This window comes from Arthrobacter sp. efr-133-TYG-118 (assembly GCF_030209755.1).
Lineage (GTDB): Bacteria > Actinomycetota > Actinomycetes > Actinomycetales > Micrococcaceae > Arthrobacter.
Map to the genome: position 1 here is coordinate 113,252 of NZ_JARVRH010000007.1, position 103,281 is coordinate 216,532.

109 protein-coding genes and 1 pseudogene (1 of these 110 running past the window's edge) are annotated in these 103,281 nt (G+C 64.5%); 50 read left to right on the forward strand and 60 right to left on the reverse strand.

Annotated elements, in window-relative coordinates:
- The 3 genes in view from QRN59_RS06575 to QRN59_RS06585 are tightly spaced (at most 35 nt apart) and all read left to right on the forward strand, a layout consistent with a single transcriptional unit that may run on beyond the window.
- A protein-coding gene (locus QRN59_RS06575) for a universal stress protein (RefSeq protein ID WP_284981700.1) crosses the window boundary here: on the forward strand, window positions 1–763 show its 3' portion. It extends 101 nt beyond the left edge of the window; the window shows 763 of its 864 coding nt (coding positions 102–864); the start codon falls outside the window, past its left edge; it ends in the stop codon at window positions 761–763.
- A 35-nt stretch (window positions 764–798) separates the two neighbouring features.
- The gene (locus tag QRN59_RS06580; protein WP_284981701.1) at window positions 799–1,017 is read left to right on the forward strand and encodes a SulP family inorganic anion transporter; all 219 of its coding nucleotides are present in this window, start codon (window positions 799–801) and stop codon (window positions 1,015–1,017) included.
- Window positions 996–1,622, forward strand: a complete 627-nt coding sequence (locus QRN59_RS06585; protein WP_284981702.1) for an STAS domain-containing protein — start codon at window positions 996–998, stop codon at window positions 1,620–1,622. The genes QRN59_RS06580 and QRN59_RS06585 overlap by 22 nt, the downstream gene beginning before the upstream one ends.
- Here QRN59_RS06585 and QRN59_RS06590 read toward each other — a convergent pair.
- The 5 genes from QRN59_RS06590 to QRN59_RS06610 all read right to left on the reverse strand — a co-directional run bounded on the left by QRN59_RS06590 (window position 1,614) and on the right by QRN59_RS06610 (window position 7,211).
- Window positions 1,614–2,057, reverse strand: coding sequence for a pyridoxamine 5'-phosphate oxidase family protein (locus QRN59_RS06590; RefSeq protein ID WP_284981703.1), 444 nt, complete (start codon window positions 2,055–2,057; stop codon window positions 1,614–1,616). The two genes, QRN59_RS06585 and QRN59_RS06590, sit on opposite strands and share 9 nt — an antisense overlap.
- A 46-nt stretch (window positions 2,058–2,103) precedes the next feature.
- Entirely contained in the window at window positions 2,104–2,547 is a 444-nt protein-coding gene (locus tag QRN59_RS06595; RefSeq protein WP_502871033.1) for a universal stress protein, read from the reverse strand.
- Window positions 2,548–2,727: 180 nt separating this feature from the next.
- The gene (locus tag QRN59_RS06600) at window positions 2,728–3,177 is read right to left on the reverse strand and encodes a pyridoxamine 5'-phosphate oxidase family protein (protein ID WP_284981705.1); all 450 of its coding nucleotides are present in this window, start codon (window positions 3,175–3,177) and stop codon (window positions 2,728–2,730) included.
- 139 nt (window positions 3,178–3,316) lie between these two features.
- Window positions 3,317–6,016, reverse strand: a complete 2,700-nt coding sequence (gene mgtA, locus QRN59_RS06605) for a magnesium-translocating P-type ATPase (protein ID WP_284981706.1) — start codon at window positions 6,014–6,016, stop codon at window positions 3,317–3,319.
- Window positions 6,017–6,185: 169 nt separating this feature from the next.
- Window positions 6,186–7,211: an NADPH:quinone reductase gene (locus QRN59_RS06610; RefSeq protein ID WP_284981707.1), complete on the reverse strand. Its 1,026-nt coding sequence runs from the start codon at window positions 7,209–7,211 to the stop codon at window positions 6,186–6,188.
- 309 nt (window positions 7,212–7,520) lie between these two features.
- Here QRN59_RS06610 and QRN59_RS06615 point away from each other — a divergent pair, with 309 nt between their 5' ends.
- Window positions 7,521–10,226: a winged helix-turn-helix domain-containing protein gene (locus QRN59_RS06615; protein ID WP_284981708.1), complete on the forward strand. Its 2,706-nt coding sequence runs from the start codon at window positions 7,521–7,523 to the stop codon at window positions 10,224–10,226.
- Between the two features lie 157 nt (window positions 10,227–10,383).
- A complete protein-coding gene (locus QRN59_RS06620; RefSeq protein ID WP_284981709.1) occupies window positions 10,384–11,403 on the forward strand; it encodes a DUF4386 domain-containing protein in 1,020 nt (339 codons plus the stop codon).
- 178 nt (window positions 11,404–11,581) lie between these two features.
- On the opposite strand, the gene QRN59_RS06625 is transcribed toward QRN59_RS06620, so the two are convergent.
- The 3 genes from QRN59_RS06625 to QRN59_RS06635 all read right to left on the reverse strand — a co-directional run bounded on the left by QRN59_RS06625 (window position 11,582) and on the right by QRN59_RS06635 (window position 13,071).
- Window positions 11,582–11,956 carry a hypothetical protein gene (locus QRN59_RS06625; RefSeq protein WP_284981710.1) on the reverse strand — a complete coding sequence of 125 codons (375 nt, stop codon included), beginning with the start codon at window positions 11,954–11,956 and terminating at the stop codon, window positions 11,582–11,584.
- A gap of 33 nt (window positions 11,957–11,989) precedes the next feature.
- Window positions 11,990–12,445 carry a J domain-containing protein gene (locus QRN59_RS06630; protein ID WP_284981711.1) on the reverse strand — a complete coding sequence of 152 codons (456 nt, stop codon included), beginning with the start codon at window positions 12,443–12,445 and terminating at the stop codon, window positions 11,990–11,992.
- A 200-nt stretch (window positions 12,446–12,645) separates the two neighbouring features.
- Window positions 12,646–13,071: an Hsp20/alpha crystallin family protein gene (locus QRN59_RS06635; protein ID WP_028266917.1), complete on the reverse strand. Its 426-nt coding sequence runs from the start codon at window positions 13,069–13,071 to the stop codon at window positions 12,646–12,648.
- A 133-nt stretch (window positions 13,072–13,204) separates the two neighbouring features.
- Here QRN59_RS06635 and QRN59_RS06640 point away from each other — a divergent pair, with 133 nt between their 5' ends.
- A complete protein-coding gene (locus QRN59_RS06640; protein WP_284981712.1) occupies window positions 13,205–13,528 on the forward strand; it encodes a MerR family transcriptional regulator in 324 nt (107 codons plus the stop codon).
- 110 nt (window positions 13,529–13,638) lie between these two features.
- Here the strand turns inward: QRN59_RS06640 and QRN59_RS06645 are convergent, their stop codons facing one another.
- On the reverse strand, window positions 13,639–14,223 hold the full coding sequence (locus tag QRN59_RS06645; RefSeq protein WP_234753589.1) for a helix-turn-helix domain-containing protein: 585 nt from the start codon (window positions 14,221–14,223) through the stop codon (window positions 13,639–13,641).
- Between the two features lie 121 nt (window positions 14,224–14,344).
- Between QRN59_RS06645 and QRN59_RS06650 the strand changes: the two genes are divergently transcribed.
- Entirely contained in the window at window positions 14,345–15,385 is a 1,041-nt protein-coding gene (locus tag QRN59_RS06650) for an NAD(P)/FAD-dependent oxidoreductase (RefSeq protein WP_284981713.1), read from the forward strand.
- Here the strand turns inward: QRN59_RS06650 and QRN59_RS06655 are convergent.
- From QRN59_RS06655 to QRN59_RS06665, 3 genes are all read right to left on the reverse strand, one after another.
- Window positions 15,343–16,362 carry an aldo/keto reductase gene (locus QRN59_RS06655; RefSeq protein WP_284981714.1) on the reverse strand — a complete coding sequence of 340 codons (1,020 nt, stop codon included), beginning with the start codon at window positions 16,360–16,362 and terminating at the stop codon, window positions 15,343–15,345. The two genes, QRN59_RS06650 and QRN59_RS06655, sit on opposite strands and share 43 nt — an antisense overlap.
- A 35-nt stretch (window positions 16,363–16,397) precedes the next feature.
- Window positions 16,398–17,282, reverse strand: a complete 885-nt coding sequence (locus tag QRN59_RS06660; protein WP_284981715.1) for an aldo/keto reductase — start codon at window positions 17,280–17,282, stop codon at window positions 16,398–16,400.
- 81 nt (window positions 17,283–17,363) lie between these two features.
- Window positions 17,364–18,824: an MFS transporter gene (locus tag QRN59_RS06665; RefSeq protein WP_284981716.1), complete on the reverse strand. Its 1,461-nt coding sequence runs from the start codon at window positions 18,822–18,824 to the stop codon at window positions 17,364–17,366.
- Between the two features lie 93 nt (window positions 18,825–18,917).
- On the opposite strand from QRN59_RS06665, the gene QRN59_RS06670 reads away from it, so the two are divergent.
- The 3 genes from QRN59_RS06670 to QRN59_RS06680 all read left to right on the forward strand — a co-directional run bounded on the left by QRN59_RS06670 (window position 18,918) and on the right by QRN59_RS06680 (window position 21,605).
- Entirely contained in the window at window positions 18,918–19,799 is an 882-nt protein-coding gene (locus QRN59_RS06670; protein ID WP_284981717.1) for a helix-turn-helix transcriptional regulator, read from the forward strand.
- Between the two features lie 147 nt (window positions 19,800–19,946).
- Window positions 19,947–20,573, forward strand: a complete 627-nt coding sequence (locus QRN59_RS06675) for a hypothetical protein (protein ID WP_284981718.1) — start codon at window positions 19,947–19,949, stop codon at window positions 20,571–20,573.
- Between the two features lie 93 nt (window positions 20,574–20,666).
- On the forward strand, window positions 20,667–21,605 hold the full coding sequence (locus tag QRN59_RS06680; protein ID WP_284981719.1) for a 5'-3' exonuclease: 939 nt from the start codon (window positions 20,667–20,669) through the stop codon (window positions 21,603–21,605).
- 41 nt (window positions 21,606–21,646) lie between these two features.
- On the opposite strand, the gene QRN59_RS06685 is transcribed toward QRN59_RS06680, so the two are convergent.
- Window positions 21,647–22,738 carry a hypothetical protein gene (locus QRN59_RS06685; protein WP_284981720.1) on the reverse strand — a complete coding sequence of 364 codons (1,092 nt, stop codon included), beginning with the start codon at window positions 22,736–22,738 and terminating at the stop codon, window positions 21,647–21,649.
- Between the two features lie 501 nt (window positions 22,739–23,239).
- Between QRN59_RS06685 and QRN59_RS06690 the strand changes: the two genes are divergently transcribed.
- On the forward strand, window positions 23,240–23,761 hold the full coding sequence (locus QRN59_RS06690) for a hypothetical protein (RefSeq protein WP_284981721.1): 522 nt from the start codon (window positions 23,240–23,242) through the stop codon (window positions 23,759–23,761).
- Window position 23,762: 1 nt separating this feature from the next.
- Here QRN59_RS06690 and QRN59_RS06695 read toward each other — a convergent pair whose 3' ends face one another.
- Complete coding sequence (locus tag QRN59_RS06695; protein WP_284981810.1) at window positions 23,763–24,923, reverse strand: IS110 family RNA-guided transposase; 1,161 nt, start codon at window positions 24,921–24,923, stop codon at window positions 23,763–23,765.
- Here QRN59_RS06695 and QRN59_RS06700 point away from each other — a divergent pair.
- Both QRN59_RS06700 and QRN59_RS06705 read left to right on the forward strand, forming a co-directional pair.
- Complete coding sequence (locus QRN59_RS06700) at window positions 24,825–25,100, forward strand: hypothetical protein (RefSeq protein WP_284981815.1); 276 nt, start codon at window positions 24,825–24,827, stop codon at window positions 25,098–25,100. The two genes, QRN59_RS06695 and QRN59_RS06700, sit on opposite strands and share 99 nt — an antisense overlap.
- Before the next feature lie 458 nt (window positions 25,101–25,558).
- The gene (locus tag QRN59_RS06705) at window positions 25,559–26,407 is read left to right on the forward strand and encodes an esterase/lipase family protein (RefSeq protein ID WP_284981722.1); all 849 of its coding nucleotides are present in this window, start codon (window positions 25,559–25,561) and stop codon (window positions 26,405–26,407) included.
- Window positions 26,408–26,528: 121 nt separating this feature from the next.
- Here the strand turns inward: QRN59_RS06705 and QRN59_RS06710 are convergent, their stop codons facing one another.
- Window positions 26,529–27,437: a prephenate dehydratase gene (locus QRN59_RS06710; protein ID WP_284981723.1), complete on the reverse strand. Its 909-nt coding sequence runs from the start codon at window positions 27,435–27,437 to the stop codon at window positions 26,529–26,531.
- Window positions 27,438–27,607: 170 nt separating this feature from the next.
- Here QRN59_RS06710 and QRN59_RS06715 point away from each other — a divergent pair, with 170 nt between their 5' ends.
- From QRN59_RS06715 to QRN59_RS06730, 4 genes are all read left to right on the forward strand, one after another.
- The gene (locus QRN59_RS06715; protein ID WP_284981724.1) at window positions 27,608–28,102 is read left to right on the forward strand and encodes a hypothetical protein; all 495 of its coding nucleotides are present in this window, start codon (window positions 27,608–27,610) and stop codon (window positions 28,100–28,102) included.
- A gap of 205 nt (window positions 28,103–28,307) precedes the next feature.
- Window positions 28,308–29,228 carry a DUF5996 family protein gene (locus tag QRN59_RS06720; RefSeq protein ID WP_284981725.1) on the forward strand — a complete coding sequence of 307 codons (921 nt, stop codon included), beginning with the start codon at window positions 28,308–28,310 and terminating at the stop codon, window positions 29,226–29,228.
- Window positions 29,229–29,351: 123 nt separating this feature from the next.
- Window positions 29,352–29,699: a UBP-type zinc finger domain-containing protein gene (locus QRN59_RS06725; RefSeq protein ID WP_284981726.1), complete on the forward strand. Its 348-nt coding sequence runs from the start codon at window positions 29,352–29,354 to the stop codon at window positions 29,697–29,699.
- Window positions 29,700–30,028: 329 nt separating this feature from the next.
- Window positions 30,029–30,301 carry a hypothetical protein gene (locus QRN59_RS06730; protein ID WP_284981727.1) on the forward strand — a complete coding sequence of 91 codons (273 nt, stop codon included), beginning with the start codon at window positions 30,029–30,031 and terminating at the stop codon, window positions 30,299–30,301.
- Between the two features lie 65 nt (window positions 30,302–30,366).
- On the opposite strand, the gene QRN59_RS06735 is transcribed toward QRN59_RS06730, so the two are convergent.
- A complete protein-coding gene (locus QRN59_RS06735; RefSeq protein ID WP_284981728.1) occupies window positions 30,367–31,485 on the reverse strand; it encodes an alanine racemase in 1,119 nt (372 codons plus the stop codon).
- 226 nt (window positions 31,486–31,711) lie between these two features.
- On the opposite strand from QRN59_RS06735, the gene QRN59_RS06740 reads away from it, so the two are divergent.
- Both QRN59_RS06740 and QRN59_RS06745 read left to right on the forward strand, forming a co-directional pair.
- On the forward strand, window positions 31,712–32,017 hold the full coding sequence (locus tag QRN59_RS06740) for a hypothetical protein (protein ID WP_284981729.1): 306 nt from the start codon (window positions 31,712–31,714) through the stop codon (window positions 32,015–32,017).
- A gap of 24 nt (window positions 32,018–32,041) precedes the next feature.
- Complete coding sequence (locus QRN59_RS06745) at window positions 32,042–32,503, forward strand: GyrI-like domain-containing protein (RefSeq protein WP_284981730.1); 462 nt, start codon at window positions 32,042–32,044, stop codon at window positions 32,501–32,503.
- A gap of 10 nt (window positions 32,504–32,513) precedes the next feature.
- Here QRN59_RS06745 and QRN59_RS06750 read toward each other — a convergent pair whose 3' ends face one another.
- Window positions 32,514–33,431: an alpha/beta fold hydrolase gene (locus QRN59_RS06750; protein ID WP_284981731.1), complete on the reverse strand. Its 918-nt coding sequence runs from the start codon at window positions 33,429–33,431 to the stop codon at window positions 32,514–32,516.
- Window positions 33,432–33,538: 107 nt separating this feature from the next.
- On the reverse strand, window positions 33,539–34,234 hold the full coding sequence (locus QRN59_RS06755; RefSeq protein ID WP_284981732.1) for a maleylpyruvate isomerase family mycothiol-dependent enzyme: 696 nt from the start codon (window positions 34,232–34,234) through the stop codon (window positions 33,539–33,541).
- Between the two features lie 96 nt (window positions 34,235–34,330).
- Between QRN59_RS06755 and QRN59_RS06760 the strand changes: the two genes are divergently transcribed.
- Together QRN59_RS06760 and QRN59_RS06765 are read left to right on the forward strand one after the other, a co-directional pair.
- Window positions 34,331–34,813 carry a MarR family winged helix-turn-helix transcriptional regulator gene (locus tag QRN59_RS06760; protein WP_284981733.1) on the forward strand — a complete coding sequence of 161 codons (483 nt, stop codon included), beginning with the start codon at window positions 34,331–34,333 and terminating at the stop codon, window positions 34,811–34,813.
- Window positions 34,814–34,907: 94 nt separating this feature from the next.
- Window positions 34,908–35,204 (forward strand): hypothetical protein, encoded by a 297-nt coding sequence (locus tag QRN59_RS06765; protein ID WP_284981734.1) that lies wholly within the window; start codon window positions 34,908–34,910, stop codon window positions 35,202–35,204.
- 114 nt (window positions 35,205–35,318) lie between these two features.
- Here QRN59_RS06765 and QRN59_RS06770 read toward each other — a convergent pair whose 3' ends face one another.
- Window positions 35,319–36,713, reverse strand: a complete 1,395-nt coding sequence (locus QRN59_RS06770; protein ID WP_284981735.1) for a glycosyltransferase family 87 protein — start codon at window positions 36,711–36,713, stop codon at window positions 35,319–35,321.
- A gap of 121 nt (window positions 36,714–36,834) precedes the next feature.
- Here QRN59_RS06770 and QRN59_RS06775 point away from each other — a divergent pair, with 121 nt between their 5' ends.
- Window positions 36,835–38,043, forward strand: a complete 1,209-nt coding sequence (locus QRN59_RS06775) for a molybdopterin-dependent oxidoreductase (RefSeq protein ID WP_284981736.1) — start codon at window positions 36,835–36,837, stop codon at window positions 38,041–38,043.
- A complete protein-coding gene (locus tag QRN59_RS06780; RefSeq protein ID WP_284981737.1) occupies window positions 38,043–38,555 on the forward strand; it encodes a hypothetical protein in 513 nt (170 codons plus the stop codon). Before QRN59_RS06775 ends, QRN59_RS06780 begins: the two co-directional genes overlap by 1 nt.
- Here QRN59_RS06780 and QRN59_RS06785 read toward each other — a convergent pair.
- The 12 genes from QRN59_RS06785 to QRN59_RS06840 form a co-directional block, all read right to left on the reverse strand.
- On the reverse strand, window positions 38,516–39,265 hold the full coding sequence (locus QRN59_RS06785) for a methyltransferase domain-containing protein (RefSeq protein ID WP_284981738.1): 750 nt from the start codon (window positions 39,263–39,265) through the stop codon (window positions 38,516–38,518). The two genes, QRN59_RS06780 and QRN59_RS06785, sit on opposite strands and share 40 nt — an antisense overlap.
- A complete protein-coding gene (locus QRN59_RS06790) occupies window positions 39,262–39,966 on the reverse strand; it encodes a TIGR04282 family arsenosugar biosynthesis glycosyltransferase (RefSeq protein ID WP_284981739.1) in 705 nt (234 codons plus the stop codon). The genes QRN59_RS06785 and QRN59_RS06790 overlap by 4 nt, the downstream gene beginning before the upstream one ends.
- Window positions 39,963–40,787: a glycosyltransferase family 2 protein gene (locus tag QRN59_RS06795; protein WP_350225223.1), complete on the reverse strand. Its 825-nt coding sequence runs from the start codon at window positions 40,785–40,787 to the stop codon at window positions 39,963–39,965. The genes QRN59_RS06790 and QRN59_RS06795 overlap by 4 nt, the downstream gene beginning before the upstream one ends.
- Window positions 40,788–40,865: 78 nt before the next feature.
- Window positions 40,866–41,930 carry an NAD-dependent epimerase/dehydratase family protein gene (locus QRN59_RS06800; RefSeq protein WP_284981740.1) on the reverse strand — a complete coding sequence of 355 codons (1,065 nt, stop codon included), beginning with the start codon at window positions 41,928–41,930 and terminating at the stop codon, window positions 40,866–40,868.
- The gene (locus tag QRN59_RS06805) at window positions 41,927–42,895 is read right to left on the reverse strand and encodes an MTAP family purine nucleoside phosphorylase (RefSeq protein WP_284981741.1); all 969 of its coding nucleotides are present in this window, start codon (window positions 42,893–42,895) and stop codon (window positions 41,927–41,929) included. The genes QRN59_RS06800 and QRN59_RS06805 overlap by 4 nt, the downstream gene beginning before the upstream one ends.
- 88 nt (window positions 42,896–42,983) lie before the next feature.
- Window positions 42,984–43,331 (reverse strand): DUF6510 family protein, encoded by a 348-nt coding sequence (locus QRN59_RS06810; RefSeq protein ID WP_284981742.1) that lies wholly within the window; start codon window positions 43,329–43,331, stop codon window positions 42,984–42,986.
- Window positions 43,328–44,065, reverse strand: a complete 738-nt coding sequence (locus QRN59_RS06815; RefSeq protein WP_284981743.1) for a ferredoxin reductase — start codon at window positions 44,063–44,065, stop codon at window positions 43,328–43,330. The genes QRN59_RS06810 and QRN59_RS06815 overlap by 4 nt, the downstream gene beginning before the upstream one ends.
- Before the next feature lie 10 nt (window positions 44,066–44,075).
- Window positions 44,076–44,672 (reverse strand): sulfite oxidase-like oxidoreductase, encoded by a 597-nt coding sequence (locus QRN59_RS06820; protein ID WP_502871034.1) that lies wholly within the window; start codon window positions 44,670–44,672, stop codon window positions 44,076–44,078.
- A 166-nt stretch (window positions 44,673–44,838) separates the two neighbouring features.
- A complete protein-coding gene (locus QRN59_RS06825) occupies window positions 44,839–45,927 on the reverse strand; it encodes a DNA polymerase IV (RefSeq protein ID WP_284981744.1) in 1,089 nt (362 codons plus the stop codon).
- Window positions 45,924–46,550: a dihydrofolate reductase family protein gene (locus tag QRN59_RS06830; protein ID WP_284981745.1), complete on the reverse strand. Its 627-nt coding sequence runs from the start codon at window positions 46,548–46,550 to the stop codon at window positions 45,924–45,926. The genes QRN59_RS06825 and QRN59_RS06830 overlap by 4 nt, the downstream gene beginning before the upstream one ends.
- A gap of 186 nt (window positions 46,551–46,736) precedes the next feature.
- Entirely contained in the window at window positions 46,737–47,144 is a 408-nt protein-coding gene (locus tag QRN59_RS06835; protein ID WP_284981746.1) for a hypothetical protein, read from the reverse strand.
- Window positions 47,145–47,253: 109 nt separating this feature from the next.
- Window positions 47,254–48,234, reverse strand: a complete 981-nt coding sequence (locus QRN59_RS06840; protein ID WP_284981747.1) for a CapA family protein — start codon at window positions 48,232–48,234, stop codon at window positions 47,254–47,256.
- A 254-nt stretch (window positions 48,235–48,488) separates the two neighbouring features.
- Between QRN59_RS06840 and QRN59_RS06845 the strand changes: the two genes are divergently transcribed.
- On the forward strand, window positions 48,489–49,481 hold the full coding sequence (locus tag QRN59_RS06845; protein WP_350225224.1) for a phosphoribosyltransferase family protein: 993 nt from the start codon (window positions 48,489–48,491) through the stop codon (window positions 49,479–49,481).
- Here QRN59_RS06845 and QRN59_RS06850 read toward each other — a convergent pair.
- Window positions 49,455–49,838 carry an SDR family NAD(P)-dependent oxidoreductase gene (locus QRN59_RS06850; RefSeq protein ID WP_284981748.1) on the reverse strand — a complete coding sequence of 128 codons (384 nt, stop codon included), beginning with the start codon at window positions 49,836–49,838 and terminating at the stop codon, window positions 49,455–49,457. The two genes, QRN59_RS06845 and QRN59_RS06850, sit on opposite strands and share 27 nt — an antisense overlap.
- A 220-nt stretch (window positions 49,839–50,058) precedes the next feature.
- On the opposite strand from QRN59_RS06850, the gene QRN59_RS06855 reads away from it, so the two are divergent.
- The 5 genes from QRN59_RS06855 (at window position 50,059) to QRN59_RS06875 (ending at window position 53,673) form a co-directional block, all read left to right on the forward strand.
- Window positions 50,059–50,694 carry a dihydrofolate reductase family protein gene (locus tag QRN59_RS06855; RefSeq protein WP_284981749.1) on the forward strand — a complete coding sequence of 212 codons (636 nt, stop codon included), beginning with the start codon at window positions 50,059–50,061 and terminating at the stop codon, window positions 50,692–50,694.
- Between the two features lie 22 nt (window positions 50,695–50,716).
- Window positions 50,717–51,517: an SDR family oxidoreductase gene (locus tag QRN59_RS06860; RefSeq protein ID WP_284981750.1), complete on the forward strand. Its 801-nt coding sequence runs from the start codon at window positions 50,717–50,719 to the stop codon at window positions 51,515–51,517.
- Window positions 51,518–52,431: 914 nt separating this feature from the next.
- Window positions 52,432–52,758, forward strand: a complete 327-nt coding sequence (gene trxA, locus QRN59_RS06865; RefSeq protein WP_284981752.1) for a thioredoxin — start codon at window positions 52,432–52,434, stop codon at window positions 52,756–52,758.
- Between the two features lie 66 nt (window positions 52,759–52,824).
- Entirely contained in the window at window positions 52,825–53,214 is a 390-nt protein-coding gene (locus QRN59_RS06870; protein WP_284981813.1) for a heavy metal-responsive transcriptional regulator, read from the forward strand.
- A 69-nt stretch (window positions 53,215–53,283) separates the two neighbouring features.
- On the forward strand, window positions 53,284–53,673 hold the full coding sequence (locus QRN59_RS06875; RefSeq protein WP_284981753.1) for a carboxypeptidase-like regulatory domain-containing protein: 390 nt from the start codon (window positions 53,284–53,286) through the stop codon (window positions 53,671–53,673).
- A 5-nt stretch (window positions 53,674–53,678) separates the two neighbouring features.
- Here the strand turns inward: QRN59_RS06875 and arfB are convergent, their stop codons facing one another.
- From arfB to QRN59_RS06890, 3 genes are all read right to left on the reverse strand, one after another.
- Window positions 53,679–54,101, reverse strand: a complete 423-nt coding sequence (arfB, locus tag QRN59_RS06880) for an alternative ribosome rescue aminoacyl-tRNA hydrolase ArfB (RefSeq protein ID WP_284981754.1) — start codon at window positions 54,099–54,101, stop codon at window positions 53,679–53,681.
- A 51-nt stretch (window positions 54,102–54,152) separates the two neighbouring features.
- Window positions 54,153–54,737 carry an HhH-GPD-type base excision DNA repair protein gene (locus QRN59_RS06885; protein WP_284981755.1) on the reverse strand — a complete coding sequence of 195 codons (585 nt, stop codon included), beginning with the start codon at window positions 54,735–54,737 and terminating at the stop codon, window positions 54,153–54,155.
- A gap of 84 nt (window positions 54,738–54,821) precedes the next feature.
- Window positions 54,822–55,037, reverse strand: coding sequence for a hypothetical protein (locus QRN59_RS06890; protein ID WP_284981756.1), 216 nt, complete (start codon window positions 55,035–55,037; stop codon window positions 54,822–54,824).
- A 381-nt stretch (window positions 55,038–55,418) separates the two neighbouring features.
- Here QRN59_RS06890 and QRN59_RS06895 point away from each other — a divergent pair, with 381 nt between their 5' ends.
- Genes QRN59_RS06895 through QRN59_RS06905 form a run of 3 tightly spaced genes read left to right on the forward strand, consistent with a single transcriptional unit; the run spans window position 55,419 to window position 58,016 of the window.
- A complete protein-coding gene (locus QRN59_RS06895; RefSeq protein ID WP_284981757.1) occupies window positions 55,419–56,291 on the forward strand; it encodes an NAD-dependent epimerase/dehydratase family protein in 873 nt (290 codons plus the stop codon).
- Between the two features lie 8 nt (window positions 56,292–56,299).
- Window positions 56,300–57,331 (forward strand): aldo/keto reductase, encoded by a 1,032-nt coding sequence (locus QRN59_RS06900; RefSeq protein ID WP_284981814.1) that lies wholly within the window; start codon window positions 56,300–56,302, stop codon window positions 57,329–57,331.
- Between the two features lie 43 nt (window positions 57,332–57,374).
- Window positions 57,375–58,016 carry a hypothetical protein gene (locus QRN59_RS06905; protein ID WP_284981758.1) on the forward strand — a complete coding sequence of 214 codons (642 nt, stop codon included), beginning with the start codon at window positions 57,375–57,377 and terminating at the stop codon, window positions 58,014–58,016.
- A 65-nt stretch (window positions 58,017–58,081) separates the two neighbouring features.
- Here QRN59_RS06905 and QRN59_RS06910 read toward each other — a convergent pair whose 3' ends face one another.
- Complete coding sequence (locus tag QRN59_RS06910; RefSeq protein WP_284981759.1) at window positions 58,082–58,963, reverse strand: transglycosylase domain-containing protein; 882 nt, start codon at window positions 58,961–58,963, stop codon at window positions 58,082–58,084.
- A gap of 344 nt (window positions 58,964–59,307) precedes the next feature.
- Here QRN59_RS06910 and QRN59_RS06915 point away from each other — a divergent pair, with 344 nt between their 5' ends.
- Both QRN59_RS06915 and QRN59_RS06920 read left to right on the forward strand, forming a co-directional pair.
- Window positions 59,308–60,207: a diacylglycerol/lipid kinase family protein gene (locus QRN59_RS06915; protein ID WP_284981760.1), complete on the forward strand. Its 900-nt coding sequence runs from the start codon at window positions 59,308–59,310 to the stop codon at window positions 60,205–60,207.
- Window positions 60,208–60,302: 95 nt separating this feature from the next.
- A complete protein-coding gene (locus QRN59_RS06920) occupies window positions 60,303–60,569 on the forward strand; it encodes a GlsB/YeaQ/YmgE family stress response membrane protein (protein WP_284981761.1) in 267 nt (88 codons plus the stop codon).
- A gap of 115 nt (window positions 60,570–60,684) precedes the next feature.
- Here QRN59_RS06920 and QRN59_RS06925 read toward each other — a convergent pair whose 3' ends face one another.
- From QRN59_RS06925 to QRN59_RS06935, 3 genes are all read right to left on the reverse strand, one after another.
- Entirely contained in the window at window positions 60,685–61,830 is a 1,146-nt protein-coding gene (locus tag QRN59_RS06925; protein ID WP_284981762.1) for a YbfB/YjiJ family MFS transporter, read from the reverse strand.
- Window positions 61,831–61,898: 68 nt separating this feature from the next.
- Window positions 61,899–62,198 (reverse strand): muconolactone Delta-isomerase family protein, encoded by a 300-nt coding sequence (locus QRN59_RS06930; RefSeq protein WP_284981763.1) that lies wholly within the window; start codon window positions 62,196–62,198, stop codon window positions 61,899–61,901.
- 22 nt (window positions 62,199–62,220) lie between these two features.
- Window positions 62,221–62,661, reverse strand: coding sequence for a VOC family protein (locus QRN59_RS06935; RefSeq protein ID WP_284981764.1), 441 nt, complete (start codon window positions 62,659–62,661; stop codon window positions 62,221–62,223).
- Between the two features lie 147 nt (window positions 62,662–62,808).
- Here QRN59_RS06935 and QRN59_RS06940 point away from each other — a divergent pair, with 147 nt between their 5' ends.
- Window positions 62,809–63,735: a LysR family transcriptional regulator gene (locus tag QRN59_RS06940; RefSeq protein WP_284981765.1), complete on the forward strand. Its 927-nt coding sequence runs from the start codon at window positions 62,809–62,811 to the stop codon at window positions 63,733–63,735.
- A gap of 13 nt (window positions 63,736–63,748) precedes the next feature.
- On the opposite strand, the gene QRN59_RS06945 is transcribed toward QRN59_RS06940, so the two are convergent.
- From QRN59_RS06945 to QRN59_RS06960, 4 genes are read right to left on the reverse strand one after another with little or no spacing between them, the layout of a single operon-like run.
- On the reverse strand, window positions 63,749–64,639 hold the full coding sequence (locus tag QRN59_RS06945) for a pyridoxal-phosphate dependent enzyme (protein ID WP_284981766.1): 891 nt from the start codon (window positions 64,637–64,639) through the stop codon (window positions 63,749–63,751).
- A 60-nt stretch (window positions 64,640–64,699) separates the two neighbouring features.
- Window positions 64,700–65,800, reverse strand: a complete 1,101-nt coding sequence (locus QRN59_RS06950) for an ABC transporter permease (protein WP_284981767.1) — start codon at window positions 65,798–65,800, stop codon at window positions 64,700–64,702.
- Window positions 65,800–66,909, reverse strand: coding sequence for an ABC transporter permease (locus QRN59_RS06955; RefSeq protein ID WP_284981768.1), 1,110 nt, complete (start codon window positions 66,907–66,909; stop codon window positions 65,800–65,802). The genes QRN59_RS06950 and QRN59_RS06955 overlap by 1 nt, the downstream gene beginning before the upstream one ends.
- On the reverse strand, window positions 66,906–67,844 hold the full coding sequence (locus QRN59_RS06960) for an ABC transporter ATP-binding protein (RefSeq protein ID WP_284981769.1): 939 nt from the start codon (window positions 67,842–67,844) through the stop codon (window positions 66,906–66,908). Before QRN59_RS06960 ends, QRN59_RS06955 begins: the two co-directional genes overlap by 4 nt.
- Before the next feature lie 333 nt (window positions 67,845–68,177).
- On the opposite strand from QRN59_RS06960, the gene adhP reads away from it, so the two are divergent.
- Together adhP and acs are read left to right on the forward strand one after the other, a co-directional pair.
- Entirely contained in the window at window positions 68,178–69,200 is a 1,023-nt protein-coding gene (adhP, locus tag QRN59_RS06965; protein ID WP_284981770.1) for an alcohol dehydrogenase AdhP, read from the forward strand.
- A gap of 29 nt (window positions 69,201–69,229) precedes the next feature.
- Entirely contained in the window at window positions 69,230–71,263 is a 2,034-nt protein-coding gene (gene acs, locus QRN59_RS06970) for an acetate--CoA ligase (protein ID WP_284981772.1), read from the forward strand.
- A 105-nt stretch (window positions 71,264–71,368) separates the two neighbouring features.
- Here acs and QRN59_RS06975 read toward each other — a convergent pair whose 3' ends face one another.
- The 8 genes from QRN59_RS06975 to QRN59_RS07010 form a co-directional block, all read right to left on the reverse strand.
- A complete protein-coding gene (locus QRN59_RS06975; protein ID WP_284981773.1) occupies window positions 71,369–71,956 on the reverse strand; it encodes an adenylate kinase in 588 nt (195 codons plus the stop codon).
- A gap of 66 nt (window positions 71,957–72,022) precedes the next feature.
- A complete protein-coding gene (gene exaC / locus QRN59_RS06980; RefSeq protein WP_284981774.1) occupies window positions 72,023–73,546 on the reverse strand; it encodes an acetaldehyde dehydrogenase ExaC in 1,524 nt (507 codons plus the stop codon).
- A 52-nt stretch (window positions 73,547–73,598) separates the two neighbouring features.
- Entirely contained in the window at window positions 73,599–74,867 is a 1,269-nt protein-coding gene (locus QRN59_RS06985) for a vWA domain-containing protein (RefSeq protein WP_284981775.1), read from the reverse strand.
- Window positions 74,860–75,780, reverse strand: coding sequence for an AAA family ATPase (locus QRN59_RS06990; RefSeq protein WP_284981776.1), 921 nt, complete (start codon window positions 75,778–75,780; stop codon window positions 74,860–74,862). Before QRN59_RS06990 ends, QRN59_RS06985 begins: the two co-directional genes overlap by 8 nt.
- Window positions 75,781–75,801: 21 nt before the next feature.
- Complete coding sequence (locus QRN59_RS06995) at window positions 75,802–76,743, reverse strand: XdhC family protein (RefSeq protein WP_284981777.1); 942 nt, start codon at window positions 76,741–76,743, stop codon at window positions 75,802–75,804.
- Window position 76,744: 1 nt separating this feature from the next.
- Window positions 76,745–79,138 carry an aerobic carbon-monoxide dehydrogenase large subunit gene (locus tag QRN59_RS07000; RefSeq protein ID WP_284981778.1) on the reverse strand — a complete coding sequence of 798 codons (2,394 nt, stop codon included), beginning with the start codon at window positions 79,136–79,138 and terminating at the stop codon, window positions 76,745–76,747.
- Entirely contained in the window at window positions 79,135–79,671 is a 537-nt protein-coding gene (locus QRN59_RS07005) for a (2Fe-2S)-binding protein (RefSeq protein ID WP_284981779.1), read from the reverse strand. The genes QRN59_RS07000 and QRN59_RS07005 overlap by 4 nt, the downstream gene beginning before the upstream one ends.
- A gap of 5 nt (window positions 79,672–79,676) precedes the next feature.
- Entirely contained in the window at window positions 79,677–80,555 is an 879-nt protein-coding gene (locus QRN59_RS07010; RefSeq protein ID WP_284981780.1) for an FAD binding domain-containing protein, read from the reverse strand.
- Window positions 80,556–81,017: 462 nt separating this feature from the next.
- On the opposite strand from QRN59_RS07010, the gene QRN59_RS07015 reads away from it, so the two are divergent.
- Window positions 81,018–81,623 carry a DUF1326 domain-containing protein gene (locus QRN59_RS07015; RefSeq protein ID WP_284981781.1) on the forward strand — a complete coding sequence of 202 codons (606 nt, stop codon included), beginning with the start codon at window positions 81,018–81,020 and terminating at the stop codon, window positions 81,621–81,623.
- A 24-nt stretch (window positions 81,624–81,647) separates the two neighbouring features.
- On the opposite strand, the gene QRN59_RS07020 is transcribed toward QRN59_RS07015, so the two are convergent.
- The 6 genes from QRN59_RS07020 to QRN59_RS07045 form a co-directional block, all read right to left on the reverse strand.
- Entirely contained in the window at window positions 81,648–83,381 is a 1,734-nt protein-coding gene (locus tag QRN59_RS07020; RefSeq protein ID WP_284981782.1) for a CocE/NonD family hydrolase, read from the reverse strand.
- A 6-nt stretch (window positions 83,382–83,387) separates the two neighbouring features.
- Window positions 83,388–84,341, reverse strand: a complete 954-nt coding sequence (locus QRN59_RS07025) for an MBL fold metallo-hydrolase (RefSeq protein ID WP_284981783.1) — start codon at window positions 84,339–84,341, stop codon at window positions 83,388–83,390.
- On the reverse strand, window positions 84,338–85,270 hold the full coding sequence (locus QRN59_RS07030; protein WP_284981784.1) for an alpha/beta hydrolase: 933 nt from the start codon (window positions 85,268–85,270) through the stop codon (window positions 84,338–84,340). The genes QRN59_RS07025 and QRN59_RS07030 overlap by 4 nt, the downstream gene beginning before the upstream one ends.
- A 5-nt stretch (window positions 85,271–85,275) precedes the next feature.
- On the reverse strand, window positions 85,276–86,412 hold the full coding sequence (locus tag QRN59_RS07035) for an FAD-dependent monooxygenase (RefSeq protein WP_284981785.1): 1,137 nt from the start codon (window positions 86,410–86,412) through the stop codon (window positions 85,276–85,278).
- Between the two features lie 81 nt (window positions 86,413–86,493).
- Entirely contained in the window at window positions 86,494–87,447 is a 954-nt protein-coding gene (locus QRN59_RS07040) for a phosphotriesterase family protein (protein WP_284981786.1), read from the reverse strand.
- Between the two features lie 49 nt (window positions 87,448–87,496).
- Window positions 87,497–88,507, reverse strand: coding sequence for a phosphotriesterase family protein (locus QRN59_RS07045; RefSeq protein ID WP_284981787.1), 1,011 nt, complete (start codon window positions 88,505–88,507; stop codon window positions 87,497–87,499).
- 219 nt (window positions 88,508–88,726) lie between these two features.
- Here QRN59_RS07045 and QRN59_RS07050 point away from each other — a divergent pair, with 219 nt between their 5' ends.
- The 9 genes from QRN59_RS07050 (at window position 88,727) to QRN59_RS07090 (ending at window position 97,199) form a co-directional block, all read left to right on the forward strand.
- Window positions 88,727–90,463 (forward strand): MFS transporter, encoded by a 1,737-nt coding sequence (locus QRN59_RS07050; RefSeq protein ID WP_284981788.1) that lies wholly within the window; start codon window positions 88,727–88,729, stop codon window positions 90,461–90,463.
- Between the two features lie 32 nt (window positions 90,464–90,495).
- On the forward strand, window positions 90,496–91,668 hold the full coding sequence (locus QRN59_RS07055; protein ID WP_284981789.1) for a cytochrome P450: 1,173 nt from the start codon (window positions 90,496–90,498) through the stop codon (window positions 91,666–91,668).
- On the forward strand, window positions 91,665–91,859 hold the full coding sequence (locus QRN59_RS07060; RefSeq protein ID WP_284981790.1) for a ferredoxin: 195 nt from the start codon (window positions 91,665–91,667) through the stop codon (window positions 91,857–91,859). Before QRN59_RS07055 ends, QRN59_RS07060 begins: the two co-directional genes overlap by 4 nt.
- Window positions 91,856–93,037, forward strand: a complete 1,182-nt coding sequence (locus tag QRN59_RS07065; protein ID WP_284981791.1) for an NAD(P)/FAD-dependent oxidoreductase — start codon at window positions 91,856–91,858, stop codon at window positions 93,035–93,037. The genes QRN59_RS07060 and QRN59_RS07065 overlap by 4 nt, the downstream gene beginning before the upstream one ends.
- A gap of 399 nt (window positions 93,038–93,436) precedes the next feature.
- Complete coding sequence (locus QRN59_RS07070) at window positions 93,437–94,051, forward strand: TetR/AcrR family transcriptional regulator (protein ID WP_284981792.1); 615 nt, start codon at window positions 93,437–93,439, stop codon at window positions 94,049–94,051.
- A 17-nt stretch (window positions 94,052–94,068) separates the two neighbouring features.
- Window positions 94,069–94,272, forward strand: a complete 204-nt coding sequence (locus QRN59_RS07075; protein ID WP_284981793.1) for a hypothetical protein — start codon at window positions 94,069–94,071, stop codon at window positions 94,270–94,272.
- Window positions 94,273–94,372: 100 nt separating this feature from the next.
- Complete coding sequence (locus QRN59_RS07080) at window positions 94,373–95,542, forward strand: carboxylate-amine ligase (RefSeq protein ID WP_284981794.1); 1,170 nt, start codon at window positions 94,373–94,375, stop codon at window positions 95,540–95,542.
- A 26-nt stretch (window positions 95,543–95,568) separates the two neighbouring features.
- A complete protein-coding gene (locus tag QRN59_RS07085) occupies window positions 95,569–96,021 on the forward strand; it encodes a DUF1003 domain-containing protein (protein ID WP_284981795.1) in 453 nt (150 codons plus the stop codon).
- Between the two features lie 62 nt (window positions 96,022–96,083).
- A complete protein-coding gene (locus tag QRN59_RS07090) occupies window positions 96,084–97,199 on the forward strand; it encodes an AI-2E family transporter (RefSeq protein ID WP_284981796.1) in 1,116 nt (371 codons plus the stop codon).
- Between the two features lie 26 nt (window positions 97,200–97,225).
- Here QRN59_RS07090 and QRN59_RS07095 read toward each other — a convergent pair whose 3' ends face one another.
- Window positions 97,226–98,539, reverse strand: a complete 1,314-nt coding sequence (locus tag QRN59_RS07095) for an alkaline phosphatase family protein (protein ID WP_284981797.1) — start codon at window positions 98,537–98,539, stop codon at window positions 97,226–97,228.
- Window positions 98,540–98,630: 91 nt separating this feature from the next.
- Window positions 98,631–99,215 (reverse strand): histidine phosphatase family protein, encoded by a 585-nt coding sequence (locus QRN59_RS07100; RefSeq protein ID WP_284981799.1) that lies wholly within the window; start codon window positions 99,213–99,215, stop codon window positions 98,631–98,633.
- Between the two features lie 160 nt (window positions 99,216–99,375).
- Between QRN59_RS07100 and QRN59_RS07105 the strand changes: the two genes are divergently transcribed.
- Entirely contained in the window at window positions 99,376–101,034 is a 1,659-nt protein-coding gene (locus QRN59_RS07105) for a phosphodiester glycosidase family protein (protein WP_284981800.1), read from the forward strand.
- 32 nt (window positions 101,035–101,066) lie between these two features.
- On the opposite strand, the gene QRN59_RS07110 is transcribed toward QRN59_RS07105, so the two are convergent.
- Entirely contained in the window at window positions 101,067–102,038 is a 972-nt protein-coding gene (locus QRN59_RS07110; protein ID WP_284981801.1) for a magnesium transporter CorA family protein, read from the reverse strand.
- A gap of 145 nt (window positions 102,039–102,183) precedes the next feature.
- On the opposite strand from QRN59_RS07110, the gene QRN59_RS07115 reads away from it, so the two are divergent.
- The gene (locus QRN59_RS07115) at window positions 102,184–102,360 is read left to right on the forward strand and encodes a CsbD family protein (protein ID WP_284981802.1); all 177 of its coding nucleotides are present in this window, start codon (window positions 102,184–102,186) and stop codon (window positions 102,358–102,360) included.
- 173 nt (window positions 102,361–102,533) lie between these two features.
- Window positions 102,534–103,281 (forward strand): annotated as a pseudogene (locus QRN59_RS07120) (NAD-glutamate dehydrogenase domain-containing protein); the annotation flags it as partial.

Consider the following 103,281-nt stretch of genomic DNA (forward strand, 5'->3'; position numbering starts at 1 on the left):
GCTCGTGCACGCCGTGGATGACAGATGGATGTCCGAATCCTTTGTCTACAACGAGATGGCCAGCAAGGCAGCAACAAAACTTCTGGGCACGGCCAAAGCCCGCGCAGCCGGGGTGGAACCGACCGTTGATGTTCGAACGGCATTGATCTCGGGCACCGCAGGGTATGCCCTTCGCAAAAGGTCTAAGAAGGCCTCCCTGGTGGTCATCGGATCCGGGACCCATGTCAGGACCGGAGGCCGGCTCACCGACCGGGCCCTGCAGATCGCTTCCGTGGCGCTATGTCCCGTGGCCGTCGTCGGCGAAGACCAGCTGAACAACCGCCGGGGAGTCATCGTCGGAGTCGACGGTTCGGAGGAATCAACACAAGCCGTAGCCTTCGCTGCAGCCGAGGCAGACCGCGAAGGACAGGAACTGACCGTGCTGCACGCCTACCCGATGCCCGGATCCTGGTTGCAAAAGGGGTTGCCTGAGGGCAGCTTCGTCGAACAATTCATGGAAGAAGAACGGTTGGTCCTTGCCGAAACAATTGCGGGCCTGGCGGAAAAGTATCCCGACCTCGTCGTCCACAAAGTCCTGGCCACCGATCCACCAGCCCAAGCCCTCACCGAAGCAGCATCGAAGGCGAAGTTGCTGGTCCTCGGCAGCCGCGGCAGAGGCGGAATCAAGCGGCTCCTGCTGGGTTCAACCGCCCACGCTGTCCTTGCCCAGTTGCCCTGCCGGACGATCATCACACGGGTGCGCCGGGTCAAGAACACAAAATAGAGGGAGGGGTTCCTTCCGGGGAGGATCGGCGTGAGATGACCGATGGCGCCGGCGAACGCCGATTCATCGCCGGACACCGTTCCACTGACCTGAGGTCCCTGCTCGCGGACCTGGGTGCCGGCGCCTCGCTGTGTGTGCTGTTGGTCCCCGCCGGGATGGCGTACTCACTTGCCGCCGGGCTGCCGGCGGTTGCCGGCTTGTACGCTTCCATCACCGCGCTTCTCCTCTATGCGTGCTTGCCTTTCGTGTCGTGACATCCGGGTCTTCGCCCCGTTGGCGCATGCTCGCAGTGCTCGGTGCCGTTGCCGGGTCTATCCTGGCAGGGTTCCTGTTTCGCCTCGAGGGAACTGTCTCCATGGTCGGTGCCCTCCCTTCCGGTTGGCCGGCCCCCGCACTCGACCGGCTGGGCGCAGAAGACATCGCCGCCCTGGCAGGACCCGCCGAGTTGGTGCTGGTGGAAGGCGTCCCGGGATTTCACGACGTAACCCGCCACCCCGACGGCACGAGGATTCCAGGCCTGACGATTGTGCGTTTCGACGCCCCGCTCTTCTTCGCCAACGGCCAAGTATTCGTTGACCATGTCCGTCTACTTGTGGACCGGTCTCCGGTCCCGGTCCGGTGTGTCATTGTTGCGGCGGAAGCCATTACGGGAATCGACAGTACAGCCGTCGAACAACTCGTCCAGCTCGATGAATACCTTCACGCACAGGGAACGGTGCTGGTATTTGCTGAAATCAAAGGGCCCATCAAAGACAAACTCGCGAGATTCGGGCCAGAAACCCGACTCGGGCAAGCCCGGCACTATCCGACATTGGAGAGCGCGGTCGACGCCTGGCGCCAAGACCCGGACTCAGGCTAGGTGGACGTGGCGACCTGTCACCACGGCTGCGTGGATCCGGATGAAGTCGTTCCTTGCCCCGCCGGCCCAAGGTTCTTCCATGACCTGTCCCCAAAGATAGGTCAACAGTTCCGGTTCCTCCACATGCGAGGAGGGGCCACTGACAAGGACCGACCACCCTTCGCTTCGATCGGGCCGCGCCTCATCAATCTCGAACGATGAGCTGAGGCGAGGTACTGCGTCGCCGATGGTCCCGGCAGCGGAGGTGCGGAAGTAGATCGCTTTGTCGTGGACGAAGTAGTTGACGGGGAGGATCATCACTCTGTTCTTGTAGTTGAAGCCGAAGCGGCCTGTGTCCTGCGAGCACAACAGCTCCCAGCACCGCTCCTCGCTAAGCTCCTCCGTGACGTGTCGGGCACTGTCAATGCGGCTGGGTTCCATGTTGGAAAGGGACATTTGTTTCTCCTCGGGACGGATTCCGCGTGTCACGTTTGAATGTCGTTCAACTATTTTCCGGAGCGTGGACCACAAGGACCGGGCAGTGGGCGTGGGCTACGCAGGCTGAACTCACCGACCCGAGCAGCAGTCCGCCAAATCCTCCGTGGCCACGCCTGCCGAGGACGATCATGTCCGCTTCCCGGCTAGCCTCAATAAGGGATTCCCGCGCGTGACCACGGACAACGCGCGAGACGACGTTGTCCGGCAATTCCGGACCGAACGCTTTATCCAAAGACTCCTTGAGTACCTGTCCGGCAGCTTCCTCGAAGTTATCGATACCCATGGCCACGTAGCCGCCATAGACCTGAGGGAACTCCCAGTAAGCAACAGCCATGACTTGCGCTCCCAATGGCACTGCAAGGCTCTGGGCCTGCCGCAATGCCTCGATGGAGGCTTCCGATCCATCGACACCAACAACGATCCTTGCTCTGGATGCTTCCACGCCCATGACTTTCCTCCCCGCGATAAGGGTGACTCCGTACCCTGCTAGCGTCACCCGTGGCTGTCATGGGTTGTAGGGCCGAAAGTCACAGCCGTGCCTTTGGCCCGCTCCGCCCCCGACCTCTGTCGGGCAGAGGAAGCCTGCGAACAAAGGAGCCGTAACGGAATTCCGATCGATCCCCGGCTGTCAGGAATCCCGTGGGGGCCACCATCGGGATGGTGGGCTGATCACGAACCTGCGGCCGCTCATTTCCGCCGGCGTTACCCGGATCAGGTGGTCTTTGGCCCCGGGCTCCCACGGGGAGAGTTCCATTGCGGCAAATGCCTGCAGTTCTTCGTCGACCGAGACAATTTCTGCATGTCCCTTGACGATTACGCTCCATGCAATTGTGCCGTAGGTGTTGAAACCATCGGCTTCTAGCGCGATCGTTTGGCCGGCCAGGACTGCATCCAGTTTGGTACCGGGTCCTGTCCGAAAGATTACTGTCCCCTCGTCAGGCATGTAGTTGATAGGGAAGATCTCCGGGCTGTCGCCGCTGACGACCGCAACCCTACCGACGGAGGAAGAACGAAGGTACTTCCAGCACTCATGAACACTAAGCTCTTCGGTGTCCGGCCTCGACTCTGAATTCTCCATGAAGCTGAGCCTACCGAGCTGGCGCAATCGGTAGTAGAGGAGCAACGGGTGACATCAAGAAGAGGGTGGTTGCCGAAGACCGGCGAGGGCATGGCGCCCGTTCGAGCAGCGTGACGCCTTCCGGGGGTTCGAACGAGAGCTAGGCCGTCACCTTGCGTCGCCGGCGAGCTGGACGGGCAAGGCGCCCGGGCACAACCGCGGCAACCGGCGCGCTGAAGCGGGCGGCGCGGCGGGAGATGTGGTGGGTTTCCGGGCGACGGCGGACGGGCGTCGGCACGCCTGGCAACTGCTGAGCGGCCCGGGCGAAGAACCACTGCTTCGCGAATTCCACCAAGACCATGTAGAACACGATCATTCCCAGTAGTGACAGGAAGAACGGCACCGGCAAAGGATCGAAGCCCAACAGGCCCGCAAGCGGTGACAACGGCAGAAAGATCCCCGCGGCCACCACGCCCAAGGATGCACTCAACAGGCCAAGCGATGGACGGCTTCGCAGGAACGGCACTCGCCTGGTCCTGATGGCGAAAATAATGAGTGTCTGCGTGGCGATGGATTCGATGAACCAGCCCGCCCGGAACTCTCCCGGGACGGCGTTGAAGACGAACAGCATGAGGGCGAAGGTCGCAAAGTCGAAGATTGAGCTAATCGGCCCGAAGAGGAACATGAATCGCCGGATGAACGCGATGTTCCAGTGCGAGGGTGCCAGCAGCTGTTCCTTGTCCACGCGGTCGCCCGGGATGGCCAACTGGCCGCTGTCGTAGAGCAGGTTGTTGAGCAGGATCTGCCCGGGCAGCATGGGCAGGAAGCTCAGCACCACCGACGCCGTGGCCGCGCTGAACATATTGCCGAAGTTGCTGGATGTTCCCATCAGCACGTACTTGATGGTGTTCGCGAAGATCCGCCGGCCCTCCATCACGCCTTCGGCCAGGACGCCCAAATCCTTATCCATCAGCACCACATCGGCTGCGTCTTTGGCGACGTCGGTGGCGCTGTCCACGGAGATCCCGATGTCGGCCTTGTGAAGGGCCAGGGCGTCATTGACGCCGTCGCCCATGAATCCCACCGCCCCGCCGCTCCGGCGCAGCAGCGTGATGATGCGGGCTTTCTGCTCGGGCGAGACGCGGGCGAAGATGGTCGCTTCCCGGGCGATGGCGGCCAGCTCGGCATCGGACAGGGCGTCCACGTCCGCGCCGGTAAGGGTTCCGCCGGAAACCACACCGAGCTCGGAGCACACCTTTTCGGCGACTTTGGCGTTGTCCCCGGTAGCGATCTTCACGGAGATGCCCAGCGTGGCCAGTTGGTCCAGGGACGCTTTCGCGTTTGCCTTGGGCCTGTCGAGGAAAACGAGGAAGCCTGCAAGGACGAGGTTCTTTTCATCATCGGGACTGATGCGACTCAGCCCGGACGCCGGGCGGGTGGCCACCGCCACGACCCGCGATCCGGCGTCGAACTGTTCGTCCAGCATGGCCTGCACGCTGGCCGGGGTCGGCCCGCACAGGGCGAGCACATCTTCGGGGGCGCCCTTGGTGACCATGCGTGCCGGGCCGCCGGCATCCCGCAACAGCACGCTGGTGCGGCGGCGCTGGTGGTCGAAGTCGATCAGGTCGAGGCGCTCGAAGCGGGCGGGATCAAAGACTGCCGCACCCGCACTTTCCCACAATGCGGCATCGAGCGGGTTCTGCCCGGCCGTGGATTGTTTGGCCTCGGCGTAGTCGGTTTCGGTGGCCAGCAGACCCAAGGTGAGGAGTTCGACGTCGGACACGTCCGGGGAGGCGGGCAGCGCGCCGGTGAAACTGATCCGGCCCTCAGTGAGGGTGCCGGTCTTGTCGGTGACCAGGATGTCCATGTCGCCCAAGTCCTCAATGCAGACGAGCCTCTTGACCAGGACTTTCCGCCGGGCCAGCTGGCGCGTGCCCGTGGCGAGGCTGGTGCTCACGACGGCGGGCAGCAGCTGCGGCGTGATGCCGACGGCGATTGCCAGGGAGAACAGCAGCGACTCGATGAGCGGGCGGTGCAGCAGCAGGTTGGCGATGAAGATCAGCGTGGTGAGCCCGATGGCCACCTGCAGAAGAAGGAACGAGAACCTCTTCAGCCCGAGCTGGAATTCGGTTTGGGGCTGCCGTTCTCCCAGGCCCAGCGCGATACGGCCGAATTCGGCGCGGCCGCCGGTGGCCACCACCACGCCGGTGCAGCCTCCGGACTGGATGACGGTTCCCATGAAAACGCAGGATGCGAGGTCGCCCAGCGCCGACCCGGGCGCCACCGGGGCCGGCTCCTTGCCGGCGGGCAGGGACTCTCCCGTCAGGATGCTTTCGTCGCAGAGGAGGTTCTTGGTGCTCAGGAGGCGGATGTCGGCGGGGATGATGGCGCCAAGACTCAAATGTACGACGTCGCCCGGCACCAGGGCGGTCACGTCCACGTCCTGCGTGGTCCCGTCGCGCAGCACGACGGCGCGGTGGGTCACCCGGGAATGCAAGGCTTCCGAGGCACGTTCGGCACGGAATTCGTTGGTGAAGCCCAAGCCCACACTGACGAGCAGGATCACACCGATCACGATCGAATTCGTGGCATCGCCCAGAAAGAGGGACAGGCCGGCCGTGATGATCAGCAAGATAAGGATGGGGCTGGCGAACTGCCGGCCCAACACCGCCCATCCATTGGCCCGGTGCGTCCGCACGGCGTTCGGGCCGAGTTCGGCCAGACGCGCCGCGGCTTCTTGGTTGGTCAGGCCTGCCGGCCTGGAGCCCAGGTGATCCAGCACTTCGTCCGGCTGGAGGCACGCGGCATCGGTGATCGGCAGCTGCGTGGAGTGCCGCTCCCGGACGTTGAGATCTGACATGCGGTATCCGTTCGAATGCAAGCCTGAGGGAGTCGCCCCTGGGATAAGGGTACGGCTCGGGGCTGGTTGTTTGTGGACGTACTTGACGTACCTGATGTACGTGCAACCGGGACAACAAGGCGAGTGATACTTATGGCCCGTTCGATCGGACTCGAATTCGACCGCGAGCTCAGGGCGCGGACACGTCGATCAGGATCTTTCCGACGGTGCCTTGCTCCACGGCGTCGTGCGCTGCCGCGGTTTCATCGAGTTGAAAGCGGATCAGGGGGAGCCCGTGTTCATTGCCGACGCGCAATGCCCCTGCTTTGAGTGCTTCGGTGACGGCGTCGACGGCCGCCGTCTTTTGCTGATCCGTAACGGTGTACGTGAGGACGAACTGGTATTGAACGTTCTTTGCCATGCTCTCGCGAATGGGAATGGCCAAGGATTCACCGGGTGCAGCAGCATAAATGGAAATGGTTCCGCCGGGCTTCAGCACCGCGAGGTCAGTGCCGATGTTCGCCGGAGCGTTGACATCGACGATCGTATCAACGCCGGTGGGGGCCACTCGTGATACTGCCTGCGGAACATTGTCGGTGCGGTAGTTGATCACGTAGTGTGCGCCGGCCTGGCGGGCAAGTTCACCCTTCCTTTCCCCGCTCACGGTTGTGATGACGGTTGCTCCCGCCCAGCGGGCGAGCTGAATGGCAGCGTGCCCGACCGCCCCCGCGCCTCCGGTGACAAGCACCACCTGCCCTTCCAAAGATCCGGGAGAGAGCCTGGCCGGCCCGTCTTGCTTGGAGGTCAGCGCACGATGCGCCGTCAACGCCGGAATCCCCAGGGATGCGCCCGTGTCGAAGGATTCCGTGTCCGGAAGTGCAACGGCCTGCGCGGCCGGCACCACCACATACTCCTGGGCTGTGCCCTCGGTGCTGCCCCAGGCAACGTCCCACAGCCAAACTCGATCCCCGATGGACAGTCCCGTCACGCCGGGTCCGAGCTCGTCGATAACGCCGGCGCCATCTTGGTTGGGCACCTTTGGTGCCTCCAGCTTGCTTCCGGTCCCGCTGCCGGCCCGGGACTTCCAGTCGGTGGGATTGACTCCGGACACCACCACCCGGACTCTGACCTGGCCGGGTCCCGGTGATGTTAGCGGCCTGTCCTGCAGTACCAGCACCGACGACGGACCTGTGCTTTCGTACACGATGGCTTTCACTGTTACTCCTATTCTTTGGAATTTATAGGGGAAGAGAGTGCGTCGCGAGAACCAGAGGCTCTCCTTCCGCCATTATGGCCGTGACGTTCTTCATGATGACAAGTACATCCACGGGGGCCGGAAATGATGGCATTCGGTGATCAGGATTCAATCGTCCTCTGATCCCGCGGAAACTCCGCGTCTTCTTGCCCCAGGTGGCTTTTTAGCCTTGGCAGCGGAGGGCAACCATGATCGACAGCAACATTCACGGCACTAGACTGGGATCACCCGGGCCGACGCGAGGTGACCGGCTGTCGAGGGAGGTCCGTGATGGCGGGTCCATTGCTCGAGACCAAACTGCACATTCCCGGACTACGTCGCGCGCTCGTGACGCGCCGCAGGCTCAGCGACCGTCTGAGCCAGGCCGACGAGCAAACGCTGATCCTCGTCTCAGCCCCCGCCGGCTTCGGGAAAACGACGGTGCTGATCGAGTGGCTGGCAGAAGCACCCGCAAATGGCCGCTCGCTCGCCTGGCTCTCGCTCGACCAGCGGGACAACGATCCCACGCTGTTCTGGACCTACGTTGTAGCTGCGCTGGACAAGGCATCGAACGGTCTTGGCGCCAAAGCACTCGCAATACTCCGATCCCCGCAATCGAGCACTGAAGACTTCCTGACCACCCTGATCAACGAGTTGCAGGCAGTCCCGGACAGATTTGTCTTGGTGCTCGACGATTATCACGTCATTGAGAGTCAGGATGTGCAGGAGGGGCTGGCCTTTCTCGTCGAGAACCTGCCTGCGCAGCTACAGCTGGTCATCGCGAGCCGTGCCGATCCGGCTTTGCCACTCCCGCGACTCAGAGCACGTGGCAGGCTCCTCGAGATCCGTGCCGCCGATCTCCGCTTCACCCCGGAGGAAGCTGCCGCCTACTTCAACGGCGTGATGGGACTGAGTCTCAACGCGCGGGATATCGCCGCCCTCGAAGGTCGGGCCGAGGGCTGGATCGCCGCGCTCCAATTGGCGGCGCTCTCGATGCAGGGAAGGGAGGACGTCGCTGGCTTCATCGCAGGCTTCGCAGGTGATGACCGCTACATCGTCGATTACCTCGCGGAAGAGGTACTTCAGCGCCAGTCCGACGACGTCCGGAACTTCCTGCTGCAAACCTCGATCCTGAGCCGGCTCAACGGCCCACTCTGCGACGCCGTGACCGGCCAAAACACCGGAAAAGCAATGCTCGAGTCGATCGATCGAGGGAACCTGTTTGTGGTTCCACTAGATGACCGCCGCTGGTGGTACCGCTATCACCACCTCTTCGCCGACGTGCTACGGGCGCGACTCATGGACGAGCAGCCGGGCTGCATTGGCGAACTGCACGAGCGCGCAAGCCTCTGGCACGAACAAAGCGGCGACATCCCCGAAGCTATCCGCCACACAATGGCCGGCAAGGACTTCGAGCGGGCCGCGGACCTGATCGAGATCGCGATCCCCGCCATGCGCAAGGACCGCCAGGAAGCCACGCTGAGCCGCTGGCTCAAAGCACTCCCCGGCGAGCTGATACACGCGCGGCCCGGGCTGGGCGTTGCCTACGCCGGGGCGCTCCTCGCAAGCGGCGAGCTCACCGGCGTCGACGCCCGGCTCGAGGAGGCAGAGCAGTGGGCGGGTACGACGGCGGAAGGCGGCGACGGCGGGAACCTCACCAGTTCGATTGCGATCTACCGTGCAGCGCAGGCTCTCGCAGTCGGGGACACCGCCGGGGCGATGACGCACGCGACTACCGCGCTCGGCCTTGTCGGGAAGGACGATCATCTTGAACGCGGAGCGGCATCCGGGCTGTTGGCGCTCGGCTACTGGACGAACGGCGAACTGGGCGTAGCGTACGGCCTGTGGTCCGATTCATATTCCAACCTTGAACGGGCAGGGCACTACTCGGACATGCTCGGTTGCTCTATCGCCTTAGCCGACATCCGGATTACCCAGGGCCGGCTCCGCGACGCAATGGCCATCTACGAGCGGGGTCTCGAGGTCGCGGGCAGGCACTCGGCGCACATACTCCGCGGAACGGCCGACATGCACGTAGGAATGAGCATGCTTCTTCTTGAGCGTGGCGAACGTGAGGCCGCAAGGAAGCACCTGCTGACCAGCCAGAAGCTCGGCGAGGATGCCGCGCTGCCCCAACACCCGTATCGCTCGCGGGTCGCGATGGCCCGGGTCCTCCAATCGGAAGGGGACGTGGGCGGCGCGCTTGAGCAACTCGACGAGGCGGAGCGCCTCTACGTCGGCGACTTCTTTCCCGAGGTGCATCCGGTCGCGGCCGTGCGGGCGAGGATGTGGATCTCGCACGGAAGGACGTCCGACGCTCTCCGCTGGGCGCGTGAGCGAGGCATTTCCGACGAAGATGAGCTCTCCTACCTGAAGGAGTTCGAGCACATCACCTTGGCCAAGGCACTCCTCTCCCAGCACAGGGAACCGTCGGATGACTCTGCCGGACGGGCGATCGCGCTGCTTGGCCGTCTTCTTCGGGCCGCGGAAGAGGGTGGCAGGACGGGGACCGTCGTCGAACTTCTGGTTCTTATGGCGCTTGCCCTCCAAAAAGTAGCGGACGACGGCGCGGCGCTGGCAGCGCTGCAACGTGCGGTAGCTCTCGCCGAACCAGAGGGCTACGTCTCAGTGTTCGTCGATGAGGGGCAGGCTTTGGCCAACTTGCTGGAGGCGCTCGCGAAGCGGGGAAGCGCGCCGGACTACGTAGACCGGCTCCTGGAGTCGTTCGGGACCGAAACGCACTGGACCGAGGCCCAAGGTACCCCGGCACAGCAACGCTTACTCGAGCCCCTGAGCGAACGCGAGCTGCAAGTGCTTCGGCTTCTTTCCTCGGAGCTGGACGGCCCGGACATCGCGCGCGAATTGGTGGTCTCCCTCAACACCCTCCGGACACACACCAAGAACATCTACGCCAAGCTCGGCGCGAACAATCGCCGCTCGGCCGTCCGCCGGGCCGAAGAGCTCGATCTCTTGTCGCGAAGGCGCGACGATCGCTAATCCAGGCCAGCGGTTCGCCCGGCACTTCTTCCGAAAAGATCACCACATCAATCACCAGATGTGGTGATCCCTGCTCACCACATCTCCTTCTACCTTCAAAGCTAAAGGAAGTCATCCGCGAAGGCGGCTGAAATCCACTAAGGCAGAAGGAGGGGCGATGAACGCGAGATCGGTAGGCCGGGACGACACGCCGGTCGAATACGAAGTCCGCGTCAAAGGCCATCTTGATTCCCGCTGGGCCGCTTGGTTCGAAGGACTGAGCCTCACCAACGAACACGACGGAACCACCGTCATCCGCACCCGGAACGTCGACCAAGCCGCGCTCCACGGTCTGCTGCAAAAGCTCCAGGACTTGGCACTGCCGCTCTTGGCAATCACCCAAATCGGAACCACGGACAGCCAGCCGGCGTCGAACACTCGCATCTTCACCCCCAAGAAGGACCACACCATGAAAACCACAACCCAAACCCCGACAACTGGGCATGTCCGGATGGACCCGCTGCGGAAGACCGCGATGGTCGCAGGGATCCTGTACCTCGTCACCTTCGTCAGCTCGATCCCGGCGTTGTTCCTGATTTCCCCCGTCCTGAACGATCCGCACTACATCACGGGCCCCGGTGCCGACTCGACCGTCATCCTCGGCTGCCTCCTCGATCTCGTCAACGCAGTTTCCGCCGTGGGCACCGCCGTCGCACTGTTTCCTGTCATCAAACGGCAGAACGAGGGCATTGCGCTCGGCTTCGTCACCGCCCGGATGTTTGAAGCCGCGGTCATCGTGATCGGCGTCGTCAGTCTCCTCGGTGTGGTCACTTTGCGCCAGAACGGCGGAGCGGACCCGGCCTTGGTTCCCGTGGGCCAGGCGCTCGTGGCGGTGCGTGGCTGGACGTTCATTCTCGGGCCGAGCCTGGTTCCAGGGGTTAGCGGGCTGCTGCTCGGGTACCTGATGTACCGTTCGGGACTCGTGCCGCGTGTCATTCCCCTGCTTGGACTCATCGGCGGCCCGCTGCTGCTTTCGTCGACGATCTCAACGATGTTCGGTATCAACCAAGGGATCTCGCTGTGGTCGGGACTCGCAACCTTGCCGATCTTCGTTTGGGAGTTGTCGCTGGGCGTCTGGATGGCGGTCAAGGGCTTCAGGCCGTCGCCCATCACCACCGGGCAAGTACGCACCATCTGAGGAACCACCCACAAACCCCCGGCGTATGTCCCGCGGCCAGCCCGGCCGCGGGACATATCGCGGTGCGGAAAGCCTGGTCGGGGAGGGGGACTTTGCGGTTCAGGGAGCACCAGCTGACGTAGAGCCCGTAGAAGACGGGTGATTGACCTTGCGGTCCGGGTGTTGTCTAGCACGGTATTCAGGGCTGGGTTCCGTAGATGAACTCTTTGGCGTGAGCGACGGCTTTTCGGAATGCGTCGTTGCGTAGGGTGGCTTGCTCCGCATTCCTGATGTCGGTTTCGAGGTAGTTCGTGTAGCCGGGCCTCAGGACCCAGATGTCGCCGGCCGGGGGCAGGTAGAAGACCCCGAACGAGCGGTGCTGGGGGTCCTCGGTCCAGATGGGCACGACCGCCACGGCGGCGCCGGTATCCGCGTTGATCCATTGGGCCCGGGGCATGGGTTGTTCGTGGGTTTCGGGGTCAAGGAAGGGCGCTGTTCCTTTGCCCCATCGTTTTTCGAAGCGTTCGTAGAACGCCGGCATCAATTGGTTGTCGTACTGGCGCCAGGCACTCATGGAGGCTCCTTGCGATTGCGTGGTTTTCGGCTCTCAACGCCGGATCCAGCAGATCAGCGTGTAGCCGGTTGGAGGATATGAACCTTGCCGGTCCGGCATTCCAGGGGGCCGTCCGTCGGGCGCCTCCCAGATGACCGGTCCGATCAGCATCGAGGCGGCGGGAAGCAGCTGCGCCGGTGTCGTCGAGGGGGAGTCGTCCGGCCGCTGGGGCTTGGGACGTGCGGCCGGACGCGGGTGCTCCCGGTCGTAGGCCGCCCGCTTTTCCGGGTTGCCGAGGATGGCGTAGGCGGCCATGATGTCGCGGAGCTCCTGGAGCTCTTCCTGCAGCTCCGGCGCCGCCGTGCCGGGGTCGGCGTGGTGTTCGCGGGCAGGCCGGGTGTCCGGGTGCCGGCCGCGGATGAGCGTGCGGTAGGCCTGGGCCACCTCACGCGCGGTGGCGGTCGTGGCGATATGCAGGATGTCGTAAGGATCGGGGCCGTTGCTCTTCATCGTGGCCGTGCCGTGTTCTCGTGGGTGGGGGACGGGGATGGTCCCCGGTCCGCTCGACCGGGGACCATCGTTGCGGGAGTCATCCTCGGGGCCCCGTCATCCTTGCGCTGGCTGCGCTGTGGCGTGGTCTGTGAACTCGACCGCCCTCTCTGCATGACGGACCGCTGGGGTGCTCCCGGTCCGGGAGGCTGCGCCGATGTTCAGGCGCTGATTTCCTGGCGCTGTTTTCCGGCGGTTTCAATTTCGATGCGGCGCGGCTTTGCTTTTTCCGCCACCGGAATCCGCAGGGTCAGGACTCCTGCGTCGTAGCTCGCCTTGACCCCGTTCGTGTCCAGCGCATCCCCGAGGATGAGCTGGCGGCTGAAGACGCCGCGCGGGCGTTCGGAGGCAATCATTTCCGTGCCCTCGCCGACGGGGTCCGGGCGCTCGGCCTTGACGGTCAGCACGTTGCGTTCGACGTCGATGTCCACCGAGTCGACGGTGACTCCGGGGAGGTCGAAGGCGACCACGAAGTCCTCGCCTTCCCGCCAGGCATCCATCGGCATGGCCGCCGGCCTCGCCGTGGTGCCGAGCACTTGTTCGGCCAGCCGGTCGAATTCACGGAACGGATCGGTTCGCATCAGCATGGTGTGTCACTCCTTGCAGATCGCAGCTTTTTTGTTGTCAACCCAGCCGATCTATGGTGGCTGGTATATATTTCTTATAGCACTGCGACTAGGTAAGGGCAAGCCTGATTTTGGCTGGATTTGGAGGGACTCGATGGGCCAGGCCGAGGACCGAGGGAGGGGTGTATACGCGATTTCCGTTGCGGCCGAGCTGGTGGGGACGGGACAGCAGAACCTCCGCTTGTATGAACGCAAGGGCTTGCTGGAACCGGGCAGGACCCTTGGCGGCACCCGGCAGTACAGCGAGGACGATCTGGTGATATTGCGCCGGATCGGAGAGCTTCTGGACTTGGGATTGAACCTCGCGGGCATCCGGATGGTCCTGCTCCTCGAGGCCGACAACCGGCGTCTCGAAGGCGCACTCAGGTCCGCGAACGCCCCGCGGGACACCGCGCGGCACCCGGTCAGGAGAGGATGACTCTTCCCCTGGAAAGCGTGCATCCGGCGGGGGTGGCTCCGAGCAAGGCGGACTTTGACTCACTCCCCATGTCGGAAAGAGAGACTGCCTGGCGGACCGCGCCTCTGTCGCTATGCGGGCTTGGGCCGGGCGCGTACGTGCATCCGTTCGCCCTGCTGTCCAAACAAACTGATGAATTCGACGGGTTTCCCGTCGGCGCTGGCGAACCAGTGCGGTGTGCGGGTGTCGAATTCCGCGGCTTCGCCGGCACGGAGTTCAAAGTCATTGTCGCCCAGCACCAGTCGCAGCCGTCCGTTGAGGATGTAGAGCCATTCGTAGCCTTCGTGAACTCGCGGATCGGGCTCGGCACCGCGGGCATCACCGGCGAGCACCATCTTGAAGGCCTGCAAACCACCCGGCCGGCGCGTGAGGGGAACAGCCGTCATGCCGCCATGGGTGATCGGACGCAGGTGAATTCTCGGATCCCCGGTGGGCGGGGCACCCACCAGATCATCAAGAGGAACACCGTACAACCTCGCTAGGGGCAGCAGAATTTCGAGGTTTGGCCTGCGTTGGCCGGATTCCAGGCGGGACAGGGTACTCACCGACACTCCGGATGCAGAGGACACCTCTCCGAGGGTGAGATCCCGCTCCGTCCGGAGTGCCCGAAGCCGGGGCCCCACAGCCCCGAGAACATCATCAAGCTCATTTGCCATACCCTCAGTTTGCCATAACAGCAAACTGGTTTGCCAGCTTCGCCGCATGGGATGAAAGCTGGTGGTACCACCCAAGGACACTGACGGCGGACTTTCAGGACACAAAGAAGGGCAAATCATTATGGACACCACACGGTATGACGTTGTGATTATCGGGGGCGGCGCTGCGGGGCTCAGCGCGGCCACGACGCTGAGCCGCGCACTGCGCTCGGTGCTGGTCATCGATTCCGGAGTACCACGAAACGCACCCGCGACTGGGGTGCACGGTTATCTTTCGAGGGACGGTATGAGTCCGCGGGAACTCCTCTCCATCGGACGTAGCGAAGTCCTCTCCTATGGAGCAAAGATCATTGACGGCGAAGCCGTTTCGGCACGGCAGACCACCGATGGATTCGAGGTGATGCTCGGAGATGCCCGCCGGTTCTCCGCCAGGCGCCTGCTGATGACCACTGGTTTGACTGACGGGCTGCCTCCCATCGACGGACTGCAGGAGCAATGGGGAAAGGGTGTTGTGCATTGCCCCTACTGCCATGGATGGGAAATCCGCGGGAAACGGATTGGCGTGCTGGGCACCGGTCCGATGTCTGTCCATCAGGCACTGTTGTTCAGACAGTGGTCCCCGAATATCATCCTTTTCCGCAATGACACCGTGGAACCCACCGAGGAAGAGTGGGACAGGCTCAATGCCCGGTCCGTAACAGTCGTCGACGGCGCAGTGGCCTCAGTGGACGCTGTCAACGGGGTCCTCACGGGTCTCACGCTCCGCCAGGGCTCTTCGTTCGACATACAGGCCGTGGCTGTCAGTACACGGATGGAGGCCAGGTCCGCCCTCTTGGAATCACTCGGGCTAAGTACCCAGGTGCACCCCATGGGGGTGGGGCGGTTTATCGAGACCGATGCTGCGGGTGCGACTGCCGTCCAGGGCGTGTATGCAGCGGGCAATGTCTCAAATTTGATGGCCCAAGTAATTACCGCGGCGGCCGAGGGCGTGATGACCGGCGCACGGATCAACGCCGATTTGATAGAAGAAGAAACCCGGTGGGCCGTTGAGGGGCGGTTCGGCCCCTTCTCGGCGGCCTCTGAAGCAGCCGTTTCTACGATCGTGCGGGGTCATGCACATCACCGTCGTCGTGCCAGTGGTGTCAGTTCGTGGGCTCCGTAGCTGTTGTCGTCGGGGTTGACGGTCACGCCGGGTGCGACGAGTTGGTCGATGCGGTCCAGCACATCGGTGCCCAGTGTGATGTCCGCGGCGGGCAGGTAGGACTCGAGCTGTTCCATGGTGCGTGGGCCGACGATGGCGGAGGTGACGCCGGGGTGGTTGATCACGAACGCGATGGCCAGCTCGATGAGCGTCATACCGGTTTGTTCAGCGAGCCGGGCGAGTTCTTCGACGATGTCGAGTTTTCGCTGGTTGGCTTGGCTTGTCATGTCGAAGCGGGCGCTCGGGCGCGCGGATGAGGTGGGGGTGGACGCGGAGTTTTTGCGCCAGCGTCCTGAAAGCCAGCCGCCGCTGAGCGGACTGTAGGTGAGGGTGCCCATGCCGTGGCGTTGGACCGTTGGAAGTATGTCTTCTTCGATGCCGCGGACCAGGATCGAATACGGCGGTTGCTCGGTGACGAACCGCTCCAGGTTCCGTTCCCGGGATGCCCACTGGGCTTCGACGATCTGGGATCCGGAGTAGGAGGAGGAGCCGATGTAGCGGACTTTGCCTTGGCGGATGAGGTCGGTGAGGGCGCCGAGGGTTTCTTCGACGTCGGTGTCGGGGCTGGGGCGGTGGACTTGGTAGAGGTCGATGTAGTCGGTGTTCAGGCGGCGAAGGGAGTTTTCGACCTCGCGGATGATCCAGCGGCGGGATCCGCCGCGCTGGTTGGGATCGTCTTCGTTCATGGGCATGAAGAACTTCGTGGCAAGGAAGACGTCATCACGCCGCCCGTCCAGTGCCTGCCCGACGATTTCCTCGGATGCCCCGCCTGAGTAGACGTCGGCGGTGTCGATGAAGTTGATGCCGGCGTCGAGGGCTCGGTGGATGATGCGGACGGAGTCGGCGGTGGCGTTGTTGCCCCAAGGGCCGAACATCATCGCGCCAAGGCACAAGGGGCTGACTTGCACGCCCGTGCAGCCAAGGGAACGGTACTCCATGCTGGTTCCTTCTCTTTGTCTCAGGTCTTGGGGTCTCAGGCTTCGGGGATGACCATGGCAAAGCGCTCCGGCCGGGCTTGGTCCGGGTCCGGCCCGTTGCGATTGCCGCTGTCGAGCGCGTCGATCGCGGCGAGTTCGGCGGGACTGAGTTCGAAGTCGAAGACGTCGAAGTTCTCGGCGATGCGTGCCGGGTTGGTCGATTTCGGGATGGCTGAACGGCCTTGCTGAAGGTGCCACCGGAGCATGACCTGGGCAGGACTCTTGCCGTAGGCCCGTGCGATGGTGGCGATTGCCGGGTCGTGCATGACGTTCCGGCGGTCCTCGCCGCCCCAGCCGGGGTAGAAGGTGATCCCTCCGATCGGTGACCAGGCCTGGGTGAGGATCCCGTGCCCGGCGTCGGCAGCCTGGACGTCCGGCTGGGTGAAGTAGGGGTGCAGTTCGATCTGGTTCACGGCCGGGACGACGTCGGTCGAGGCCAGCAGCTCCTCCAGGTGGTGCGGCATGAAGTTGCTGACGCCGATCGACCGTACCCGCCCGTCGGCGAGCAGGGTTTCCAGCGCCTTGTATGCGGCGACGGTTTTCTCGAACCGGTCGGGGGCGGGCTGGTGCAGGATGAGCAGGTCAAGATAGTCGACGCCGAGCTTGCCTGTCGCCTTGTCCCAGGCGTGCAGCGTGTGGTCATAGCCGTAGTCGCTGACCCAGACCTTGGTCTCGATGAAGACCTCGGAGCGGTTCAGGCCGGACCGGCGGATGCCGTCGCCGACTTCCCGCTCGTTGCCGTACGCGGCGGCGGTGTCGATGTGCCGGTAGCCGGTGGCAAGCGCGGCCTCGACGGCCGCCGTCGTTTGCTCCGGGGCGCTTTGAAAGACGCCGAGCCCGATGGCGGGCATTGTGACGCCGTTGTTGAGAGTGAGTTCCATGTCCATGCCTTTCACGTTATTCAGATGTGCGGAGTTGTGGGAGTGCATGTCAGTACCCCTTTGAAGCGGTGGCCGGGAGCTTCAGCGGGCGGCTTCGAGCTGCGGCTCGGGGGCGGTCCCCGAGGGTGTCCTGGTGTGGCTGGCTGCCAGGTCGGCGGGCAGGATGAGGGCCGCTGTGACGGCCAGTGCCAGGAGCAGGAGGATGCTGCCTGTCGTGAGTGCGGTGCTGACCTGGGCGGCCAGGTGCGCGACGGCGGACCCCGCCGCCGGGACGGTGGCTGCGGCGGCGACCGCGATGCCGAGCCCGAGGCAGGTGCCGACCTGGTGGAAGGTGTTCACGAGCCCCGATGCCGCACCGGCGTCGGACGCGGGGGCTCCTGTGATGCCGAAGGAGGTCAGGGGCGCAAACGCGAGGCCCTGCCCGGCTCCGATGAGGATCATCGGCAGGGCCACCCCGGTGAGATAGCTGGAGTCGATGCCGGCGCGGCTGAGCCAGAACATCCCGGCGAGGGTGAGCAGTATCCCGGCGAGGAGCGGGATGGAGCCCGGCATCTTGCCAACGAGCCGGGGGATGCTCATCGCGACGGCGAAGTTCACTGCCGTCATGGGCAGGAACCCGAGACCGGCCTGCAACGGGTCGAAGCCGAGTACTTCCTGCATGAACTGGGTGGTGAAGAAGAAGAACGCGATCATCGAGCCCAGATACAGGAAGCGGGCGACGTAGGCGCCGGTGCGGCGGCGGCTCCGGAACAGGCGCAGCGGCATGATCGGCTGGGCCGCCGTGCGTTCGATCAGCACGAACACGACCAGGAGGACGACGCCGGCGCTGACGGCGGTGAGCGTGCCCGGCGAGTTCCAGCCGGCGTCGGCGGTGTTGATGATGCCGAACACGAGCGCGCCGACACCGAGGGTCGCGCTGAGCGCGCCGAATGCGTCGAAGCGGCCGCGGGCCCGGCCGGTCTCGGGGATGAACCGGGGAGCGAGGGCGATCATCGCGGCGCCGATGGGTACGTTGACGAAGAACCCTGCCCGCCAGGAGATCCAGTGGGCCAGGGCGCCGCCGATGACCAGGCCCAGGCTGGCGCCGATCCCTGCGGTGGCGCCGTACAGGGCCACGGCGCGGGTGCGCTCACGTCCTTCCGGGAAGCTCGCGGTGAGCAGGGACAGGGAGGCGGGTGCGACGACCGCAGCCCCGATACCCTGGACCGCGCGGCCGGTGATCGCCCACCAACCGTGCGGTGCGAGTCCGATCAGCAGCGAGGCGATTGAGAACACCACCAGCCCGAACACGAAAACCCGCCGACGGCCGAGCAGGTCTCCTGCCCGGGCTCCGAGGAGCAGCAGGCCGCCGAAGACCAGCGTGTACGCATCCTGGACCCAGGAGAGCTCACCGGTACTCAGCCGCAGATCTGCCTGCAGGCTGGGCAGGGCAGTGAAGATGACCGAGTTGTCCAGGAGGATCATGAAGTAGCTGAGGAGGATGATCGCCAGGATCGCTCCCGGGTGGGAGGCTGTTGCGGGTGCAGGTTTCATGCTTTCCATGCAACCGTGATTCCTTACGGGCCGGGAGTCACGGCCGTTCCGGGTAACGCCAGTGCCTCCCTCATGCCGTCGACCGCGCGTAGCGTGGATGCCATGACACACAGCGACGACGTGCGGAAGTTCCTGACCTCCCGCCGCGCAAGGATCACCCCCGATGAGGCCGGGCTGCCGGTCTACGGCGGCAACCGGCGGGTTACCGGGCTGCGCCGCGAGGAAGTGGCGATGCTCGCAGGGATGAGCATCGACTACTACATACGCCTCGAGCGCGGAAACCTCTCCGGCGCCTCGGACAGTGTCCTCGAAGCCCTCGGCCGTGCCTTGAAGCTCGACGACGCCGAAACGGCCCACCTTTTTGACTTGGCCCGCGCCGCCACCGCTTCGCCCCGGGTGCGACGCCGGCACAGCCCGCAGACAGTGCGGCCGAGCGTGCAACGCGTCATCGAGGCGATCACGGCCGCACCGGCCTGGGTCCGCAACGACCGCGGGGATGTCCTCGCCGCCAACGACCTGGGCCGTGCCCTCTATCTGGACATGATGGCAGAGGTGCCCGGCCCGCCGAACAGCGCGCGCTTTACCTTCCTTAACCCGAAAGCACGGGAGTTCTTCGCCGACTGGGAACGCGCAGCCGATGACATCGTCGCCGTGCTGCGCTCCACCGCCGGAAGGAACCCGTACGACAAGGACCTCACGGACTTGATCGGTGAACTCTCCACCCGCAGCGAGGAATTCCGTACCCGGTGGGCCCGCCACGACGTGAAGTACCACCGCGCCGGCCGCAAACGCCTCCACCACCCGATCGTCGGGGACCTGGACCTGAGCTTCGAAGCGCTCGAGCTCCCTGCAGACCCTGGACTGCGCATCAACGTCTACACGGCGGACCCCGGGACCCCCTCCGAGGATGCCCTGAAAGTCCTCGCCAGCTGGGCCGCCACCCAGCGCGACACCACACAAGTGGTGGTCAAAGAGAAAAGATGACGACCCGTCCGGCCTCGTTATCGACCTAAGCAGCTGTGAATGATACCGTCGTCGCTGGCTAGACATTTGGGATTTCAGCACGCAATCGCACGGGGATCCATATCCCCACCACCACGTGAATTCCGTAATTCGTCTCAGGGGGGACAAATGAAGAAGTCTATTGCAGCGCTTGCACTTGCAGGAACAATCGCACTGGCCGGCACCGCTCCGGCTGTGGCAGCCACCACCTACCCGGCGCCGGGCAATGAGTACGGAACCGTTTCCGACGGCACCATAGCTCGCGGCGAATCCATCACTTTCTCCGGCAGCGGCTATATCGCCGGCGAAACCGTCAACATCACGTTCCAGCGGACCGGCGGCAAGAAGGCTTCGGACGGCGAGCGGCCCGCTCCGTCGAACTTCAGCGTCATCGCTGACGGTACCGGCGCTTTCTCCACCACCATTACCTTCACGGACGGTGGCAACTACATGATCGGCGCTGTCGGCGCGACGTCCGGCAACAAGCGCTGGGCAGCGGTGGTTGTGAATTCCGGCAACGGCGGAGGCAACAACGACGGCGGTGGCAACCATGGCGGCGGCAACGGCAAGGGCAATTCCGGTCTCGCTGCTGTTTCCAGCGTTACCGCCGCTGGCACCGGAAGCGGCGAGGCCAACACCGTTGCCGAGTCCAACCTGGTCCTGTGGTCGCTGGTCGGCGCAGGCGCTTTGGCCGCCAGCGCAGCATCCACAGCGGTGATTCGCCGCCGCGCCAAGAAAGCCGCAGCCAAGGCTTAGGCTCCAGGCAACACGTCGTCGCAGGGGGCGGGTGCTTCTCCGGACACCGGAAAGCACTTGCCCTTTGCGGGTTCGTGGAGGTAAGGATCGGTTATGCCCCAGCGCCTGATGCTCTTAGATACGGCCTCGCTGTACTTTCGCGCCTTCTTCGGCGTGCCCGATTCGATCCGCCGGTCCGACGGCACTCCAGTGAATGCCCTTCGCGGCCTGCTGGACATGATCGCCCGGCTCACCTCCGACTATGGGGTGACGCATCTGGTGGCGTGCTGGGATGACGACTGGCGTCCGCAGTGGCGGGTGGACCTCATCCCGACGTACAAGTCGCATCGGGTTGCCGAGGCGGTAGAGGGTGCTCCCGACGTCGAAGTGGTGCCGGACGCGCTGCAGGCGCAGGTTCCCATGATCCGGCAGGTCCTCCGCCTCGCGGGCATCGCCGTCGTCGGGGCTGCCTCGCATGAAGCCGACGACGTCATCGGCACCTACGCCAGCCACGCGGAGCTTCCTGTCGACGTCGTGACGGGCGACCGCGATCTGTTCCAGGTGGTCGACGACGCCCGCCATGTCCGGGTCATCTACACGGCGAAAGGCATGAAGAACCTCGAGGTCGTAACCGATGCGGTCGTCGTCGGCAAGTATCGTGTGTTGCCGGAACAGTACGCCGACTACGCGACGCTTCGCGGCGACTCCTCTGACGGGCTTCCGGGCGTCGCAGGGATCGGCGAAAAGACCGCGGCGTCGTTGCTCGCGACCTACGGCACCCTCGACGCGTTGCTCGCGGCCGCGATCGATCCAGGCAGCGGGCTGTCCGCACCCGTGAGGTCGAAACTCGCCGCCTCCGCCGACTACCTGGCGGTTGCTCCCGTTGTTGTGAAAGTCGTGCGCGACCTCGCACTGCCCACTCTCGACGAAGCGGGAGCGCTGTTGCGTCCCGTCGTCGGGGACTCGCGCCTTGAACTCGAGCGTCTCGCTACCGACTGGAACCTCGGCGGCTCGGTGAAACGATTGCTCGACGCTCTCGAACTCCGTCAGTGAGGGGACATAGGCCCTGCGACATGATCGGCGCTGTTGACAAGTCAGCGGGCCGGTGAAACCGCGCTGGTGCCTGCCGTGGCTCGCAGCTGGAGCGTGAGCGCGGCGAGGGCGAGCATTTCGAGTCCGGTCCATGCGAGCGTCCCGCCCCAAATTTCAGGGGAGAAGCTAAGTGCCCCGTCGTGGAGCGCCACACCGGCGAAGTACGGGGCCCAGAACACGACGGGGGAGAGGCCTATCGCGGTCATGAGCCTTGCGTGACGGTCCGGGGTGGGTCGCGCCACCGCCCACACCACTCCGACGAGGACGGCACCGACGAGGGCCACCGGCACGAGCCAGGCGTCCCGCAACGCGACCATGATTTGCAGGGATACAGAGGGGAGCAGTGCCATGGCCGCGGGCACAGCGCCGTGCAGGCGCCAGCGCAACGACAGCAAGAGGACGGGAACGAAGAGCACGGCGGTTGAGACGAAGAACGATGCCAAAGAGACCATGATGCTCGACGACGTCGGGATCGTCACGGCGGGCTGCGCCCCGCCGGCGCCGCTGTATGTCTGGATGAGCCCATGGCGCGCGAAGACCGCGAACTCTTGCAGGATGAACGCCGCAACCATACCGGAGAGCATGGCGCTCACGATGGCGGGCATCAGCCGCGGCCATGACCGCTGGGGTGAGTGCCATGCTGAGGAGAAGGGCGCGCTCAGGATGAGGAAGCCGCCGGTTGCGAGCCCGAGATGGGACGGGCTGAATAGCGCCTTGAGGCCCTGTTCAATGCCGAATACCGAATGCCAGGCGAAGTCGGCCGCCCCGGAGACGAGGAAGAGGAGGACCCCGGCTGCCGCGGCCCCGTAGCCCGCGGGGATCGCTTCCGTCCACCGCGCGCCGGGGGCGTGCCGGCGCCAGGTCAGGGCGGCGATCCAGACGGCGCAGGCAGCGAAGCCCGAGTAGAGGATCGCGTGCCACGGAGTGAAGAACGTCTCGAGGTCACGGAGGTTGTTGTGAGCCCAGCCGTCAACATAGGTTCCGGTGAGGAGCCAAACGCCGGCCGCGAGGGTGACGATGTCTTCAACGGCAGTGGTGGGGCGGTGAACTGATACCGGCGGAATCGCAAAGGCATGAGCTGCTGTGGCGTCCATAGCTCCACAGTAGGTCCCGCCGCCTTCCGCGGCGAGAGGCAATCTCCGTGGCCGGCGACCCCTGGCCGCGGCCTGGGGCGGTCTTTCTTCACAGGTGACCCGCGGTTTCTGCTGCTCAAGGACTCGGCTATCACCGGTGGCATGGGTATTTCGTTTTTGGCTTTTGCCGCCCTGTGACATCCCCTGACTTTGGACGCAGCAAAGACGTGGAGCCCGGAACGCGCCGGGGAACTCGACCGGGATTTCCACAGCAACCCGGCGGCACACCGCTGGCATCTGAAGGTTTCCGCCGTTTGGGGTGTGGGACTGATTGCTGAAGCCATAACGCGGGCCGTCCTGGTCTATCTGCTTCCTATTGATGGGATGGTGGGGGACGCTCCTATAGGAGTCAAATCGCTATCCGACAAGGAGTTGGCGGAGTTCTATCGACCATTTGTCGAGCCCCCATTGGGAAGCGATGCCGGGGTATGAATCACAGCTCACGACATTTACTCTGATGAAATGACGCGCTCCGCAGCGGACAATCGAAACAGCGATCTGAAGTTGCTGCGCGCGGTGTTCTGGTCTCAGGTCTTCCTTTGGATGATCAGTCTTACGGCCGTGTTTCTCACTTTCTATGGTGCGAACAGGACGACAAGCATGTGGGGGCTCGTTCCAAGTGTCGCCATGTTTGCCGTGTTCACGATAATGCTGCCGATCACGTACAAACGGTGGCAGCAAGCCCGTTCAAGTCCGGTGGACAACTCTGCGGGTCACGCCAGCCTCGAGGTCCAAAGGAGATCCCGCCGGCTCGGGTACTACATGCTGTTTCTCATGCCAATCTTGGTGGCCTTCAACTTGCTGCCGTTCACCATAGAGCCGTGGATCTGGATCAAAGTTGTCATCCTCTGGACTGGAGTCATCATTCTCGGCGTATCGGTTACGCGATTTTCTCTATGGCAAAGGGACGAATACTGGCGTGAACGAGGCAAAGACCCCAGGCACCCAGAGCGCCCGGCCTCACCGGACACTCCATCCAAATAGTTCATGCTTTGGGCTGTTGCTCGCTCAGCCATTGCCGGTAGGTTCGCGCTAACTCGTCGTTTCGGATGAGGCCTCGTTCCAGACGGGATATCGCGGAGGGCCATTGGCCAAGCTGGGCCGCGGCATTGCCGAGGGTGATGCCGATCTGGTTGCGTTTTTGGCGCAAGTCCGCGTTGTTTGGAGCTGGCTTGGGATTGGTGATCTGCCGGTATATTTCCCGTGCCACGTACCGCTTGAGGCACCGCATGATCTCTCGTTTGCTCTTACCGTTGGCGGTGCGTTTGCTCACGTAAGCTCTGGTCCGCGGGCACGTTGACATGCGCACCAGGACAACCTGGTGCAAGGCACGATTAGCGTCACGGTCACCGCCTCGGCTCAGGCGGTGGCGAGTGGTTTTTCCTGATGACGCGGGGACAGGCGCGACCCCAACTAGGGCGGCGAACTGTGCTTCGTTCCCGACCCGCTCCGGGTTGTCCCCGACAGTCACCAGCATCTGGCTGGCTACTTCTGTTCCGACACCTGGAAGGTCGCAGAGTAACGGCGCATAGGTGTCGAGGATTTCCCGCAAGGCGGTGTCGGCATCCGCGATCTCTGATGCGAGTGCTTGGCAGCGGAGTGCTAGAGATTTCATTGTCAGCAGGCACACATATTCGGGGTCGGCGATGTGCCCCGACGGTCTGGCGCGGGCTAGGGTCGTGATCAAACCCGGAGTTCGCAGACCTCGGTATTTCGCCCTGAGGCTGTCCGGAGCTGAGACTAGAAGACCTTTGATCTGATTGACCGCTGCTGTATGTGCCTTTACCGCCGAGGAACGTCCGGCACGGAGGACCCGCAGGCACTCTACGGGGCCATCCTTCGCCTTTGGCACCGAAGTTCCCCTGCCGGCTATCACGGCTTGAGCGGCCTGGTAGGCGTCAAGCGGATCGGACTTACCCCTCAACCGGCGCTCTGCCCGGTTAGGACGATTTACCTCGAGCACGTTGATCCCTGCGCTGCGTAGGGTTCTGGAGAGTTCGGCCCCATATGAGCCTGTTCCCTCGACACCTACCGCCATCACTACGCCATGGCTGGTGATGAATTCGACAATTTTTCGGTATCCGGAGCCTACTGCCAGGAATTCGCGATCCGCGATGGGCTTGCCATGTTCATTGATGACGGCCACGTGATGGGTGTCGGCGTGGGTATCGATGCCGGCGACGACGACATTCGTGTCGGTTCTCAAGGTAGAAACTGCCCCTCATTCAAACGATGGCTGACTGGGGGAATGCAGGTCAGATGGGCAGACAAAACGGTAACGGGACTGCGTGATTCAGGCTCCTATGAAGTCATGTCCGCCTGACTCAACACTCCCGGACGGGACTTGAACCGGCGGACGAATCCAGGCAAAGACAGTGCATAGAAGCACGTCGGTTTCCGCTTGAGTCACACCGGCTCAAGACAGTTCCAGTATTACCGTTTCCGCTGCCCTGGCAGTGATCGTTTTCGCCGCCCTCATCGCTTGGAGTGCCTGGGACCGGAAACGATGGCAAACATCGTGGTCTTCCTGACGTTATCGCCGTTATTGGACCCTGAGGGGAAGGGTGAACGGGCGGGGCATATCCGGGAACAAGTGGTGTTCCGTCTGGTGGTTATGGCCACCCATGAGCAAGGTGTGGCGTTTGAGACGTCCGAGCCCGACCAACGAGTGCACGTTTTCTCATCATTTGAGCACGCCCTTGCAACCCGCCAGTAAGTTACCGCAAAGTAGCTAGGGATGCCGTGGACATAGGGGTTCGCGGCCAGGAGAAAGGCAAGGCAATGCGCCGATTCCGACTCACCGCCGTGCTCGCCGCTGCAGCACTCACCATTGGACTCTTCGCCGCACCCGCGGCTCAGGCCGACTCGATCTCACCGGACCCGCCCGGAGCCAATGATTGGACGTGCAAGCCGTCGAGCGTACATCCGTACCCGGTGGTCCTCGTCCCGGGAACGTTCGAGACGATGTACAAGAACTGGGCGCTGCTTTCACCCGTGCTCAAGGACCAGGGGTACTGTGTCTTTGCGCTCAACTACGGGGTAGTCAATGGCGTCCCCGCCAGCGGGGCAGTCCGGGACTCCGCCGCTGAGCTTGCGACGTTCGTGAAATCGGTTCTCGGCGCGACGGGCGCACAGAAGGTCGATCTCGTCGGACACAGCCAAGGCGGAATGATGCCGCGGTACTACATCGGCTTCCTCGGCGGCGCCAAGTACGTGCACCAGCTCGTCGGCATTGCGCCGTCGAACCACGGCACTCAAGGCCTCATCGCGCCGTCGCCGGCGGGGATGGTTCTCGACACGACCGCAACCAGCACGCTGTGCCAGGCCTGCGCGGACCAGCATGCCGGGTCGGCGTTCATGGCCGAGCTCAACTCGATCGGCGACACCTCACCAGGCCCGTTCTACACGGTCATCTCGACCCGTTACGACGAGGTCGTTACCCCTTATTCGAGCCAGGCTCTCGTCGGGCCGGTGAAGCAAGTGTCCAACCTTGTGCTCCAGGACTACTGCCCCCTCGATACGTTCGAGCACGATCAATCTCCCAACGATCCAAACGTGTGGTCCCTTGTCTCCAACGCGCTTCTCCAGAACGGCCCCGCAGATCCGACGTATCGCCCGGAGTGCGTGTAGCGGCCCGTGCCGGCAGACTTCTCCGCAGCGGACGGTCAGCTGTTGCGCTGGCTGAACCGGCGCAAACCCGTCCTGACGCGGGAGCAGCTCGCGCGCCTTGTCGCCGTTGCGGTCTGTTCCGCTAAAGCGACAATGTGGTCTTTGGGGCGCCAGCAGGCATTGTGGCTGGATTGACGGAATCGGTGAAGCCCAGGCTTCGGTAAGGAGCAGCGGCATATACACCGAGAACCCTGACCTCATCGGTGAAGAACTTCAGCTCTTCAAGCGCATGGCTCACGGGCGTGTCGGATGGGTGCCCTTCAACGTCCGCCATGAATGTGGTCGCAGCAAACTCGTTACCTACCATGTAGCTTTCCAAGCGCGTCATGTTCACACCGTTCGTTGCAAAACCACCCAGAGCTTTGTACAGGGCTGAAGGCACGTTCCTAACCCGGAATACGAAGCTGGTAATCACAGGCCCGGGCAACTCGTCGCGGGTTTGTTGTTGCCGCTCCCTGGACAGGGCGACAAACCGGGTCGTGTTGGTGGCGTCGTCCTCGACGTCTTCTGCCAAGACATCCAGCCCGTACATCTCGGCGGCGAGCGGAGGCGCCAGCGAGACCTTGGAAGCGTCATTCCAGTCGCGGACCTCCCGTGCGGAACCAGCCGTGTCGCCGGCGACAACTGGTTTCAGCCCAAGTGAGCGGATCAGCTTCCTGCACTGGCCGAGGGCATGAACGTGGCTGTGCACTTCTTGGGCCTGTTCGAGGGTGCTTCCGGGTATGCCCAGCAAGTGGAATCGGATCCTGAGAAAATGTTCGCCCACAATCTGCAATCCGGATTCAGGCAGGAGGACATGGATATCCGCAACCCGCCCGGCGATGGAGTTTTCAATCGGAATCATGGCGAGGTCCGCATCGCCGGATTTCACTAGTTCGAATGCATCTTCGAAGCTGGGGCACTGTACTGGCTCCATGGCTGGGAACATCTGTAGGCAGGCGATATTGGAGTTGGCGCCGGGCTCTCCTTGGTATGCAACTTTACGAACCATGGAGCAAATGGTGTCACATTTTGGGGGCCGCGGCGGCCACGGGGGCGCGGCGCTCTTCGAGGTGCTGTAGCCACGAGCGATGTGGATCCCCGGAACGTCTTCCTTCGGGTGCGAAACGGCGGCACCATGAAGGAGGGCAGAACCCGTCCAACGATGGAAGGGAGAGCAGCGTGGATAAGCACAGATCCCGTCGGCGTCCGAGATTCCCGGGGTGGGAAGTTGGACCGGCGGCAGTCGCACTGGGCCTGGTCGCCCATTTGGTCTCTGGTGGCGTGTCTCCCGGGGTTCCGGTGCTGATTGCGTTGACGGCTCTGCTGAGTATGTGCGCTTCGCTGCTCGCCCGGATAAACCTACCGAACTGGCTATTGCTCGTTCTCTGCGGCGTGGCCCAGCAGGTTCTGCATCTGGCCTTCGACCGGCTCTCCGGGACCTTCTCGGTTGTCGCGCTTGCCCAGCATCAGCATGCAGCGACGGGTTGGCAGCCCGGGCAACTCACCGCGACGCCATTTGTTGCGTCCGGGCACTCACCGGATTTGATGCTGGACGCGCACGTCGCCGCAGCCTTGCTGACAGCGCTGCTCGTCGCCCGGACGGACATATCGCTTACGCGGGCGTTGGCCCTGCTCCGGCACGCTGGCCAGAGCGATAGGGCACATCAAGACTAGCTCGTGCCGTTTGCGGTAGGGCTTCGACATCGGAACCCGATCGAACCACACCCAAGAACACGAGCAGCGGACCGAGGCGGTTCTTGCGGTAAAGGTGGCAGAATTGTCGCCACGGAGACTATGGATGAGGCGCCATTGCCGGCGGCACGCGACGGACTGGTCCGCGACGGCGGAACGACCCGTGATGGACCAGTTTGGAGGCCAGATGGCTCACCCAGGATGGCCCCAGCTTCGGGTCGATGATTGGACCCCGACCCGGGAGACCGTGCACATGTGGACCCAGATCATCGGAAAAATCCGCATGGCGCACGCCCCGATGCTGAACCACTGGTGGCAGGTGACGCTATACGTCACGCCGCGAGGACTGACGACATCAATGATCCCGTACGGCCGCGGTTCCTACGACATCGAATTCGATTTCCTTGAACACCGGCTGCACATACGCTCCAGCAACGGAACTTCAGCATTCGTCGTCCTCGAAGCCAAGTCGGTGGCCGAATTCCACTCCGAGGTATTCGAAGCCTTGGGCCGGCTCGGTATCGAGGCGTCCATCCGCGGCATCCCGAACGAGGTGGTCCCGGCCATACCCTTCGCCGAGGACCATCAGCATGCCTCCTACGACCCTGAGGCTACCCAGTTGTTCTGGCGGCAATTGGTCCAGTCGGACCGGGTCCTGAATGAATTCAGGTCCCGGTTCAGGGGCAAGGCCAGTCCCGTCCACTTCTTCTGGGGAGGCATGGACCTGGCGTATGCCCGATTCTCCGGACGGGACGCGCCCACGCACCCCGGAGGAGTCCCGAACTGCGCCGACTGGGTGATGGTGGAGGGTTATTCCCACGAGCTAAGCAGTTGCGGGTTTTGGCCCGGGGGAGGGGACGAAGGAGCCTTCTATGCGTACTCCTATCCCGAGCCCGCCAGCTACGCCGAATATGTGAACTACGCCGACGGTGCCACATACAACAATGACGGCAGGCTGTACCTCCTTCCGTATGAGAGCGTCCGCACGGCATCGGACCCTGACAAGATGCTGTTGCGGTTCCTGCAATCCACCTACGAAGCGGCCGCGGAGACGGGACACTGGGACCGGGCAGCTTTGGAGGCGGATCCCGCCCGTTGGCAGCGCTGACGAGGAGGCCAACAGCGAGGCCGCGAGGCAGTCGGCGCTCTGCCACTTTTCCTTCGGCGCGGAATGGCCGGGGCGTAAAGTAGTGGGTGGTCTCAAGGCACTCCAATTCGAGGGAAAGCCACAATGAATGCAAAACAAGGAATCGACGTTTCGATTCCACCGAGCGGACCTGGTTGCGTCGAATGCGAGGCCAACGGAGGCTGGTGGCTGCATTTGCGCCGGTGCGCCGAGTGCGGACACATCGGCTGCTGCGACAACTCGCCGGGGCAACACGCCACAGCCCATGCGCAAACCAGCGGCCATCCGGTCATCCGAAGCTTCGAACCGGGCGAGGACTGGTTCTTCAACTATCCCAACTCCGCGTTTTTCGCCGGACCGGAACTTGAACCGCCGGCGCATCACCCTCTCGATCAAAGCGTTCCGGGCCCAGCCTCACGCGTTCCGGCCGGCTGGCAGCAGCTGCTGCACTGACGGAGTCCACGGCCGAAACGCACCCACACCAGGGCGCCTAGCGGGCCATCAGGCCCAAGAAACCAACCTGTCGCATTGTGATTCTGCGTTGCGTCGGCTCGGCGCAGCCTGATTTCTTGCACCGACTGGCTCTTCGCGAACTCTTCGATGCCCTACACACATGCGCCGACCGTCGTGATGCCGGGGGGTAGAAGAACCTCTTAACGCACGATGCCAATTTGCGGTCAACGTATGCGGCGAAGGAACGGAGCTTCTCGGAAGGGGCAAGAAGAGCACAGATAATAGTGTTAAGCGAACCCTCGGCAGGCCCGACCCGGAAGGCGATGAAAATGATTGCGGAGATCATTTCCCAAGTGGTGGCAGAGCTGATCCAGGGATTGTTCGATGGGTGGACCACGCATCGCCAGCATGTCTTAAGGGCTCTGGATCTTTCAAGGGAGCCTGTCCTGTCGCCGAAGCAGAGAGAATACGGGCGGAAGTGGCTGACCTATGGATTGGAACATCTTGCGGACCTCGGGCTTGAATCGCGAGCCAAGGATATTCAGAAAGCACTGAAGCGTGTCGAATCCTTCCCTTGGGAAACCAAGGAGTATGGCCGGTAGTTACTGCCGTGCGCCCCTGCCGATACGGGGTCTCGCACCCTTCCGGATGTCTGCCGCTTGCCCGGTTAAAACCGTGGCCGCCAGGTCTCGACGGCGTCATCGCTGACTGCGACGACCTCGCGCCAGCGGTCGAACAGCGAGCAGGGGTGGGAGATGCCCAGGTCCACGATGTCGCCGACCTGCAGGCCCTCGGCGTCGTCCACGATGGCGTGGTGGTCGAAGAGGCGGGTCAGGGTGGCGCCTGCGCCGGCAGGCAGGAGGGCCCCGTGACGGTACCGGGAAACGATCACCGGCAGGCCGGCGTCGTACGCCAACTCGCGTTTGCCCGCGTTCAGCACCACGCGTCCGGCTTCGGGGGCGGAGATGACCAGCGTCCGCACCACCGCTGCGGCGGTGAGTCCGGGGACCGGGGAGACGCTCTGGTAGGTGCCGTGGTCGTGCACCACGTAGCAGCCTGAACGGAGCACATTGACGGAGGCGCTGTGGGGCAGGAACGCGGCCGCGCGGTCCTGGAATGCAGAGCCGCCGTTGCTGAAGACCGGTAGCTCCACCTCGAAAGCGGGGTGCAGGCCATCGAAAATGTCGCGGGCCAGGCGGCAGTGTGAATCGATCCCGGCCAGGTTTTCATCCGTCCGGGTGTTCGGTGCCACGCCCTCGTAGGCGCTGACGCCGGCCAGCAGGAGGCCGCCGGCGGAACGAATTTCCGCGGCCAGGGGCCCGGCCTCGGCCGCGCCGCGGATCCCGGTGCGGCCGCCGGGGGTTCCGACGTCGATCAGTACGTTCAGCGGCCGGGGCGAGTCCTCGAATACCTCGGCCATGGCCTGGACGCCCGCCGCCGAATCAGCCAGGCAGTAGATCTCCAGTTCCGGCGAGGCCGCCAGCCAGGCACGCAGCTGCTCGAGGTGGCCGCGGAACAGCACCTCGTTCGCGATGAGGATCCGTGTGGCGCCCCACTCGATGGCGTGGGCGGCCTGCGCGGTGGTCGCCACGGTCACGCCCCAGGAGCCGGGCAACTGCCGGCGGACGATCTCGCCCGTCATGGTGGTCTTGATGTGCGGGGCCAGCACCATGCCGCGCTCCCATGTCCAGGCCTCTTTGATCCCGATATTGCGCTCGACGGCGGCAACGTCCAGGAGCATCTGCGGCAAGGTGTGGAGCGGGAGGGCAGGGTCAAGGTGCGGCATGCGGTGCGATTCTTTCGGGACTATTCGGGAAACCGGGTACCCGGAGATCCTATACGGGTTCAGTAACTAGGGAACCCTGGACAGATCGCGGCGAATGACAAGTAGTGGCCACTCGGGCGGTTGCGCCGCGGAGTCGGTACGCTCTCTTCCACGTGTCAGACCGCTCAAGCGCATCGTCGTGCGGCTGGCTGCCACGAGCCCAGTTCAGGCCATAGGAGGTCAAATCATGTCCGTCATCATTGCAACCAAGGTTTCCGGTGACACGAGCGTTTTCACCAAATCGCTTGAGGAGCGCGCGGACGAGTACCGCCAATGGGCCGAACGCGGCCGGGCTGCGGGCGCAATCCACCATCAGTTCGCGGTCGGCGACGGGTTTGTCCTCGTCGTCGATGAATGGGAATCGACAGAAGCATTCCAGAAATTCTTCGGTGACTCCGAGATCCAGGCGTTCATCGGCTCGGTCGGCGGCGATCCGAACGTGGCCCCTGAAGTCACCATGGGGGAATCCGTCGACTCTGCGGACAAGTACTAGCTGAGGATCCGGGCCGATCCCGGCATGTCGGTCCCCGTCAACCTACAGACTGTTCGCCCGCGCATGCTGGCCGCCGTCCGCCGCGAGGTCGCGCCGGGCGAAGTCGGCTCGGCATGGGGGCCTGCGGTAGGCATGGTCTGGGACTTCATTCGCGGTCAACCGGGTCTGTGGACGGGCGGCCACAACATCTTCGTCTACCACCACCCGAACCAACCCGATGCGCCCCTTCTGTGCGACTTCGGCGTAGAAGTCACCCGCACCTTTGAAACGGCGGGCGAGGTCTACGCAACCGAAACCCCCGCGGGCCAGGCTGCCATAGCGGTCCACCGTGGGCCATACGACCGCATGGACGAGGCATACAAGGCGATCGAGAAGTGGATGGCTGCGAATCATAGGGAATCTGCCGGTCACTCCTGGGAGATCTATGGAGACCCGACACCCGATCCGGCCGACACCGAAACGACGGTCGTGCACCTGCTGAAGTAGGGGCAACACTTCACCGGGACCACAGTTCGTCGAGTAGCCGTTGCACTTGATCGGGATGCTCGACGTGGGCAAAGTGGCCGCAGTGCGGGATTGTCGCCCGCCGGGTGTGAGGGACAATGATCGCCAGCCTGGCCAGATCAGGCTCCGGCGTGAACACGTCGCTGTCGCCGCGGATCGCCAGCACCGGGCAGCGGATGCCGCGCCACCGGGTGAAATCGTAGTGCGCGGCGGCTCTGGCGGCAGCGGTGAAGCTGGCCGGCCGGGCATCGTCGCCGAGGTCGCGGAACACCGCTGGTGGAATGGTTGCGGGATCTGCGAAGAATGGGGACATCAACGGTCGCATCAGCCGCGTGGTGGCGACTTTACGAACCAGTGCCGTCCCTGCCGGACCCAGGGCCGCCATGGTGCGCATGGCCAGCATCATGCCCGTGAATGACGGGAATCTATAAAGGCCGCGCAGTGGTGCGCGGCACGCCTCTGACACGCTGAAGGTGGTGGCCGAAATGGCGGCTACGCTGGCGGTCTGTTCCGGCCATGCCGCGGCCATGTGCAAGGCCAGGAAGCCTCCCATCGAGTGGCCCACCAGATTCCACCGCCGGTACCCAAGTGCGTCCAGGACCCCGGCGACGGCGAGCGCCATCGTTTCGATGCTGAACTCTTCCAGGCTGGCCCCTTCTGTTGATTCGCCCCAGCCCGGCAGGTCAATCAGAACCCGGTCGTTGGCGGTCGCCCCGGAAAGAGGCATCCCGGAAAGCAATGCCTGGAAGGTGGTCCAGGATCCCGCCGCTCCATGGAGGTGGACCCCGGCCGTGGCGGCCCCGGTGCACGTTCCACGACTACCCGGCTGGACATGCACAATGCAGGGACCCAGCTTCGTCGGAATGACATGCCGCCACTGCGTGGGGACGCTTGCTTGCTGAACACTCATGGTTACCTTTGCACCTGCTCTCTGCCATTGGTTCGTAGCCGCGGAGGTACCTGATGGGATTTGTCCGTTCCGGCGTCGGAATCCAGCAAGGCAGTATGCCGGGCAGGTCAGGGGGTGAGGGGGCCTTGCAGAACGCGGACCGCGAGGTGTTTATCGCCTTCGATGAGAGCTGTTTCTGCGAGATTGGAGCGCCCCCAGAGACCCAGGTACATCCCATGCAGCGGGGCAGTAATCGAGGCCTCGGAGGCGCCTTGGCCGACCTTCCAGCTGCGGGCCCCTGCTACCTGGAAGGTCACTGTCCCGTCGGGCTGGGGCATCCGTCCCAGCCGAAGCTGTCGCGGAGTAAACATTGTCAGGATTTCATCGATTCCGTCGAGCATGAAATCTCCCGTGAAAGAGGGGACCGCCAACCCTGTTGCTTGGCACGCGTCGATGAGGTGGACGGCGTGTTCGTGCGCCTGGCGCCGGCGCCAGAACCCGGCGTTGCGCGGCGGTGGGCCGAAGTTCCAGCACGGCTCTTCGGGATCGAGCGCCGACATTGTCCCGAGGAAGGCGTCCGCGCCTTCCAGGAACCACGTTGCGGCTCCGGTGGCCGGTGGTGCCGGTTCCTCGACGAACTTGCCTGAAAGGACTATTTCGGCTGCCCAACGTTCGATTGACCCGAGATGCCCGAGGAGGTCCTCGAGGGTCCATCCGGGACAGGCCGGGACCGGACGGGACAGAACGTCCCCGGGCTGGCGTGCCAAGACGGTTAGGCGGTCCACGCAGTTGGCTAGCTCAGTAAGGTAGCGATCCGGCGTCATATGCCGAGCATAGTGTGCAAGCCGAACATGGTCATGGGCCCACCCATTGCACCGAGGCATCGCACATTTAGGAAGCAGGCTTACTATGGTGGGAGTATGCCGGACTTAAACGACTGGACGACTCCACGGTTGCTCTCAACGGCAGCGCGATTGGTCGAGCATGCCTGGAATGAGGAGCTTGCCGTCCTGGGCCTGACCCATGCGGGGGTCATAGCGCTGGAAGTTCTCGACGCGGAAGGGTCCATGGTGCAGGCCCGGCTTTCAGCCAAAGTCCGGGTGCAGGCGCAAACCATGGGACAGACACTTTCGAGGCTCGAGGCGCACGGGCACATTACCCGGGAACGAAATCGCCTGGACGGGCGCTCGCAGCGGGTGGCAGTTTCAGAGCTGGGCAGAACGGCCCTTGTCCAGGCCCGGGCGCTTGATCGGAATCTGACTCCCGGCGTCGGAATCGGCGTCGACGACCTCCGTGAAAAGCTCAAGGCGGTTATCCGCTGGCTCGGATCTGCCCGCTGGGGCGAACAGACGCCGCAGATCACGTCGACGACCAAAGACAAAGATCAGCCCGGGCAGAGGTAGCGCCCAGCTTGGGCCTCGTGGTCAGGGTGGCCGGGTACACTGGCGGTGCTGCAGGGGACCCCCGCAGCGGACGATCCCTACTCTAGGAGTCATCTTGGCCAAATTTCTGATCACCTACCACGGCGCAGGGCATCCCGATCCGGCCGAAATGGAAGCTGCCCGGAAGGACTTCATGGCGTGGCTTGGCAATGCCGGTCCGGCGGTCACAGATCCCGGCGCGCCGCTGGGCTTCGGGGGTCAGGTCTCCACCGGGGCACCGGAAGCCGTTGCGGACATCCTCGGCTATTCCATCCTGGAAGCCGACTCGGCAGCGGCCGTGAGCGAACTGCTCGCGTCCCACCCGTTCGTCACGCGCGGCGGAACGCTGCAGATCAACCAGGCCATGGCCTGAGCCGCGTCCCGGCCCTCACATAGGCTTCGAAGGGCCCCTTTGCCGATCCGTTCCCGCAGCGGATGGCGAGGGGCCCTTCGGGTTCCACCAGAAGCGCAGCACCGCCTCGCCCGACTACATGTTTGCATGCTGCCGCCGTCGTCTCACCGCCGTGGCAACCACCAGGATCACGACGACGGCGCCCAACCCCAGTCGCGCCGCCAGCGGGCCATAGGGTTCGGCGCCGGTGAAATACATCAGGGCCAGCACCGGAGCGATCGCGGTGAACTCGTAGCGACGGCTCAGCACCACGAACGGCAGAAGAAGCAGTGCGTACCAGGGGTAGCTGGGCGAAACGATCAGCAGCACTCCTCCGACCAACAAGACCTGCCCGTCCCATGGCCGGGAGACGTCGGTGGTCCGCCACACGTAAATGGCCAGCGCAAGCAGCAACACGAGTGCGGCCGGCCCGGCCCAGCTGGCCGGGAGCACCAGCTTCAACAAGGTGAAACGCGGGCTGTCCGGCCCGTCGTACCCCTCCGAGCGAAGGTATTCGGGCAGATAGCCCAGCACTGCCCAGCCGCTGGCGAGGACATACGGCACGTACGCCACGGCAAACGTGGCCATGGCCGCGGTGATAAAGCGGACCGGCCGCCGGTACAGCAGGGCCGGGGCGCTGATGACCGGGATGAGTTTGGTGGCCACGGCCGCGCCGAAGGCCACCCCGGAACCCAGGGTTCGCCCGCCCACCAGCAGCAGTGCCGCCGCCAAAGCCAGCGCGGTGCCCAATGCGTCCACGTGTGCACCGTTGATGGCTTCAAAGGCCACCAGCGGAGACCAGGCCCACCACACGGCTTGATGCGCGGGCCTCCCGGTGCGGCGCAGGAACGACAGCAACGCCACCGTGATGACGAGGCTGAGCAGGAGCCCGGCCAGCTGGAAGGCGATGAACCCCACCTCGGAACCCGGGACGAGCCGCACCGCCAGGAAATACAGCTCGGCCACCGCAGGATAGACGGTGGGCACGGCGGGCCTGTTGATGGCCGTGCACAGGGTGCCGCCGCCGGGAATGTTAGTGGTGGTCTCGGTACCCGTGGGGAAGGGATTGGTGTGGCAGGTTCCGTCCGGTCCGGCGTCCTGGAACAGCCAGGCCGGCCGCAGCGGCCCCAGCGCTTCGTCCGCCGGAACGTGGGCATATGGAGAGATTCCGGCTTTCTGGACGACGCCGTCCCACGCATACCGTGCGGAATCGTTGCTGGTGGCCGGCGGTGCGGCGATAGCTGCGGCTCCCACGAGCAGGGACCCCAGGAGGACGACGGCGGCCGCGTGGCGCGCCGGGATGCGGCGCGCCACCAGTGCCGCCGGGACGAAGACGGTCCAGGCCGCCAGCGTGCCAAGAGGGGACACCCACTCCGCGGACGGATCGGTGGCGACTGTCCACAAGACGATAACGGCGAGCAAAGCCACCAGGGCCAGCGCCGCCACGGCAGCCGAAGTGCCAGGGGCGCGCCGGGGTGTTGATTCGCTCACCCTTTGATCCTGCATCACCCGCGGGCCGGTAGGCCATGAACCCAAGAGACCGTTTGCCTTTCGTAAGGTCTGGACCGGGACGACGGACGGGTCGTGGTGGTGTGATCAAGGTATGGACAGATTGACCACTTTCCTCCAACAGCGGATGGAAGCGGTGAACGGACGGTTCTCGTCGCCCTTGCGCAGCAAACGGCTGACGGTGGTGCTGGGCCGTTGGCTCGGCATTGCCTTCACTGTGTGTTTCTTGACCGGACTGTTCAGCCACCTTCTGCAGGATCCGCCGGCTTGGATGCTTCTCCTCACCCGTCCCGCGTGGCTGTACGTGGCTACGCAGGGCATCCACGTCACCACCGGGATAGCTTCCATCCCGCTCCTGGCGGCCAAGCTTTGGTCCGTGTACCCCGAACTCTTGCGCTGGCCTCCGCTTAAATCCGTGGTGCATGCATTCGAAAGGGCCTCGATTGCGCTCTTCGTGGCCGCTTCCCTGGTGGAAGTCACCATCGGCTTGCTCAACACTTTCCAGTGGTACCCCTGGCCGTTTTCCTTCAAGGATGTCCACTATTGGCTGGCCTGGGTCATCATCGGATCCTTGGCGCTCCACATCGCTGTCAAAATGCCCCTCATCCTGGCCCATTGGAGCCGTCCATCTGACGCGGCCGCCATCGCCGCCAACCCTGAAGGGCCAGTGCCGGACAGCACAACGGTTCCGGCCGCCGTAAAGCGTGGAACCGGGCACGGCTGGAGCCGCAGGGGGTTCCTTGCGGCACTCACCGCCGCGACCGGCGTCGTCGTCTTGACGACGGCGGGCCAGTCCTTCGCCGGGCTGTCGGGCCTGAACCTCTTCGCGCCGCGCCGAATGGATACCGGCCCGCAGGGCGTACCCATCAACAGGACGGCAGCCCAGGCCGGTGTCGCGGACGCTGCGCAGGCCCCTGACTGGGTGCTGACCGTGTCTTCGGGATCGGTGCAGAAGACGTTCACGCTGGCACAGCTGGCGGCCATGCCGCAATACAGCTATGGATTGCCCATCGCCTGTGTGGAGGGCTGGAGCCAAGGGGCGCAATGGCGCGGCGTCCGGATCCGGGACCTGATGGCCACGGTGGGCGCGCCTTCTGATGCCGAGTTGCAGATTTCAAGCATGGAGAAGGGCGGCGTCTATGGACGTTCCTTCATGCCCGCCGCATACAGCCAGGACGAGCAGACACTGCTGGCGCTCGAGCTGAACGGCGAACCCCTGGACCTTGACCACGGCTATCCGGCGCGGATCATCGCCCCCGGCCGCCCGGGGGTTCTGCAGACCAAATGGGTGCACAAAGTGGAGGTGATCTGATGCGACTGCCCTTGGTGGGTCCTGCGGCATCGTCAAGGCGCGGGACCGTCTGGTGGGTGCGGGTAGCGCTGGGCACGCTCGGCCTGGCAGCGCTCGGTTATGCGCTCTTCGGATTCCTGGCCAAAGTGCCGCCTGCCCAACTGATCGGCCTGGCGACCTGGCTTGCCGTGGCGTTGTTGGTACACGACGGCGTGTTGGTCCCGCTGACAACGTTGGCCGGCGGCGGGTTGTCGCGGCTGACGTATGGGCTGGGCCCCGTTCAACAGGGGATAGTGCGCGGCGCACTGCTGGTGGGGGCGGTGGTGACCTTGGTGGGAGCCCCGCTGATCCGTGCCCAGCAGGTGCTCCAGCCAAGCGGCCCAGGCAGCGGCGCCAACGGCACCGTCCTGCAGGGGGACTATGCCCTGGTTTTGGGCTTCTTCTGGATGGTCCTCCTGGTGGCCGCGGCGGCTGCTGTGGCCGCCGTCGGGCTTTACGGCCGCCATTCCAAAGTCAGGAAGACCCGGTCCTGAACGGTCCGGGTGGCCACGGTATCCAACCCCGCCCGGGCCGCATGGAAAGCCAGCGCTTTCGACCCTGCGCGGGCCCACGGAAAGGCCGCGCTGGCGCGTCCATCTGAATCTTCCAGCACCGCCAGAGAGGCCACATCCAGAAAATCCGGGGCTTCGGCCTCTGCCAGCACTTGCCCGCCGGGCGCCAGCAGTGAGGCGACACGCTCCAGCAGCACCCGGATGTTTCCGCCGATGCCGATGTTCCCGTCCAGCAACAGGGCCGAACCCCAACCTCGCTCGTGCGGGACGGGGTCAAAGATCGAGCCAAGGATGGCCACCCCGCCCCGGTCGGTGGCCAGCCGCACGGCGGCCGGGCTCGAATCGACGCCCAAGGAGGCCAGCCCCAGTTCCCGGGCGGCCTCCAGCATCCGGCCCGGGCCGCAGCCCACATCGAGGACGGGCCCACGGAGGGTGCGAAGCAGCTCGCGCTCGCCGGCCGTGGCCGGGCCGGACCAGCCGAGCATGTTGAAATGGACGGGCCCGATCGACTCTGGCAATGCTGATTCCGGACGCAATGTCAGGCGCCCAAGGCCGAGGGGCAGGCTACGGGCATAAGGTTCGTGTCCTCCCTGTCCAAAGAGGGCCTGTCCAAAGAGGGCAACGGGGCCAGTGTCCGTAGCAAAAGCGTCAGCCCGGGTGCCGGAACCCCTGGGGACTGCCTGGATGCTCATCGCAAGGCACCCCACGTTGGCACGGCGCCGGACGGCGCCACAAGCGGCAGGCCCGCCGCTGGAAGTCCCATTCTCAGGCGCTCCACCGCGAGGGCAAACGGGGTTCCGCTGCACTCACGCGCGGCTGCCATGGCATCGGCAAAATAGTCCACGTCCGTCAAGACGGGCAGCAGTCCCACGTCCAGGCCGGCGCTGACAAGCCGGTCCAATTGCTGCGCTCCGGTCTGCGAGGTGGACATTTCCACCCCGCGGAGCAGACCGCCGTCGGGCCGGTAAAGACCCAAAGCCCAAAAGCCGCCGTCCGACGCCGGACCGAGCCATGCGCCGTGACTGAGTACCGGTGCGGGGGTTGCCCAGTCCGATAGCAGCGGTGCCAGTTGGTCCCGGCAAAGCTGGGGCGTGTCCATGCCCAGGATCAACAACGGTCCGTCCGCGAGCGCACAGATGGCCGCAAGCCGCTCGTCCAGGCCACCGGCACTCTGGGCGAATACTTCAAAACCCGCGGCGTCCCCTGGGTGCGGCGTGCCGTCAAACACCAGCAATCGCCTGGCCGCGGGAACGGATCGCATTGTTTCCAGCGTCTGGCTCAGGCTGGTCTGGGCCAAAGCTGCGGCCTGCTCCATGTCGAGCGGGGGAGTGAGACGGGTCTTGACCCTGCCAGGGACGCATTCTTTGGCGATGACGGCCACGGTGAGCTTCACGGCGTCGCTCCTTGGGTATCGGCAGGTGGTTTATCGACTTGCCTGCCGCTCTTTGTACCCGGCGTCTGCAGCGACGCGGCGGCCAATTGCGTCGCCATGTCTTTGAGGGCCGTGACAGTTCCGCGGAGTGTCCCTGTGACCTTGGACTTCCCCAAGCGGGGCGCATAGTCGACCGGGATCTCGGCCACACGCCAGCCGTCGCTGTGGGCCTTGAGGAACATCTCCAATGGATAGCCGCTGCGTCGGTCCTTGAGGTCCAGTCCCAGAAGTGCGCTGCGCCGGGCAAGACGAAGGGGGCCAAGATCAGTGACAGGAATGCCGGTCAGCCGACGCAACCGCCGGCTCAGGGCCATATTCGCCAGGCGGGCGTGGATCGGCCAGGCACCCCGGGACGGTCGCCGCGCGCCCAGCACCAGATCGGCACGACCGGCGCGAACGAGGTCCAGCATCGGGGCCAATTGGGCGGGGTCCAGTGAACCATCGCAATCGCAGAAAGCGACGAACTCGGCCGTGGCGGCGAGCAATCCGGCATGCGCCGCCGCGCCAAAGCCGCGCCTCGGTTCGTCGACGACGGCGGCCCCTAGGCTGGCGGCCAGGGCTCCGGAGCCGTCGGTCGACCCGTTGTCCACGACGATCGCGCGGTATCCGGTTGGCAAGGCCTCGAGCACCTTGGGAAGGGCCGAACGCTCGTTGAGGCACGGCAACACCACGTCCACGAGCGCGGCGGGTTGACCGCCGGCGTCGTCTGCGGGTCCGTTGGGGATGCTGATCATGCCGACATCGTCGTGCGGAACTCGCGAACCGCTTTGCTCTTTCTCCACCCTTTGACCGTAGAATCCGCAGGCCCGCAGCGACAGGCGGAAATCCTTACGGAACAGGGACGTTTGCCCTCCGGCGGCCTAGCTCTGATCGCCGCGCAACGGTGCGGTGGCGAACTCATGCATTCCGTCGTCGAAACCATGTGTGGGGATCCAATCCAGCTCGGCCCGGGCCCGCGCCGAGCTGGCGGTGATGTGCCGGACGTCGCCCAGCCGGAATTCGCCTGTGACCACCGGCTCAGGCCCGCCGGCAACGGAACTCAAGACCGCCGCCACCTGTCCAACGGTGTGGACCTCCGAGGCCCCGATGTTGTAAGCCCTCAGGCTGCCAGGAGCAATCCGGCCTGCCACCAACGCGTCAATGGACAACAAATTCGACTCCGCAACGTCCCGGACATGGACGAAACTGCGGCGCTGGCCGCCGTCCTCGAACACCCGCACGGCTTCGCCCCGGGCCAGCGCAGAGCGGAACAGGCTGGCCACGCCCGCGTAGGGGGTGTTTTTGGGCATCCGTGGGCCATAGACGTTGTGGTACCGGAGGGCGACCGCGGCGCCTCCGGTTGAGCGCGCCCATGCGGAAGCCAGGTTCTCCTGGGCCAATTTCGAGGCAGCATAGACGTTGCGCGGATCCATGGCCGCGTCTTCGCTGACCAGCGCCGGGAGCAGCAGCTCACCGGTAGCAGGGTCGCGGGGGTCAAAGACCCCGTGCTCCAGATCCTCGACCCGGCGCGGGCCGGGGCGGACCGGCCTGCCAGTTGAATCGGTGTAAGCGCCCTCGCCGTAGACCACCATGGATGACGCCAGGACAAGTTTGTCGACGCCTGAGGCCGCCATGCCTGCCAGAAGGACGGCCGTGGCCAGGTCATTGTTGCGGATGTAATCCGGAGCATCGGAGAAGTCCACGCCGAGGCCCACTTTGGCGCTCTGGTGCACGACGACGTCGACTCCCGCGAGCGCTTCTGCCACGGCGGCCGGGTCTCCGACGTCGCCCACCTGCAGGGGCACGCCTGGAAATCCCGGCGGACGGTCCGGGTGCACAGCCGGATCCAATGAGTCCAGGATCCGGACCTCCCAACCGCGCGCCACGGCGGCCTCTACTATATGGCTGCCGATGAAACCGGCCCCTCCGGTGACCAATATCCTCACGGCAAGCTTCCTCGCTTGCCGGGGAGGACAGGGGCCGCGGCGCCCATCACGGTGGAAACCGCGGCGGGCGGCATGAGCGCCATCCGCCACCTTCCGCCGTCGTTCGCTGGCTCAGCGCCGGCCAAACCCGCGGATACTGTCCGCACCGCGTCGGACAACACCGCGAGGATCCGCCTCTGCGCGGCCGCCAGTCGGCCAAGAACCAGTTCCGCCGTCACGGGTTCGGAACCGTCGTGCCCCGTGTCGGCATCGGTGATGAATGCCAGCGTGGCGAAGTGCATGTTCAACTCCGCCGCGAGCATCGGTTCCGGGTACTGGGTCATGCTGATCAGATGCGCGCCGGACTGACCCAGGGCCGCGGACTCGGCCCTCGTGGAGAAACGCGGACCATTGATGACAGCCACGGTTCCCGCCCCCGCGAAGTCTTCGCTTCGGCGCTCCAAAGCGGAGATGAGTGCGGCCCTCAACAAGGCGCTGTAGGGCTCGGCGGCCGGCAGGTGCTGCACCCCGGTGGGCAGCGAGCCGTCGTAGAAGGTGTCCGCCCGTCCCCACGTCTTGTCCAGGACTTGATCTGGTACCGCAAAAGTGCCGGTCCCGTGGCTGGAAACCAGTCCGCCCACCGCCGCGGAGGAAATCACGGCTTCTACCCCCAGGCTCTTGAGGGCCCAGAGGTTGGCGCGGTAGTTGATCTGCTGCGGGGCAACGCTGTGCCCCCGGCCGTGCCGGCTCAAGAATGCGACCACTGGGCCGTCGTCGTCACCGCCCTCGCCGCCCCCGCTTTCGCCAGCGGGGCCGTCCGGTGCGGCCAACCGGGCGACCGTCACGGCACTCGAGGGAGGACCGAACGGCGTCGGGATGTCCAGTGTGCCGAGCACGACGGCCCCGGGCAGCTTGTAAAGGCCGGTGCCGCCGATGATTGCAATCCGTGCGCGGGGTTCTGTTTCGTGTTCCGGGAGCAATGACATGACCCCATCATGCCAACGCCGGCCCTCGCCGTCGTGGGTGAATCCTTACGGATCCCGAACGCGGGCACCGGGACGGGCACGAATCGCCTTAGCCCTCGCGGTCGATTTGCAAATAACTGAGTCCGCTCACATCGAGCCAGTACCGCGTGGGCGTCTCCACGAGGCGCAGCAGCACGCCCTCGCAGGAGGCGCAGCGCACGACGATTCCCGGAGCGTCGACGAACACCATCGTCTCCCCGAAGACCCGGACCGCCCCGCAATGCTTGCACCGTCCGATCGCTGCGACGATATCGAAGCGGAACAGTTCCCACAGCGCTCCTGCCACCGCGTTTCCGTCCAGGTGGGGTATCGCGTTGCCTGCGACTCCCGCGATGTCCTGATCCTCGAAGCCCGGATCTTTGGCGCCGGGAGAATCGGAGCCGTTGTTGCCACTCACCGGGTTCCTCCTGTTCCGCCGAAGCGCTCGGTCTTGATCGAGGCGGCGGGATATCCCGCTCGCACGAGCCATTCCCCTACCGTTTCCACAAAGACAGTCTGGCCACAGATGAAGATGTCCGGGGCGGGGTCCTTCAGCAAGATGTTGGCCAGCAGGGTTTCCGCCGTGAGCCGTTGCGGGGCAGCCGGCCAATCCTTCGGCGCCTTGCGTGTGTAGACGTAGTCGATAGTGAGCTTGCGGGAGTCCCGGCCCAAGGTTTGGAGTTCTTCCCGATAGAACCCCGATTCGGGTGACTTGAGCGAATAGAGCAGGCGGAACTGCGCGGGATTTTCCGATGCATGGTGTGCGCGGATCATGGACATGAGCGGCACGATGCCGGATCCTCCGGCAATCAGCTGAACGGGGTTTGTGTCCGTCGGCTTCCAGACGAACCAGCCTCCCACCGGCCCGCGGATCTCCAGCTGGTCCCCGACGGCCAGTTCCCGGACCAGATACGGGGAGACTTCTCCGTTGGCCAATTCGTCAACGGTGATCTCCAGGGTTTCGTCCAGGCCTGCCCTCGCCACGGAGTACGAGCGGACGGCCGAGTACCCGTCGTCGGCGGTGAGGCGTATGTCGATGTGCTGTCCGGCGAGGTTGCCGTTCAGGCCGTTCACCCGCAGCCCTATGGTCCGGGCGGTTTCCGTTTCGGGCGTGCTGCTGACGACGTCGGCCACGCGCCATAGCGTGCTCATCGGTCGTGCCTCATGAGTAGCGCTCCTCCCGCCACGGGTCGCCGTGGAGGTGGTAGCCGTTGGATTCCCAGAAGCCAGGAACGTCTTCCCGCATCAACTCGATGCCGTTAATCCACTTTGCGCTCTTCCAGAAGTACAAATGCGGCACCAGGAGACGGGCAGGTCCGCCGTGGGCGCGTTCAAGGGGCTCACCGTCGAATTCCCACGCGACCCACGCTCGGCCGCCAAGAAGGTCCTCGATCGGGACGTTGGTCGTGTATCCGCCGTAGGAATGGGCCATGGTGAACCTGCAGCTTGTTTCCACGTTCTCAAAAAGAGAATCCAGTGACACTCCCCGCCACGAGGTGCCCAGCTTGGACCAGCTGGTCACGCAGTGAATGTCCGTTTCGATGTCCGTTTGGGGCAACGCCATGAAGGCGGCCCAAGACCACGCATGGCGCTGCCCGGCCTCAGTAGTGATGAAGAATTCCCAGTCGTCAGTGGCGATCCGGGGAGCGGGGCCGGCGGTCAGGACCGGGAAGCTGCCGGTCTCATATTGGCCCGGTGGCAACGCCGGATTGCCGCTCTGCCGTCTTCCATGAAATCCAGAAGAGATAATGCCCACCATGTACCTCCGATGCGGAGACTCAAGCCGACTGTGCCCGGTTCCCCCACGATAGGGCACCGGCCGGGCGGGGTCTAGACACTAGGCAAAGCCTGACCTCGAATGGATCGGGGCCACTGGCAGTTCCGGTGGGTGAAGCAGCCGCGCTGTAAGGAAGGGAACGACGGCGTCACCAACCGCCGCGCGTGGGCGTATGTCCCTTTCGGGCATCCTCGGGCATCGCCATTTCGGCCCGCAAGCCCAGGAGCCGGATCGGACGGCCTGCCTCGATTCCGGCCGCGAGGTCCAAGGCCCGCGCGAGGATTTCGTTCCGGTCGAAGGTCTCCGGGATCTTCCTCCCCTGGGTCGTGGTCAAGAACGGCGCGTAGCGGACCTTCAAGGTCAGCCCGACGACGGGCCTTCCCTCTGCCACAACATCCTCAAGGACATGCGCCGTCAGTTCCCTCACGGCGTCCTCCACCTGGGCCGGATCGGTCAGGTCCTGCTGGAAGGTGGTCTCCCGGCTATGCCCGCGGGCGACCCACGGGGTGTCGTCCACAACGCTGGTGCCGTCGCCTCGTCCGAGCTGCGCGTACCACGGACCCATCCTGGGGCCGAACTCCGGGACGAGGTCCTGGGGGTCGGACGCGGCGAGTTCGGCGACTGTGTTGATGCCGAGTTTGGCCAGACGGGCGGACACCCTGCTTCCGACGCCCCACAGGTCCTTGGTGGGCCGGCTGCCCATGATGTCGAGCCAGTTCCCGGCGGTGAGGCGGAAGACGCCGGCCGGTTTGCCGAACCCGGTGGCGACCTTGGCCCGGACCAGGGTGTCGCCGATGCCCACGCTGCAATGCAGCCTCGTTCGCGCGAGGACAGCGGCCTGCACCTGGCGGGCGTAGGCTTCCGGATCCTCCGTCTCGACGCCTACGAAGGCTTCATCCCAACCCAGTACCTGCACTGTGGCGCCGGGCTGCGCGCGCAGGGTAGCCATCACCGTTTCGGACGCCGCGAGGTAAGCCTCCTGATCGACGGGCAGGATCACAGCGTCGGGCACTTTCCGAGCCGCAATGCGCAAGGGCATTCCGGAACCCACGCCGAATGCCCGGGCTTCGTAGGATGCGGTCGACACCACAGCCCGTTCCGTGGGGTCGCCCCGACCCCCGACAATGATCGGCTTGCCTGCAAGCTCCGGCCGCCGGAGCACTTCGACCGCCGCGATGAACTGGTCGAGATCGACGTGCAGCACCCACTGGGCTCCACTCACGCCGCCGGCTGTCATGTCTCCGCGCGCTTTGCCTCGATGTCCACGCCTGTCACCACATCGCCCGCGCGCTCGTAAACGAGCCAGATCGCGCCCTTCGGGAAGGCCCGAGGTGGCTGGGCGACCGCGAAGGCGGCTGGAACTGTACCGTCCCGGAAGATCCGCTTGCCCGTGCCGAAAGTCACCGGGTACAGCCAAAGATTCAGCCGGTCGACGAGGTCCTCGGTGAGGAGGGTCTGAAGGAGGTCGCCGCTGCCGATGACGTGGGTCTCGTCGTGGCGCTCGCGGATCTCGCGGACCCCGGATGCGACGTCGGCAAGCACTGTCGTCCCGGCCCAAGCGGGGCCGGCCAGTGTGTGTGAAGCCACATATTTCGGCACGGAGTTGAACCGGGCCGCGATCGGGTCGTCGGCCGGTGCGGTGGGCCAGAAACCAGCGAAAATGTCGTACGTCTTCCGCCCGAGGAGAAGCGCGTCGAGGCGTTCGATGCCGGCCCCGATTTCCTCGCCGGACTCCTTATCGAAGTACGGCGCCTGCCAGCCGCCGAACTCGAAGCCGCCCTCGCGATCTTCGTCGGGCCCGCCGGGCGCCTGGTAGACCCCGTCAAGGGTGCTGAACAAGTCGACCACGATGATTCCCATGGGGCGCTCCCTTGCATGAACGGCGAGCCGAAACGGCCTCCGCCTTGACGTCGAGGAGGATATCGCGGAATCGACATCCACACGCCCCATTTTTCGGCGCGCGCTGCGGGAAGGCAAGAGCTTGCACGAAAGCTACGAATTCAATGGATTAGCTCGCGCTCGGCCCTTCGAGTTGGAAATCGTTGCTCAGTCCTGTTCAGCGAACAGGCGCGTCAGGCAGCCGACGTAGTTGGTCATCGTGTCCGCGAAAGTGAGAAGCTGGAGTCCGGATGCCTCTGCCCTTTCATTTCCTGATTCGTCGGCGTGGCAGAGGAGCGGCTCGCAACTGGTTCCCTTCGCGGTGAGCGTTGCGATTCCCCAGGGATGGCCGGGGTCGGTGACTGCGATGCCAACCTCGTCGAAGGTGTCGCGGAGGACGTATCTTGTGACCGTCCGCCAGGACTGGAGGAACTGTGGCTGCAGCTGTTCAATAAGTTCGTCGTCGTTGCTGTCGTAAGCGCGTCGGAGCTCCGTGGAAAGCTCGTCCCACTCCCGGGCGTCGCGGACCATGAGGTGTCCGGCCCGGAGACGGGCAATGGTTTCGTTCAACGTCATGGTGTCCCCAAACTTCCTGTCGTGTCTGTTCCTGCCTACGAAGCAGGTCATCAACGGAGAGAACGGACGGGAACCCGGCATGATTCCCGCGCCAGCAGCAATTCCACGGTCATGAGACTACGTCAATCGGTATTTCCAAGACTCTGTCGCCCTCGATCCACGTGCTCCGGGTACCGAACTGCCCGCTCAGCCGTTGCATCCGCCCGGCGATTTTCCCCGCGTTCCGGGCCGCCAGTCGGGTTTGTAGCTTGGCGATGTTCGTCGGATGCAGGCGCAACATGTGAGGTACGTTTCCCTCTGTTTCCAGCATGAAGACGAATGACTGATCGTTGCGTTCATCCGGGTCAACGGCGTAATCATCCACAAAGTCCCCGGCGCTGTAGACAATGGGCCGGTTCCTGTAAATCTCGATGCCGCGGAAAATGTGGGCCGAATGCCCGAACACGACGTCGGCGCCCGCGTCTATCAACGCACGGGCCAAACCGCGATGCGCGGGCGGGACCGTGGATCCCCAGTTGGCGCCCCAGTGCGCCGAAACGACCAGCAGCTGGTTGCGGGCTTTCGTCCGACGGACCATGTCCAGCAATTCCTTCACCCGCCGGTCACCGCCGCCCACAGGGACATAGTGGATTCCCGGAGTTCGGGCGGTTGCCTCCCAGCCCGGTTCATTATCGGTAAAGGCGATAAAGCCGAGCGCACTTGCTCCCACCTGCCGGACCACCGGCCGGCGGGCGGATTCGAGGTCCATTCCTGCCCCGACGCGCAGGATCCCCCGGCCATCGAGCGTTGGCAGCATTTCCAATAGCGCATCAACACCGAAGTCGAGCACATGGTTGTTGGCCAGCGAGACCACGTCGATCGCCGCGGAGTGAAGGCTCTCCACGTTCTTGGCATCCGAGCGGAAGTGATAGGTTTTGCCGGCTGCAGGCGATCCGTGGTCCGCGAGAACGCATTCGAGGTTGGCGAATCGGATGTCGGCCTGCCGGAGGAGCGGGAGGGTATCGCCCCAGGGATAGTCGGGAGCAGCCACCTTGAGCTGGTCGTTTACCAGCCGGCCGAGCATGACATCTCCCAGGAGGGCAATCCGCATTCTCCACCTCCAACGCGGCGGCAGGTCTTTGTTATCAGGATGGGCCGTTTCGCCGTGCGGTGCCAGTCACCCGACAGACGCGAGAACCGCCGTCGAACCCCAAGGAGTCCAGCTTCAACGGTTCTTCGCGGAAAGGCCTCGCATGGTCTGGATTCGTGGGGGATAGTTGGATCAGGAGGCCGCCCGCCGTGTGCTTTTTGCTGCTTTCCAGTCTTGACGCGGAGTGCGGCAGCCTTGATGGGAACGCCGCGGTGGTGGGGATTTTTCAGGATAGGGCTGACGCAGGGCGGCAGTTGGGGCTGCGGCTGATGTATCTGCGTGGCCAGGACACAGTCATCCTCGGGGTGCCGCGTGGCGGGGTTCCGGTGGCCTTTGAGGTTGCAGCGGCTCTGGACGCACCCCTGGATGTGATCATTGTGCGCAAGCTGGGAGTCCCGTCCGAGCCCGAACTTGCGATGGGCGCCATCGGGGAGGATGGCACACGTGCGCTCGAACGAAGCGTCCTCGCAGCCACAGGGGTCAAACAGGAAGAATTGCGGGCTGTTGAGCGTCGGGAGCGGGCTATCCTCGAGGACCGGGTGGGACGGTTTCGCGCTGGCCGGGCCCGCGTTGATCTGAAGGACCGCATCGCCGTCGTCGTCGATGACGGAATCGCTACGGGGTCAACCGCGAGGGTGGCATGCCGCATTGCACGGAACTTGGGGGCCGCCAAAGTGATCCTGGCCGTTCCTGTCGCTTCGGCCGACGTCCTCGCGAGATTGACGGAGCCTGACGAGGTGGTGTGCCTTGCCACGCCGCCGCGGCTGACGGCTGTCGGGCACCACTACCGTGACTTCTCACCGACGGGCGACGACGAGGTGGCGTGGCTCCTCGCCGCTGCTGCTGAGCGCCTGCAAAATGCCTCTTCAACAGCGGGGTCCCGTGGCCCCGGTGAGGAGGTCCGGATACCTTGTGACGGGTTGTGGCTTCGAGGATACCTTCACTTGCCCGGATCGACTGCCGGAGTGGTGGTGTTTGCCCATGGCAGCGGTAGCGGCCGTCACAGCCCGCGAAATGGATTCGTGGCCGCAACACTTCGGCGGGCAGGCCTGGGGACCTTGCTGCTCGACCTGCTCACCCCGGGGGAGGAGCTCAATCGTGCCAACGTTTTCGATATCGAACTGCTCGCGCGCAGGCTGATCGCGGCAACTGGGTGGCTTGGCAGAAGGCCGGACACGGCCTCATGCAGCGAGGTCGGTCGAGCCTGACATGTGCATCGAACTGCTGAGGACGATCGACCGTCCCGGCGGCGTCATCAGCACGGTGAGCAAGTACGGGCAGACGATATTGACGGCGAACACCTCGGGGCCGTTGAGGACTCCGGCATTATGGATGACGGCATCGAAGCGCCCGATACGGTTCGTTTGCCGGGCGAGACCAACGATCTCATCCAGATCTGCCAGGTCAGCGTAGACGACGTCGCTCATGCGACTGAGAAGACTTTTGTCGGTGACGCGGCTGGGGCGGCGGGCGTGCAGAACGACGTCGTGCCCGGCGTCTGCGAGGGCGGTCGCCGTCGCGAGCCCTAGACCGCCGGAAGCGCCGGTGACGAGGACAAGTGACATTTGGCGGCCACCTTCCTGTCTCTGGGAATCCGTTTCACCGTAGCCGATCCGCAGCGCCGGAGGAAGGGATACTTCGGACCCAAGGGGGCGGGGTCTGAACCAGAGGCCAGCCCGCGGTCCCTTGAACCTCCGATCGCTCCGGGGTTAGCATTGCCGGCGGAGAGGCCCGTCCCCGGGGCAGACGGACACACCGACGTCGATCAAATTCGAAGAGACGGTCATGGGCGAGACAGCGGCGGAAGCGTCATCAGCGGAGCTGATGGTCGACCTGATCATATCCTTGGACGGGTATGCTTCCGCGGTGGGATGGCCCGGCTGGTGGGGCCTGGAGGGGCCGGAATACCTGGCCTGGCTTCAGCAGGAGGGGGAGAAGGGCTACAGCTTCCTCCTCGGCGCGAACACCTACCGGCTGATGTCCAGGATGTCAGAGGAGGCCGCGGCCGAAGGCTCGGGATTCTCCGAGGATGAGGGGGCCACCCTGACCGGCCTTGCTGCGGTGCCGAAGATCGTCTTCTCCTCGACACTGCAGGCTCCCCTGAAGTGGCCGAACTCGGAGCTGGTCACCAGGGACGCGGTCCAGGCCGTGGCGGAGATGAAACGGACCGGGACCGGGCCCTTGAGCACGCTCGGGAGCCTGAGCCTGTGCCGGTCGTTGCTGACCGCTGGACTCGTGGACAGGTTCCGGGTGGTCGTTTTCCCGGTGATCACGGGCAGCACCGGGCGGGAGCGGATTTACGATGGCTATCCGGACGTCTCGCTCGAGATGGTCGGGAGCAGGACCTTCGACGGTCGGCTCCAGCTGCTTGAGTACGTCCCCACAGTGCTCAGCAGTCCGCCAAGCAACGGTCCGGGATGAGCCAATCGGAAGGGAAATGGCCATGAACTCGACGATTTTGGTGACGGGCGGAACCGGCACGCTCGGGCGGCTCGTGGCCTCCCGCTTGCGGGACGGGGGCCACGCCGTACGTGTGGCGGGTCGTCATGCCCCTCCAGCCGAGCTAGGCATCGAATTCGCGCAGTGTGACCTGGACACTGGCGACGGAGTCGAAGCCGCGCTGAGCGGTGCCAGGACAGTGGTGCATTGCGCCGGCGCGCAGAAGGGCGACGGCGACAAGGCCCGCCGCCTCGTCGCGGCGGCTTCCCGCGCGGGAGTGACGCACCTTGTGTTCATCTCAGTCGTGGGGGCGGACACGATCCCGGTCACGGGCGGCTTCGACCGTGTGGCTTTCGGCTACTTCGCGTCCAAGCGGGACGCGGAGCAGGTCGTGGCCGGGTCGGGGATCCCGTTCAGCACCCTCCGCGCCACCCAGTTCTTCGAGTTGACGCTGCTCACCTTGCGGGCCATGGCCAAGCTTCCGGTCGTTCCAGTACCGAAAGGCTTCCGGTTCCAGCCGGTGGACGCTGGCGAGGTCGCGGACCGGCTCGTCGAGCTCGCTCTCGGTCAGCCCGCCGGCCTCGTGCCCGATCTCGCCGGCCCGGCCTGCTATCCGATGGGTGACCTTATCCGCTCCTATCTCGCCGCAGCCGGCCAGCGACGACTTCTCGTCCCCGTTCACATGCCGGGGAAGGCCGCCACGGCAATCCGGGAAGGCGCCAACCTGTCCGAGGACAGGGCCGTCGGGCGCAGGACCTGGGAGGAGTTCCTCACCGAGCAGGTGCCCGGTGACGTCCGGAGGTGACGCCGCCGGTTCCGGCTCAACTTCCCAAGTCGTCAACGACCGGCGGGTGCGGAGCGGCGTGCCTGGCCCGCGCCGCCGGCTCAACGGAGTCCACAGCATAGGGTTTGGTAGCTGAGCGCTGCAGCGGAAGACGCAAGCGCACCTGATAAGCGCCGTTCCGGAACTTGGCGCGGGGATCCATCTGGATGACCAGGAGTGGCTCTTGGCGGGATGCATCCACCCGCAGTAGCATTCCGTGCCGACGACCATCGACGAGCAGCGGGGTCGCTGGCTCGACCGCGGTCTGTTTGAGTAGTTCCTGATATTTGGGCCCCGCCGCCAAGAACAGGACACCATGGGAGAACCCGACGACTCGCAGCGGGACTACCGTGTCAGGCTGCCGGGTGGGCCCGGGGTGTCTTTCGTGTTCCCTCGTTTTGGATTCCGTGCCTGATCTCAAGGATCGGTCACATTCCCGGCACTTGGTCCGGGTCCCGACGTCGGCCAAAAGGGTCACAAGCAGCCCTCTGGGCGCGCTGCTCCATCTGTCGGCAACAATGCGGCACCACGCGGGATGGTACTCCTTTCCGTTCTTCATCACGTAGACCTGATCTTCGCCGAGGAGGGGCTTACCCTCCCGTCGAGCGGCCGGCTCGACAGGTCTGAGGACGCCGAGGCTTTTGGCATCAGCGCGGCCTGCGTCGCTGCCCTTGAGGTATGTGCGGATCCATGGAGTTAGTGGTCGTTTTGGGCTAGGAATTGTGGGGCCTTCCTGTGCGGAGGGAGTGTTCGTTCCCTCTTTCCCCCTACCTAGCTTGATGGCTTTTCGCGCAAGTCGCCAGTCCGACCGCCGAACTCCATCACCGGATTCTCCCCCTTGACTTTTCCCTTAGGGGAGGGTGCAAAAGTGGAGTGCATTCGAGAAGAGGAAAAGCATGGCAAGAACCAAAGAGGTCACCGACGCGTCCTTCGACGCCGAAGTGCTGACGTCAGCCAAACCCGTCGTCGTGGAATTCTGGGCGGATTGGTCTGGACCTTGCGCCAGGCTTACCCCGGTCCTGGAACAGCTCGCGGTCGAATACGCCGACAAAATCGATGTCGTAAAAGTCAATGTCGATGAGAATCCCGAAACCGCACGTGCCTTCCGGATTAGCTCAGTCCCGTCGGTGTTCTTGTTCAAGGACGGCGAACGAAGAATCTCCGTGATCGGCGTCGGGGCGAAGCAGTACTTCGAAATGGAATTCGCTGATTACTTGCGCTAGCACTGCTTCACCCGTTGAGCGCCTTCCCCTACAGTGGGAGGTCAATGGGGGAAAACGAGGTGCATGGTGCGAATCGGTGAAGCCGCCCAAGCGGCGGGTATGACGAGCAAGGCCTTGAGGTTCTATGAAGAGCACGGGCTGCTGCCAGCCGCGAAGCGCACCGCGAACGGATATCGCGATTACACAGGCGAAACCGTTAACCGGCTCGACTTCATTCGCCGCGGGCGAGCCGCGGGACTGGCGCTCGCGCAGATCCGCGAAATCCTGCTTCTGCGTGACGCGGGCCGCGCCCCCTGCACCCATGTGCGCGACCTTCTGGCCGGTCAGTTGGCCGGCCTCGACGCGCAGATCGCCGAACTCGTCGCGCTCCGCGCCACCGTCGCCGACTACCACGCGGTCGCGGCTGCCGCGGACCCGGAGGCGTGCGACGCCGAGCGGATCTGCAGCTACCTCTGACGCACCTATCATTGTCCCAGGGGCGCGGATCGATCCCGTTCATCCAGCTCCCTGAATCGACACATGTTGGTGAGTGAAGTGAAGCAGTTCGTCTTGGTCCTGCTGGCCGCGGTCCTGTCTTTATGCGCGTGTGCCGGTCCTGGCGGTCCGGACACCGGGCGCACCGGGGTTGTCACCGGCTTCGTCCTGACCGCCCCGGTGTGTCCCGTTGAACGTGTCGGTCAGGAGTGTCCGCCGCGACCCGTCTCAGGGGCCGCGGTTGTCGCCTTGGACGGTGAAGTTGTCCGGGGCTCAACACTGACCGATGGAACCGGGGCCTTCCGTCTCACGTTGCCTGACGGTCGCTACGTGATCAAAGCAAGCAATGTTGGAGGTTACGTCTCGACGGCGACCGAACCGGTGGTCATCTCGAAGACCCCGGTTCACATCACGCTGGTTGTTGACAGCGGGATTCGATGAGCAAGCTACTCTGCCGACGGTCGTTTCCGTTGTTGTTTCGTTGCCGCCCGGTGTTCCTTTGCGACCCGGTGCCGACGCTTCGAGCTCCGGGTGGGTTTGCTCGCCCGACGGACAGCAGCTTCTGGGGCAAGACCCTCCGCCACGAGGCGGGCGAGCTTGGCGAGGGCGATCTCCCGGTTGCGCAACTGGGAGCGCTGCTCGGAGGCGGTCACGGTGACTACCCCGGCGATGAGACGTGGTCCGAGACGCGTGGACAGCATGAGCCGTTGTTCATCGGAAAGCGCTGCGGAGTCGGCCACATTCCATGAGAGTTCGACGCGGCTGTCCGAGGTGTTGACATGTTGACCGCCTGGCCCCGACGAGCGGGAGAACCGCCAGCCGAGTTCCGACGTCGGAATCGTGAGGGCAGGCGACACTTCGAGATCCATGCTGCAAGCGTTTCACGATATGTGCAGGAACAAAGCCCCGCACCGGGCGTCTCAGCTCGCGGAAGCCTCCGCAGCTTTGATGGCGGCCTTGGCAGCCTGCTTGTTGGCGCGAACTTTTCTCAGCGACTCCGGATCCACGATGTCGGCGACAGAAAGAAAAGCGCTCTCCTGGCCGTAGGCGCCGGCAGACTCGCGCCAACCTTGTGCCTGGAGTCCGCGCTGCTTCCCGAGCAGCGCCAGGAAGATTTTCGCCTTTTGCTCTCCGAAGCCCGGCAATTCCTTCAACCTGCGGAGCACCTCCTGGCCATCTGGGTTGTCCTGGGTCCAGATGGCCGTTGCGTCTCCATTCCAATCGTGCTGAACGGTCGCGGCGAGATCCTGGACGCGGCCGGCCATCGAACCGGGGAAACGGTGGACGGACGGACGCTCCTTGAAGACCTCAACGAAGCCTGCAGGGTCATATTCGGCGATTGCGGCAGGGGACATGGATCCGATCCGCGTCCGGATCTTTTCGGGTCCGGCAAACGCAGACTCCATGGTCACCTGTTGGTCTAGCAGCATGCCGATGAGAAGTGCGAACGCGTCATCGCTGAGGAGTTGGTCGGCGGCGGGGTCGCCCGTAATGTGCAGTTCCATGCGCCCATCCTCCCACTTGCTTTGATTCGCGTCATGCCAGCCAAATCAGCAGCCCGGTTTGGTCTCCGTCTGTGAGCTCGCCGGCTATTCGCGCCGTTCGAGTGTCTGTCCATAGGGCACGTCGCGGCTGATGGCGACGGTGTACCTGGTGTATTCGTGCTGGGTAACGAGGATGCCGTGACGGCGCTCCTTGACGGCGTGTTCGCGGGCGATTTCGACGGCGGTGTTCAGCTCGTTTTCGATGGTGTCAGAGTCGTGGGCGGTGATTTCCAGGACGACGTCCGAATGGCGTTTGATCATCGTGGTCTCTTTCTCGGCGGGAAGCGCCGGGGCTCTCAGCGGTCACCGGCTTCCGGGGCCGGGCGCACCCGGGGAGGCGGAAAGCGGTGGTTCGAGAGGGGTTGCCCGGCATTCTGTGATGGGGCGGTTGCTGGCCGTAGAGTCCGGCGGGCTTGATCGGCGGAAGATTTTCCTGCGGATCTGTAGCCAGTCTGGAGGATCGGGAGCTCAGGCACAAGTTGAAATGCCGAAAAAGTTGCCCGTGTCGGCGAAATTCATCCGACGCGGTCATCCCGCGGGAGCCGGTGTCTGGCTGTCCTAGGACCGGGAGGGCCACGCGCCGGAGCAGGTTTGTGCCCTAGTGTCGATTTGAGACCGCCGAGCTATTTCGAAGGAGTACCGATGAGAATTGCAGTGACGGGTGGAAGCGGAAAACTGGGCCGGCACGTAGTGCGCCGGCTCAGCGGGGACGGCCACCAGGTGTTGAACCTGGACCGGGCGGGCGAGCGGAGCCCCGGTCTGGCAATTGTCGACTTGCGTGACTTCGGCCAGGTGCTGGATGTGTTTCTGGGGCTGGACGACCGGCACAGTGGCTTCGACGCCGTCGTGCATCTGGGGGCCATTCCGGCACCCGGCATCGTCCCGGATGTTGCGACGTTCGAGAACAACATGCTTTCGACGTACAACGTGTTCCAGGCGGCCCGCCGGGCCGGCATCAAGAAGGTTGTCTACGCCTCAAGTGAGACGGTGCTGGGCCTGCCCTTCGACGTCGACCCTCCCTACATCCCGGTGGATGAGGAATACCCGGCCCGGCCCGAGAGCACCTATTCGCTGGTGAAGCATCTGGAAGAGCAGATGGCGATCGAGTTGACGCGCTGGGACCCCGAGCTGAGCATCGTGGGGCTGCGGTTCTCCAATGTCATGGACGTGGAAGATTACGAACGGTTTCCATCCTTCGACTCCGATGCCAGGCTGCGGAAGTGGAACCTTTGGGGTTACATCGATGGCCGGGACGGTGCGCTGGCTGTGGCCCGGGCCCTCGAAAACGGCAAGCCCGGGTTCGAAGCATTCATCATCGCGAACGCGGATACCGTCATGAGCCGGTCCAGTGCCAGCCTGGCTGCTGAGGTGTTCCCCAACGTCAAGGTGATTAAGAAATTGGGCGAGCACGAGACCCTGCTCTGTATCGATAAGGCCAGGCGGCTGCTGGGCTTCGAGCCCGAACATACTTGGCGCACTTACCATTCGAACCGCACTACTCCCGTCGAGGATTGAGGAACATGATGCAATACCGCACTTTGGGCAACAGCGGCGCCGTTGTTTCGAACTACGCGCTGGGAACCATGACCTTCGGTGCCGAGGCCACCGAGGAAACGTCCCGCGACATCCTGGACAGCTACGTCGCGGCAGGCGGCAACTTCATTGACACTGCCGATGTTTACAGCGCCGGGGTGTCGGAGGAAATCATCGGCCGCTGGCTGGCCGAACGGCCCGATGCGCGGGACCGCGTGGTGTTGGCCACCAAGGGGCGCTTCCCCATGGGGACGGCGCCGAACGACGTCGGCACCTCCCGACGCCACCTCACGCGGGCGTTGGACGACTCGCTTCGCCGCTTGGGCGTGGAGCAAATCGACCTGTACCAAATGCACGCGTGGGACCCCATCACGCCGCTGGAGGAGACGCTGCGCTTCCTGCACGACTCCGTCAGCAGTGGCAAGATCGCCTACTACGGTTTTTCCAACTTCCTGGGGTGGCAATTGACCAAGGCCGTGCACGTGGCAAAGGCCTTTGGCTGGAGCGCACCGGTGACCCTGCAGCCGCAGTACAGCCTGCTGGTCCGTGAGATCGAATCGGAGATCGTTCCGGCTTCGCTGGATGCGGGCATCGGGCTGCTGCCATGGTCTCCCTTGGGCGGCGGTTGGCTCTCCGGCAAGTACAGGCGCGACGTGCCGCCCACCGGGGCCACGCGCCTGGGTGAAAACCCGGAACGCGGCATGGAGGCGTGGCAGGCCCGCAACGACGATCCGCGCACTTGGGATGTCATCGGAACCGTGGAAAAGATCGCGGCGGATCATGGCGTCAGTGCCTCCCAGGTGGCACTGGCGTGGTTGGCGGACCGGCCTGCGGTGACCTCCGTGATCCTCGGCGCCCGCACAACGGAACAGCTGGCGGACAACCTGGCCGCGGCAGACCTGGAACTCAGCCCCGAGGAAACCGGCCGGCTCACCCAGGCCAGCCAACCGCGCGTCGGCGTCTACCCTTACGGCGCGATGGCCCAGAACCAACGCAGCCGGAAGATCGAGGGCGGCAGATAGGAGTCCATTGCCCGCGGGGCAGGACAGGCGTTGAATGTGGCTTATGGTCGACTGGGTTCTACTCTCCAACCTCGGCACCGCGCTCGGTACGACTGTCCTCGCCGTCGCGACGTTCATTTCCACGAGATCAGCCAACCGATCGGCGCGGCTCGCGGAGCGCGCCCTGCTGAATGGATTACGCCCCATCTTGCTGCCCTCCCACTGGTCCGACGCCCCTCAGAAAGTGCGGTTCATGGAAGGCAAGTGGATGGTGGTGCGCGGCGGCCATGCCACTCTCGAGATTAGCGATAACGCTGTGTATCTGTTGATGTCTGTGCGCAACGTGGGTGCAGGAGTGGCGGTCCTGCACGGCTGGCACCTGCCACCTGACGCCAGGGCTCCGCTGTCGCCAGTGGAGGAGTTCCACCGGCTGACCCGGGATATCTACGTGCCGGCCAACGACGCCGGATTCTGCCAGGTCGCAATCCGGGACCCGGAGTCGGCCGACTTCCGCAACGCAACCGCGGGAGCGGCCGGCGACGGCTTCACCGTCGATGTCCTTTACGGAGACGCCGAAGGCTCGCAGCGCGTTGTCTCCCGCTTCTTCATCACCCCGGGACCGGCGGACGCGGGCCACGACGACGCCGACTGGCTGCTGATGGTCTCGCGCCATTGGAACCTGGACTTGCCTGCCCCGCGCGGCTGAGCCCGGAGTCCAGGCTCCGTGCGGGTACTCGTGCTGCCACGTTGCCGGACCCGTTCCCGGTGGTCCTAGCCGGTTTCACTTTGGATGCGGTCCTTGACGCTTTGGGGCATGGTCGAGCATGCGTCGTTGTCGGCGCGCTGGTTGGCATGGCTGTCGGCAGTGTCGGTGATGCCGATCGTCGCGACGGCCGCCTGCCATCCGCCCAGGCCAACGAGCTGCCGGGGGACCCAGACGTTTGCCGCTCCGTTCACAAGGTTCCACACAGCGGGGTTGACGCCTGTGCCCAGGTAGATGCCTCCGTTGCGGTCCCGTTTGACCAGATCCGGCAGTGGAAGGACGCCCATCAGCTGCGCGGACTGATAGTCGGTCATGTTCCACGGCGGCGTTCCGAAGTAGTACCAGCTGGCCGCGCAGACCCCGTACAGGTGGGGGCCGAACTGGGCATAGTTCAGGTAGAGCTCCAAGGTGCGTTGGGGGCTCAACGTGTAGCTGAACTGGGTTGCCAGGACGGCTTCAATCCCTTTGCGGACCGCGTTTTGGTCGTCCCAGAGGAAAATGTTCTTGACCAGCTGCTGGGGGATGGTGGAGCCGCTGGGGTCGGGCTTTCCCTGGAAATACGCCTGTGCCCTCGCCTGGAGGTCTCCGACGTCGAAGGCCCCGCTGCGTGTGCCGAGCTGTTCGTCTTCATGGGCGATGGTCGCAGCCAGCAAGTGCCGGCTCATGTGGTTGATCGAGACGAACTGGTAGACGTTGGGCTCACCCGCCTCCAGCATGTAGGCGGTGCGTGGCGGGGTCACGCCCATGCTGAACATGAAGGCGATGATCTGGACCAGAACGAGTGGGGCGACCAGCGCCAGGAGGACCTTGCGGCGCCACTTCCGTTTGGATCGCTTAGCCTTCTTGCCGCCTTTGGGAGCCGGCTCCTGGGCCCGATCCGGCTCCGTCACGGCCCGTTTCACCCGGTCTCGCACAGGCCCTTGTGGCTCCAAGGGGTCTGGCACCGGGTAGCTGATGACTTTGGCGCGCGCCGGATCGGGGCGGCCCCCTGAAGGAGAGCTCGCGGGTTGCGGACGCCGCGGCGAAGTCGGTGGTTTTGGAATGTCCATCGGTCTGCCTTCGCTTCTCGTCCCGCGCGGTTACCCCTGGAAGGGGTAGAGGATGGCACGAAAGTCTACCGGGCCTTGCTGGTTGCTCGGTTCAGCCAAGTAGCCTGGGTCCCAATCCCTCAGGGTACGGCGGAAGATTGTAAGTACACTTACTGAAGTCATCACGAGCAAATATCGGAGCGGCAATGACTTCTGCACGGACCTTTGAATCGATCGTCATCATTTTCAATCCCAACAGCACCGGGGACGCACGCAGACTGGCTGAGAGTCTCCACGGCGAGTTGGCAGATCTCCTCAGCTACCCAGTGGACATCAGGCTCCAGCCGACGAGCCACGCCGGACATGCCGTCGAGCTGGCCCGCGATGCAGCCCGCGGCGGCGGGGATGTATTGGTGATTTCCGTCAGTGGTGACGGGGGCTACAACGAAGTTGTCAACGGTGTGATGCAAGGCGGCAATCCCCGGGCCGTGTGCGCGGTGCTGGGGGCGGGCAATGCCAATGACCACCGGCGGAGTACCGGCACCCAGCCGCTGGGAGAAGCAATCGCCGGGGGCAGGGTGCGGAGCATCGACTTACTGCGCGTCCACACGGGCAAGGGATCGGACTCGGCCGTGGAGTACGCGCACTCCTATGTCGGCTTCGGGCTGACCCCGGTGGTGGCGATGGACTTGGAAAAGGGCGGCAAGGGAGCCCTGAAGGAAATGGTCTCGGTGATCCGGACTTTCTCGAAGTTTGAGCCCTTCGAAATATGCCAGGCCGACGGCGCGCGCCGCAGCCTGGACAGCCTCGTGCTCGCCAACATTCCAGAGATGGCGAAGTACGCCACGCTTAGCGACGCGGACGACCAGCTCTCTGACGGAAAATTCGAAGTGATCGTCTTTGACCACATGCCAAAGTGGCGGGTCCTCTTGACGGCGCTGCGGGCAGCTACGAACGGCCTGGGCGACCAGCCCAGCGTGAGCAGCTACTCGTTCACTACCATCGAGCCCTTGAGCTACCAGATCGACGGTGAAGTGAAATCCGTCGACGCGAACATGCAAGTCAGGATCGAGTGCGCCCCGGCGGCTCTCTCCACCCTGGGATAGGAACGCGCGGGGCCTTGCCTACCAGTAAGCATGCTGATTAACTCAGAGGCGAAGCGCCAGACTGGCGTTGGTCTTCGTTGCAAAGGAGATGCACCATGGGACTTCTCGCTTTTCTTCTGCTCGGCCTAATCGCGGGCGCCATCGCAAAGGCCATTCTTCCTGGAAAACAAGGCGGCGGCTTGGTGCTTACCCTTCTTCTGGGAGTTGTCGGGGCGTTTCTTGGTGGTTGGATCGGTTCCCTCGCCTTCGGTGGTGGACTGGGAAACTTCTTCGATCTGAGGACCTGGCTGCTGTCCATCCTGGGAGCCATCATCGTGCTTCTGATCTTCGGCGCAGTAAGAGGACGTCGAAGCAGGGTCTAGACGCGGACGGCTCGGCGATGGCCTGTCCTGTTCTGACCAAACAGATTATGTGGCATGGGCGGCCAATAGTTTCCGGTTCAGCCAGAGCGGGAGGATCCTGTCCATTGTTCGTGAGTCACGCGTCTGGTGCCTTCATCCGCAAAGTCCCAGCGGCGGCCGCGGCCGCGACTACCGCGGCCGCACCGAGAAGTAACGCCTCACGGTAGCCGTGACTCACGAAGGGCGTGACGATGAGGGGACCGAGAATCTGGCCGACGCTATATCCGGTTGTGAGAAGTGCGGTGGCGCGGGGGAACCGCAGGTGAGAGCCGATGGCGAGGGCGAGCGTTGCGATACCCAGGAATGTCGCGCCGAAGAGAAACGCGGAAATAAGTGCCGGCGCTGCGCCCCCAAATAAGGCAGGAAGCGCGATACCGATCGCCTGCGCGACAAGTGCGGCAATCAGCAGTGTCGCTCGTCGGAATCGGTAGGCGAGCCAGGCCCAGAAAGCTGTCGATGGGAGGGCCGCCAAGCCGACCAGTGTCCAGGCGTTGGCGCCGGTCAAGCCCGGCGCCGACTGGTCGATCGCGGCTACGAGGAACGTCCCGGCGACGATGTAGCCGACTCCTTCAAGGGAATAGCTGATCAAGATGAGGACGAACCAGAGAAGCGGGCCTGGGTGCGTCGGCGTCACGGTCGTCGTGGAAACTGGAGGGCCGGTCTTTAGCGTCCAGCAGAGGGTGGAGAGAATTGCGGCCAGCACCGCAGAAGCAAACCAAGCAGCGTTCCAGTTCGACACGCGACCCAGCAGTAAGACCAGGAATCCGGATGCTGCGATCCCCGCCCCGACTCCGCCGAAGCCCCAACCAATTAGGTGGCTGCCGTACCCGTGGAGGCGTCTGAACATTGAGCTCGCGGCGACGATAAATATCAGCGCGCTGGCGACGCCCGCAACCAGCCGCAGCAACAACCAGTCAGTGACATTGTCGGTTAGCGGCATTCCTGCCAGGGTTACGGTGAGGACTACTAGTGAGGTCCGTAATGTGAGTGTCGACTGCAAAAGCCGCGGAACGATGATTCCGGCGATCGCGCCGAGCAGGTATCCGAAGTAGTTGGCGGTGGCGATCAGCCCGGCGGCCTGCTGCGACACGTGGGCTTGGGCGATCATGAGCGGCAGAACGGGCGTGTAGACAAACCGGCCAACACCCATCCCGACAGCGAGGGCAGCAGCCGCTTGTCCAACTACAATCCACGGCGACGAGTTGGGGCCTTTCGGGGCCATCTGCCGAGATTTCATGGCAAAGAACATGTGGAGTTTGCGCTTTTTATCGTCCGGACCCGCGATGCTGGTTATGCCTTCGCCGCCACGGGATCGTTCGGGTGTGGATTCAGTGGCGTGATCTCCACAGTCATCCACACGTGCAACGGAAGGGAGGCAAGGATCTGCTTGAGATCGGCCTCCGTGTCGGCGCTCCAGAGGCCGAGAGTGCGCCACTCGCCGGGCTCCGTGGGCGGCCTCCACAATCGCAGGAGGTGGCCCATCTGCGCCAGTTCGGCAGCGCGGATAGCCTCGCGATCCTTGGTAGCGTCGACCGTCGATTCTGGGGTTCCATGCGGGACGTTCGTGGTGAGTGTGGTGAGGAATTCCATGGGACTGCCTTCTTTCTTGTTGTTAGATGCGGCCTGGGAGGCGGTCAGTGACTTCCTGGACGATCCACAGATTGCCGTCGGGGTCTTCGAAGGAGCAGAAGGACCCGTAACTGGTGCGTTCGGGGTCGACGCCGGGCTGTCGCGCCTCAATGGGGAACGGCGGACCGTGCCAGATGTCAGTCACCTTGATGTCACGCCCGACGAGTTCGTGGTGTGCAGCTTCAATGTCGGACACGACGAGTGTGTTCACGGCTGAGCCCGGCTTGGCCGAGTTGAGACCTATGCCGAAGTCGACCGAGGCTCCCGAGCCCGGCGGAGTGAACTGGACAATGCGCAACCCCTCCATTGGGGCGGCGTCCTCGTCGAGGCGCCAACCCAGTTGTTCGTAAAACTTCTTGGATCGGTCCGGGTCCGACACCGCGATGACCTGGACCTCGAGGTTCATCGGGATGCTTGCACTCATGGCTATCCGTCCTTTCGGTCTTTGTTGGTTGCCGGGCGGGTGCCCTTTCTTTGAGTCAACCCGAGTGCCCGTCTGCCGTCCACGACGTGTATCCGAACACTGGTAGGCCCCGCCTCTCACCGGTCATCGCGGCGTAGAATCAATCCCGTGGAACTCCGGCAGCTCACCTACTTTGTCGCTGTCGCCGAGGAGTTGCATTTCGGTCGAGCTGCAGAGCGGCTTCGCATTGCCGGGCCGTCGCTCTCCCAGCAGATCATCAACCTCGAGCGCGAGCTCGGGACCCGGCTTCTCATCCGTGATCGCAGGCACGTCGAGTTGACGCCCGCCGGCAGCGAGTTCCTGACTGATGCCCGGGAGGTCTTGGCCGCTGCCGCACGAGCGTTCGATCGGGCCCGCAACGGCGACCGGCAGTTGCCGCTGCGGCTGGGCTATGTCAGTTGGCTTCCCCCGGGGATCGCGACAATGCCCAACCTTCGGATCCGTATCGACGAGTGGGTCCTGCCATCCCACACCCAGGCAGCGCGGGTGGCCGAAGGCAGCCTCGACCTCGCCATCGCGTGGATTGAGGAGGCCGACGCTGTGCGGCAGAGCCTGGCCGGCGAACTTTTAAAGTACGAGCGACTGCAGGCGGTCATGCCAGGCACGCACCACGCCGCTCGCCACGACAGTGTGCCAGCAGCCGAACTCACGGTCCTGGTCGATGTTGACGAAGCGTCCTGGGACTCGTGGAACCGCTACGCGTTGGCCTTCGCGGAGGCCAGCGGCGCGTCCGTCACACACATCGAGGACGGTGGCATTACCGGACCCGCATTCTTCGAACACGTGGCCCGTCTGAGGCGGCCAGTGCTCCAGTCGCCCAAACGTCATGCGGCACCGACGCCTCCCACGTTGACCCGTCGGCCTGTCACGTCCCCGGTACCGCTGTGGGCTTGGGATCTGCTGCACCGTGTGGATGACACGCGGCCTATTGTCACGAGCGCGATCCGAACGTTGATCGACGGTGCCTCGGCGGCTGGGTGGCGAGTGCCGCCGACCGAAACCCATTGGCCCCCAACCGTTGGAAAGCAAGCGTGATGGGTTTGCGCCCCTAGGACTGGATTTGGTCGTTGCCGAAAAGACCTGGCAGCCCGCCTGTATGGAGAAACACTGCTGTGCCTTCCGGTAGACGATCATGGCGTGCTGCGCTGATTAAGCCAGCCATGGCGCGCCCCGTGTATGTCGGATCGAGGATAATGCCTTCCATCCGAGCGGTCAGATCTATCGCTTCTCGTGCCGCCTCCGTGAGGTATTCGTATCCGGCGCCGACCTGCTCTTCATCAATGCGAAGCGCACCGCTGGCAAAGCCCATCTCGGCGATGAGGCGTGCGACGGCGGCTCGCGCATCTTTGAGAGCTCCAGAGTCAACACCGAGTACGCGCTCCGCTCCGATCGCTGCGACTAGGCCAGCCATCGTACCGCCGGAGCCTACTGCCACGGTGACGCTCCCCAGATCAGGTATCTGCTCGAGCAGCTCCATTCCCGCTTGCCGATACGCCTCTGCGCTGAGTGCGTTCGTTCCACCGAAAGGTATCCGAAACGCGTCGCGTTCGGTCGCTAATTCTGCGGCGATGCCTTCAGTGTCCGAGGCCCCGGCGAATACAAGCTCAGCGCCCAAGATGTGATCAAGCAGGAGGTTGCCAGTAAGTTTCTCCGGGCGTTCTCTCGCAAGTACGAGTATCACGTGCATTCCTAGGCGAGCTCCAGCGGCAGCCGTGAGCCGCGCGTGATTGCTTTGCTGAGCGCCGGTGGTGACGAGGACGCGTGCACCGTGCTTTACAGCGTCCGCCATGGTGATTTCGAGCTTACGCACCTTGTTGCCACCGCCCGCAAGGCCCATCAGGTCATCGCGTTTGAAGACCAACCGGTCTCGTGGGATCCCGAGGGTCGCAGCTAGCCGGGGTACCGCTTCCACCGGCGTCGGCCGTAAAAAGAATTGCATCTTCTATTCCATCCTTAGCGTCGTGTCAAAGGTCACGGAACGAGCGCAGGGGAGCAGCGGCTAGTAAGCGACCAGCCGTCGTCGAAGGGACACGGTCCCCAAAACGAGTCCGACGGCGGCCGTCGCCAGCAGCACAGCTAGGTCCCGGCCGAGGTTTTCGGTCGACTGGTAGAAGATCGCTGCCTCGAGCGCGTCCACCCCGTAAAAGGTTGGTGTGAAGTGCGCTATGGCCTGGATCCAATCCGGCAAGAACGCCGCAACACTGATTCCTCCGCTGAGGAAAAACAGGTAGATCGACAGATTGATGCCAGCCCCGGCAACGGCTGAGAAGCGCCGCAGCGCACCTCCCAAGGCCGTCCCGAGCCCAGCGGCCGCCAGCGCGATCAGTCCGATCGCGGCCAGCGCCGGCAACCAATACCAGCCGGCAGGCCGGAGGACCCCAAAGGCGAACGACAAGGCCAGGACCACAGCCGCCACGAGCATGGTTGTTACCCAGCACGCCAGGATCTTGCCGGCGATCACCGACCCGCGGCCGATCGGGGAGAGCAACAACGCTTTGATGGTAAGTTCTTCGAACTCGCGGGCGGCGGCCAACCCGCCGTTGACGATCCCCATGATCGTGAGCAGGAGCACGAGGATCGGCACGAGCTGAAACTGGACCAGGTCGACGTCGTGCGGCCTCAGGTCCGATTCGGCGACGCCGACCATGATCGGGGTGTCCGGCTGGTCGGCATAAAAGTTGGTAATGGCGGCCGGAACTGAGCGGCGCAGATCGTTGGTGAAGTCGAGGTTCAGGTTGTTGATCTGCACGCTGACGGGGTCGGGCCGCCGCGCCCGGTAGTCGTCGTCGAACGTGGCGGGTACGGTTATGACCGCCGCAACTTGGAGCGTGTCCAGCAGGTGCGTGGCTTCAACGGGGTCGGCGCGCTCGACGCGGAAGGCGTCCGAGTCCTCAAGGATCGAGACGAGTCGCTGCGCCTGCGGCCCGCTGTCCTCAACCACCAGCGCGACCGGGTTCCGGCCGACCGCCCCGGCTACCACGAAGATGATCAGCAGGAATGCGACGGGCGGCAGCAGGCTCGCCAGAATCGCCGACGGCGTGCGGAACCAGGTCAGGATGTCTTTCGCCGCTATGGCGAGCACGGCACGTCGGGCGGCCATCAGTGCCCCGCCCCCCGCCGGCCGAACACGAAGGCCGCGCACCCGACGGCCACCAAGGTGAAGGCTGCCAGGACGATCGCGTCGACAGTCAGCCCTTGCGGAGCCGTTTGGTAACCGTGGAAGGCGTGCTGGAAGGCTGCGATCGCATACGTGAGGGGCGATATCGCGGCGATCGCGCCGGGGATGGCGCCGAGCCAGTTCGCCGGCCCGAACGGTCCGCTCAAGAAGAACAGGGGAAGAACGGCCGCGATGGATAGGGGGATTGCCTGCTGTCTCCGACGGACCAGCGTCCCGACGAGGACGCCGACGGCGAGGAACGCCGCCAGGATCAGGAGTCCGAAGCCCAACACTTCGAGGGGATGGAGCGGATGGACCCCGATAAAAAGGACCACGACGGCGAGTAGCAGCAGCGCGGACGCCGCTGCGAGGACTGCGGCTCCCAGGACCTTGCCCACCCCGATAGTCAAGCGGCTCACGGGCGCCAGTGCGAGTTCCTTGATGGTCCCGAGCTCGTAGTCCCGCGCGGTATTGACGCTGCCTTGCAGTTGGGACGCGAGCATCAGGCCGGCAACCATGATGCTCACGGCGAGGTACGGAATGTAGCCGGTGTCTTGGACTTGGAGGTCGGATTCGCGGGCGGTCACCACCACCTGATCGGGGAAGGCGTCCGCGTAGAAGGACGTGATGGACAGCGGAACAGCCCGCCGGATGTCGTTGGTGAAGTCGACGTTCAAGTTGTTGACTTCCACCGGAATCTCGATTCGCGCTCCGGCGGCGAGGGCGGCGTCGAACTGTTGTGGCACGGTGACGACGGCGACAATGCTGCCGGAGCGGATCTCACGTTCTGCGTCGGCCGAAGTTGCGGTGTGGATGATGAACGAATGCGCGCCGTCCATGGCCTGCACGAAGCGTTCCGCCAGCGGTCCGTGGTCATTCATCACGACGGCGATCGGCGCCTGGCCTCCGCTGATCGCAAAGAGGAGGAACAGAAGCAAAAAGTTGACCGGGATGAGGACGCCGATGATGGCGAACAGGGGCTCCCGGAGGGTGAGGCGGATGTCCGTCGCCGCCACGGCCCGGACCACACGCAGGTCATGGCGGAGGCTCATTCCCGGAGCTCCTTGCCCGTCAGGCTCAAGAAGACCTCGTCGAGGCTCGGTTCGCGGCTCTGGATCTCCTCCAGGCTCGTGGAGCCGACGACGGCGGTCACCACCCTGCCGGTGACATCGGCGCCGCCCTCCACCGTGACTTTGAGCGAACTGTCGGACGTGCTCGCGGAGACGACGCCGGGCAGCGCACGGATCTTTCGGAGGATGTCGTCCCCGGGAGCAGGCCGGGTGCGCATTTCGACGACGGTGTCACCGAAACTCCGCCTCAGCTTTGAGGGTGAGTCGAGCGCCACCAGCCGCCCGCGGTCGATGATGGCCAGTCGATCGCAGAGGACATTGGCCTCCTCCAGGTAGTTGCTGGTTATAAGTATGGTGGTACCGCGCTCCTTGAGCTCGAGGATCCGGTCCCAGAGGGCATGCCTGCTCTGCACGTCGACCCCGAGGGTCGGTTCGTCGAAGTAGAGCAGCTCGGGGTCGTGGAGCAGCGCCCGGACCAGGGCAAGGCGTCGTTTCATGCCGCCGGAGAAGGTGGAAACGCGGCTCTTCCGGCGTTCCTCCAATTGCGCCAGCTCGAGCAGCGAAGTGATCCGTTTGTCGAGTCCCTGCCGCGCAACGTCGAAGAGATCGGCGTGAAACCGGAGGTTGGCTTCAGCTGTGAGTTCCTCGTAAAGGGCGTTCTCCTGCGGCACTGTCCCGAGCGAGCGCCGGATCCCGCGTGGATCCTTCAGCAGGTCGATGCCCAGGACCCTGACCCCGCCCGAGCTTGGGCGGCTGAGGCCGCTGATCATGTTGATGATGGTCGTTTTGCCCGAGCCATTGGGCCCGAGAAGGCCGAAAATCTCCCCGCGTTCAACCTGCAGGCTCAGGTCGTCGACGGCGGTGAGGGAGCCGAACCGCTTCGTGACGCCTATGAGCTCAATGGCCGTTTCGGTCATGCCTTTTCCTCCCTGAACAGCGGGAGAGGAACGCGGCAGCGATCCGATGCGCAGACTTATTTGGCGGCGTCACGGCTCCATGATGGGGCGGTGTCGAACAAAATACAAGCAGTCCCGCTGACTCGTCGAAGTTTTGATGAGGCGCGGAATCCGAACGTGGAGCGTGGAGGTGCATGTGAACTGACTCACAAGGCTGCAACCTGCTCGCAACCCTCCCGCCCCTAGGCTGAAGCCAACGCTCCATCGACCTGCCCACAACGAGGTCTTGCGGTGGTAGCGCCAAAATTTCATGCTCCATTTGCTCCACGCTTTAACGACGCAAGGATTTCGCCAATGACGACGACAATGCAAGCAGCCGTAGTAACTGAATTCGGTAAAGACCTTCAGATCCTGTCCCTTCCCGTTCCTGTTCCCGGCCGGGGGGAAGCGCTGGTCAGGGTGATGACCACGGGGGTGTGCCACACGGACCTGCACGCCGCGGAGGGGGACTGGCCGGTCAAGCCCTCGCCGCCGTTCGTGCCCGGCCATGAAGGGGTGGGCGAAGTGGTGGCCCTTGGTGAGGGTGTGACGGACCTGGCCGTCGGGGACCTGGTGGGCAATGCCTGGCTCTGGTCCGCGTGTGGCGATTGCCAGTTCTGCCGGACGGGTTGGGAAACGCTGTGCGAAGCCCAGAAGAACGCCGGTTACAGCGTGGACGGTTCCTTCGGGGAGTACATGCTGGTGGACAGCCGGTTCGCCGCGCGGATTCCGGCTGGTTCGGATCCGGTGGAGGTCGCTCCGGTGTTGTGCGCCGGGGTCACCGTGTACAAGGGATTGAAGATGACCGAGGCCAGGCCGGGCCAATGGGTCACCATTTCCGGTATCGGCGGCCTGGGCCACATCGCGGTGCAGTACGCGGTGGCCATGGGTTTGCGGGTGGCCGCGGTGGACATCGCCGATGACAAGCTCGCCCTCGCCAAGAAGCATGGTGCCGAGCTGACGGTCAACGCGTTGCACGAAGACCCGGCGGAAGTCATCCAGCGGGAAACCGGGGGCTGCCATGGTGTCCTGGTCACGGCGGTGCATCCGTCGGCGTTCGGGCAGGCGATCGGCATGGCCCGGCGTGGCGGGACCATTGTCTTCAACGGTCTTCCGCCGGGGGACTTTCCTGCGCCGATCTTCGAGATTGTGCTCAAGGGCCTGACTGTCCGTGGCTCGATCGTGGGGACGCGCCAGGACCTGGAGGAAGCGCTGGACTTCTACGCGCAGGGCAAGATCCACCCGACCGTGTCCACGCGCGAGCTCTCCGAGGTCAACGCGGTCTTTGACGAAATGAAGCACGCCAAGATCGACGGCCGCGTGGTCATTAAATACTGATCGAATTCAGAGACCTAAGGAGCTTAGATATGTCCAACGCCCGCACCGAAGCATCGTACAGTCGACTCCAGCACGGCGATGCCCTTGAAAATCTTCTCCATGAGGACCGGAAGTTCGCGCCGAGCGCCGGGTTCGCCGCGAACGCGGTCGTCGGCGCCGGGGTGTATGCGGAAGCGGAGGCGGACCGTCCGGCGTTCTGGGCGAGGCAGGCCCGGTTGCTGCTGGACTGGGACACGGACTTCGGCCAGGCGCTGGATTGGTCCGAGCCGCCGTTCGCGAAGTGGTTCGTCGGCGGGCGGGTCAATGCCGCGTACAACGCCCTGGACCGGCATGTGGAGAACGGGCTCGGGGACCGGGTGGCGATCTTCTTCGAGGGCGAGCCGGGCGACACCCGCACGTACACGTACGCGCAGCTGACCGAGGAGGTCAAGAAGTGCGCGAATGCGTTCGAGTCCCTGGGCGTGGCGAAGGGCGACCGGGTGGCGGTGTATTTGCCGATGATCCCGGAAGCGGTGATCACGATGCTGGCCTGTGCCCGGATCGGGGCCGTGCATTCGGTGGTGTTCGGCGGTTTCTCCGCCGATGCCCTGCGCTCGAGGATCGATGACGCCCAGGCCAGGCTCGTGGTGACCGCGGACGGCACGTACCGGCGGGGCAAGCCCAGCCCGCTCAAGCCCGCCGTGGACCAGGCCCTGACCGCCCCAGGACATTCGGTGGAGCATGTCGTGGTGGTCAGGCGCAACGGCCAGGACGTGGACTGGGTCCAGGGCCGGGACCGGTGGTGGGAGGACACCGTCGGGGCCGCCTCGGCGGAGCACACCGCCGTGGGGCATGACGCCGAGCACCCGTTGTTCATCCTGTATACCTCCGGGACCACGGGCAAGCCCAAGGGCATCCTGCACACCACCGGCGGGTACCTGACCCAGACTGCGTACACGCACCGGGCGGTCTTTGACCTGCACCCGGAAACGGACGTGTTCTGGTGCACCGCCGACGTCGGCTGGGTCACCGGCCACTCCTACGTCGCCTACGCGCCGCTGGTCAACGGCGCCACCCAGGTCATGTACGAGGGCACCCCGGATTCCCCGCACCAGGGCCGCTGGTGGGAAATCGTTCAAAAGTACAAGGTCTCCATCCTGTACACCGCCCCCACCGCGATCCGGACGTTCATGAAGTGGGGCCGGGAGATCCCGGGCCGGTACGATCTGTCCTCGATCCGGGTCCTGGGCTCGGTGGGCGAGCCGATCAACCCCGAGGCGTGGATGTGGTACCGGGAGGTCATCGGCGCCAACGCCGGAAACCACGGCGAAAAGAAGGAGGACCCGGCACCGATCGTGGACACCTGGTGGCAGACCGAGACCGGGGCCCAGATGATCGCACCCCTGCCCGGGGTGACGGCGACCAAGCCGGGCTCGGCGCAGGTTCCGTTGCCGGGCATCGCGATCGACGTCGTGGACGAGGCCGGGGCGTCCGTCCCGGACGGGCACGGCGGCTACCTCGTGGTCCGCGAGCCGTGGCCCGCGATGCTGCGCGGGATCTGGGGGGACCCGGAACGGTTCAAGGAGACCTACTGGTCCCGGTTCGAGGGCATGTACTTCGCCGGCGACGGGGCGAAGAAGGACGAGGACGGCGATATCTGGCTCCTGGGCCGGGTGGATGACGTGATGAACGTCTCCGGGCACCGGCTCTCCACCACCGAAATCGAATCCGCCCTCGTGTCCCACCCGTGGGTGGCCGAGGCCGCCGTCGTCGGGGCCTCCGACGAAACCACCGGCCAGGCCGTGGTCGCGTTCGTGATCCTGCGTGAATCCGCCCCGTCGGGACAGGACAGCGGCGACGCGACCGTGACCGAGCTCCGCAACCACGTCGGCAAGGAAATCGGGCCCATCGCCAAACCCCGGCACATCCTCGTGGTCCCCGAACTGCCCAAAACCCGGTCCGGGAAAATCATGCGCCGCCTCCTCCAAGACGTCGCCGAAGGCCGCGAACCCGGCGACGCCACCACCCTCTCGGACCCCACCATCATGGCCCAAATCGCCGAGTCGCTCGCAACGCGAAACTGACGCGAGCGTCAGGGCGCACCACAGATCGGCCCTGCCGGATTCCGCTGATGGAATCCGACAGGGCCGATTACTGTTCCGGGATCACTGATGCCGATGGTTCCAGGACTACCGTCCGCCGGCGATGGACACCCTGCTTGGGCTTTGGATGTCGCCCATTATCTTGTCGGTGACATCCTCGATCCCGCCGTGGCCATCAACCTTTCTCAGTATGCCGCGCTCGGCATACTTGGCCACCACGGCTTCAGTCTGCTCGTGGTAGAGATCAAGCCGATGGCGGATAACGGCTTCGTTGTCGTCGCTGCGGCCCGCCTCCTTTGCACGGCCCAGCAGGCGGTGGACCAGTTCGTCGTCATCGGCGGTCAGCTGCAGGACAACGTCCAGCAATTGCTCGCCCCCTGCCAAGACCTCGTCCAGGTAATCAACTTGAGCAGTGGTGCGGGGGTACCCGTCCAGCAGGAATCCGTTTTCGACGTCGTCCTCGCTGAGGCGGCTGCGCACCATTTCATTCGTTACGCTGTCCGGCACGAAATCTCCGGCGTCCATGTACTTCTTGGCTTCGCGGCCAAGGGCCGTCCCGCCCTTCACGTTGGCGCGGAAGATGTCTCCGGTGGAGATCGCAACGATGCCGAGGCGTTCGGAGATCCGTTGCGCCTGCGTGCCTTTCCCGGAGCCGGGCGGGCCAATAATCAGCATTCTCGTCATTCAGGTAGCCCTTCGTTGTGTCGTTGTTGAAAGCTTGCCGGGGTCATCGCTCAGGCCCTAGAAGAAGCCGAGCTTGTTTTCGGAGTGGCTGACCAGGAGGTTTTTGGTCTGCTGGTAGTGGTCCAGCATCATGGCGTGGTTTTCGCGTCCAATGCCGGAGGACTTGTACCCGCCGAACGCGGCGCCGGCCGGGTAGGCGTGGTAGTTGTTGACCCAGACGCGGCCGGCCTGGATTTCCCGGCCTGCCCGGTAGGCGACGTTGCCGTTGCGGGACCAGACGCCGGCGCCGAGGCCGTAGAGGGTGTCGTTGGCGATACCGATGGCGTCGTTGTAGTCCGTGAAGCGCGCAACGGAGACCACCGGCCCGAAGATTTCCTCCTGGAAGATCCGCATTTTGTTCTGGCCCTCGAAGATGGTGGGCTGCACATAGAACCCGCCCGCCAGGTCGCCGTCAAGCTCCGTCTGTGCACCGCCGCTGAGGATCTTGGCGCCCTCGTCGAGCCCGATGTCGATGTAGGAGAGGATCTTCTCCATCTGTCCCACCGATGCCTGGGCACCGATCTGGGTGTCGGTGTCCAGCGGGTTGCCCTGGATGATTTTCTGCGTCCTGGCCACAGCGTCGGCCATGAAGGAGTCGTAGATGCCGTCCTGAACGAGGGCGCGCGACGGGCTGCTGCAGACTTCGCCCTGGTTGAAGGCATACAGGGTGAAGCCTTCGAGCGACTTGTCGTAGAAGGCGTCGTTGGATTCAGCAACATCGTTGAAGAAGATATTGGGGCTCTTGCCGCCGAGCTCCAGCGTGACCGGGATCAGGTTGGCGCTGGCGTACTGGCTGATCAGCCGGCCCGTGGAGGTCTCGCCGGTGAAGGCGATCTTGCGGATCCGCGGACTGGATGCCAGCGGCTTTCCCACTTCCGAGCCGAAGCCGTTGACGATGTTCAGCAGGCCGGCGGGCAGTAGGTCCGCGATCAGTTCCGCCAGGACCAGGATGGAGGCCGGGGTGTTGGAGGCGGGCTTCAGGACCACCGCATTGCCAGCGGCCAGTGCGGGAGCCATCTTCCACACGGCCATCAAGACGGGGAAGTTCCACGGGATGATCTGTCCCACCACACCAAGGGGCTCGTGGAAGTGGTAGGCCGTGGTGTCCTCGTCGAGCTGGGATAGCCGGCCTTCCTGGGCGCGGATAGCGCTGGCGAAGTACCGGAAGTGGTCTGCCGCGAGCGGGATGTCCGCGTTGAGGGTTTCGCGGATGGGCTTGCCGTTGTCCCAGGTTTCGGCGACCGCCAGCATTTCGAGGTTGGCATCGATCCGGTCAGCGATCTTGTTCAGCACTGCAGCGCGCTCAGTGGCTGACGTCTTGCCCCACGCCGGCGCAGCCTTGTGCGCGGCGTCCAGGGCGAGCTCAACGTCCGCAGCGGCGCCGCGAGCCACCTCGGTGAATTGCTTCCCGTTCACCGGGGAGACGTTTTCGATGTATCGACCGGTAGTTGGAGCCACCCATTCTCCGCCGATCCAGTTCTCGTAGCGGTCCTTGAACTGGACCTTGGATCCTTCTTGGCCGGGCTGTACATAAACAGTCATGGTCACTCCTCTGGAAAACAGACGTCTTCGTCCTGGCCCCCATGCTAGGGGTTCAAAGGTTGCGACCAGGCTGCAATGGGCATCCCACCGGATGCCCTCGTGGCCGATCTCCGGTGCGAATGGCGGTTGCAGCTTCCGTCAAAGCAGCGTAGTTGTGCCCGCTGACAAAGGCATCGCAGTAGGGCAGCGCAGCGGCCATGCCGCCCGCCAACGGTTGGTAGTCCGAACCGGCCTTCCTCGGATTGACCCAGACGATCCGGTAGGCAAGCCGCCGCAGCCGCGCCATCTGGGCGTCCACCAGTTCCGGCGCGTCCTGGGCCCAACCGTCGGAGAGCAGCACAATGACTGCGCCCCTGGCCAAGCCGCGGCGTCCATAGCCATCGATGAAGCGCCGGAGGCTCTCCGCCAGGCGCGTCCCACCCGCCCAGTCGGGGGCGGCCGCGGCTCCCAGGGCCAAGGCTTTATCTGCGTTCCGGTTCGAAAGCTGCCGGGTCAGCCTGGTCAGCCGGGTGGAGAACACGAACGCCTCGGCCTGTGCGCCGGCCACCGCGCCCTGCAGCAGGGAAAGGAAGACCTGTGTGTACGGTTCCATGGAGCCGGACACATCGCACAGGAACACGAGGCGGCGCGGACGCGGACGACGGCGGGAATAGACCAAGGAGCTTGCGTCGCCGCCGGTGCGCCGAGCCGCGCGGATGGTGCGCCGGAGGTCGAGCTTTGCGCCACTATGAGCCCATTGGCGTGTCCGCCCGCTTCGGCGCTCCGGGGTAGCCAGCACGATGCGCCGCACCAGCTGGCGCACGTGGGCAGCTTCTTCGGGTGTCAGCTCGGCGAAGGACTTCTCATGCAGGTGCTCGTCAGGGGAGGCCATGGCCAGGATTGCTTCGAACTCCGGTGCATTGGATTCTCTATCGTTCGCTCCGCCAGGGGCGGCGACGGGTGCCCCCGACGCCGGGACGTTACCGTCGGTGTGGGCAAGGCGTCGCTCGCTTGGAGCCGCCCGGGCGTGCTCAGCGCCGATTGCCGGTGGACTGTTGGCATCGCCGCGGGTGTCTGCCGGATCGAGCATCCCGTCGAATGCGGCCGAAAAGACGGCGTCGAATACCGGCAGTTGTTCGTGCGAAGAGACGAGCGCCACCCGGCACGTCCAGTACAGCGGCTCACGGGCAGTAGGGGGAACGATCCTGAGCGCCTGGGCAAGCCAGGCCGCGCGGTCCGGGGAGCTCGGCAACCCTGCACGGCGCAGCGCCGTGCTGAACCCCACCGCCAAAGACGCAGCATCCACGCCGGCCAAGCGATCCCTGAGCGCATGCTCAGTCATGGCCGCCGGCCACCCATGCCGGTCCGCGGGCCCAGGCAATGTCCAGATCGTCGCGATTCTTCAGGACCGAACCCCAGGTCTGTTTCACCGCAGCCGGGTCCAGTCGTTCCACGCCAAGCACCGTAAGGGCGGACACCCAGTCGATTGCCTCCGCGATACCCGGGGGTTTGGCCATGTCCAGGGACCGCAGCCTCGTGATGGCCGCTGCGGCATCCAGGGCGAGCGGCTCGGCGCTCCCGGGTACCCTGCGGCGAACGATCGCGGCGATGCGCTCCGGCCGGGGGTAGTCAATCCAGTGGTACAGGCAGCGCCGGGTCAAGGCGTCGTGCAGGTCCCGGGTCCGATTGGAGGTGAGGACGACGACGGGCGGGTGCGTGGCGCGAATGGTGCCCAGCTCGGGAATCGTCACCGCGGCCTCAGCCAACAGCTCGAAAGTGAAGGCCTCGAACTCAGCGTCGGCCCGGTCGATCTCGTCCAGCAGCAGGACAGCCGGACGCGGGCCGGGATGCTCGATCGCCTTCAGCAGCGGGCGGCGAAGCAGGTACTGTTCCCCGAAAAGGTCGGACTCCTCCACGCGGACGTCCCGGACCTCAGCCAAGCGGATGCCCAGGAGTTGGCGTTGATGGTTCCACTCGTACAGGGCCTCGCCGACGTCGATGCCCTCATAGCATTGCAAGCGATACAAGGGCGTGTCGAGCACCTTGGCCAGCGCCTTTGCCGCCTCGGTCTTCCCGACGCCGGCCTCACCCTCCAGCAAGATGGGTTGCGGCAAGCGGATGGCCAGGAACAATGCGGTCGCCAGTCCGACGTCGGCAAGGTAGTCGCCGTCGTCGAGTGCGGTCATGAGCGCGGAAACGTCCGGAACAAGACGCCGGACATCGTCTTCCGCACCCGCCCGCACCGGCCCGGTCATCGGTCACGTCCCAGCCGGGGCTCAAGACGCAGTGGCATAGCGTTCCGGATCGGCGAGGAAGGCCCTCCTGCATCCAGCGGAACAGAAGTAGTACGTCGTCTCAGCGAACTCGGCGTGCAGCGTGGACTCCACAGCCGCGACGCTCATGCCGCAGACCGGGTCCACGGCACTCGCGGGCTCCGTGCTCGCGGGCACCGGATCCGCCGTGGCGGTCTCCGGTCTCGTAGCCTCTACAGCCCCGCCAAGGTGGCGCACGGACACAAGCTCGGCGAGAATCGACAGCGCGATCTCGGCAGGCGTTCGGCCGCCCAGCAGCAGTCCGGCCGGGCTGTGTACGCGAGCACGCTGACCGTCGTCGACGTCGAGTGAGGCCAGGACGGCGGCGCCGCGCGTGCGGCTCGCGACCAGGGCGACGTATGGCACCCCTAGCCGGAGTGCGGCCTCCAATGCAGGCTCCTCGTCCCGGCCCTGCGACGCGACGATGAGGGCGGCGTCGTCGGCCCGCGGTTCCGCCGCGGTTCCGTCCGTGAGGTCCATGTCCAGGTCGAGGATGGCACCCAAAGCGCCCAAGGCCTGTGCCACGGGGGTCGCGCCGACCACCACCACCCGGGGAGCGGGCATCTGCGGCTCGAGGAAGATCTCCACCGCGCCGCCGCTGAGGCAGGGGTTTGCAACCTCGACGGCGCCCTCCTCGCGGGTGCGGGACGGCTCGCCGGGGACGACGCGCAACAGCAGGGGTTCGTGCTTGGACAGGGTCTGCAGGCCGTATTCGCGCACGGAGGCCTCTACGCAGGTGCCGCCAAGGAACCCGTCGATTTCCCCGTTGGCCAGCACCAGGGCGGTGTCCCCGGCGTGGGCGCTGGTGGGGTGCTGCGCGCGCACTACCGTGGCACGCACAAACGGTTCCCGGCGTTCCACAAGTTCCTGCGCCCTCGCCGCCAGGGCTTCTCCGTGCAGGGGCATGTCACACCGGTGGCCTGGCCCGGCCCTGCATGGCCTCCCATACCCGGGCCGGTGTGCACGGCATATCCATGTGCGTCACTCCATAGGGCGTCAACGCATCCACGATGGCGTTGACGATGGCCGGCGGGGACCCGACCGTGGCGGATTCGCCGATGCCTTTGGCGCCGATGGGGTGGTGCGGCGACGGCGTGACGGTAAACCCGGTCTCCCAATCCGGGACTTCCATCGCTGTGGGAATGAGGTAGTCCATGAACGAGCCGCTGAGGCAGTTGCCCTCTTCGTCGAATGCGATGATCTCCATGAGCGCCATCCCGACGCCGTCGGTCAGTCCGCCGTGGACCTGGCCTTCGATGATCATCGGGTTGATCCGGGTTCCGCAGTCGTCCACCGCGATGAATCGCCGGACCTTGACGTGGCCGGTCCCGGCGTCGACGTCCACAACGCAGATATAGGCGCCGAACGGGAACGTGAGGTTGGGAGGGTCATAGGTCACCTCAGCGTCGAGGTTGCCGTCGATTCCCTCCGGCAGGGCAACGGTGCCGTGGGCGCCGAAGGCGATCTCGGCGATTGTCTTGCCGGCGCTTGGATCGCCCTTGACGAACCAGCGGCCCTTTTCCCACTCGAGGTCCTCGGGCCGGGTCTCAAGCATCGCCGCGGCAATAAACCTCGCCTTGTCCCGGACCTTCCGCGCCACAAGCGCCACTGCGCCGCCGCTGACCGGCGTCGACCGGCTGCCGTACGTGCCCAGGCCGAACGGTGTTTGGTCCGTGTCGCCGTGTACGACGTCGATGCTTTCCGGCGGGATGCCGAGCTCTTCGGCCACGATCTGGGCGAAAGTGGTTTCGTGGCCCTGCCCCTGGCTCTGCACGGAGATCCTGACGACGGCCTTGCCCGTGGGATGGACGCGGAGTTCGGCGCCGTCGGCCATGCCGAGTCCGACGATGTCGAAGTGTTTGCGCGGTCCGGCGCCGACGGTCTCGGTGAAGAAGGAGACGCCGATGCCCATCAGTTCGCCGCGCTCCCGCTTTTCGCGCTGCTCGCGCCGGAGATCCTCGTACCCGGCCATTTGCATGGACAAGCGCATGGCGGGCTCGTAGTTGCCCGAGTCGTAAACCCAGCCAGTCTTGTTGGCGTAAGGGAACTGTTCCGGCTTGATGAAATTCTTCAACCGAAGCTCTGCCGGATCCATCTCCAGCTTCCGGGCCAGGATGTCCACCATGCGCTCCACCAGGTAGACCGCTTCCGTCACGCGGAAGGAACAGGCATAGGCCACACCCCCGGGGGCCTTGTTGGTGTAGACACCCGTGACCTTGCAGTAGGCCGCCTTGAGGTCATAGCTCCCGGTGAAAATGGAGAAGAAGCCGGCCGGGTTCTTGGTGGGCTGCGCAGTGGCATTGAAGGCACCGTGGTCAGCCAGGACGTTGGTCCGGACCGCCAGGATCTTGCCTTCCTTGGTGGCCGCGATCTCGCCCTGCATGATGTAGTCGCGGGCGAACGACGTCGACATCAGGTTTTCCGAGCGGTCCTCCACCCACTTCACCGGCTTGCCGGTGACAATCGAGCCGACGACCGCCAGGACGTAGCCGGGATAGATGCCCACCTTGTTGCCGAAGCCTCCGCCGATATCGGGGGAGACGATCCTGATTTTGTGCTCCGGAATGCCGGCCACAATCGCGTACAGCGTCCGGTGGGCATGCGGCGCTTGGGTTGTTTCGTAGAGGGTCAGCCTGCCGTCGATCGGGTCGAAGTCCGCGACGGCGCCGCAGGTTTCCATGGGTGCCGGGTGCACGCGCGGATACACGACCTCCTGGGCGACGACGACGTCGGCAGCGGCGAACACTGCCTCGGTTTCAGCCGCATCGCCGATCTCCCAATCGAAGATCCGGTTGTCCGTCCGGCCTTCGATATCGTCACGGATGACCGGCGCGCCGGGGTCGAGGGCGTGGCGGGCATCAATCACCGGCGGCAACATGTCGTATTCGACGTCGATCAGTTCCAGGGCGTCGCGCGCGGCGTAGCGGTCCTCCGCGACAACGAAAGCGACCTCCTGGCCCTGGAAGCGGACCTTGTCCGTGACAAGAACTGCCTGCACGTCGGCCGACAGCGTGGGCGCCCACGCGAGGTTGAGGGCCTGCAGGTCTTTGCCTGTGATGACGGCCAGTACCTTTGGATGCGCCAATGCTTCGCTGGTATCTATTGAGACCAGCCGCGCATGCGCAACGGGTGCGCGCAGGATGGCTCCATGCAGCATGCCGGGCAGCACGATGTCGTCGATGTAAGTGCCCTTGCCGCGGACGAACCGCGGGTCTTCCTTGCGCTGGAGGCGGCCGAACCCGATCGGGCGGCCCGGGTCTCCGGCCGCCGGGTTGGGTGCATGCTCCTGGGTGGTGGTCATGCCGTCACCTCTTCCGCGATGGCCCCTCCGGCCGCGCCGTCGTCCGTCTCAGCGTCCGCACCAGTGTCCCAACCGGGCGGGTGCGCGGCGGCCCATTGCACCGAGCGGACAATGGTCGCGTAACCGGTGCACCGGCAAATCTGGCCGGAAATGGCCTGGCGGATCTCGGTGTCGTCGGGATGCGGGTTGCGGTCGAGCAGTGCCCTGGCGCTGAGCATCATTCCCGGAGTGCAGAATCCGCATTGCAGTCCGTGTTCCTCCATGAACCCCTGCTGCACCGGATCGAGCGTGCCGCCGGCGGCCAGTCCCTCGACGGTCCGGATGTCGTGTCCATCAGCCATGGCTGCAAGCACGGTGCACGATTTCACCGGCTGGCCGTCCATCAACACGACGCAGGTTCCGCAGTTGCTGGTGTCGCATCCCCAGTGCGTGCCGGTCAATCCAAGGTTTTCGCGGATGAAATGGACCAGCAACACGCGGGGTTCGACCTCCCGGGTTACCTTGTCCCCGTTGACCGTCATGCTGATCTGCATTGCCTTCAGCCTTCCTGTGCACCTGCGGCGCGTGCACAAGCACGGCGCAGGACCCTGCGGGTGAGTTCGTCGGCCAGATGCCGTTTGTAGTCGACCGGTCCACGCTGGTCGTCAACCGGGTGGCAGGCGGCGGCTGCGATGCGGGCGGCCTCGACAAACAGGTCTTCATGCGGCTGCTGTCCGCGAAGCACGGCTTCGGCCTCGGGGACGGTGCCGTCCAGCCCGACCGCTGTCAGGCCGATTGCGGCCTCTTCCACGGTGCCGTCCGAAGAAAGCCCGACGGCGGCCCCGGCCGCGACGATTGCCCAGTCACCCACCCGGCGTTCCACCTTTTCATAAGCGCTGCCCGAACGTGGGCGAATCGTGAAGCGGACTTCGTACAACAGCTCGTTCTGCGCCACGGCGGTTTCGTAGGGGCCGCGGTGGAAGTCCGACATGGCCACCATCCGTTCGCCGTCGGGCCCGCGGATCACGGCCTGCGCTCGCAGGACGTCGCAGACAGTGGAGAGGTCTTCGGCCGGATCGGCTTGGCAAAGTGAGCCTCCGATCGTGCCGCGGTTGCGGACCACAGGGTCCGCGATCACCTGCTCGGCGTCGCGGATTATCGGAAAGAGCCCGGCGACGTCGGCGGACTCGAGGAGTGCTGTGTGTCGGGTTAATGCGCCTACACGCAACTGGTCACCTTCCCGGCGGATGAATTCCAGTTCCGTCAGGTCGTTGATGTCGATCAGCCACTCGGGCCGCGCCAGGCGCAGCTTCATCATCGGCAGCAAGCTATGTCCGCCTGCGATGATGCGCGACTCGGGACCATGGCGTTCGAGGAGGGCCAGCGCGTTTGCGACGTCGCTCGCGCGCTCATAATCAAATGGAGCCGGAATCTGCATTGTCCACCCCTTAGGGCCAGACGTCCTGCAGGTCGTAGGACGCGGACCTATGATCAGTCTTGCCCGCGTCATTGTGGGTGTCAACATGGTCAAGGGGGCAAGATCACGGCCGTTTTGACTTGCAAAAATAATGTCCTAAGCAGTGTCCTTTTCGCGACGTTCCGCCCGTCGTCATGGTGTATCAACCGATAAGGAGGAGTCATGGTGGAGTACCCGCTTTTCATTTGCAACGACCCGGCAGCGCCGGAATGTGTCGCCGCCGAGGACAACATCGTGGAATGGGTGGCCGAGATGGAAGCCCGGGGCGTGAGAGTTCGTAGAGGCACATGAGCTGGGTGAGGAAGCGAAGTTCGTGAGAAACAACGGCGGCGGAGCTACCGTGACCGATGCGGAGAGCGTTGACACTGTTCCGGGCCGCGAGGAGACTTTTTCCTGGGGATGCCTCGTCGAAAGGAGCCCCAGATGTCGTGGCACGTCGAGGGTACGTATTTTGAGAATTGCAACTGCGACATGGTCTGCCCCTGTTCTACTTCCGGGCTGACCGCACCGGCGGATAACGATCGCTGCAACGTGGCCTTGGCCTTTCATGTGGACACCGGTGAGGTAAACGGCGTCGACGTCGGTGGCCTGACGGTCTGCGTCGTCGCCGATACACCCGCCCTCATGAGTGACGGGGGTTGGAAGCTCGGTGTTCTGATGGATGCCGCGGCCTCGCCCGAGCAGGCGGAAGCACTCGCTGGCGTCTTCGGTGGCCAGCTCGGCGGGCCGATGGAGGGCCTGACACCCTTGATCGGTGAAATGGCGGGAATGGAGTCCCTGGAAATCTCCTACACCGACGACGGGCGCACGCACCAGGTTCGCGTTGGCAGTGCAGTCGACATGGCTGTGGAGGACTTCGTGTCTCCGCTTGATGCTACGGGACTCGGAGTGAAGATCAGCGGGATAGGATTCCCGGCGGACACCCTGGCGGCCGGCATGTCGAGCACGGCCCGCGTGGACGTGTTCGGGATGAGCTGGGACAACGCCGGAAAGAACTCCTTCTCGGCACCGTTTGCCTGGTCGGCTTAGGCGCGGCCGCATCGTTCCGGCTCATCAACGCCGCTGCTCAGCCATTGACGTCGTGAACGGCAGGACGAGCCGCGATTGGTGAGTGGCGTCGCGGTAGATCTTGTGGGTGACGGGGCGGCCCACCGGAAGGTGGAAGGCGTCCGGAGGGAGCAGCGCATTGTGCTCGTCGGCCAGCGGCTCGCCGTTGGATAGTTCAACCGTGAGGCGATGACCCGGCTTGAACGTGTTCGCGAACGGGTAGAGGCGCAGCACGTACTCCTCGATCGCGCCGGGCTGCACCGGTACGGATCGTGTGTGCGGGTGGTACGGGTTGCCCTCGGTGGTGCGTTGGTCGAGCTCGCGATGCGAGGCCTTGAGGTAGCCGGTGGTGATCAGCTGGCGTTGCCCGCTCGGGGCAGTGTCCCAGAGGCGCAGGATGAAGTTGGTGTCCACCTGGTCGATTTCCGCGAAGATATGCGCCGCCCCGGCACCGATCAGCTCCTTGGCCTCCTCGAACGGAGCGGTGTTCCAGCTCAGGATCTCCACCTTGTCTGTCACCGTCAACGGGGCTTGGTAGAAGCCGTCGGGGGCGGCGTACTCGGCGCCCATTGGCTCCGGCTCTTCCGACAGCTTGTGGCGCGGGCGGAGGTAGAGGGACTTGTATTCGATGTCCTTCGGCGGCCAGTGCTCGGCCATCACGAGCTCTCGCGAGCCCTCCACGAAAACGCTGACGGGCGGCTCGTCCATGACCCCGTTGTCGATGCCCTTGATCCAGTAGTCATACCACCGGAACATTTTGTCGTGCTCCTCGATGAAGGGGCGCGACTGCATGGGCGGGTAGGGGCCGATGGTCAGCTTTTTCGGCCCCTTCAGTGCGTTGTACAACTCGATGGTGCCGTCCAGGGTCCACCCGCGGCCCTGGTCGAGCTGCAGCCAGACCGGGATGTCGATGTTGGGGGCCAGCGTGATCGGGTTGCGCTCCTCGTACCATTCACCGTCCAGTTCGTTCATGACGATGTCGAACCAGGCCTCGTGGTTCCTGGGATAGTTCAGTACGTGGACCAGGTTCGGCCAAGCGGCAATGTCCGGATCTTCGAGGCGCATGGCGACAAGCTTCTTCAGTTCCTCCGGAGAATGCTTCTCGATCATGCGGGACTTCACGTTGTCCGTGAAGGCCCAGCCCGAGTCCCCTCCGCGGCCTTCGCGGGCGGCACGCGGCATGAACCACATGATGCCGCCGTGGTAGCTGGTCTCGTAGAAGTCGTAGTGGCCGCCGGAAACGAAGATCGCCTTGAGGTGCGGCGGCCGCTCGGCGGCGGCCAGCACCTGCATGGAACCGAAGTAGGAGATGCCCACCATCCCGACGTTGCCGTCGCACCAGGGCTGCGCGGCAACCCATTCGATGAAGTCGTAGGCATCCTGGCCGAGCGAAACACCACCGGCGTTGTAGTTGCCGATGTGCTCGCCGCCCGAGAATCCCGAGCCGCGGAGGTCGCCGATGACATGGACATAGTCCTCTTTGACGATGCGGGCGATGTCCCCGGCCTCGATGCAGCCGTCCCACATGGGGCTGGGCCGTCGCTGCGGGGGAGTGGTGAGGGCGAGGGCCTGCAGCTCCTTGCCGTACGGGCTGAGGGCGACCAATGCCGGCCGAGGCTTGTCGTCGGGGCCATGGTAGGCGTCTGCGGCAAGCTCGATTCCGTCCCGCATCGGAACCCGGAGGTCCTTGCGGACAGCAATGGCCTGCCCGCTGGCATTCAGCAACTGAAAGTCATCCATGAGTGGTTACTCCTCATTTTCGGTCGAATGGTCCAACGTGGTGCGGTACCCGTGGAGGGTGGTGAAGAACGGGGAGGGCTCCAGCGTGGGATCCCCTCCGTAACCAAGGCCCTCGGCCACGCGGGCGAACGGAGAGTAAGGCGAGGCCGTATCCTGCAGCCCGGAGGTCAAGCAACCGCAAGCCGCGTTTCTGACACGGGCCTCGATCTCCAGGCTCCCGTGGAGCGCTTCCGTGGCCTGTCCGGCGTCGAGCTCCACGCCGTATGCCGTTCCGTCCGCGCGGCGGTACGGGTGCCCCAGGTACAGATGCCGGGGACGGACTTCATCCCGCAGGTACTCAAGGCTTGAGCGGTAGGCCGCCGGGTCCACGAACCCCGGGAAGCCATTGGCCGCTCCGTGGACCTGCACCGCGTCGCCGACGAACACGTCATTTTGCCCGTCGACGACGTATGCGACCGACCCCGGGGTGTGGCCCGGAATCGAACGGACCGAAACGGTGACGCCCCCGCCCAGCGAGAGGGTCTCGCCGCCCCGCACCAACAGCGTCGGCTCCATCTCGCCCGAGATCACGGCATACGTGGCCTCTGTGAGCTTTGCCTCGCCGTCGGGCTCCTGCACATACTGCGCCCGCCCGGAGAGGTATTCGTCCACATGGGCCCGGCGCGAGCGCAGCAACGGTGCGTCAGCCTCGTGGATGACCACTTGGGCGCGCCGTCCGGTGAGCTCCCACAGTGCGTATGCGCCGCCGATGTGGTCGATGTGTCCGTGGGTCAGCAGGATCCAGCGGACGTCCTCGATCCGCCGTCCGATCGCCTCCAGCGCAGGCACCATGCCTTCGGCGGGGGATGAAGCGATCCCGGTGTCGACGATGGCAGGTTCGGGGGCGTCGATGTAGAAGCTGTAGAGGCCGAACCGGCCCCACGGCGAGACGAGGGGATGGACAGCTACCGGCTTCGTCATTTCCCGGCCCCCGCGTTCAGGAATTCACCCGTCTCCTCGAATGCCCGGTAGAGCTCCGGGATCCAGGAGAAGTGCTGAACAAAACCATGGTTGGCGCCGCGGTACCGGGTCACTTTTGTCTCGACCCCGGCATCCGCCAGGCGCCGGCCGTAGAGTTCGCCTTCATCCCGGAGGGGGTCGTGCTCGGCGGTGATGACTAGCGCTGGCGGCAGGCCGGCGAGATCTTTCCGCTTGATGGGGGACACGCAGGGGTCCGCAGGGTCGGCCCCGCTCTCCAAGTAGAACGAGTTGAACGGCTTGAGGCCCGCCGTCTCCAGTCCGTATCCTTCGGCGTTTTCGACCAGTGACGGGTAACGCTCGGCGTCGAAGTCCAAGTCCAGCGACGGGTAGAAGAGGACCTGGTGGGTGATCCGGTTGAACCCGTCGTCGTGGGCTTTCGCGGCGACGGCGGCAACGAAGTTGCTGCCGGAGCTGTCGCCGGCGATGGCGAGGTTCTTCCCGTCCCACTTCAGGCTTCCGCCTTTCCCGGCCGCCCAGCGGACCACGCCGTAGCAGTCATCAAGGCCTGCCGGGAATGCCGCCTCTGGAGCCAGTCGGTAGCCCACCGCGATGACCTTGCGGCCGGTTTCCTTGGCCAGGGCCCGCGCTACGTGGTCGTGGGTATCCAGGCTGCCCAGGAAGAATGCGCCGCCGTGGAAGTACACGAGCAGGCCATAGGACTCCGCCTCCATAGGCGAGTAGATCCGCACCGGCACCTCGCCCGACGCCGTCACAGCCGTGGCGTCCTCGACGGAGTACAGCGGTAGCCGCTCCGCCAGCGGCGGGACCTGGGCGGCCTCGCCGGCGCGCATGGCGCCGGGGTCCAAGGGGGAACCCTCGGGTTCCGGCAAGGTTGCCAGGACCTTGGCGATTTCAGGACGGATCGCCATGGCGTTCAGGCCCTCGCTTCTGCTGTTGCGGTGGTGGGCTGCCCGGACGTGGGCTTTTGGCCAGGGAAGACATCGTTGACCTCTTCCTCGCTCCAGCCTTGCCGGGAAATGCGCTGCAGCTCGTCGGTCACTGGCTTCCGGGTTGCCTGGAACAGGGCCAGCGCCTCCTTGACGGTGCCGGCCTGGGCGAGTGCGTCGGCGAGTGCGCCGGCGTCCTCGATGGCGGAGTTTGCCCCTTGTCCTTGGTGGTGCAACATGGAGTGCGCCGCGTCGCCCATGAGCACAACGGAGTCGGTGTGCCACGAGTCGACCGGATCGATGTCGTAGACGGCGCGGATGTTGACCGTGTTCATGTCGAGGCCCCGGGTGATGTTCACAATGCGCTCGTCGAATCCGCCGACTGTTTCCAGGAGGCTTTCCTTGCTTACCTCGGGCGCCCAGGTACCGTCCGGATTCAGGGCGGTGATGTCGAATGAGACCTGGTTCCGGTGGCGAAGCGGCAACAGGTAGACCTTGGTGCCCTTGCCAATGTACATCCGTAGGTTGTCGTCGACCACCAGGCCAAGGGCGTCGTCGGCGGGAATCACTACACGGTAGGCGTGTTCTCCGGAGAACACGGGGCCTTTGTCGCTGAACAGCTGCTCGCGCACCACGGATTTGATGCCGTCGGCGCCTACCACGAGGTCTGCCTCGACTGTGGTGCCGTTCGTGAAGGCCAGTTCGGAACGGCCATCCTTTTCCTCGATCTTCTCCAGCTTGTGGCCCAGGTGCACCACCCCTTCCGGGAGAACGCCCAGCAAGGCCTCGATGAAGTCGCCGCGGTGGATGAGGTAGGTGTGGGCCTGCCCGCCGAACTCCGGCCAGGTGTCCTTCATGATCGGAACACCTGCAGCCGTGAGGATTTCGAAGTAGTCGCTCGGCGAACTGACCTTGGCGATCTCATCGAAGATCCCCCACTTGCTGAAACGGTCCATGGTGGCGGGACGCAGTCCGATGCCGGCACCGACCTCGCGTATCCGGGAGGCCTGCTCGTACACGTTGACGTTCGCACCGAGAAGGCTCAGCGCCTTGGCTGCAGCTGCGCCGCCGTACCCCGCGCCGACGATGGCGATGTCGAGGTTCCTGATGTCTTCAGCTTTCATTTGCTTGGATCACTTTCTTGACCCCTCCTTGGCCCGCGCCAAGTCTGGGGAAACGGGTAGGTTATGCTGCCAGTCCGGAAGTCAGGCATCCAGCGACAGGAAGTCGGCCGGGTTGTCCTCGAGCAAGAGTTTCAGCGTCGCGTCGTCGATTCCCGCCGCGCGCATGTCGGGGATCATGTCCTCGAAGATGTAGTTGATGGTGTGGCCCTTGACGCCCGGCCAGCCCAGCGGGCTGCAATTCGCGTCCGCCGAAACGAGTAGCTTGTCGGCGTAGCCCTTGTTCACAAGGCTCACGAAGTGCTGCATGCGTTCGGCGCGCTTGCGGCCCCAAAACGGGGGATCCGGAAGCTCGAGGTCGTAGCCGAAGGTATCGAAGCCGATACGTCCGCCCTGCTCATAGATCCAGTCGTGCGGGGTGATCGGGGCGTTCAGTCCGTCGTCGGCGTGGCCGAAGAGTACGCGGTCCAGCGAGAGGCCCTCTTCGTTGAAGATGGACACCGCCGGTTCGGGGTCGATGGCCAGGTGGGTCAGGATGGGTGCCCCGGTGACGACGGCGGCGCGGGCCGCGGCCCGGTAGATGCGTTTGTCCAGGTCTGTCATTCGTCCACCGCGGCTCACGCCGACCTTGATGACACCGGCCTTGGCGCCAGTGTTTCCGATGCCGACGGTGATCTCGTGGATGAACACCTTCGCGAGGTAGTCCACGGTGGCGCGGGAGAAGTGCGGCAGGGCGGTGTCGCCGCCGACGAACCCGGTGCAGGCCACTATGTGCACGCCGGTCTTCCGGGACAGGGACTTGTAGTAGTCGACGTCGCGACCGTTGCAGATACCTGTGGCGTCTACGAAGGTGCCGCCGCCGTATTCGCGGAACTTCCGCAGCTTCGGCACGGTTTCTTCGTAGGCCTGTTCCGGGGACTTCCACCATGTGGTGTCTAGTTCGGAACCCGGCATGCCGTAGCCGATGTGTTCGTGGACCGCCACGATTTCCAGTTCTTCGGCCGGAATGGTTCCCAGCACTGTGTTGACCATTGTCATTCGTTCACCTCGGGGGTTCTAAAGCTTGTTGCGGGTCGGCAGGGCGTGATTAGCGCACGGTCAGCAGCTGGCGCGGGTTGTCCACGAGGATGCGTTGGGCGTCCTCGTCGCCCAAGCCGTGGGCCTTGAGATAGGGCACGAACGTGGACAGGACGTGGCTGTAAGGCACCTTGTATTCCGGGAGGCCCTTGGCTACTCCGATCGAGTTGCCCGAAAGGATGATCTTGTCGGCGTGGCCGGCATGCACGAGCCCGAGCACTAGTTCTGTGCGTTCCTGGTCCGTGAGGTAGCCCGGATGATCGTTCAAGCCCACGTGGTCGACGCCGACGAATGCTCCGCGGCGGGCCACCTCGAGGGCGCAGCCGGCAGCGTCCCTGCGGTCCAGGTCTCCGACGAGCACCCGGGCGGCTCCGATCTGCTCGTCCAGGACGATGTCCAAATCGTGTAAGGCGTCGGCGCCGAAGCGGATGGAGACCGGCACCCCGGTATCCTTGGCGGCGCGGGCGGAGCCGCGAAAGAGGCTTTCTTCAGTCGGGGTCATGCCGTAGCGGCTGGCGATGGCGGCCACTATGCCGGCGGCGGCTCGACGCTCGACCCGTGGAACCACCATCCCTTCAGTGACTTCCTTGCCGAAGAGATCGGCGAACTTCTCGGCAGGCCACGGAGTGGGTGGATTGGTCTGTGGGGTCAGGAAGTACCCGCCGAGTTCTTCCTCGGGGCCCAGACCCGTGGAGGCGACGATGTGGACGCCGGTGGAGCGGGAGAGTGCCTCATAGAGTTTGAGGTCGCGTCCGTGGAACATTCCGGTGCTGTCGACGATCGTTTGCCCGCCGTGCTCGCGGAACTCCGTGAGTTTCGCAGCCAAGTCTTCGAAGATCTCGGCCCGGTCCATGGAGATGTCGGGCGCGTACTGGGCGCCGGGGAGCACTGACAACAAGGCTTCGTGGACCGCGACGACGCCCAGTTCAGAAGCAGGTAAGGGACCCAGGACCGTGTTGACAGTTTGCCCGGCGGGGGCATCAATCGCGTTGGCGGTGCCGACGGGGGTGTTGTGACTCACGGGGCTTCTCCCTAAAGGTCGGGGGTCTGAATGCAGGGACACTGCGGAGTGTGACCATGCCGTCACTCCGTTGCGGTGTAGTCAGCATCACACCTTGCTTTACATGATGTCAAGCAAATTATATTCCCGTATATTCCTTGACATGCTGTAAACATTGGCTCCACACTGTCTCATACAGCCCCCAAGAACCAGATCGAACGGAACAAAGGAGTTTCATCGATGAGTCAGACCATTTCCTTACAGGGCCGCGGCTCTGTAAGAGCCACTTTCGTGGCCGCCTACAGCGCGGTCACCCTCGCGCAGATCACCAACGCATTGCCTGGGGCCCTGAGCGGCACCTTTGCTGTGGAATTCCACACCTCGGGCGCTGGCCTGACCTGGATCGCGGGTATGTTCCTGATGGGCATTGTTGTATTCGAGCTCAGCTGGGGACTCCTCGGCGACATGTTCGGACGAAAAAAGCTGCTCTACGTCGGCGCTGTGGTCAGCATCGTCGGTTCCGTCATGGCTGCGATGGCACCTACCACCGGCGTCATGATCGTGGCGCAGGCCATCGGCGGCATCGGGGCGGGCATCCTCTTTCCCATTTCGCTTTCCATGATCGCGGCGATCACCCCCGATCACCGTGCACGGGCGAAGGTCATCGCCACTTGGGCAGGGTTCCTGTCACTGGGCGCGGTGATTTCCCCGATGCTCGCCGGGTTTACGGCGCAGTTCTTCACGGTGCCGGGCAGCGCGCCGGGCGCCCCGAACGCCTTCAGCGGCTGGCGTGCGGCCTATTTGCTCGCGGCCGCCGTTGCCGTAGTAGTGCTACTCATAGCGGTCCGGGCGAAGGATTCCGCAGCCGCAGAGGGGCGCAAGCTGGACCTGCCCGGGCAGCTCACTCTCGCCGTCGGCCTCATTGCCGTCCTCTACGCCACGGTGACGGCGGTCGACGCCGGCTTCGGCAGCGCGCAAGTGGTTGCAAGCTACATCGCCGGCGGTGTCCTGCTCGTTGCTTTCGTCGTCATCGAGTCACGCACCGCGCAGCCGCTGATCCACCTGTCGCTGTTCAAGAACAGGTCCTACTCGATCACGGGCATTGTGGCAGTCACCGGCATGTTCGCCTTCCTCGGGATCTGCTTCAGCACGAGCGTCGCCGTCAGCGGCCTGGCCCTTGCAGAGACCTGGAAGGTCGGGGTGCTGTTCGTCTTCATCCAAGGCCCGGCATTCGCCTTCATCCCGGTTGTCGGGTGGCTCATCCACCATGTTGCTCCACGCTGGGTCCTCACGGCGGGCTTCGCTTTTATGGCCGTCTCCGGTTTCTGGCTCTCAACGTTCGCCCTCGGCACTCCAGAGACTTTCGGCGGTACCCCGTGGACGGCGTTCATTCCGCCGCTGCTCCTGCTGGGTATCGGCTTCGCCCTCACGGTCGGCTCCGTCACCGCCGTGGCCATCAACACCGTCGCGGCCCAGCAGATCGGCATGGCGTCCGCCACGACGAATCTGTTGCGCGACCTCGGCTTCGCCCTCGGCCCAGTCATCGGCTCGGCCATCGCCTTCGGCATCGGAGCCACGGTCTTCGCGGGTCCTCTTGCCGGGAGCCTCGGGGCGGCAGGCTTGCCCGCAGACGCTGTGGCCGGACTGGCGCATGTGCCGCCCCTGGGCTTCCTCTCAGGCTGGGACGGCGTCGTCGCCCAATTCTCCGGCCAGGCAGCGGCAAGCGGCGCACCCGCCCAAGCGGTCGATGGCATGGTCAAGGCCCTCGTCGCCGCCAAGCCACATATCCAGGGCGTCGCCGGGACCTCCCTCGGCCAGGGCTTCCAAGCTGTCTACCTCTCCGCGGGCATCGCGGCGACCGTCTCCGCCGTTCTCACCCTCTTCATCTCCGCACGGTCCTCGGCACCTACCCCCGATGCCATTGCGGAGACCACCGAAGCAAGCGCCGAGGCCGCCGTCCAAGACCTCCGGCGCTAACCCGACCACCTACCATCCGCAAGGAGAACACCGTGACTGCACCCATCGAATCAGGCATCGACATCTGGGATGACGACGTCCTCGTCGATCCCTATCCCAGCTATGCGGCGCTCCGCGAGCAGGCTTCTGTAATCCACCTTCCCAAGAACGAGCTGTACGTCCTGACCCGCTACGACGCCATCCGCGATGCGCTCGGCGATCCGGAGTCCTTCTCGTCGACCAGCATCGGATTCAACCCCATGGTGAATGAGGCACTGCAGGGCACCTCCCTGGCCTCCGACCCGCCGCTCCACGCGCAGCTCCGCGCCACGCTGTCACAAAACCTCACTCCGCGGGCCCTTCGCGGCCTCAAAGTCGTCATCGACGAAAAGGCCGACAAGCTCGTCGCGGATCTGGCCGCCAGCGGCAGTTTCGAGGCCATCGATGCCCTGGCCCGGGCCTTCCCGATCGAAATTGTCGCCGACCTCATTGGCTTCAGCGGCCACGTCAAGGACAACATGCTGCGGTGGGGCCAGGCCGCGATGCAAGTCATCGGCCCGCTGAACCAGCGCACCCAGGAGAGCTTCCCGATCGCCGGCGAGCTGTACGGTTGGTGTTCCTCGGTCACGGCCGACGACCTCACTCCGGGCTCGATCGGCCGAGGCATCTTCGACGCCGAGACCCGCGGCGACATCCCCAAAGGCTCGGCGGGGCACATCATCCACCAGTACCTCGGAGCCGGCGTCGACACGACCATCGCCTCCATCGGCAACATCGTCGCCCTGTTCGGCCACCACCCCGATCAGTTCGAGCTGGTCCGGGAGAACCCGGCACTGGTTCCCGCGGCGTTCGCCGAAGTGCTGCGCTACTGGGCACCCGTCCACATCTGGGGACGCAAGGCAACCCAAGACATTGAAATCGATGGAGTCACGATTCCTTCAGGCGCCCAGGTCGGCATCCTCTTCGGTGCCGGCAACCGGGACCCGCGCCACTACGCGAATCCCGACACCTTCGATGTGAAACGCAACCCCGTGGACCACCTCTCCTTCGGCTACGGACCGCATGGATGCGCTGGCCAGGGACTCGCGAAACTCGAGGCACACGCGATCATCGAAGCCCTTGCCCGCAGGGTGAAGAACCTGACCCTCTCCAAAGAGGTCCGAGAGCCTAGCAATATTACCCGGAGCTTCGAGGTGCTCCATGTTGAAAAGGTCGTGGCAGCATGAGGATTGAACTGGACCGTCCCCGCTGCGAAGGCCACGGCCTGTGCGAGGAAGCCGCGCCCGCGCTGATGCACCTGGATGACGACGGCGACTTGGTCATCGACGTGCCGGACGTGGATGGGGCCGGGCTCGATGCCGCAAAGGCTGCGGTCAGGGTTTGCCCGGTCGCTGCGCTCAGATTGGCTGCGGCATGACCGTGCGCAGGATTGTGGTGGTGGGCAACGGCATCGCCGGGCTCACGGCCTGCGACTCGTTGCGTTCGGCGGGCTTCGACGGCGAGTTGACGGTGGTCGGCGCCGAGCGCCACCAACCATACAGCCGTCCCGCCCTGTCGAAGGCGCTGCTGCACGGGTTTGATTTGCAGGCCCACCGACTTCCCGAGCCGGGCCACGAAGCCACCGAGCTGCTGGGCGTCAGCGCAACGCGGCTGGACGTCGACGCCAGGCTGGTTCATCTGGACGGCGGCGATGAACTGCCGTATGACGGCCTCGTTATCGCCTCCGGTTCCCGGGCGAAGCGCCTTAGGCGAGGAGTGCAAGGGCATGGCTCCTCCCGGGAACTCACGCTGCGCACCATCGAGGATGCGATCCTGCTCAAGGAACGGCTCGCATCGCGTCCTTCGGTGGTGGTGGTCGGCGGCGGGCCGCTCGGAATGGAGGTCGCCTCGGGCTGCCTGCACGTTGGCTGCGATGTCACGCTCGTCTCCGACGCCAAGCCCCTCTCGCGCCAGCTTGGCGACCATCTGGCGGACATGTTCACCTCCGCTGCCATCCGGCACGGATTGCGGGTGGTTGCCGGCGGGCGGGCCCGCCTGATGGACGACGACGCCGGGACACGCGTTGTCCTGGCCGACGGCACCGAGCTCCGGGCTGACCTCGTGGTCACCGCCGTCGGCGATGAGCCGAACACCGACTGGTTGGCCGGAACCCGGCTTCTCGTCGACGGTTCGCTGCGGGTCGACTCCCGCGGCAGGCTCCGGCCGGATATCGTCGCCGCTGGCGACGTGGCGTTCTTCCCGAGCAGTCGCGGGATCAGGCGGGTGCCCCTCTGGACGAGTGCCATCGACCAGGCGAGGTCCGCCGCCGTCGGACTGCTCAGGGGCGACGCGGCGCCCGAGTTCACCTTCCAGCCGTACTTCTGGACCGAGGGCTTTGGCATGTCGCTCAAGTCAGTCGGTTTCACGCCCGTGGTCGGAGCACCGGACTACTGCCAGCCGGGGGAGGACAGGGACTCGATGCTCCTACGCTGGGAGGACCAGGACGGCTCCGGGACCGCCGTGGCGATCAACTACCGGATCCCTGTTCCGAAATTGCGTCGACTGGCCGACTCGGGCCCGCGAGCGCTCCGTCCGGCGCCGGCCTTGAAGCTCTGAAGTGCGATCTCGCGTCAACAGGGACGCTCGCCCAGATATATGGCCAAACACCAGGACGCTCGCTCAAATCATGTGAGCGAGCGTCGGCCTGAAATACCTCAAAGGTGAGCGAGCGTCCGGGGAGGAACGGCGCAGGGGCGGGACGACGGCACAACGGGATTGCCGCCGTCGGGCCCCAACGGACCGGTCCCGGCACATCAACCCAGACCCTCGCTCAGATATATCGCCGAATTCCAGAACGCTCGCTCGGATATATGGCGAACCACCAGGACGCTCGCTCAGATATATGGCCAAACACCCCGACGCGTGTCTCCTTTACGGCATGTCAGGCCGCTTGGCGACGCGCATCCTTTGCTCTTCCTCCGCACAATTGCCGCACACCACGGTTAGGATTGATCTATGTCGTCGTTGCGAGAAGCCCAGAAGCAGCTGACCCGCGACATGATCGTCGAACGGGCGCTCGAGCTCTTCACCGAGAAGGGCTACGCTGCCACTACGATCGACGAGATCGCCGCTGCTGCCGGCACCACCAGGGTGACTTTTTACGCGTACTACCCCTCGCGCAGTGACCTGATGAGGGACTTCATGGCGCGTGTCAACGCTGTACTCGACCGCTCGGATGGTCCCGACAGGGCGTCGACCGCCGTCGAGCTCGTCGACGTGGTGCGGGAGGGCAAACTGCCGGGAATCCTTGCCTGGCTCGAGTCGCGCGCTGCGCTGTGGCCGGTCTTCCGGCCGTACCTCGACGTGCTCGACGAGGCCGCCGCGGTCGATCGCGAAGTGCGGACCTTGGTGGAAGGATGGCATGGTGAAGTCATATCCGACATCGTCCGCGGCATGCAGCTGGCCGGCCGCTTCCCTGAAGAAACGCACCACATCCGAGGAACACTCGCCTTCACCCAGCTCGACTACGTCGCGACGCTCTGGACGCGCCGTAAGTTGGAGCCAAACCGCGACCACGCGCTCGAAGTGCTCGCCGACAGCTGGTACCACTTGCTCTGCGACGAAAGATAATCAAGCTAGGAGTCCACATGAGCTATAAGTATCGAACCGTCCGGGTTCGCGGCACCCAGTTGGTCGGAACCATTGCGCGAAAACACGGCAGCGCGCCGGAGATCTATGAAACTTCGAAGGACGCGAACACTTCGGTAGTTCCCGTGTTTTTCGAGGCAACGGGAGAGATCCGCTTCTTCGACAGGTCAATGCTCGAGGACGTCGTGACGCCGGCAAGCTAGCAGCAGTCGCGCGTCCTCGGAACCGACCAGAGACGCTTGATTTCTGGGGTCCTGCGACTTGTGGTCTTTGGCGGCCTCATTTGTGGCCCACACTTGGCAAGTGCGTACTTTTGGTGTTGAAGAAGAATTCCTGATCGTGGATCCTGACCGCGGCAGCCCCGTGCCCCTCGCTGGCGATATTTTGCGCCTGGAAAACGCCGGTTGCCAGGGGACGGTTCCTCCCTTCCGCCCGACGCTGGCGGTCGAGCTTCAGCAGGAGCAACTTGAAGTCATCACTTCGCCGCACAGCAGCCTGACTGCCCTCGCCGCCGAAATACGTGCCGGCCGCACTTACGCCGATTCGCTCGCTCGGAAGTCGGGCGCACGAATTGCCGCCCTCGCAACGTCGCCGCTGGCGGTCACACCACATGCAAGCAACACTGAGCGCTACGACGCACTCCTGGAAAAGTTCGCCCTGACGGCCAGAGAGCAGCTGACTTGCGGATATCACGTTCATGTTTCCGTTGATTCGGATGAGGAGGGCGTCGCAGTCCTGGACCGGATCAGGTCCTGGCTTCCAGCGCTGACTGCACTCAGCTCGAATTCCCCGTTCTGGAACGGAACCGACAGCGGTTACGCCAGTTTCCGGACCCAGGCCTGGAACCGATGGTCCAGCGCCGGTCCCACCGAAGTCTTCGGATCTGCCCAGGCTTATCACTCGTTGGTGGCGGAGCTGTCGGGAACCGGGGTGGTCATGAACCCGGATTTTGATGCAAGACTGTCCGCCCGGCACCCTACGGTGGAGATCCGTGTCTCGGATGTTTGCCTTGATGCCCGGGATACCGTCCTGATTGCGGCCTTGGTGCGTGCCTTGGTGGACACCGCCGCCAGGGAATGGAAGTCCGGACAACTGCCGGACATGGTTTCTGCCACTGTCCTGCGACAGGCAACGTGGCGAGCGAGTCGGTTCGGCCTGCACGGAGAGCTGCTCGACCCCAAAACCCACACGCCCGCATCGGCACGGCATGTCCTCGCCGCACTCCACTCCCACGTCCGCGAAGCCCTCGAAGAGACCGGGGACGCGCACTACGCCAAGGAGGGATTGCAGAGGATCTTCAGCCAAGGCACGGGAGCCGCCCGGCAACGGCAAGCCCACGAACGCACCGGTAGTCTCGCCGGGGTCGTCGCATATGCAACGGGCGTGACCCACCTTGAAGCCGTTGATCACCAGCACGCCGGCGAACCATACCTCGCGTCAGACGCAGGGACTGCAGCGCTCGTTGCGAGCTAGCTTGGAGTGCGCCGTTAGGGTGAGGCATGAGCGATAAGGGAAAGACCTGGCACGAAAGCCATAAGGAATCACTGACGAAGGGCCAACGCGCCGCGGATGTCATGCGGAACGGGATGGGCAGTTGGCCATTCGTCGGCGGCTTTGTCGGGTTCATGATCCTCTGGGCGGCCATCAACAGCTGGGCGTTGGCGAACAACGCCTGGGATCCGTATCCGTACATCTTGTTGAACCTCTTCCTTTCGATGCTGGCAGGGCTGCAAGGAGCCATCCTTCTCATCGCGGCCAAGCGCCAGGATGCGATTGCCGCGGTGATGTCCCGGCACGATCATGACACCAACCTGAAATCCAAAGAGGAGATCGATCTGCTCATGGCCATCAACAGTCAGCAACTGGAGATCCTTCGGGAACTGCAGCTGCTCGCAGCCGCAGGGAACGTCAGGATCGATACGGCTGCGGGCAAGAGCTTGGACCGTTCTTAATACACGACTCCTAATGCACGACGGCGAGGCATTCACTGCCGGAACCACCAGGAAGGAACCCAATGACTGAAAGCAACAATTCGCCGAACAAACCCACAATGTCGGCGATGTGGTCCGACGGCCTGGGCCGCGCCGGGATCCGTTCAGGTCAGATGCTCCTGGTCATCACCCTGGTATCGGTGATTCTGTGGGCGATGACCAGCGTGCCGCTCGTCATCATCCCGGTCACTATCGCGCTCATTCTTGCCTCGGCAATCTCGCCTCTTGTGCGTTGGCTGACTGCTCACCGGTGGCCCCGGGCCCTCGCCGTCGCAGCATCGTTCGTGGGGATCCTTGCAGTCTTCGGCGGAGTCATCACCGGAATCGTCTTTCTTATCAGGGCGCAATCCAAGGAGCTTTCGGTGAAATTCACTGCCGGCATCGACCAACTGCACCAATTCCTGAACAACGGCCCCTTCAAAGTCAGCGACGAGCAACTCCGCTCCGTCGCCGATTCCATCCAGCGCTTCTTCACGAGCAGTACGTTCGGTGCCGAAGCGCTCACCGGTGCCCGCACTGTCGGTGAAATCCTGGCCGGCTTGGTTCTCATGGTGGTGATCTTGTTCTTCTTCCTCAAGGACGGCGAAAAGATCAGGGCTTTCCTCTTCGGCTTCCTGCCCGCGGTTCACCGCGGGAAGGCCCACTTGGCCGCGGAACGAAGCGCGACCGTTTTGGGAGGCTATGTCCGGGGCACGGCGCTCATCGCAGCGGTGAACGGTTTGATCATCGGGATCGTCCTGGCCATCCTCGGTGTCCCGCTGGCACTGCCCCTTGGCGTTTTTGTGTTTATCGGCGGGTTCATTCCCATCATTGGTTCCACCGCAGCCGGTACCCTCGCTGTGGGTGTCGCCCTGATCTCGAACGGTCCGGTGACGTCCCTCATCGTCCTCGCTGTCCTCGTCGCGGCCAACCAGCTTGAGCACCATTTCCTTCAACCCGTTTTGATGGGCAAGGTCCTGAGCATTCATGGACTGGCCATTTTGCTGGCCTTGGCTATCGGCACGATGCTCGCAGGCATTGTCGGTGCCTTGTTGGCTGTGCCGACCGCCGCCGTTGGCTGGACTGCCATCAAGACGTGGACCGGGCGAGGCGACACGGCGCCCGCTGGCATCGACCCCGCCGATGGAACCGCGGGCTGAACCGGACTCACAGCCAAAGCCCGATCCTATGGTTGCGCTAGGAGCTCGTCGTGCAGTTGTTGCAGGTGGGACGGTTGTTCTGCGAGTGCCCGGGTGGTCGGCGGGGGACTGGGTGCCTGAACGCCCGCCAGGGGGTCGTCGGTGCGCGGGACGGTGAGGCTCAACGCCCCGCCAACATCAGGTGCCGCGGCATCGCGGCGGGTGAGGGCCGGCAGATTCCAACGATGTTCGATGGTGGCAAGGATGCTCGTGTGATCGAGTGGGACAGGACCGTGGGCTCGAAAGACGGTGCCGGCCGGGATGAGCGGACTGATCAGGACCGTTGGTACACGTACCCCGAATCGGGTGAAATCGAAACCGAATTCCCCCGGGGTGTTGTCTGGCGGCGTCGCGCCCCACGGCGGAGCGACGTGGTCGTAGCAGCCACCGTGTTCGTCATACGTGACGATGAGCAGGGTGGAGTCCCACGCCGGCCCATCGTGGACGGCGCGATAGGCGTCCAGCAAGAACTGCTCTCCGAACGCGACGTTGTAGTTGGGGTGCTCGCTGTTGCCTGTTGAGGACCAGGACGGTTCAAGGAAGGCGTATGCGGGGAGCTTCCCGGCCGCCGCGTCGGCCTGGAAGTCCGTGAACAGGCCAATGTTCGACGCCGGAGCGTGCCGGGTGTCGTCGAAGTCGAGTTTCGTCAGGGGCGACTTGGTTTCGCCGTAGATCTTCCAAGGGATGCCATGGTTGCCCAGGTGCCCGAAGATGCTCGGCACGGTGAACCGCTTAGCCTTGTCATCCAAGTTGCCTTGGCTAGTGCCGGCACACGCGAACGCCCGGTTGGGCATCGTCATGGTGGGAGCTGACGCGAACCAGGCGTCGCAGACGGCGAATCCCTTCGCCATCGCTGACAAGACAGGCAGCGTCTGCGGGGTGAAGCAGCCCATGATCATTTGCTCGGTTGTTCCCGGCACCACGTGCCAGCCCTTGGCCAAGTTGTCCTTGATGGCACCGGCGTAGTTGGTCACAAAGCCGCTCATGGGGGGAACAGTCCCCGCTTGCGGCGCGCTGGCGCTGCCATAGAGCTGCTCGTTCGTTGCCTGGTATCCCTCTCCGGGGTCGGCGCCCGGCATGAAGTAGACGTCGGGCGTCGAGGAAGTCAGCCGATAGACCCCGACCGGACTGCCATCAGAGCCGGGGCAGGATTCCGTGCCGGTCAGGCCCTCAAACGGGTCTCCCGCGGGAGAAACATTGGCGGAATCGGCGTAGAGGTATCCGAGCATGTGATCGAATGAGCGGTTTTCAAGCATCAAGACAACGATGTGCTGGAGGGCATTGAGACCAGTTGCCGGCACGGTGACCATCCCCTTCGAAAAGAGTTCCTGTCCGTGCTGAACAGTCTCCCACGCAGCTGTCCTGGCGGATATGCCTTGGGTTCGGTGCTGCTCAGGCGGGAACGGCAGCCATGACGGGTTCACCGTTGAAGTATTCGAGCTGCCAGCCGTCAACCACATCGTGGTGGGCGAGGTTGAGCACGGCGTTGTCGATGCTGTCCAGAGTGCGGGCGACGGCGCGGCCGAGGCTTAAGCGGAGGAGCGTTCCATGGGCGACAACAAGGACTCGGCGGCCATGGAACTCTTCGGCCAGCGACTCCAGCGCGGCCAGGCCGCGGGATGTTGCCTCGTCCTCGCTTTCCGCGCCGCGGAAGCCACCGGGAATGCGCAGTGCGTCCAGTTCAGGTCCTGCTTGAAGGCCCTCGGCAGGTCCAAAACGGCGCTCGGTGAGCTCCGGCACGTGCCGGTCCACGCTGAGCCCCAGGCCTGCGGCGATCAGTTCGGCGGTTTCGGCGGCCCTGCTCAGCGGTGACGAAACGATGACGTCCCACTCATAACCGGACAGGACGGCGACGGCGTCGCGCGCCTGGCCGCGGCCGACGTCGTTCAGCGGAATGTCGGTGGATCCCTGAAGCCGGCGCTGGGCATTCCAGTCTGTCTGGCCGTGGCGGACGAGGGCGAACGTAGTAAGGGGCATGCCTTCCATTCTGCCTTGGGATAAGTCCGTGGGCAGCCAATGCTGCTTCTTGGGTCGGCCTTCCGCCTGCAAGTGAACATGGCATGAAGGTTCGGTCAACAGGGGTCGCGAAACGGAAAAACCGGCCTGGGCGACGGTCCAGTCTTTATACGGTGGACCCATGAAAGCCTCCCTAAAACGTCGCAGTGCCCTCACCGGCGGGCTCGTTCTGGCCGTCTTTTCAGCGTTCCTTAGCCCCGCGGGTCCCACCCATGCGGATGATAGCCGGAAAAGTGACAACGGCACGGATCAGGGTGCCCACCTCAACCTTGGCGCCGCTGACCTCCCCGAGAGCCGGACAGTGACAACCCTCGCCCCCGGCGTCACACTGACCAAAATCAGCCGGGGCGGAGCTGACTCTTCACTTTTCTGGACGGCCGAAGTAGCCATCCCGTCCGACTCCCCGGATCCGGATGCTCCGACGTCGGCGCTCTCAAGCCAGATCACTGCGCAGCGCACGGCCGACAAGCTCAAAGCCGGCGGAGTCGATGCGCGGGTTGAACACGTCCAGTCGCCGCAGCTTGCCGACGCCGGAGGCGATTTGGGCTACCGGGTCCGTGCCGGCCACTTTGCCGCGCAGGCCGACGGTGCCTCCGTCGTCGCAAAGATCAAGACCGCCGGTTTTGCCTCCTCGGTGATCTACACGGGTTGGGACGGCGACTCCGAGAACAGCACGAAGACGCGCGGACCGTGGAATCTTGACGTCATCACGATCGACCCTGGGAAGTACGAAGGCCAACTCGCCGCCTCGTTCGGCCCGGATCTGGAGAAACGGGAGACCACCAGCCAGCTCGCATCCGACGCCCACGCCATCGCCGCTGTCAACGCAGGCTTCTTCGTCTTCGACCCGAAGGCCGGTGCCGAAGGCGACCCCGCCGGGGCCGGGGTCTACGGAGGCAAGACTCTCAGCGAAGCCGTGGCGGACCGCCCGGCCCTCGTCATCGACGGGAAGAAGAATGCCAGCAGCATCCAGCGACTGACCTGGGATGGCAAAATCTCCTCCGCTTCCGGGGAAGCGCCTTTGGACGGCATCAACCGGGTTCCTGGCCTGATCCGCAACTGCGGCGGCGCCAACGACCTGCCTACCTCAAGCCCCCTCCAGGACGTCACCTGCACGAACTCCAACGAGCTCGTCACCTTCACTCCGGAGTTCGGGCAGTCCACGCCTGCCGGTCCGGGCCTTGAAGTGGTGGTGGACAGCCACGACACCGTTACCTCCATCGCCGAAACCCGTGGTGCGGCCGTCCCCGCGGGCGGACACACCATCCAGGCCACCGGAACCGACGTCGCTCGGCTCCGCGCACTCGCTCCTATGGGCGCGAAGCTGAAAATCGACGCCGGACTGCTCGGCCAGGACGGGAATCCCCTGCACACCGACAAGGCCATGAGCGTCGTCAACGGCGGCCCGTTGCTGGTCAGGGACGGCAGCGAAGACATCACTGCCCGCCATGACGGCATGGTGCATCCCAACGACGGAAACAGCTTCTACTACGGCTGGGTCCACAAGCGGAACCCCCGGACCTTCGCCGGAACCGATGCCCAAGGCAGGACCATGCTTGTCACCGCAGATGGACGCTCGACTGCCTCGCTCGGACTGAGCCTGAAGGAAGAGGCTGACGTCGCACAGTCACTCGGCATGGTTCAGGCCATGAACCTCGACGGCGGTGGCTCCACAACGGACGTTGCAGAAGGAAACGTCCAGAACAGCCCGTCGGGCGGATCGGAACGCGCGGTCGGGGACGCGCTCCTCGTCCTTCCCGCCCGCAAAGACGGGCAGTAGGACCGGGGCACTTCCTGGGCCGGGGCCCAGGGCTAGATCCAGTCCCGCTTCTTGAACGCCAGGTAAAGGAATATTGAACCGCCCGCCATGAGGGCGCTGGACAGCCAGAGGCCGTAATCGCTCTGGAAGCCGAAGAAGGGCACATTCTGCCCGAAAAAGCCGGTCACCGCAGTGGGAACCGCGATGATCGCGGCCCAACTGGTGACCTTCTTCATGACCAGGTTCATCTGGTTCCCCTGGATGCTGATGTGGGTTTCCAGGATGGTCGTGACCAGGTCACGGAGCGATTCCGTCCATTCCGAGGCACGCAGCACGTGGTCGTAGACGTCCTGCAGGAAGGGTTGCATCGCCGGGCTGCAGCCGACCAGGTCCTCCCGCCTCAGGAGGGTGTTCAGGACTTCACGCATGGGCAGGACGACGCGGCGGAGACGGACGAGGTTCTTGCGGAGTTCGAAGGTCTTCCGCTGCAGGTCATGATCGGGGGAGTGGTCCTCGAAAAGCGATTCCTCGAGGGAGTCGATGTAGCCATCGAGTTCCTGGACGGCGTCGAAGTGCCCGTCGACGATCAAGTCCAGCAGTCCCCAGAAGAGGAAAGGTACTCCGTGTTGGGCCAGCTCGGTTTCCGCGTCCCAGTGCGCCGCCAGCTTGTCGGTGTCGAACTCGGCCCCGTGCACGGTCACCAGTGCGTTGTGGGTCACGAATGCCGAGATCTCGGCGACAACCAGTTCCCCGGTGCCAGGCTGTAACGCCGCCTGGTAGGCCGAGAGGAAGAGGTGGTTCGGGTAGCGGTCCAGTTTGGGCCGCTGGAAGTCGTGGACGGCGTCCTCGACGGCGAGTCGGTGGAGCCCGTACACGGTTTCGACGCCGAGCAGGTCATCCGCCGTCGGGTTCGTGTAGTCGATCCACAGCACCACGTCATCCTGGCGGGCCAGGGCTTCGATCTCGTGGGCCAGGACATCGTCTCGTTCGAGTTTGCCTTCGCGGTAGAGCCGTATGAATACCATCCGCCCCATGGTACGGGACGCGTATCCGTGCTTCCTGAGCGGCAAGGCTTCCCGGCCCGGACGTGCCTTTGCGGTAGTTCCGTCCCTACAATTAAGTGCGGCCTTGCGGTGTCCTGCCGCGGGCCGCCGACAAAGGAGAGCCATTATGGGTTGGGGCGAGAGGTTCCATCACGCTGCCGGGAAACTCCACGGCAAGGCCACGGAGGCGGCCGGCGAGGCCACCGGCAATGACCGGCTCAAGGCTGCGGGCAAGTCCCGTCAGGTCAGGGCCGATCTGAAGCTGGCAGGCGAAAAGATCAAAGGCGCCTTCAGGAAGCACTAGTCTGCGGACGCCGATAGCAGGGCGCGGGCCATGCGGCCCGCGCCCGCGTCATGTCCTGATACTTTTTTCAGGCACTGGACGGGGTCGGTGCGGCCAGCCATGATGAAGGAGGCGCGGGGGCTGGATCGTCAACCCCAGTTTGCGAGTGGCACCCGCAGTGGAGGCGCGCTGACATGACACGCGAATCGGTGCCGGCGGAGCAGGCGAATTCAGTGGGTTCCCTTGCACCCAGCGAAACTTTCCTGGCCGAATACTACGCCCAGGTGCCCCCGGAGGATCTGCGGAGCTACAGTCCTGAGACGCTCCGGGCGCGGGCCGCGCACCATCTGAAAGTGGGTTCGTCGCGCGTGCCCGGGCAGGCCGCCGTCGGGATCTTGACCGAACTGGATGCCAGCGTTGTTGCAGTGGTGACAGAGGACAGCCCGTATCTGGTCCATTCCGTCACGGCGGAGCTCACCCGCGACGACGCGTCGATCCGGCTGCTTGTTCATCCGGGCTTTCGGGTGCTTCGGGATCCGGTGTCCCACGAGCTATTGGAAGTCTGCCTTGGAACTTCCGCGGAGGGGGCTTTGGGAGGGACCGCACCGGAGGCCGGGGAAACCGAGGTCTGGATCGCTGCGGAGATCGGCAGGCTGCCGGATGCGGCGGCTGTAAGGGAACTGACGGAAAACCTCCAGAGGGTGCTCGATGATATCCGGGTTGTGGCCGACGATGCGGCCGCCATCCGTGGCAAGGTCGCCGAAGCAGCCGCCTCGGTGGACGGGTTCCCGCGCGCGGTGTTGCCGCCGCCGGAGGAGCTCCGGGAGTTGCTCCTCTGGCTTGACGACGGGAACTTCCTGTTTCTCGGTTACGTCGAATTTGAGCTGACGACGGCGGGTGGCCGGGAAATGCTCGCCGAGCGGCAAGGCTCTGCGCTGGGTT

What these genes read in the sequence shown, in the direction of transcription:
- exaC (WP_284981774.1), bottom strand. Translation starts at nt 73,546, where the DNA reads ATGACTGTTTATGTACAGCCCGGCCAAGAAGGATCCAAGGTCCAGTTC.
- QRN59_RS06600 (WP_284981705.1), bottom strand. Translation starts at nt 3,177, where the DNA reads ATGGAGAATTCAGAGTCGAGGCCGGACACCGAAGAGCTTAGTGTTCAT.
- QRN59_RS07100 (WP_284981799.1), bottom strand. Translation starts at nt 99,215, where the DNA reads ATGCCCCTTACTACGTTCGCCCTCGTCCGCCACGGCCAGACAGACTGG.
- QRN59_RS06705 (WP_284981722.1), top strand. Translation starts at nt 25,559, where the DNA reads ATGCGCCGATTCCGACTCACCGCCGTGCTCGCCGCTGCAGCACTCACC.
- QRN59_RS06590 (WP_284981703.1), bottom strand. Translation starts at nt 2,057, where the DNA reads ATGTCCCTTTCCAACATGGAACCCAGCCGCATTGACAGTGCCCGACAC.
- QRN59_RS07000 (WP_284981778.1), bottom strand. Translation starts at nt 79,138, where the DNA reads ATGACCACCACCCAGGAGCATGCACCCAACCCGGCGGCCGGAGACCCG.
- QRN59_RS06955 (WP_284981768.1), bottom strand. Translation starts at nt 66,909, where the DNA reads ATGAGCCTCCGCCATGACCTGCGTGTGGTCCGGGCCGTGGCGGCGACG.
- QRN59_RS06750 (WP_284981731.1), bottom strand. Translation starts at nt 33,431, where the DNA reads ATGAGTGTTCAGCAAGCAAGCGTCCCCACGCAGTGGCGGCATGTCATT.
- QRN59_RS06665 (WP_284981716.1), bottom strand. Translation starts at nt 18,824, where the DNA reads ATGGAAAGCATGAAACCTGCACCCGCAACAGCCTCCCACCCGGGAGCG.
- QRN59_RS07040 (WP_284981786.1), bottom strand. Translation starts at nt 87,447, where the DNA reads ATGACAATGGTCAACACAGTGCTGGGAACCATTCCGGCCGAAGAACTG.
- QRN59_RS06755 (WP_284981732.1), bottom strand. Translation starts at nt 34,234, where the DNA reads ATGACGCCGGATCGCTACCTTACTGAGCTAGCCAACTGCGTGGACCGC.
- QRN59_RS06900 (WP_284981814.1), top strand. Translation starts at nt 56,300, where the DNA reads ATGCAATACCGCACTTTGGGCAACAGCGGCGCCGTTGTTTCGAACTAC.
- acs (WP_284981772.1), top strand. Translation starts at nt 69,230, where the DNA reads ATGTCCAACGCCCGCACCGAAGCATCGTACAGTCGACTCCAGCACGGC.
- QRN59_RS06620 (WP_284981709.1), top strand. Translation starts at nt 10,384, where the DNA reads ATGAACGCGAGATCGGTAGGCCGGGACGACACGCCGGTCGAATACGAA.
- QRN59_RS06935 (WP_284981764.1), bottom strand. Translation starts at nt 62,661, where the DNA reads ATGAGTGCAAGCATCCCGATGAACCTCGAGGTCCAGGTCATCGCGGTG.
- QRN59_RS07020 (WP_284981782.1), bottom strand. Translation starts at nt 83,381, where the DNA reads ATGGATGACTTTCAGTTGCTGAATGCCAGCGGGCAGGCCATTGCTGTC.
- QRN59_RS06740 (WP_284981729.1), top strand. Translation starts at nt 31,712, where the DNA reads ATGTCCGTCATCATTGCAACCAAGGTTTCCGGTGACACGAGCGTTTTC.
- QRN59_RS07005 (WP_284981779.1), bottom strand. Translation starts at nt 79,671, where the DNA reads ATGCAGATCAGCATGACGGTCAACGGGGACAAGGTAACCCGGGAGGTC.
- QRN59_RS06830 (WP_284981745.1), bottom strand. Translation starts at nt 46,550, where the DNA reads ATGGGAATCATCGTGGTCGACTTGTTCAGCACCCTTGACGGGGTCTAC.
- QRN59_RS06930 (WP_284981763.1), bottom strand. Translation starts at nt 62,198, where the DNA reads ATGGAATTCCTCACCACACTCACCACGAACGTCCCGCATGGAACCCCA.
- QRN59_RS06615 (WP_284981708.1), top strand. Translation starts at nt 7,521, where the DNA reads ATGGCGGGTCCATTGCTCGAGACCAAACTGCACATTCCCGGACTACGT.
- QRN59_RS06855 (WP_284981749.1), top strand. Translation starts at nt 50,059, where the DNA reads ATGGGCGAGACAGCGGCGGAAGCGTCATCAGCGGAGCTGATGGTCGAC.
- QRN59_RS06735 (WP_284981728.1), bottom strand. Translation starts at nt 31,485, where the DNA reads ATGCCGCACCTTGACCCTGCCCTCCCGCTCCACACCTTGCCGCAGATG.
- QRN59_RS06640 (WP_284981712.1), top strand. Translation starts at nt 13,205, where the DNA reads ATGGGCCAGGCCGAGGACCGAGGGAGGGGTGTATACGCGATTTCCGTT.
- QRN59_RS06960 (WP_284981769.1), bottom strand. Translation starts at nt 67,844, where the DNA reads ATGACCGAAACGGCCATTGAGCTCATAGGCGTCACGAAGCGGTTCGGC.
- QRN59_RS06990 (WP_284981776.1), bottom strand. Translation starts at nt 75,780, where the DNA reads ATGACCGGGCCGGTGCGGGCGGGTGCGGAAGACGATGTCCGGCGTCTT.
- QRN59_RS06745 (WP_284981730.1), top strand. Translation starts at nt 32,042, where the DNA reads ATGTCGGTCCCCGTCAACCTACAGACTGTTCGCCCGCGCATGCTGGCC.
- QRN59_RS06760 (WP_284981733.1), top strand. Translation starts at nt 34,331, where the DNA reads ATGCCGGACTTAAACGACTGGACGACTCCACGGTTGCTCTCAACGGCA.
- QRN59_RS07065 (WP_284981791.1), top strand. Translation starts at nt 91,856, where the DNA reads ATGACCGTGCGCAGGATTGTGGTGGTGGGCAACGGCATCGCCGGGCTC.
- QRN59_RS07105 (WP_284981800.1), top strand. Translation starts at nt 99,376, where the DNA reads ATGAAAGCCTCCCTAAAACGTCGCAGTGCCCTCACCGGCGGGCTCGTT.
- QRN59_RS06625 (WP_284981710.1), bottom strand. Translation starts at nt 11,956, where the DNA reads ATGAGTGCCTGGCGCCAGTACGACAACCAATTGATGCCGGCGTTCTAC.
- QRN59_RS06985 (WP_284981775.1), bottom strand. Translation starts at nt 74,867, where the DNA reads ATGACTGAGCATGCGCTCAGGGATCGCTTGGCCGGCGTGGATGCTGCG.
- QRN59_RS07015 (WP_284981781.1), top strand. Translation starts at nt 81,018, where the DNA reads ATGTCGTGGCACGTCGAGGGTACGTATTTTGAGAATTGCAACTGCGAC.
- QRN59_RS06780 (WP_284981737.1), top strand. Translation starts at nt 38,043, where the DNA reads ATGCGACTGCCCTTGGTGGGTCCTGCGGCATCGTCAAGGCGCGGGACC.
- QRN59_RS06675 (WP_284981718.1), top strand. Translation starts at nt 19,947, where the DNA reads ATGAAGAAGTCTATTGCAGCGCTTGCACTTGCAGGAACAATCGCACTG.
- QRN59_RS06660 (WP_284981715.1), bottom strand. Translation starts at nt 17,282, where the DNA reads ATGGAACTCACTCTCAACAACGGCGTCACAATGCCCGCCATCGGGCTC.
- QRN59_RS07060 (WP_284981790.1), top strand. Translation starts at nt 91,665, where the DNA reads ATGAGGATTGAACTGGACCGTCCCCGCTGCGAAGGCCACGGCCTGTGC.
- QRN59_RS06635 (WP_028266917.1), bottom strand. Translation starts at nt 13,071, where the DNA reads ATGCTGATGCGAACCGATCCGTTCCGTGAATTCGACCGGCTGGCCGAA.
- QRN59_RS06835 (WP_284981746.1), bottom strand. Translation starts at nt 47,144, where the DNA reads ATGACGTTGAACGAAACCATTGCCCGTCTCCGGGCCGGACACCTCATG.
- QRN59_RS06860 (WP_284981750.1), top strand. Translation starts at nt 50,717, where the DNA reads ATGAACTCGACGATTTTGGTGACGGGCGGAACCGGCACGCTCGGGCGG.
- QRN59_RS06945 (WP_284981766.1), bottom strand. Translation starts at nt 64,639, where the DNA reads ATGCAATTCTTTTTACGGCCGACGCCGGTGGAAGCGGTACCCCGGCTA.
- QRN59_RS07115 (WP_284981802.1), top strand. Translation starts at nt 102,184, where the DNA reads ATGGGTTGGGGCGAGAGGTTCCATCACGCTGCCGGGAAACTCCACGGC.
- QRN59_RS06995 (WP_284981777.1), bottom strand. Translation starts at nt 76,743, where the DNA reads ATGCCCCTGCACGGAGAAGCCCTGGCGGCGAGGGCGCAGGAACTTGTG.
- QRN59_RS07025 (WP_284981783.1), bottom strand. Translation starts at nt 84,341, where the DNA reads ATGACGAAGCCGGTAGCTGTCCATCCCCTCGTCTCGCCGTGGGGCCGG.
- QRN59_RS07075 (WP_284981793.1), top strand. Translation starts at nt 94,069, where the DNA reads ATGAGCTATAAGTATCGAACCGTCCGGGTTCGCGGCACCCAGTTGGTC.
- QRN59_RS06820 (WP_502871034.1), bottom strand. Translation starts at nt 44,672, where the DNA reads ATGGTGGGCATTATCTCTTCTGGATTTCATGGAAGACGGCAGAGCGGC.
- mgtA (WP_284981706.1), bottom strand. Translation starts at nt 6,016, where the DNA reads ATGTCAGATCTCAACGTCCGGGAGCGGCACTCCACGCAGCTGCCGATC.
- QRN59_RS06915 (WP_284981760.1), top strand. Translation starts at nt 59,308, where the DNA reads ATGACTTCTGCACGGACCTTTGAATCGATCGTCATCATTTTCAATCCC.
- trxA (WP_284981752.1), top strand. Translation starts at nt 52,432, where the DNA reads ATGGCAAGAACCAAAGAGGTCACCGACGCGTCCTTCGACGCCGAAGTG.
- QRN59_RS06690 (WP_284981721.1), top strand. Translation starts at nt 23,240, where the DNA reads ATGACGCGCTCCGCAGCGGACAATCGAAACAGCGATCTGAAGTTGCTG.
- QRN59_RS06850 (WP_284981748.1), bottom strand. Translation starts at nt 49,838, where the DNA reads ATGTCACTTGTCCTCGTCACCGGCGCTTCCGGCGGTCTAGGGCTCGCG.
- QRN59_RS06725 (WP_284981726.1), top strand. Translation starts at nt 29,352, where the DNA reads ATGAATGCAAAACAAGGAATCGACGTTTCGATTCCACCGAGCGGACCT.
- QRN59_RS06785 (WP_284981738.1), bottom strand. Translation starts at nt 39,265, where the DNA reads ATGAGCATCCAGGCAGTCCCCAGGGGTTCCGGCACCCGGGCTGACGCT.
- QRN59_RS07010 (WP_284981780.1), bottom strand. Translation starts at nt 80,555, where the DNA reads ATGCAGATTCCGGCTCCATTTGATTATGAGCGCGCGAGCGACGTCGCA.
- QRN59_RS06815 (WP_284981743.1), bottom strand. Translation starts at nt 44,065, where the DNA reads ATGAGCACGCTATGGCGCGTGGCCGACGTCGTCAGCAGCACGCCCGAA.
- QRN59_RS06895 (WP_284981757.1), top strand. Translation starts at nt 55,419, where the DNA reads ATGAGAATTGCAGTGACGGGTGGAAGCGGAAAACTGGGCCGGCACGTA.
- QRN59_RS06905 (WP_284981758.1), top strand. Translation starts at nt 57,375, where the DNA reads ATGGTCGACTGGGTTCTACTCTCCAACCTCGGCACCGCGCTCGGTACG.
- QRN59_RS06975 (WP_284981773.1), bottom strand. Translation starts at nt 71,956, where the DNA reads ATGCTGATTATTGGCCCGCCCGGCTCCGGGAAAGGCACGCAGGCGCAA.
- QRN59_RS06890 (WP_284981756.1), bottom strand. Translation starts at nt 55,037, where the DNA reads ATGATCAAACGCCATTCGGACGTCGTCCTGGAAATCACCGCCCACGAC.
- QRN59_RS07030 (WP_284981784.1), bottom strand. Translation starts at nt 85,270, where the DNA reads ATGGCGATCCGTCCTGAAATCGCCAAGGTCCTGGCAACCTTGCCGGAA.
- QRN59_RS06825 (WP_284981744.1), bottom strand. Translation starts at nt 45,927, where the DNA reads ATGACAGCCGGCGGCGTGAGTGGAGCCCAGTGGGTGCTGCACGTCGAT.
- QRN59_RS06680 (WP_284981719.1), top strand. Translation starts at nt 20,667, where the DNA reads ATGCCCCAGCGCCTGATGCTCTTAGATACGGCCTCGCTGTACTTTCGC.
- QRN59_RS07085 (WP_284981795.1), top strand. Translation starts at nt 95,569, where the DNA reads ATGAGCGATAAGGGAAAGACCTGGCACGAAAGCCATAAGGAATCACTG.
- QRN59_RS06885 (WP_284981755.1), bottom strand. Translation starts at nt 54,737, where the DNA reads ATGGAACTGCACATTACGGGCGACCCCGCCGCCGACCAACTCCTCAGC.
- QRN59_RS06655 (WP_284981714.1), bottom strand. Translation starts at nt 16,362, where the DNA reads ATGGAGTACCGTTCCCTTGGCTGCACGGGCGTGCAAGTCAGCCCCTTG.
- QRN59_RS06710 (WP_284981723.1), bottom strand. Translation starts at nt 27,437, where the DNA reads ATGGTTCGTAAAGTTGCATACCAAGGAGAGCCCGGCGCCAACTCCAAT.
- QRN59_RS06925 (WP_284981762.1), bottom strand. Translation starts at nt 61,830, where the DNA reads ATGGCCCCGAAAGGCCCCAACTCGTCGCCGTGGATTGTAGTTGGACAA.
- QRN59_RS06700 (WP_284981815.1), top strand. Translation starts at nt 24,825, where the DNA reads ATGGCTGGTGATGAATTCGACAATTTTTCGGTATCCGGAGCCTACTGC.
- QRN59_RS06685 (WP_284981720.1), bottom strand. Translation starts at nt 22,738, where the DNA reads ATGGACGCCACAGCAGCTCATGCCTTTGCGATTCCGCCGGTATCAGTT.
- arfB (WP_284981754.1), bottom strand. Translation starts at nt 54,101, where the DNA reads ATGGATCTCGAAGTGTCGCCTGCCCTCACGATTCCGACGTCGGAACTC.
- QRN59_RS07070 (WP_284981792.1), top strand. Translation starts at nt 93,437, where the DNA reads ATGTCGTCGTTGCGAGAAGCCCAGAAGCAGCTGACCCGCGACATGATC.
- QRN59_RS06720 (WP_284981725.1), top strand. Translation starts at nt 28,308, where the DNA reads ATGGCTCACCCAGGATGGCCCCAGCTTCGGGTCGATGATTGGACCCCG.
- QRN59_RS06840 (WP_284981747.1), bottom strand. Translation starts at nt 48,234, where the DNA reads ATGCGGATTGCCCTCCTGGGAGATGTCATGCTCGGCCGGCTGGTAAAC.
- QRN59_RS06730 (WP_284981727.1), top strand. Translation starts at nt 30,029, where the DNA reads ATGATTGCGGAGATCATTTCCCAAGTGGTGGCAGAGCTGATCCAGGGA.
- QRN59_RS06670 (WP_284981717.1), top strand. Translation starts at nt 18,918, where the DNA reads ATGACACACAGCGACGACGTGCGGAAGTTCCTGACCTCCCGCCGCGCA.
- QRN59_RS07090 (WP_284981796.1), top strand. Translation starts at nt 96,084, where the DNA reads ATGACTGAAAGCAACAATTCGCCGAACAAACCCACAATGTCGGCGATG.
- QRN59_RS06950 (WP_284981767.1), bottom strand. Translation starts at nt 65,800, where the DNA reads ATGGCCGCCCGACGTGCCGTGCTCGCCATAGCGGCGAAAGACATCCTG.
- adhP (WP_284981770.1), top strand. Translation starts at nt 68,178, where the DNA reads ATGACGACGACAATGCAAGCAGCCGTAGTAACTGAATTCGGTAAAGAC.
- QRN59_RS06580 (WP_284981701.1), top strand. Translation starts at nt 799, where the DNA reads ATGACCGATGGCGCCGGCGAACGCCGATTCATCGCCGGACACCGTTCC.
- QRN59_RS06645 (WP_234753589.1), bottom strand. Translation starts at nt 14,223, where the DNA reads ATGGCAAATGAGCTTGATGATGTTCTCGGGGCTGTGGGGCCCCGGCTT.
- QRN59_RS06630 (WP_284981711.1), bottom strand. Translation starts at nt 12,445, where the DNA reads ATGAAGAGCAACGGCCCCGATCCTTACGACATCCTGCATATCGCCACG.
- QRN59_RS07050 (WP_284981788.1), top strand. Translation starts at nt 88,727, where the DNA reads ATGAGTCAGACCATTTCCTTACAGGGCCGCGGCTCTGTAAGAGCCACT.
- QRN59_RS06650 (WP_284981713.1), top strand. Translation starts at nt 14,345, where the DNA reads ATGGACACCACACGGTATGACGTTGTGATTATCGGGGGCGGCGCTGCG.
- QRN59_RS06595 (WP_502871033.1), bottom strand. Translation starts at nt 2,547, where the DNA reads ATGGGCGTGGAAGCATCCAGAGCAAGGATCGTTGTTGGTGTCGATGGA.
- QRN59_RS07110 (WP_284981801.1), bottom strand. Translation starts at nt 102,038, where the DNA reads ATGGTATTCATACGGCTCTACCGCGAAGGCAAACTCGAACGAGACGAT.
- QRN59_RS07035 (WP_284981785.1), bottom strand. Translation starts at nt 86,412, where the DNA reads ATGAAAGCTGAAGACATCAGGAACCTCGACATCGCCATCGTCGGCGCG.
- QRN59_RS06805 (WP_284981741.1), bottom strand. Translation starts at nt 42,895, where the DNA reads ATGTCATTGCTCCCGGAACACGAAACAGAACCCCGCGCACGGATTGCA.
- QRN59_RS06920 (WP_284981761.1), top strand. Translation starts at nt 60,303, where the DNA reads ATGGGACTTCTCGCTTTTCTTCTGCTCGGCCTAATCGCGGGCGCCATC.